This window comes from Nocardioides endophyticus (genome assembly GCF_039543845.1).
Taxonomy (GTDB): domain Bacteria; phylum Actinomycetota; class Actinomycetes; order Propionibacteriales; family Nocardioidaceae; genus Nocardioides; species Nocardioides endophyticus.
Genome location: NZ_BAABKN010000002.1, coordinates 1 through 103,617 on the forward strand (window position 1 = coordinate 1; position 103,617 = coordinate 103,617).

Annotated in this window: 104 protein-coding genes and 1 pseudogene; 68 read left to right on the plus strand and 37 right to left on the minus strand. The window is 70.5% G+C overall.

From position 1 onward, the window contains the following. Positions 1 to 55: 55 nt before the first annotated feature. Positions 56 to 1,489, minus strand: a complete 1,434-nt coding sequence (locus tag ABEA33_RS00225; protein ID WP_345524478.1) for an SDR family NAD(P)-dependent oxidoreductase — start codon at positions 1,487 to 1,489, stop codon at positions 56 to 58. A gap of 89 nt (positions 1,490 to 1,578) precedes the next feature. On the opposite strand from ABEA33_RS00225, the gene ABEA33_RS00230 reads away from it, so the two are divergent. Next, positions 1,579 to 1,881, plus strand: coding sequence for a hypothetical protein (locus ABEA33_RS00230; protein ID WP_345524480.1), 303 nt, complete (start codon positions 1,579 to 1,581; stop codon positions 1,879 to 1,881). Further along, positions 1,878 to 3,122, plus strand: a complete 1,245-nt coding sequence (locus ABEA33_RS00235; protein ID WP_345524481.1) for a hypothetical protein — start codon at positions 1,878 to 1,880, stop codon at positions 3,120 to 3,122. The genes ABEA33_RS00230 and ABEA33_RS00235 overlap by 4 nt, the downstream gene beginning before the upstream one ends. Here ABEA33_RS00235 and ABEA33_RS00240 read toward each other — a convergent pair. Next, positions 3,107 to 3,733: a sulfotransferase family 2 domain-containing protein gene (locus ABEA33_RS00240; RefSeq protein ID WP_345524482.1), complete on the minus strand. Its 627-nt coding sequence runs from the start codon at positions 3,731 to 3,733 to the stop codon at positions 3,107 to 3,109. The genes ABEA33_RS00235 and ABEA33_RS00240 overlap by 16 nt on opposite strands. 135 nt (positions 3,734 to 3,868) lie before the next feature. Here ABEA33_RS00240 and ABEA33_RS00245 point away from each other — a divergent pair, with 135 nt between their 5' ends. The 8 genes from ABEA33_RS00245 to ABEA33_RS00280 all read left to right on the plus strand — a co-directional run bounded on the left by ABEA33_RS00245 (position 3,869) and on the right by ABEA33_RS00280 (position 11,847). Further along, entirely contained in the window at positions 3,869 to 5,626 is a 1,758-nt protein-coding gene (locus ABEA33_RS00245) for a class I SAM-dependent methyltransferase (protein ID WP_345524483.1), read from the plus strand. Between the two features lie 173 nt (positions 5,627 to 5,799). After that, positions 5,800 to 6,726: a Rossmann-like and DUF2520 domain-containing protein gene (locus ABEA33_RS00250; RefSeq protein WP_345524484.1), complete on the plus strand. Its 927-nt coding sequence runs from the start codon at positions 5,800 to 5,802 to the stop codon at positions 6,724 to 6,726. Next, positions 6,723 to 7,634 carry a pantoate--beta-alanine ligase gene (gene panC, locus ABEA33_RS00255; RefSeq protein WP_345524485.1) on the plus strand — a complete coding sequence of 304 codons (912 nt, stop codon included), beginning with the start codon at positions 6,723 to 6,725 and terminating at the stop codon, positions 7,632 to 7,634. Before ABEA33_RS00250 ends, panC begins: the two co-directional genes overlap by 4 nt. After that, positions 7,619 to 8,038, plus strand: a complete 420-nt coding sequence (gene panD, locus ABEA33_RS00260; protein WP_345524486.1) for an aspartate 1-decarboxylase — start codon at positions 7,619 to 7,621, stop codon at positions 8,036 to 8,038. The genes panC and panD overlap by 16 nt, the downstream gene beginning before the upstream one ends. Positions 8,039 to 8,047: 9 nt before the next feature. Further along, positions 8,048 to 9,709: an L-aspartate oxidase gene (locus ABEA33_RS00265; protein WP_345524487.1), complete on the plus strand. Its 1,662-nt coding sequence runs from the start codon at positions 8,048 to 8,050 to the stop codon at positions 9,707 to 9,709. After that, on the plus strand, positions 9,706 to 10,581 hold the full coding sequence (nadC, locus tag ABEA33_RS00270) for a carboxylating nicotinate-nucleotide diphosphorylase (protein ID WP_345524488.1): 876 nt from the start codon (positions 9,706 to 9,708) through the stop codon (positions 10,579 to 10,581). The genes ABEA33_RS00265 and nadC overlap by 4 nt, the downstream gene beginning before the upstream one ends. A 3-nt stretch (positions 10,582 to 10,584) precedes the next feature. Next, the gene (locus ABEA33_RS00275; protein WP_345524489.1) at positions 10,585 to 11,373 is read left to right on the plus strand and encodes a type III pantothenate kinase; all 789 of its coding nucleotides are present in this window, start codon (positions 10,585 to 10,587) and stop codon (positions 11,371 to 11,373) included. Between the two features lie 147 nt (positions 11,374 to 11,520). Further along, positions 11,521 to 11,847 carry a histone-like nucleoid-structuring protein Lsr2 gene (locus ABEA33_RS00280; RefSeq protein WP_345524490.1) on the plus strand — a complete coding sequence of 109 codons (327 nt, stop codon included), beginning with the start codon at positions 11,521 to 11,523 and terminating at the stop codon, positions 11,845 to 11,847. A gap of 32 nt (positions 11,848 to 11,879) precedes the next feature. On the opposite strand, the gene ABEA33_RS00285 is transcribed toward ABEA33_RS00280, so the two are convergent. Further along, on the minus strand, positions 11,880 to 12,836 hold the full coding sequence (locus ABEA33_RS00285) for a hypothetical protein (RefSeq protein ID WP_345524491.1): 957 nt from the start codon (positions 12,834 to 12,836) through the stop codon (positions 11,880 to 11,882). A 261-nt stretch (positions 12,837 to 13,097) separates the two neighbouring features. Between ABEA33_RS00285 and ABEA33_RS00290 the strand changes: the two genes are divergently transcribed. Next, complete coding sequence (locus tag ABEA33_RS00290; RefSeq protein ID WP_345524492.1) at positions 13,098 to 15,674, plus strand: ATP-dependent Clp protease ATP-binding subunit; 2,577 nt, start codon at positions 13,098 to 13,100, stop codon at positions 15,672 to 15,674. Positions 15,675 to 15,766: 92 nt separating this feature from the next. Here ABEA33_RS00290 and ABEA33_RS00295 read toward each other — a convergent pair whose 3' ends face one another. After that, the gene (locus tag ABEA33_RS00295; protein ID WP_345524493.1) at positions 15,767 to 16,633 is read right to left on the minus strand and encodes an HhH-GPD family protein; all 867 of its coding nucleotides are present in this window, start codon (positions 16,631 to 16,633) and stop codon (positions 15,767 to 15,769) included. A gap of 64 nt (positions 16,634 to 16,697) precedes the next feature. On the opposite strand from ABEA33_RS00295, the gene ABEA33_RS00300 reads away from it, so the two are divergent. Next, positions 16,698 to 17,540, plus strand: coding sequence for a hypothetical protein (locus ABEA33_RS00300; RefSeq protein ID WP_345524494.1), 843 nt, complete (start codon positions 16,698 to 16,700; stop codon positions 17,538 to 17,540). An 11-nt stretch (positions 17,541 to 17,551) separates the two neighbouring features. Here ABEA33_RS00300 and ABEA33_RS00305 read toward each other — a convergent pair whose 3' ends face one another. Further along, positions 17,552 to 18,058 carry a MarR family winged helix-turn-helix transcriptional regulator gene (locus tag ABEA33_RS00305; RefSeq protein WP_345524495.1) on the minus strand — a complete coding sequence of 169 codons (507 nt, stop codon included), beginning with the start codon at positions 18,056 to 18,058 and terminating at the stop codon, positions 17,552 to 17,554. A gap of 115 nt (positions 18,059 to 18,173) precedes the next feature. Between ABEA33_RS00305 and ABEA33_RS00310 the strand changes: the two genes are divergently transcribed. Further along, the gene (locus ABEA33_RS00310) at positions 18,174 to 19,115 is read left to right on the plus strand and encodes an NADP-dependent oxidoreductase (protein WP_345524496.1); all 942 of its coding nucleotides are present in this window, start codon (positions 18,174 to 18,176) and stop codon (positions 19,113 to 19,115) included. A gap of 32 nt (positions 19,116 to 19,147) precedes the next feature. Here the strand turns inward: ABEA33_RS00310 and disA are convergent, their stop codons facing one another. Together disA and radA are read right to left on the minus strand one after the other, a co-directional pair. Beyond that, positions 19,148 to 20,230 carry a DNA integrity scanning diadenylate cyclase DisA gene (gene disA / locus ABEA33_RS00315; protein ID WP_345524498.1) on the minus strand — a complete coding sequence of 361 codons (1,083 nt, stop codon included), beginning with the start codon at positions 20,228 to 20,230 and terminating at the stop codon, positions 19,148 to 19,150. Positions 20,231 to 20,339: 109 nt separating this feature from the next. After that, the gene (gene radA / locus ABEA33_RS00320) at positions 20,340 to 21,752 is read right to left on the minus strand and encodes a DNA repair protein RadA (protein WP_345524499.1); all 1,413 of its coding nucleotides are present in this window, start codon (positions 21,750 to 21,752) and stop codon (positions 20,340 to 20,342) included. A 134-nt stretch (positions 21,753 to 21,886) separates the two neighbouring features. On the opposite strand from radA, the gene ABEA33_RS00325 reads away from it, so the two are divergent. Further along, on the plus strand, positions 21,887 to 22,966 hold the full coding sequence (locus ABEA33_RS00325) for a LacI family DNA-binding transcriptional regulator (RefSeq protein ID WP_345524500.1): 1,080 nt from the start codon (positions 21,887 to 21,889) through the stop codon (positions 22,964 to 22,966). 190 nt (positions 22,967 to 23,156) lie between these two features. Here ABEA33_RS00325 and ABEA33_RS00330 read toward each other — a convergent pair whose 3' ends face one another. The 3 genes from ABEA33_RS00330 to ABEA33_RS00340 form a co-directional block, all read right to left on the minus strand. Then, positions 23,157 to 23,744, minus strand: coding sequence for a class I SAM-dependent methyltransferase (locus ABEA33_RS00330; RefSeq protein WP_345524501.1), 588 nt, complete (start codon positions 23,742 to 23,744; stop codon positions 23,157 to 23,159). Positions 23,745 to 23,857: 113 nt separating this feature from the next. Then, complete coding sequence (locus ABEA33_RS00335) at positions 23,858 to 24,496, minus strand: VOC family protein (RefSeq protein WP_345524502.1); 639 nt, start codon at positions 24,494 to 24,496, stop codon at positions 23,858 to 23,860. 75 nt (positions 24,497 to 24,571) lie between these two features. After that, entirely contained in the window at positions 24,572 to 25,336 is a 765-nt protein-coding gene (locus ABEA33_RS00340; protein ID WP_345524503.1) for a DUF3109 family protein, read from the minus strand. Positions 25,337 to 25,380: 44 nt separating this feature from the next. On the opposite strand from ABEA33_RS00340, the gene ABEA33_RS00345 reads away from it, so the two are divergent. The 5 genes from ABEA33_RS00345 (at position 25,381) to ABEA33_RS00365 (ending at position 29,316) form a co-directional block, all read left to right on the plus strand. Beyond that, positions 25,381 to 26,316 carry a Ppx/GppA family phosphatase gene (locus ABEA33_RS00345; protein ID WP_345524504.1) on the plus strand — a complete coding sequence of 312 codons (936 nt, stop codon included), beginning with the start codon at positions 25,381 to 25,383 and terminating at the stop codon, positions 26,314 to 26,316. Beyond that, positions 26,313 to 27,107 (plus strand): sugar phosphate isomerase/epimerase family protein, encoded by a 795-nt coding sequence (locus ABEA33_RS00350; RefSeq protein ID WP_345524505.1) that lies wholly within the window; start codon positions 26,313 to 26,315, stop codon positions 27,105 to 27,107. The genes ABEA33_RS00345 and ABEA33_RS00350 overlap by 4 nt, the downstream gene beginning before the upstream one ends. Then, a complete protein-coding gene (locus tag ABEA33_RS00355) occupies positions 27,107 to 27,700 on the plus strand; it encodes a TetR/AcrR family transcriptional regulator (protein ID WP_345524506.1) in 594 nt (197 codons plus the stop codon). Before ABEA33_RS00350 ends, ABEA33_RS00355 begins: the two co-directional genes overlap by 1 nt. Positions 27,701 to 27,835: 135 nt before the next feature. After that, on the plus strand, positions 27,836 to 28,549 hold the full coding sequence (locus ABEA33_RS00360) for an ABC transporter ATP-binding protein (RefSeq protein ID WP_345524507.1): 714 nt from the start codon (positions 27,836 to 27,838) through the stop codon (positions 28,547 to 28,549). 71 nt (positions 28,550 to 28,620) lie between these two features. After that, positions 28,621 to 29,316, plus strand: a complete 696-nt coding sequence (locus tag ABEA33_RS00365; protein ID WP_345524508.1) for an ABC transporter permease — start codon at positions 28,621 to 28,623, stop codon at positions 29,314 to 29,316. Here the strand turns inward: ABEA33_RS00365 and ABEA33_RS00370 are convergent. Continuing rightward, positions 29,313 to 30,002: a hypothetical protein gene (locus ABEA33_RS00370; protein WP_345524509.1), complete on the minus strand. Its 690-nt coding sequence runs from the start codon at positions 30,000 to 30,002 to the stop codon at positions 29,313 to 29,315. The two genes, ABEA33_RS00365 and ABEA33_RS00370, sit on opposite strands and share 4 nt — an antisense overlap. 872 nt (positions 30,003 to 30,874) lie before the next feature. Between ABEA33_RS00370 and ABEA33_RS00375 the strand changes: the two genes are divergently transcribed. From ABEA33_RS00375 to ABEA33_RS00400, 6 genes are read left to right on the plus strand one after another with little or no spacing between them, the layout of a single operon-like run. Beyond that, the gene (locus ABEA33_RS00375; RefSeq protein ID WP_345524510.1) at positions 30,875 to 31,810 is read left to right on the plus strand and encodes a proline dehydrogenase family protein; all 936 of its coding nucleotides are present in this window, start codon (positions 30,875 to 30,877) and stop codon (positions 31,808 to 31,810) included. 23 nt (positions 31,811 to 31,833) lie between these two features. After that, the gene (proC, locus tag ABEA33_RS00380) at positions 31,834 to 32,637 is read left to right on the plus strand and encodes a pyrroline-5-carboxylate reductase (protein WP_345524511.1); all 804 of its coding nucleotides are present in this window, start codon (positions 31,834 to 31,836) and stop codon (positions 32,635 to 32,637) included. Then, a complete protein-coding gene (locus tag ABEA33_RS00385; RefSeq protein ID WP_345524512.1) occupies positions 32,637 to 33,206 on the plus strand; it encodes a hypothetical protein in 570 nt (189 codons plus the stop codon). Before proC ends, ABEA33_RS00385 begins: the two co-directional genes overlap by 1 nt. A gap of 36 nt (positions 33,207 to 33,242) precedes the next feature. Further along, the gene (locus tag ABEA33_RS00390; RefSeq protein ID WP_345524513.1) at positions 33,243 to 33,746 is read left to right on the plus strand and encodes a SigE family RNA polymerase sigma factor; all 504 of its coding nucleotides are present in this window, start codon (positions 33,243 to 33,245) and stop codon (positions 33,744 to 33,746) included. Further along, on the plus strand, positions 33,743 to 35,005 hold the full coding sequence (locus tag ABEA33_RS00395) for a Kelch repeat-containing protein (RefSeq protein WP_345524514.1): 1,263 nt from the start codon (positions 33,743 to 33,745) through the stop codon (positions 35,003 to 35,005). Before ABEA33_RS00390 ends, ABEA33_RS00395 begins: the two co-directional genes overlap by 4 nt. Positions 35,006 to 35,025: 20 nt before the next feature. Then, complete coding sequence (locus tag ABEA33_RS00400; protein WP_345524515.1) at positions 35,026 to 35,580, plus strand: TerD family protein; 555 nt, start codon at positions 35,026 to 35,028, stop codon at positions 35,578 to 35,580. Positions 35,581 to 35,589: 9 nt separating this feature from the next. Here ABEA33_RS00400 and ABEA33_RS00405 read toward each other — a convergent pair whose 3' ends face one another. The 4 genes from ABEA33_RS00405 to trpS form a co-directional block, all read right to left on the minus strand. Continuing rightward, positions 35,590 to 36,270 (minus strand): TetR family transcriptional regulator, encoded by a 681-nt coding sequence (locus tag ABEA33_RS00405; protein WP_345524516.1) that lies wholly within the window; start codon positions 36,268 to 36,270, stop codon positions 35,590 to 35,592. Beyond that, complete coding sequence (locus ABEA33_RS00410) at positions 36,236 to 36,655, minus strand: DCC1-like thiol-disulfide oxidoreductase family protein (RefSeq protein WP_345524518.1); 420 nt, start codon at positions 36,653 to 36,655, stop codon at positions 36,236 to 36,238. Before ABEA33_RS00410 ends, ABEA33_RS00405 begins: the two co-directional genes overlap by 35 nt. Continuing rightward, positions 36,652 to 37,083, minus strand: coding sequence for a hypothetical protein (locus ABEA33_RS00415; RefSeq protein ID WP_345524519.1), 432 nt, complete (start codon positions 37,081 to 37,083; stop codon positions 36,652 to 36,654). Before ABEA33_RS00415 ends, ABEA33_RS00410 begins: the two co-directional genes overlap by 4 nt. A gap of 78 nt (positions 37,084 to 37,161) precedes the next feature. Then, positions 37,162 to 38,139 carry a tryptophan--tRNA ligase gene (gene trpS, locus ABEA33_RS00420; RefSeq protein ID WP_345524521.1) on the minus strand — a complete coding sequence of 326 codons (978 nt, stop codon included), beginning with the start codon at positions 38,137 to 38,139 and terminating at the stop codon, positions 37,162 to 37,164. Positions 38,140 to 38,332: 193 nt separating this feature from the next. Here trpS and ABEA33_RS00425 point away from each other — a divergent pair, with 193 nt between their 5' ends. From ABEA33_RS00425 to ABEA33_RS00445, 5 genes are all read left to right on the plus strand, one after another. Beyond that, positions 38,333 to 39,547, plus strand: coding sequence for an acetoin utilization protein AcuC (locus ABEA33_RS00425; protein ID WP_345524523.1), 1,215 nt, complete (start codon positions 38,333 to 38,335; stop codon positions 39,545 to 39,547). Between the two features lie 190 nt (positions 39,548 to 39,737). After that, positions 39,738 to 39,941: a helix-turn-helix domain-containing protein gene (locus tag ABEA33_RS00430; protein ID WP_345524525.1), complete on the plus strand. Its 204-nt coding sequence runs from the start codon at positions 39,738 to 39,740 to the stop codon at positions 39,939 to 39,941. Positions 39,942 to 40,083: 142 nt separating this feature from the next. Then, positions 40,084 to 40,185, plus strand: a complete 102-nt coding sequence (locus ABEA33_RS00435; protein ID WP_008356322.1) for a 30S ribosomal protein bS22 — start codon at positions 40,084 to 40,086, stop codon at positions 40,183 to 40,185. A gap of 22 nt (positions 40,186 to 40,207) precedes the next feature. After that, a complete protein-coding gene (locus tag ABEA33_RS00440) occupies positions 40,208 to 41,275 on the plus strand; it encodes an NAD-dependent epimerase/dehydratase family protein (RefSeq protein ID WP_345524527.1) in 1,068 nt (355 codons plus the stop codon). After that, positions 41,268 to 42,419: a lysophospholipid acyltransferase family protein gene (locus ABEA33_RS00445; protein ID WP_345524529.1), complete on the plus strand. Its 1,152-nt coding sequence runs from the start codon at positions 41,268 to 41,270 to the stop codon at positions 42,417 to 42,419. The genes ABEA33_RS00440 and ABEA33_RS00445 overlap by 8 nt, the downstream gene beginning before the upstream one ends. 111 nt (positions 42,420 to 42,530) lie before the next feature. Here the strand turns inward: ABEA33_RS00445 and ABEA33_RS00450 are convergent, their stop codons facing one another. The 3 genes from ABEA33_RS00450 to ABEA33_RS00460 form a co-directional block, all read right to left on the minus strand. Continuing rightward, the gene (locus ABEA33_RS00450; RefSeq protein WP_345524530.1) at positions 42,531 to 43,766 is read right to left on the minus strand and encodes a DUF5667 domain-containing protein; all 1,236 of its coding nucleotides are present in this window, start codon (positions 43,764 to 43,766) and stop codon (positions 42,531 to 42,533) included. A gap of 79 nt (positions 43,767 to 43,845) precedes the next feature. Next, positions 43,846 to 44,625, minus strand: a complete 780-nt coding sequence (locus ABEA33_RS00455) for a sigma-70 family RNA polymerase sigma factor (RefSeq protein WP_345524532.1) — start codon at positions 44,623 to 44,625, stop codon at positions 43,846 to 43,848. 120 nt (positions 44,626 to 44,745) lie between these two features. Next, positions 44,746 to 45,630, minus strand: a complete 885-nt coding sequence (locus tag ABEA33_RS00460) for an HAD family hydrolase (RefSeq protein ID WP_345524534.1) — start codon at positions 45,628 to 45,630, stop codon at positions 44,746 to 44,748. A 53-nt stretch (positions 45,631 to 45,683) separates the two neighbouring features. Between ABEA33_RS00460 and ABEA33_RS00465 the strand changes: the two genes are divergently transcribed. Both ABEA33_RS00465 and ABEA33_RS00470 read left to right on the plus strand, forming a co-directional pair. Then, positions 45,684 to 47,231, plus strand: coding sequence for a class I adenylate-forming enzyme family protein (locus ABEA33_RS00465; protein ID WP_345524535.1), 1,548 nt, complete (start codon positions 45,684 to 45,686; stop codon positions 47,229 to 47,231). An 11-nt stretch (positions 47,232 to 47,242) separates the two neighbouring features. Further along, positions 47,243 to 47,500 (plus strand): glutaredoxin family protein, encoded by a 258-nt coding sequence (locus tag ABEA33_RS00470; protein ID WP_345524536.1) that lies wholly within the window; start codon positions 47,243 to 47,245, stop codon positions 47,498 to 47,500. 15 nt (positions 47,501 to 47,515) lie between these two features. Here ABEA33_RS00470 and ABEA33_RS00475 read toward each other — a convergent pair whose 3' ends face one another. Beyond that, positions 47,516 to 49,150: a methyl-accepting chemotaxis protein gene (locus ABEA33_RS00475; protein ID WP_345524538.1), complete on the minus strand. Its 1,635-nt coding sequence runs from the start codon at positions 49,148 to 49,150 to the stop codon at positions 47,516 to 47,518. A 276-nt stretch (positions 49,151 to 49,426) separates the two neighbouring features. Here ABEA33_RS00475 and ABEA33_RS00480 point away from each other — a divergent pair, with 276 nt between their 5' ends. The 5 genes from ABEA33_RS00480 to hemB all read left to right on the plus strand — a co-directional run bounded on the left by ABEA33_RS00480 (position 49,427) and on the right by hemB (position 55,210). After that, positions 49,427 to 50,104 (plus strand): redox-sensing transcriptional repressor Rex, encoded by a 678-nt coding sequence (locus tag ABEA33_RS00480; protein ID WP_345524539.1) that lies wholly within the window; start codon positions 49,427 to 49,429, stop codon positions 50,102 to 50,104. A gap of 67 nt (positions 50,105 to 50,171) precedes the next feature. Beyond that, positions 50,172 to 51,467: a glutamyl-tRNA reductase gene (locus tag ABEA33_RS00485; RefSeq protein ID WP_345524540.1), complete on the plus strand. Its 1,296-nt coding sequence runs from the start codon at positions 50,172 to 50,174 to the stop codon at positions 51,465 to 51,467. Further along, positions 51,464 to 52,423 (plus strand): hydroxymethylbilane synthase, encoded by a 960-nt coding sequence (gene hemC / locus ABEA33_RS00490; RefSeq protein WP_345524541.1) that lies wholly within the window; start codon positions 51,464 to 51,466, stop codon positions 52,421 to 52,423. Before ABEA33_RS00485 ends, hemC begins: the two co-directional genes overlap by 4 nt. Continuing rightward, entirely contained in the window at positions 52,420 to 54,084 is a 1,665-nt protein-coding gene (locus ABEA33_RS00495; protein ID WP_345524542.1) for a bifunctional uroporphyrinogen-III C-methyltransferase/uroporphyrinogen-III synthase, read from the plus strand. Before hemC ends, ABEA33_RS00495 begins: the two co-directional genes overlap by 4 nt. Positions 54,085 to 54,208: 124 nt before the next feature. Beyond that, entirely contained in the window at positions 54,209 to 55,210 is a 1,002-nt protein-coding gene (hemB, locus tag ABEA33_RS00500; protein WP_345524543.1) for a porphobilinogen synthase, read from the plus strand. Between the two features lie 7 nt (positions 55,211 to 55,217). Here hemB and ABEA33_RS00505 read toward each other — a convergent pair whose 3' ends face one another. From ABEA33_RS00505 to ABEA33_RS00515, 3 genes are all read right to left on the minus strand, one after another. Continuing rightward, on the minus strand, positions 55,218 to 55,814 hold the full coding sequence (locus ABEA33_RS00505) for a TetR/AcrR family transcriptional regulator (RefSeq protein ID WP_345524544.1): 597 nt from the start codon (positions 55,812 to 55,814) through the stop codon (positions 55,218 to 55,220). A 224-nt stretch (positions 55,815 to 56,038) separates the two neighbouring features. Then, on the minus strand, positions 56,039 to 56,194 hold the full coding sequence (locus ABEA33_RS00510; protein ID WP_345524545.1) for a hypothetical protein: 156 nt from the start codon (positions 56,192 to 56,194) through the stop codon (positions 56,039 to 56,041). Between the two features lie 60 nt (positions 56,195 to 56,254). After that, positions 56,255 to 56,407 carry a hypothetical protein gene (locus ABEA33_RS00515; RefSeq protein WP_345524546.1) on the minus strand — a complete coding sequence of 51 codons (153 nt, stop codon included), beginning with the start codon at positions 56,405 to 56,407 and terminating at the stop codon, positions 56,255 to 56,257. 212 nt (positions 56,408 to 56,619) lie between these two features. On the opposite strand from ABEA33_RS00515, the gene ABEA33_RS00520 reads away from it, so the two are divergent. After that, on the plus strand, positions 56,620 to 57,153 hold the full coding sequence (locus tag ABEA33_RS00520) for a cytochrome P450 (RefSeq protein WP_345524547.1): 534 nt from the start codon (positions 56,620 to 56,622) through the stop codon (positions 57,151 to 57,153). Between the two features lie 112 nt (positions 57,154 to 57,265). On the opposite strand, the gene ABEA33_RS00525 is transcribed toward ABEA33_RS00520, so the two are convergent. Next, positions 57,266 to 58,465 carry a lytic murein transglycosylase gene (locus ABEA33_RS00525; protein ID WP_345524548.1) on the minus strand — a complete coding sequence of 400 codons (1,200 nt, stop codon included), beginning with the start codon at positions 58,463 to 58,465 and terminating at the stop codon, positions 57,266 to 57,268. 287 nt (positions 58,466 to 58,752) lie between these two features. Between ABEA33_RS00525 and hemL the strand changes: the two genes are divergently transcribed. From hemL to ccsB, 6 genes are read left to right on the plus strand one after another with little or no spacing between them, the layout of a single operon-like run. After that, complete coding sequence (gene hemL / locus ABEA33_RS00530) at positions 58,753 to 60,063, plus strand: glutamate-1-semialdehyde 2,1-aminomutase (RefSeq protein WP_345524549.1); 1,311 nt, start codon at positions 58,753 to 58,755, stop codon at positions 60,061 to 60,063. 9 nt (positions 60,064 to 60,072) lie between these two features. Continuing rightward, positions 60,073 to 60,753: a histidine phosphatase family protein gene (locus ABEA33_RS00535; protein ID WP_345524550.1), complete on the plus strand. Its 681-nt coding sequence runs from the start codon at positions 60,073 to 60,075 to the stop codon at positions 60,751 to 60,753. Continuing rightward, the gene (locus tag ABEA33_RS00540; RefSeq protein ID WP_345524551.1) at positions 60,750 to 61,337 is read left to right on the plus strand and encodes a TlpA family protein disulfide reductase; all 588 of its coding nucleotides are present in this window, start codon (positions 60,750 to 60,752) and stop codon (positions 61,335 to 61,337) included. The genes ABEA33_RS00535 and ABEA33_RS00540 overlap by 4 nt, the downstream gene beginning before the upstream one ends. Next, on the plus strand, positions 61,330 to 62,091 hold the full coding sequence (locus ABEA33_RS00545; RefSeq protein WP_345524552.1) for a cytochrome c biogenesis CcdA family protein: 762 nt from the start codon (positions 61,330 to 61,332) through the stop codon (positions 62,089 to 62,091). The genes ABEA33_RS00540 and ABEA33_RS00545 overlap by 8 nt, the downstream gene beginning before the upstream one ends. Further along, a complete protein-coding gene (gene resB / locus ABEA33_RS00550; RefSeq protein WP_345524553.1) occupies positions 62,088 to 63,731 on the plus strand; it encodes a cytochrome c biogenesis protein ResB in 1,644 nt (547 codons plus the stop codon). The genes ABEA33_RS00545 and resB overlap by 4 nt, the downstream gene beginning before the upstream one ends. Further along, complete coding sequence (ccsB, locus tag ABEA33_RS00555) at positions 63,728 to 64,762, plus strand: c-type cytochrome biogenesis protein CcsB (protein WP_345524554.1); 1,035 nt, start codon at positions 63,728 to 63,730, stop codon at positions 64,760 to 64,762. The genes resB and ccsB overlap by 4 nt, the downstream gene beginning before the upstream one ends. Here the strand turns inward: ccsB and ABEA33_RS00560 are convergent. Beyond that, positions 64,759 to 64,962, minus strand: coding sequence for a hypothetical protein (locus tag ABEA33_RS00560; protein WP_345524555.1), 204 nt, complete (start codon positions 64,960 to 64,962; stop codon positions 64,759 to 64,761). The two genes, ccsB and ABEA33_RS00560, sit on opposite strands and share 4 nt — an antisense overlap. Positions 64,963 to 65,007: 45 nt before the next feature. On the opposite strand from ABEA33_RS00560, the gene ABEA33_RS00565 reads away from it, so the two are divergent. Then, positions 65,008 to 65,268, plus strand: coding sequence for a DUF4229 domain-containing protein (locus ABEA33_RS00565; RefSeq protein ID WP_345524557.1), 261 nt, complete (start codon positions 65,008 to 65,010; stop codon positions 65,266 to 65,268). A gap of 7 nt (positions 65,269 to 65,275) precedes the next feature. Here the strand turns inward: ABEA33_RS00565 and ABEA33_RS00570 are convergent, their stop codons facing one another. The 3 genes from ABEA33_RS00570 to ABEA33_RS00580 are packed head-to-tail and all read right to left on the minus strand — an operon-like array spanning position 65,276 to position 66,608. Further along, positions 65,276 to 65,407, minus strand: coding sequence for a hypothetical protein (locus ABEA33_RS00570; RefSeq protein ID WP_345524558.1), 132 nt, complete (start codon positions 65,405 to 65,407; stop codon positions 65,276 to 65,278). Between the two features lie 38 nt (positions 65,408 to 65,445). Then, the gene (locus tag ABEA33_RS00575; RefSeq protein WP_345524559.1) at positions 65,446 to 65,694 is read right to left on the minus strand and encodes a hypothetical protein; all 249 of its coding nucleotides are present in this window, start codon (positions 65,692 to 65,694) and stop codon (positions 65,446 to 65,448) included. A 38-nt stretch (positions 65,695 to 65,732) separates the two neighbouring features. Further along, the gene (locus ABEA33_RS00580; protein WP_345524560.1) at positions 65,733 to 66,608 is read right to left on the minus strand and encodes a 1,4-dihydroxy-2-naphthoate polyprenyltransferase; all 876 of its coding nucleotides are present in this window, start codon (positions 66,606 to 66,608) and stop codon (positions 65,733 to 65,735) included. Between the two features lie 44 nt (positions 66,609 to 66,652). On the opposite strand from ABEA33_RS00580, the gene ABEA33_RS00585 reads away from it, so the two are divergent. The 5 genes from ABEA33_RS00585 to ABEA33_RS00605 all read left to right on the plus strand — a co-directional run bounded on the left by ABEA33_RS00585 (position 66,653) and on the right by ABEA33_RS00605 (position 72,438). Further along, positions 66,653 to 67,660, plus strand: a complete 1,008-nt coding sequence (locus ABEA33_RS00585; RefSeq protein WP_345524561.1) for an AMP-binding protein — start codon at positions 66,653 to 66,655, stop codon at positions 67,658 to 67,660. Further along, on the plus strand, positions 67,657 to 68,613 hold the full coding sequence (locus tag ABEA33_RS00590; RefSeq protein WP_345524562.1) for an o-succinylbenzoate synthase: 957 nt from the start codon (positions 67,657 to 67,659) through the stop codon (positions 68,611 to 68,613). The genes ABEA33_RS00585 and ABEA33_RS00590 overlap by 4 nt, the downstream gene beginning before the upstream one ends. Beyond that, entirely contained in the window at positions 68,610 to 70,172 is a 1,563-nt protein-coding gene (gene menD, locus ABEA33_RS00595) for a 2-succinyl-5-enolpyruvyl-6-hydroxy-3-cyclohexene-1-carboxylate synthase (RefSeq protein ID WP_345524564.1), read from the plus strand. The genes ABEA33_RS00590 and menD overlap by 4 nt, the downstream gene beginning before the upstream one ends. Beyond that, positions 70,169 to 70,360 (plus strand): hypothetical protein, encoded by a 192-nt coding sequence (locus ABEA33_RS00600; protein WP_345524565.1) that lies wholly within the window; start codon positions 70,169 to 70,171, stop codon positions 70,358 to 70,360. The genes menD and ABEA33_RS00600 overlap by 4 nt, the downstream gene beginning before the upstream one ends. Before the next feature lie 221 nt (positions 70,361 to 70,581). Further along, the gene (locus tag ABEA33_RS00605) at positions 70,582 to 72,438 is read left to right on the plus strand and encodes a Na+/H+ antiporter (RefSeq protein WP_345524566.1); all 1,857 of its coding nucleotides are present in this window, start codon (positions 70,582 to 70,584) and stop codon (positions 72,436 to 72,438) included. On the opposite strand, the gene ABEA33_RS00610 is transcribed toward ABEA33_RS00605, so the two are convergent. Next, the gene (locus ABEA33_RS00610) at positions 72,428 to 73,618 is read right to left on the minus strand and encodes a cytochrome P450 (protein ID WP_345524567.1); all 1,191 of its coding nucleotides are present in this window, start codon (positions 73,616 to 73,618) and stop codon (positions 72,428 to 72,430) included. The genes ABEA33_RS00605 and ABEA33_RS00610 overlap by 11 nt on opposite strands. A 109-nt stretch (positions 73,619 to 73,727) precedes the next feature. On the opposite strand from ABEA33_RS00610, the gene ABEA33_RS00615 reads away from it, so the two are divergent. After that, positions 73,728 to 74,366, plus strand: a complete 639-nt coding sequence (locus ABEA33_RS00615) for an MBL fold metallo-hydrolase (RefSeq protein ID WP_345524569.1) — start codon at positions 73,728 to 73,730, stop codon at positions 74,364 to 74,366. A gap of 110 nt (positions 74,367 to 74,476) precedes the next feature. On the opposite strand, the gene ABEA33_RS00620 is transcribed toward ABEA33_RS00615, so the two are convergent. Beyond that, positions 74,477 to 75,703: an isochorismate synthase gene (locus tag ABEA33_RS00620; RefSeq protein ID WP_345524570.1), complete on the minus strand. Its 1,227-nt coding sequence runs from the start codon at positions 75,701 to 75,703 to the stop codon at positions 74,477 to 74,479. A gap of 64 nt (positions 75,704 to 75,767) precedes the next feature. On the opposite strand from ABEA33_RS00620, the gene ABEA33_RS00625 reads away from it, so the two are divergent. Continuing rightward, positions 75,768 to 76,403 carry a hypothetical protein gene (locus ABEA33_RS00625; protein ID WP_345524572.1) on the plus strand — a complete coding sequence of 212 codons (636 nt, stop codon included), beginning with the start codon at positions 75,768 to 75,770 and terminating at the stop codon, positions 76,401 to 76,403. Between the two features lie 3 nt (positions 76,404 to 76,406). Here the strand turns inward: ABEA33_RS00625 and ABEA33_RS00630 are convergent, their stop codons facing one another. From ABEA33_RS00630 to ABEA33_RS00645, 4 genes are read right to left on the minus strand one after another with little or no spacing between them, the layout of a single operon-like run. Beyond that, a complete protein-coding gene (locus ABEA33_RS00630; protein ID WP_345524573.1) occupies positions 76,407 to 76,760 on the minus strand; it encodes a hypothetical protein in 354 nt (117 codons plus the stop codon). A 1-nt stretch (position 76,761) separates the two neighbouring features. Beyond that, positions 76,762 to 79,245 (minus strand): eCIS core domain-containing protein, encoded by a 2,484-nt coding sequence (locus ABEA33_RS00635; protein WP_345524575.1) that lies wholly within the window; start codon positions 79,243 to 79,245, stop codon positions 76,762 to 76,764. Beyond that, the gene (locus ABEA33_RS00640; RefSeq protein WP_345524576.1) at positions 79,235 to 81,247 is read right to left on the minus strand and encodes an ATP-binding protein; all 2,013 of its coding nucleotides are present in this window, start codon (positions 81,245 to 81,247) and stop codon (positions 79,235 to 79,237) included. Before ABEA33_RS00640 ends, ABEA33_RS00635 begins: the two co-directional genes overlap by 11 nt. Positions 81,248 to 81,297: 50 nt before the next feature. Continuing rightward, positions 81,298 to 82,188, minus strand: a complete 891-nt coding sequence (locus ABEA33_RS00645; protein WP_345524577.1) for a L,D-transpeptidase family protein — start codon at positions 82,186 to 82,188, stop codon at positions 81,298 to 81,300. Between the two features lie 158 nt (positions 82,189 to 82,346). Between ABEA33_RS00645 and ABEA33_RS00650 the strand changes: the two genes are divergently transcribed. From ABEA33_RS00650 to ABEA33_RS00725, 16 genes are all read left to right on the plus strand, one after another. Then, complete coding sequence (locus ABEA33_RS00650; protein WP_345524578.1) at positions 82,347 to 83,036, plus strand: demethylmenaquinone methyltransferase; 690 nt, start codon at positions 82,347 to 82,349, stop codon at positions 83,034 to 83,036. Positions 83,037 to 83,376: 340 nt separating this feature from the next. Next, a complete protein-coding gene (locus ABEA33_RS00655; RefSeq protein WP_345524579.1) occupies positions 83,377 to 83,736 on the plus strand; it encodes an NADH-quinone oxidoreductase subunit A in 360 nt (119 codons plus the stop codon). Between the two features lie 35 nt (positions 83,737 to 83,771). Continuing rightward, a complete protein-coding gene (locus tag ABEA33_RS00660; RefSeq protein WP_345524580.1) occupies positions 83,772 to 84,326 on the plus strand; it encodes a NuoB/complex I 20 kDa subunit family protein in 555 nt (184 codons plus the stop codon). Then, entirely contained in the window at positions 84,323 to 85,036 is a 714-nt protein-coding gene (locus tag ABEA33_RS00665) for an NADH-quinone oxidoreductase subunit C (RefSeq protein ID WP_425577275.1), read from the plus strand. Before ABEA33_RS00660 ends, ABEA33_RS00665 begins: the two co-directional genes overlap by 4 nt. Next, entirely contained in the window at positions 85,036 to 86,370 is a 1,335-nt protein-coding gene (locus ABEA33_RS00670) for an NADH-quinone oxidoreductase subunit D (protein ID WP_345524581.1), read from the plus strand. Before ABEA33_RS00665 ends, ABEA33_RS00670 begins: the two co-directional genes overlap by 1 nt. Beyond that, the gene (gene nuoE, locus ABEA33_RS00675) at positions 86,367 to 87,131 is read left to right on the plus strand and encodes an NADH-quinone oxidoreductase subunit NuoE (RefSeq protein ID WP_345524582.1); all 765 of its coding nucleotides are present in this window, start codon (positions 86,367 to 86,369) and stop codon (positions 87,129 to 87,131) included. The genes ABEA33_RS00670 and nuoE overlap by 4 nt, the downstream gene beginning before the upstream one ends. Continuing rightward, entirely contained in the window at positions 87,124 to 88,449 is a 1,326-nt protein-coding gene (gene nuoF, locus ABEA33_RS00680; protein ID WP_345524583.1) for an NADH-quinone oxidoreductase subunit NuoF, read from the plus strand. The genes nuoE and nuoF overlap by 8 nt, the downstream gene beginning before the upstream one ends. Then, a complete protein-coding gene (locus ABEA33_RS00685; RefSeq protein ID WP_345524584.1) occupies positions 88,446 to 90,866 on the plus strand; it encodes an NADH-quinone oxidoreductase subunit G in 2,421 nt (806 codons plus the stop codon). The genes nuoF and ABEA33_RS00685 overlap by 4 nt, the downstream gene beginning before the upstream one ends. Then, positions 90,863 to 92,161 carry an NADH-quinone oxidoreductase subunit NuoH gene (gene nuoH / locus ABEA33_RS00690; protein WP_345524585.1) on the plus strand — a complete coding sequence of 433 codons (1,299 nt, stop codon included), beginning with the start codon at positions 90,863 to 90,865 and terminating at the stop codon, positions 92,159 to 92,161. The genes ABEA33_RS00685 and nuoH overlap by 4 nt, the downstream gene beginning before the upstream one ends. Continuing rightward, positions 92,161 to 92,739 (plus strand): NADH-quinone oxidoreductase subunit NuoI, encoded by a 579-nt coding sequence (nuoI, locus tag ABEA33_RS00695; RefSeq protein WP_345524586.1) that lies wholly within the window; start codon positions 92,161 to 92,163, stop codon positions 92,737 to 92,739. Before nuoH ends, nuoI begins: the two co-directional genes overlap by 1 nt. Beyond that, positions 92,739 to 93,566 (plus strand): NADH-quinone oxidoreductase subunit J, encoded by an 828-nt coding sequence (locus ABEA33_RS00700; RefSeq protein ID WP_345524587.1) that lies wholly within the window; start codon positions 92,739 to 92,741, stop codon positions 93,564 to 93,566. Before nuoI ends, ABEA33_RS00700 begins: the two co-directional genes overlap by 1 nt. Then, complete coding sequence (nuoK, locus tag ABEA33_RS00705) at positions 93,563 to 93,862, plus strand: NADH-quinone oxidoreductase subunit NuoK (protein WP_345520812.1); 300 nt, start codon at positions 93,563 to 93,565, stop codon at positions 93,860 to 93,862. The genes ABEA33_RS00700 and nuoK overlap by 4 nt, the downstream gene beginning before the upstream one ends. Before the next feature lie 11 nt (positions 93,863 to 93,873). Further along, the gene (gene nuoL, locus ABEA33_RS00710) at positions 93,874 to 95,805 is read left to right on the plus strand and encodes an NADH-quinone oxidoreductase subunit L (protein ID WP_345524588.1); all 1,932 of its coding nucleotides are present in this window, start codon (positions 93,874 to 93,876) and stop codon (positions 95,803 to 95,805) included. After that, positions 95,802 to 97,337, plus strand: a complete 1,536-nt coding sequence (locus tag ABEA33_RS00715) for an NADH-quinone oxidoreductase subunit M (RefSeq protein ID WP_345524589.1) — start codon at positions 95,802 to 95,804, stop codon at positions 97,335 to 97,337. Before nuoL ends, ABEA33_RS00715 begins: the two co-directional genes overlap by 4 nt. Continuing rightward, positions 97,337 to 98,935 carry an NADH-quinone oxidoreductase subunit NuoN gene (gene nuoN, locus ABEA33_RS00720; RefSeq protein ID WP_345524590.1) on the plus strand — a complete coding sequence of 533 codons (1,599 nt, stop codon included), beginning with the start codon at positions 97,337 to 97,339 and terminating at the stop codon, positions 98,933 to 98,935. Before ABEA33_RS00715 ends, nuoN begins: the two co-directional genes overlap by 1 nt. Further along, entirely contained in the window at positions 98,932 to 99,936 is a 1,005-nt protein-coding gene (locus ABEA33_RS00725; protein WP_345524591.1) for a polyprenyl synthetase family protein, read from the plus strand. Before nuoN ends, ABEA33_RS00725 begins: the two co-directional genes overlap by 4 nt. A 62-nt stretch (positions 99,937 to 99,998) precedes the next feature. Here the strand turns inward: ABEA33_RS00725 and ABEA33_RS00730 are convergent, their stop codons facing one another. From ABEA33_RS00730 to ABEA33_RS00745, 4 genes and pseudogenes are all read right to left on the minus strand, one after another. Next, entirely contained in the window at positions 99,999 to 100,841 is an 843-nt protein-coding gene (locus tag ABEA33_RS00730; RefSeq protein WP_345524592.1) for an SDR family NAD(P)-dependent oxidoreductase, read from the minus strand. A gap of 22 nt (positions 100,842 to 100,863) precedes the next feature. Then, positions 100,864 to 101,775 carry an EamA family transporter RarD gene (gene rarD / locus ABEA33_RS00735; RefSeq protein ID WP_345524593.1) on the minus strand — a complete coding sequence of 304 codons (912 nt, stop codon included), beginning with the start codon at positions 101,773 to 101,775 and terminating at the stop codon, positions 100,864 to 100,866. 169 nt (positions 101,776 to 101,944) lie between these two features. Further along, complete coding sequence (locus tag ABEA33_RS00740) at positions 101,945 to 103,060, minus strand: 2-oxoacid:ferredoxin oxidoreductase subunit beta (RefSeq protein ID WP_425577276.1); 1,116 nt, start codon at positions 103,058 to 103,060, stop codon at positions 101,945 to 101,947. Continuing rightward, positions 103,057 to 103,617, minus strand: a pseudogene (locus ABEA33_RS00745) (2-oxoacid:acceptor oxidoreductase subunit alpha); the annotation flags it as partial. The pseudogene ABEA33_RS00745 and the gene ABEA33_RS00740, both read right to left, overlap by 4 nt.

Genomic DNA, 103,617 nt, shown 5'->3' on the forward strand with positions numbered 1-103,617 from the left:
GAGCGAGCCATACCCCCAGCCTACGACTAACGAACCGCATTTTCCGTGCAGGACACTAGACGTCGAGCTCGGCGGCCGGATCGGCCAGCCGGAGCGACTCGAGCGGGTCGAGGCGACGCAGGTCGATCACGTGCCCAGTGCCGGTCGAGATCAACGTCTCGAGGGACGCCTTCGCGACGGCCGTCGACTCGAGCAGGGAGCCCGCCGGCTCCTCGCCGAAGGCCTTCGTGCGCATCGGGGTGCCGGTGCGCTCCGGGTTGATGCAGTTCACCCGGACCCGGTCACCTGCCCACTCGTCGGCGAGCGCCTGCGTCAGGTTGACCGTCGCGGCCTTCGCCGAGGAGTAGAGGCTGTAGCCGCTGCGGCCGCGGGTGTAGGAGCTCGAGGTGAAGAGCAGCAGGCTGCCCTTGCTCTCCCGCAGCAGCGGGTGGAACTCCTGCGCGATCAGGATCGGCGCGATGTAGTTGATGTCCGTGGCCGAGTAGATCGTCTCGTCGGACGCCTCCACCAGGGTCCCGCGCGGCAGCACGCCGGCGGTGTTGACCACGTAGTCGACGGAGCCGAATCGCTCGACGGCGTCCCGCGCGGCGGCGGAGATGTCCTCGCGCCGCTGGACGTGGGTCTGGGTCGTCGACCGGCTGTACGACGCCACGTTCGCGCCGTACGACGCGGCGAGCTCGGCGATGTCGGCGCCGATGCCGTAGCTGCCGCCGAAGACCACCATCGTCTTGCCGTCGAGCGCGGCGCGCATGGCCTCGTCGCTGCGCATCGCCGGAGCGTCGTTGCCGGTCAGCTGGAAGAGCTTGTCCGCGAGGTAGATGTCGATCGGCTCGGTGACCTTCATGTTGCGCTCGTCGCCGGGCACGACCCAGATCGGGACGTCGGGCAGGTAGCGCAGCACGACGGTGCAGTCGTCGGTCGCCTCGAAGTTCGGGTCCGCGCCGGCGTGCCGGTAGGCCTCCCGGATCGTGGAGAGCTTGAAGGCCTGCGGGGTCTGGCCGCGGCGGAGGGACGATCGCGGCGGGATGTCGCGAATCGTGTTGTCGGGGCCGACCTCGATGATGGTGTCGGCCGACGGGATCGCGACGTCGACGGCGTCGTGGGTGTCCAGCGCGGTGAAGCAGTCACTGATGATCCGTGCGCTCACGAGTGGGCGCACGGCGTCGTGCAGCAGGACCTTGCAGTCCTCCTCGCCCAGCGAGTCCAGCGCCGCCAGCGTGGTGTCGTTGCGGGTGCCGGCGCCCTCGAGGATCGCGGTGACCTTCGTGTAGCCGCCGTCGCGGACCATGGCGTGCACCGCGTCGAGGTGCCCGGGGGCCATCATCACGACGATCTCGTCCACGTCGGGGTGCCGGTCGAGAATCGCGAGGGTGTGCTCCATGATCGAGTGCCCGGCGATCTTGATCAGCTGCTTGGGCACGCCGAGGCCGACCCGTACGCCGACGCCCCCTGCGAGCAGCACGGCTACGTTCTTGAGCGGTCCCGACACGTGTCCTCCTCCTGGATTGCAACCGGCGTAGTTTCCCACAGGCGATGCGAACGAGCCGCCTCGGCGGGGTGTCGTCTAGGGTCGTCGGCATGGGGACCATCGACTCCGAGCTCGACGGTGGCCGTGATCTCCGAGAGGTGATCCGGGCCGAGTTCGCTCGTCTGGACACGGCAGACGCCGAGCTGGTCGATCGGCTGGAGGCACAGGCGCTGGTGGCCGCCGACACTGAGCCGGAGACACGTGCCCGGATCGCCCTGGCGGTCGTCGAGGGCGCGCACCAGATCGTCGCAGGGACACCCCCGGCCACGGGCCCGACCGTCGGTCAGCTCTCCGCTCGGCAGCTCCTTGCCGCCGCCCTGCGTCCTCGTCGTACGACGGGGTCGCGGTCGTGAGCGAGCTCGAGGCGCTGCCCGACGGCACGCGGCTGCTGCACATCGGGCCCCACAAGACCGGGACCACGAGCGTCCAGCAAGCGTTCTGGGACACCCGGGAGCTGCTGGCGGAGCACGGCGTGCTCTGGGCGGGCGGACTGGCCCATCCGATGAGCGCCGCGATGGCGGCCGCCGGCAACCAGCTCGCCACTGGCCAGCAGGGTGCTGGCGACGAGCGCTGGGCCGAGCTGGCCGCCGAGGTGCGCGAGTCGACGGCCCGGATGACGGTGGTCAGCAGCGAGTTCTTCTCCGACGCTCCGCAGTCGCGCGTGGCCGGGATCGTGCAGGCACTCGGGTCTGAGGAGACCCGGGTCGTGATCACGCTCCGGCCGGTCACTCGCATCTTGGCCTCGCAGTGGCAGCAGTACATGCAGAACCAGCCGCTGGTGAAGTACGTCGGCAACCCCGACTACGAGGGCTGGCTCGACCTGGTGCTCAACCACCCCGACCAGCACGACGTGTCGCCGTCCTTCTGGCGCCGGCACCGACACGACCGGCTGGTCGAGAAGTGGGCCGAGGCCATCGGTCCGGAGCGGCTGGTGGTCGTCGTGGTCGACGACGCCCGCCCGCGCGACATCCTCACCTCGTTCGAGCAGCTCACCGGTCTCCCGGTGGGCCTCCTGCAGCCGCGCGAGGCGTCCGCCAACCGCTCACTCACCCTTCCCGAGGTGACGATGCTGCGCGCGTTCAACGCGGGTTGGACGGATCGGGGCTGGTCCACGGCCGACTACACGCGCTACGTGCGGTTCGGCGCCGTCCGCCACCTGATGACGCGCACTCCGGCACCGGGTGAGCCACCGATCCGTACGCCGGCCTGGGCGGTCCAGCGGGCGAACGAGATCGGTGCCGAGATGGCCGCGAACATCGCGCGGACCGGGGTCCGCGTCAACGGAGACCTCACCCTGCTCGCCTCCGCCGAGCCGCGGTCGGTGGGCGACAACCCTGCCGTCGTCGAGGTCCCGGACGACGTGGTCGCTCGCTTCGCCGCCGGCCTCGCGAAGGTCATCGCAGAGACGCCCGCGCGAGAGGCGCCCGCCAACCGTCGCGCGGGACCGCTCGAGACCGCGGTGCGAGCGCACAAGATACGTCGTACGCGGGTCGGACCGGACGCTCGACCGGTCTCGGAGACGAGCCGGTGGGCGCTGCTGCGGGCCGCTGCCGGGAGGGTCCGCCGGCGCGTCCGGAGTCAGCGCCGGGTGTAGCCCAGGATGCGGTAGTCGGCCTCGTAGAACTCGTGGACGCGTGCCCGGACCTCGGGCGTGATCGGGACCTTGGAACTCGGGATCCCTTTGTCGTGGCTGGTCAGCTTCCGCGGGACCTCGTGGTCGAGGCCCAGGTCGAACCGTGCGTTGAGGTCGGCGACCATCGTCCCCAGACCGTCCTCGAGCCGGTAGATCTCCATGCCGGGCAGCAGGAACTCGGTCTGCGGTCGCAGGTGGTTGTCCAGGGCGTAGGGGTTGCCGGCGTACCTGGCCAGGACCCGGTCGGCCCACGCGGTCACCTGCTCCTCGTCGGTGGAGTCGAGCCGCCGGTAGCGCATCGAGAACTCCGAGCGGAACCGCGCGAGCGGGTCTCGGACGATCCCCGCGACGAGGTCGAACCGGCTCACGTCGAACAGCTCGGTGAGCAGCTCCGCGTGGTAGTGCTGGGGCGAGCACCGGAAGAGCTCGAACACCTGGGGGCGCACCTTCTTGGCCTCGCGGAAGTGCATCTCCCAGCCGACGGCCGTCATCATCCGCTCGATCGTGGTGCCGCCGGTCTTCGGGATGTGGACGAACAGGACGGCCCGGCCGTCCTTGACCAACACCGGCACGTCAACGCACTCCTCTTGCTTGCACCCCGGGCCCAGGTACGGACCACGTCGCGAAGCCTACTGGGCGTGGGAACGCCTAGAGTCACGGATCATGGCCGGGCCGGTGGCCGGCCGGTCGGCGAGAAGGCGGATCGGATGACCCTGGTGCGCAGGTTGCGCAGGTTGCGTGGGATCGCCGGTCGACTCCGCCCCGGAGCGTCTCGCACCGATGCCGCGTCGACGACGGGGATCGTCGAGCACTTCTCCCAGACTCTGCTGACGGGGTGGGTCTCGGTGCCGGCTGACGCGCCGCCGACGCGCGTGACGCTGAAGGTCGGGCCGGTCGGGGTGTGCTCGACGTACGCCACGCCGGGCGGTGCGATGCGTGGGTCCACCGGCGGGCCGGGCGGGTCCAAGCGCCGTCGGCCGGAGCCGGAAGCCGGGAGCCGCGACCCGATGCTCCCTGGGCCCAAGGGCGACCGCCGCAACAGTCGCCAGGAGATCCGGACCTTCTCCTTCAGGCTGCGCGACATCTGGGACTACTGCGGACCGGGCACGGTGGTGCGCGTGGTCGTGGGGGACCAGCCGCTGCCGATCAACCAGCACGGCATGTTCCTCAAGCCCCGCACCACGGGCGCACACACCCCGGCCGACCTGCGCGCCAAGCTGGAGAGCGGCTACGTCCTGGGCCAGTGGGGTCGCCTGCAGCTCTCAAAGCGCCTCGACACCGCGTGGCAGCAGTCGGTGCTGGCGCTCTACCAGCGGGTCCGCGGGGTGCTCCAGGCACACGGCGGGTACGACGCGTTCGTCATCTACGGGACGTTGCTCGGCGCGGTCCGAGACGGCGGCTACATCGGCCACGACGTCGACTTCGATGCGGCGTACGTCTCGCGCTCGCGGACCGGCCCGGAGGCCGCCGATGAGCTGATCCAGATCGCCCTGGCACTGGTCGAGGACGGACTTCGGATCGAGGCGCTCCCGGCCTGCCTGCACATCCAGGATCGCGACAATCCCGAGCACCGGATCGACCTCTTCCACACCTTCTTCGACGAGGCGGGGCTGCTGCGCCTCCCGTTCGGGGCGGCCGGCTCCACCGACTTCCACGAGTCCCAGTGGGCCGGCACCGAGGAGGTCGCCCTGCCTGGCGGTACGGCGCTCGCACCCCGCAGCCCGGAGGGACTGCTCGAGCACCTGTACGGCGCGGACTGGCGCCTGTCGAAGCCCGGCTTCAACTGGGACCTCGACCGGACGTCGGCCGCGGTCGACGGCCGGCTCTCCGTGGAGCAGCGCTCGAAGGTCTACTGGGCGGACTTCTACGCTCGCACCGAGTACACCACCGGCTCGACGTTCTTCGAGTTCGTCAGCGACCGACCGGGCACGCCCGGCACGGTCGTCGACATCGGCTGCGGAGACGGGCGTGACTCGTGCGCGTTCGGCGCCACTGGCTCTCGGGTGCTGGGCCTGGACCAGTCGCCGGTCGGCATCGAGCACGCGCGGCGACGGGCCGCGGACCTCGGCCTGGACCGGGTCGAGTTCCGCACCTGTGACGTCTCCAGGGTCGAGGACCTCGGGGCCGCCCTGGACGCCGTACGCGACTCAGCCGGTGCGCCGACGCTCTTCTACCTGCGGTTCTTCCTCCACGCGATCCGCGAGCGGGTCCAGGTCGCACTGCTGGACGCGATCGACGCGCACGCGCGTCCGGGCGACCAGCTCGCAGCGGAGTTCCGCACCGACCGGGACGCCGACACGAGCAAGGTCCACCCCAAGCACTACCGCCGGTTCCAGAACGGGCCCGAGCTCGTCGCCGACCTGCAGCGCCGCGGCTGGACGATCGAGCACCAGGAGGAGCGCAGCGGGCTCTCGCCGTACGGCGAAGAGGACCCGGTGCTGATGCGGGTGGTCGCCCGGCGCTGAACCGGGGCAAACTGGTAGGCACTGTGTGATCCACCCCACGTGGCGGTCTTGTTTCAGGCAGGTGACACGCGGCGTACGCTCACAGCGTCAGCATCGCTAGTCCGGTACCCCACCCGGCTCGATCCCGTGGTCTGGGAGCGAGTGGTCGGAGGGACCGGAACGAAAGGTTCGACATGACGCTCCACTCCCGGGAGACCGGGTTGCGGGTGGGGGTCGTCGGCGCGGGTCGCGTCGGCGCCGTCCTGGCTGCTGCCCTGCGCTCCGCCGGCCACGAGATCGTGGCCGCCGCAGGCGAGTCCGACGCCTCCCGTGCGCGCATCGCCGATCTGCTCCCGGGTGTGCCCACCCTGAAGCCGACAGCGGTCGCCCGCGCCTGCGACCTGCTGCTGCTGACCGTCCCCGACGACATGCTGCGCAACGTCGTCACCACGCTCAGCGACGCCGGCGCCATCCGCCCCGGGCAGTACGTCGTGCACACCTCCGGCCGCCACGGCCTCGACGTGCTGCGCCCGGCTGCCGAGCTCGGCGCCCGCGTGGTCGCGATGCACCCCGCGATGACCTTCACCGGCACCGCCATCGACCTGGACCGTCTCTCCGGATGCGTCTTCGGCCTCACCGCCGGTGATGCCGAGCGGCCGATCGCCGAGGCCCTCGTCGCCGACCTCGGCGGCAACCCGATGTGGGTGCCGGAGGAGATGCGCACGCTCTACCACGCCGGTCTCGCGCACGGCGCCAACCATCTGGTCACCCTCGTGACCCAGGCCATGGAGATGCTGGCCGCGGCCGGTGCCGACGACCCCGCCGGCACGCTCCGGCCGCTGCTCACCGCGGCCCTCGACAACGCACTCGAGCACGGTGACGCCGCGCTGACCGGGCCGATCGTGCGGGGCGACGTCAACACCGTCCGCGCCCACCTCGCCGACATCCGCGCCAAGACGCCGCAGACGCTGACGTCGTACGTCGTCCTCGCCCGCAACACCCTCGACCGCGCCGTGACCGACGGTCGGGTGCTGCCGATCCGTGCGGCCGCGATCCTGCGGGTCCTCGACGCGGCCGAGCGGGATGCCGCCGCGGTGCGACCGCACGCGCGTCGCCGATGAGCGCGACCCCTGCCGTCGCCTCGACCCGAGCTGAGCTGGCAGCGCTGCTCGCCGACGCCCGTGCCGCCGGCCGGCCGATCGGGCTGGTGCCGACGATGGGCGCCCTCCACGACGGCCACGCGAGCCTGATGCGCACCGCTCGCGAGCGCGTCGCCGACGGCCCGGTCGTCGTCTCGATCTTCGTCAACCCGCTGCAGTTCGGCGCGGGTGAGGACCTCGACCGCTACCCGCGCATGCTCGACGACGACCTCAAGCTCTGCGAGCGTGAGGGCGTCGACATCGTCTTCGCTCCCAGCGTCGAGGAGGTCTACCCCGGCGGCGACCCACAGGTGTCGCTGAAGGCCGGGCCGCTGGGCAAGGTACTCGAGGGCAAGACCCGGCCCGGCCACTTCCGCGGAGTGCTCACCGTGGTCGCGAAGCTCTTCGGGCTGGTCCGGCCCGACGTCGCGGTCTTCGGCCAGAAGGACTACCAGCAGCTCGCTCTGATCCGCCGGATGGTGCTCGACCTCAACATGGCCGTCGACGTCGTGGGCGCCGAGACCGTCCGGGAGTACGACGGGCTCGCACTGTCCAGCCGCAACCGCTACCTCGACGACGAGCAGCGCCAGCAGGCGACCGCACTCAACCGCACCCTGCGCGCGGCGCAGGACGTCGAGCGCTACGGTGCGGACGTCGCGCTGGACGCCGCGCGGGCCGAGCTCCGTGCCGCCGACGGGGTCGACCTCGACTACCTCGTCATCACCGATCCCGACCTCGGCGTCCTGCCCGACGTCGTACCCCCCGGGAGCGGGGCTCGTATCCTGATCGCCGCCCGCGTCGGCACCACGCGTCTGATCGACAACATGCCGCTCGTCCTCGGGGAACAGGTGGCGTCGCGAGAAGGAGAGTCCTCATGCTGCGGACCATGATGAAGAGCAAGATTCACCGCGCGACCGTGACCCAGGCCGACCTGCACTATGTCGGCTCGGTGACGGTCGACGAAGACCTGTTGGACGCCGCCGACCTGCTGTCCGGCGAGCTCGTGCACATCGTCGACATCACCAACGGCGCCCGGCTCGAGACCTACACGATCGCGGGCGAGCGCGGCTCCGGCGTGATCGGCATCAACGGCGCCGCGGCGCGGCTGGTGCACCCCGGCGACCTGGTCATCCTGATCGCCTATGGCCAGATGGAGACCGCCGAGGCGCGTGACTTCCAGCCGCACGTGGTGTTCGTCGACGCCGGCAACAAGATCCTCGCGACGGGCTTCGACCCGGCCGAGGCACCGCAGGGCTCGGGGCTGGTCCGCGGCGACCAGCTCGCCGCGCGTTAGATTTCGACAATGCCCGTCGCTTCAGTACGCCGAGTCCCCGGGCGCCTCCTCGCCCCCGATCCCGGGTGGACGACGACCGCCGACGTCGTCGTCATCGGCTCCGGCATCGCCGGGCTGACCGCCGCACTGCGGTTGCGTGGTGAGGTGGGCAAGGTCCTCGTCGTCACCAAGGATGTCCTGGCCGCCGGGTCGACGCAGTGGGCGCAGGGCGGCATCGCCGCCGCGCTCGGCCCGGGGGACACCCCGCACGAGCACGAGGTCGACACCCTGGTCGCTGGTGCCGGTGCGTGTGACCGGGCCGCGGTCGAGGTGCTGGTGACCGAGGGACCGGACGCCGTACGCGAGCTGATCGCCCTCGGCACGAACTTCGACCACGACCCCGACGGCGAGCTGTCGCTGACGCGCGAAGGCGGTCACCACCGCGACCGGATCGCGCACGCGGGCGGCGACGCCACGGGCGCCGAGATCCAGAGGGCGCTGATCGCGGCCGTCGAGCAGGCGCCGGAGATCGAGGTCATCCAGCACGCGCTCGCCGTCGACCTGCTGCTCGCGGAGGACGGCGGCGTCGCCGGGCTGACGCTGCACGTGATGGGCGAGGGCCAGCGCGACGGCGTCGGCGCGGTGCTGTGCCGCGCGGTCGTGCTCGCCAGCGGCGGGCTCGGCCAGGTCTTCTCGCAGACCACCAACCCGGCCGTCTCGACCGGCGACGGCATGGCCGTCGCGCTGCGAGCCGGCGCCGTGCTGCGCGACCTGGAGTTCGTGCAGTTCCACCCGACCGTGATGTACCTCGGCGCCGAGTCCCGCGGCCAGCAGCCGCTGATCTCGGAGGCGGTGCGCGGCGAGGGCGCGTTCCTCGTCGACTTCGACGGCAACCGCTTCATGCAGGGCGTGCACGAGCTCGCCGACCTGGCGCCCCGCGACGTCGTCGCCAAGGCGATCATGCGGCGGATGCTCGACAGCGACCACCCGCACATGTGGCTCGATGCCCGGCACCTGGGCGCCGCGTTCTGGGAGCGCCGGTTCCCGACCATCCTCGCCACCTGCCGCAGTCACGGCGTCGACCCGGTGACCGACCTGATCCCGGTCGCCCCGGCGTGCCACTACGCGTCCGGCGGCGTGGTCACCGACCTGTGGGGCCGCAGCAACGTGCCCGGGCTCTACGCCACCGGCGAGGTCGCCTGCTCGGGCGTCCACGGCGCCAACCGGCTGGCCTCCAACTCCCTGCTGGAGGGGCTCGTCTTCTCCCGGCGGATCGCGACGGTGCTGCCTGCGGAGCTGCGCCCGCTCCTGCCGCCGGTCGACGATCCGCGCACGCCCGACCTGGTGCCGGGCGCCGTACGCCGTGAGCTGCAGGAGGTCATGACCTCCCAGGTCGGGGTGCTGCGCAGCGCCGACGGCCTGTCCGACGCCGGCCGTCTGCTCGACAAGCTCGCCGGCGTCCCGGCCGCCGCCATCGACCAGGAGTCGTGGGAGACCACCAACCTGCTCACGATCAGCGGTGCTCTCGCCGACGCCGCCGCCCTGCGCGAGGAGACCCGCGGGTCGCACTGGCGCGAGGACTTCCCGGAGCGCGACGATGTCGACTTCGCGGGCCACTTCGACGTGGTGATGAGCGACGGCGTCTGCACGACGGAGTTCGTGCCGGCACCCGCGACGGACGGCGACCAATGAACACGCCGTACGACGACGAGCTCCGCGCTGCGGACCTCGACCCCGAGGCGATCCGTGCGCAGATCGCGGAGGCGCTCGCCGAGGACCTGCCGGGCGGGGACGTCACGTCGACCGCCACGATCGCCGCCGACGCGCAGGGAGTCGGCGTCTTCGCCGCCCGCGAGTCCGGAGTGGTCGCCGGTCTGGGCGTCGCGGCGCTGGTCTTCCACGAGGTCATGGGTGACACCGTGACGGTGACCGATCGGCTGCCCGACGGCGCTCGCGTCGAGCCCGGCGACGTCGTGATGCGGGTGTCCGGCCCGACGCGCGGCCTGCTGACCGCCGAGCGCACCGCCCTCAACTACGCCAGCCACCTCTCGGGCGTGGCCACCGCCACCTCGCACTGGGTCGACGCCCTCGCAGGCACCCGCGCCCGCGTGCTCGACACCCGCAAGACGCTGCCGACCTACCGCGCCCTGCAGAAGTACGCCGTGCGCTGCGGCGGCGGCGTCAACCACCGGTTCAGCCTCAGCGACCGGGCGATGGTCAAGGACAACCACGTGGTCGCCGCCGGTGGCGTGGTGCCGGCGTACGAGGCCGTGCGCGCGGCCTACCCCGAGCTCCGGGTCGAGGTCGAGGTCACCGACCTCGACCAGCTCCGCGAGCTGCTCGCCGCCGGCTGCACCGAGATCCTGCTCGACAACATGGACAGCGCGACGATGGCGGAGGCCGTACGCCTCACCGACGGCCGCGCGACGCTGGAGGCCTCCGGCGGGCTCACCATCGAGCGGGCGCGCGAGGTCGCCGAGACCGGCGTCGACTTCATCTCGGTCGGCGCGCTGACCCACTCGGTCAAGGTCTTCGACCTCGGGCTCGATCTGAGCGAGGGCTGACCGATGGCCCTCCTCGCTGCTGACATCGGCAACAGCCACACGGTGCTGGGGCTGGTCGCCGACGGTCAGGTCACGGCCGACTGGCGGGTGGCGACCGACGAGCGGCGTACCTCCGACGAGTGGGCGGTGCTGCTGCGCGGTCTCCTGGGGTCGGCCCTCGACGAAGTCGACGGCGTCGCGGTCTGCGCGACCGTGCCGGCGGTGCTGCACGAGTGGCGCGACATGCTGCTCCGCCACCTCCCCGACGTGCCCCGGATCGTCGTCGAGCCGGGCGTGCGCACCGGCGTCCCGATCCTGATGGACAACCCGCGCGAGGTCGGCACCGACCGGATCATCAACGCGCTGGCCGCGGTCCACGAGTACGGCGGCCCCGCGATCGTCGTCGACTTCGGCGGCACGGCCACGACGTTCGACGTGGTCAGCGGCAAGGGGCAGTACGTCGGCGGCGCGATCGCTCCCGGCATCGAGATCTCGCTCGAGGCGCTCGGCCGGCGTGGCGCCCAGCTGCGCAAGGTCGAGCTTGCCCGGCCGAGGTCGGTGATCGCCAAGAACACCGTCGAGGCGCTGCAGTCCGGGATGGTCTTCGGCGTTGCCAGCCAGGTCGAGGGGATCGTCGACCGGATGGTCGCCGAGCTCGGCGCCGACCCGGCCGATGTCACGGTGATCGCGACCGGCCATCTCGCCCCGCTGGTGCTCAACGAGTGCCGATGCTTCACCGACCACGACCCGTGGCTGACGCTGCGCGGTCTCGAGCTGGTCTATTCGCGCAACGTCCCGGCGGCGGAGGCCTGACCGCCGCGCAGATAGTGTCCTGATCGATTCCGGGCCTCCATTCAGAGCATTCCCGCACGTCGCTGGCTCGATTCCTGAATTCGGTGCGATAACCTCATCGAACGGTTTGTCTGATTTCGACCAACTCTTTCTAGAGGTGTTATCCGCATGGCTCAGAAGACCCACATCTTCCTCGAAGACGACCTCGACGGCAGCGAGGCCACCGAGACCGTGACCTTCGGACTCGACGGCTCGTCGTACGAGATCGACCTGAACGACAAGAACGCCGCCAAGCTGCGAGACGCCCTCGCGCCGTACGTCGGGCACGGCCGCAGGGTCGGGTCCGCTCCGCGTCGTGGTCGCAAGGCGGCGGCCCGCGCCGGCGGTCCCAGCGCGCGGGAGATCCGCGACTGGGCGCGCAGCAACGGGTACGACGTGCCCGACCGCGGCCGGGTCTCGGCGGACATCCGGGCGGCGTACGAGGCCGCCAACTGACGCAGCCCGCATCGCCGACTCGTGGTTTCGGCCTAGCGACCGGTGACGAGGAACTGGAAGTCGTTGTCGACCGACGTGAAGCTCCCGTTGTAGATATAGACGTCGAAGGTGGAGCCTGACGCGAACTGGTTGGTGGCGGCCAGGCGCACGTTCGCCGCACCCGTCGGAGGCACGTTGCCGCCGGCCTCGTCGACCTCGGGGGTCACGACGGGGATCAGGCTGAACCCGCTCTGCAGCGAGGTGTTCAAGGTGACGTGGTAGTGGCCGGGGCCGAGCTTGGTCACCGAGGTGACGTTGAAGTCGGTGTCCAGCGTCCCGTTGGCGGTCACCCGTGCCCAGGCGACGACCGCGTTGTCGCGGAAACGGGTCCCGACCGGCACGGTGGCCGCGTTGCCGGCGTCGTTGGCGATGAGCATGCCGTTGGCGGCGCGGACGGCGAACTGGTTGTCCGCGGTCGAGGTGAAGTTCGCGTTCGTGCTGTCGGCCCACACGAACGAGCCGGCGTGGACCGCCTGTGCCCGGCGGCCCGCAGCGAGGCTGAAGGCGGCGGCCGTGCTGCCGGTGCCGCCTGCAGCGCTGAAGTCGCCGGGAAGCAGCCCGGTCAGCGCCTGGGCCGTCTGGGCGGATTGGGCGGACTGGGCCGTCTGGGCCGTCTGGGCCGTCTGGGCGGACTGGGCGGACTGGGCGGACTGGGCCGTCTTGGCAGCCGGCGCGACCGCAGACCCAGCGAAGCTCTCCGTCGTCACGGAGCCCGGGGCGAGGTCCGCGGTGCCGAGGGAGGCGTCCTTGACGTCGGCTCCGGTGAGGGAGCCGTTCTTGACGTCGGTGCCGGCGAGCGACGAGTTCTTGATCTGCTTGCCGGTGACGGATGACTTCTTGATGTTCGCCCCGTTGATCCTGTCGGCTGCCCATGCGGGTCCGCCCATCGCGATGAAGAGTGCGAGCATTGCGATGACCAGCGCGAGGTGGTGCGAGGTGCGTCTCAACATGTGGTGGCCCCTGCCCGGGAGATGGACGGGCTTCTGGGCGACCCGTCGGTCTGCGCAACGTAGCGGCGTCGCGTGCTTCGTCGCCTGACCCAATCGGGCTAGTGCGGACCACCTCGACGGGCCGGTATGGACGTGTTCGCTCTCAGCGGACTGCATTGGCCCCTGCGAGGGAACGCGTAGGCTGTCAGCGGGGTTGGTTCTCTCGTACCTCCCCTCCGCTCAGGCGGGGGAGGGCCCCACGAAGCTTCAGGAGCGATGCGCATGTTCGAGCGGTTCACAGACCGAGCCCGACGAGTTGTCGTGCTGGCCCAAGAAGAGGCCCGCATGCTCTCCCACAACTACATCGGCACGGAGCACATCCTGCTCGGCCTGATCCACGAGGGCGAGGGCGTCGCCGCCAAGGCGCTCGAGAGCCTCGACATCTCGCTGGAGGCCGTGCGGGCCCAGGTCGAGGAGATCATCGGCCAGGGGCAGCAGGCGCCGAGCGGGCACATCCCGTTCACGCCGCGTGCCAAGAAGGTGCTCGAGCTGTCTCTGCGCGAGGCGCTGCAGCTCGGCCACTCCTACATCGGCACGGAGCACATCCTGCTCGGCCTGATCCGCGAGGGCGAGGGTGTCGCCGCGCAGGTCCTGCAGAAGCTCGGCGCCGACCTCAACCGGGTCCGCCAGCAGGTCATCCAGCTGCTCTCGGGATTCCAGGGCAAGGAGGCGTCCGGTGCGGGCGCCGCTCCCGGCGGCTCGTCCAGTGACGCCCCGTCGTCCTCGCTGGTGCTCGACCAGTTCGGTCGCAACCTCACCCAGGACGCACGCGAGGGCAAGCTCGACCCGGTCATCGGTCGCGAGCAGGAGATCGAGCGGGTCATGCAGATCCTGTCTCGGCGTACGAAGAACAACCCGGTCCTGATCGGTGAGCCCGGTGTCGGCAAGACGACGATCGTCGAGGGCCTGGCCCAGGACATCGTCAAGGGCAACGTCCCGGAGACGCTCAAGGACAAGCAGATCTACACGCTCGACCTGGGCGCCCTGGTCGCCGGCTCGCGCTACCGCGGTGACTTCGAGGAGCGCCTCAAGAAGGTGCTCAAGGAGATCCGCACCCGCGGCGACATCGTGCTGTTCATCGACGAGATCCACACCCTCGTCGGCGCCGGCGCGGCCGAGGGCGCGATCGACGCCGCCAGCATCCTCAAGCCGATGCTGGCCCGCGGCGAGCTGCAGACGATCGGCGCGACCACGCTCGACGAGTACCGCAAGTACCTCGAGAAGGACGCCGCACTCGAGCGCCGCTTCCAGCCGATCCAGGTCGCGGAGCCGTCGATCGCCCACACGATCGAGATGCTCAAGGGCCTGCGCGACCGCTACGAGGCGCACCACCGGGTGACGATCACCGACGAGGCGCTGGTCTCCGCGGCGACGCTCGCCGACCGCTACATCTCCGACCGGTTCCTGCCGGACAAGGCCATCGACCTGATCGACGAGGCCGGCTCGCGGCTGCGGATCCGTCGGATGACGGCGCCCGCCGACCTGCGCGAGTACGACGACAAGATCGGCGAGGTGCGCCAGCGCAAGGAGGCCGCGATCGACGGCCAGGACTTCGAGGCCGCCGCCCGTCTGCGCGACGAGGAGAAGCAGCTGATCCTCAAGAAGTCCGATCGCGAGAAGCAGTGGCGCGCGGGCGACATGGACGAGGTCGCCGAGGTCGACGAGGAGCTCATCGCCGAGGTCCTCGCCGTCGCCACCGGCATCCCGATCGTGAAGCTCTCCGAGGAGGAGTCGACCCGACTGCTCAACATGGAGGACGAGCTGCACAAGCGGGTCATCGGGCAGGACGAGGCCGTCAAGGCCATCTCCCGCGCGATCCGGCGTACCCGCGCCGGCATGAAGGACCCGAAGCGTCCCGGTGGCTCGTTCATCTTCGCCGGCCCGTCCGGTGTCGGTAAGACCTGGCTGTCCAAGACGCTCGCCGAGTTCCTGTTCGGCGACGAGGACTCCCTGATCCAGCTCGACATGTCGGAGTTCGGCGAGAAGCACACCGTCTCGCGGCTCTTCGGCTCGCCTCCGGGCTACGTCGGCTACGAAGAGGGTGGCCAGCTCACCGAGAAGGTGCGCCGCAAGCCGTTCTCCGTCGTGCTCTTCGACGAGGTCGAGAAGGCCCACCCGGACATCTTCAACAGCCTGCTGCAGATCCTCGAGGAAGGTCGCCTGACCGACTCGCAGGGCCGGGTGGTCGACTTCAAGAACACCGTCATCATCATGACGACCAACCTCGGCACCAGCGACATCTCGAAGGGCGTCAACCTGGGCTTCCAGCAGGGCAGCGACGCGGGGTCGTACGACCGGATGAAGAGCAAGGTGTCGGAGCAGCTCAAGCAGCACTTCCGCCCCGAGTTCCTCAACCGTGTCGACGAGATCATCGTGTTCCCGCCGCTGACGCAGGAGCAGATCGTCCACATGGTCGACAACATGATCGCGGGCGTCGAGCTCCGGCTGCGCGACCGCGACATGAAGCTCGAGCTGACCCAGGCAGCGAAGAACCTGCTCGCCGAGCGGGGCTTCGACCCGGTCCTGGGTGCCCGGCCGCTGCGTCGCACGATCCAGCGCGAGATCGAGGACGTCCTGTCCGAGAAGATGCTCTTCGGCGAGGTCGGACCCGGCCAGATCGTGCTGGTCGACGTCGAGGGAGAGGGGCCGTCCGCGGCCTTCACCTTCGCCGGCCAGAAGATGGGCGAGCTGCCGGACCTGCCGCCGTTCGAGACCGCCGAGGTGGCCTCGCTCGGTGAGGTTACGACCGACGGCCCGGACGACTCCGACAGCGGCACGGACGTCCCGCGCGAGATCTGATCAGTGCCGAGTCGGCGCAGATTGACCCACGAGTCGGCGCAGAGTGACCCCCACCAGGGTCACTTTGCGCCGACTCGGCGATTTCGGGCCCGTCAAGGGAGCGCGTAGGTCTCCGGGCCGGCGGCGACGACGAGCCGGTCCTCGATGAGGCTGGCGAGGCAGCGGATCCGCTGGTCCTCCGGTGACCACGCGGCGTCGAGCCGGGAGCGGTGCACCGGCCCGTCACTGTCGCGGAGCACGGCCAGCAGCCGGCCCCGGCACTGGCGGTCCGTCCCGGCCCAGGTCTGCACCTTGCGGGGCGGCCCGTCGTACGCCGGGTGGCCGGCGGCGCGCCAGGCGCACAGCTCGGCGACAGGACAGTCGCCGCAGCGGGGGTTGCTCGCCGTACACACCAGGGCGCCGAGCTCCATGACCGCGACCGACCAGGTCGCCGCGGTGGGTACGTCGGCGGGCAGCACCTCGAGCGCCACCTCACGCTCGGCCTTGGTGACCGCCGTCGAGGGGAACTCCGCTCCCTCGATGGTCCGCGCGAACACCCGGCGCACGTTGGTGTCGAGCACCACGTGTCGCCGGCCGTGGGCGAACGTGGCGATCGCGGCGGCGGTGTAGTCACCGACCCCGGGCAGCGCCCGCAGGGCGTCGTACGACGCCGGCACCTGGTTGTCGTGCCGCTCGGCGATCACGGTCGCCGCCGCGTGCAGCCGCAGAGCGCGTCGGGGGTAGCCGAGCCGTCCCCACGCCCGGACCGCCTCGCCGGTGGTCTCGGCGGACAGGTCGGCCGGGGTCGGCCAACGCTGCAGCCAGATCTCGTGGACCGGGAGCACCCGCGCGACCGGGGTCTGCTGGAGCATGAACTCCGAGACCATCACCGACCACGCCGAGGCGTCCGGCCCGCGCCAGGGCAGCTCGCGGGCGTGGTCGTCGTACCACCGCAGGATGGGTTCGTGGAGCTCGCTCATCTCGTCCCCATTGTCTCCGGAGTGGCACCACCGCGGGGGCCTCCCCCCTGACTAGCGTGAGTTCATGCCCGCCCTGACCCAAGGACCGTTGCCGGCCCGGGTCTACTGGACCCGCCGGATCATGGTCCTCGGCACCGCGCTGCTGCTGGTGTTCGCGATCGCCCGGATGCTCGGCGACAGCAGCGATGCGTCCTCGTCCGGTGGCGACGGTGCCGCCCGCCTGAGTGCCGACTCGTCCTCGTCGGCCGCGACTGAGGACCTGTCGTCGACGCCGTCGGCGAGCGCCACGAAGAAGGGCAAGCCCGGCAAGGGCACTGGGCCTACTCAGACTGGGCCCACTCAGACTGGGCCTACTCAGACGCAGTCCAGCCAGGCGCCGGTCCTCGCCCAGCCCGAAGGCACCTGCACCGGCTCCGACATCGCGGTCACTCCCTCCGTCGAGAACGCCGTCGGCGGGCGCGACGTGATGGTCGTGCTGCAGCTGCGCACGATGAGCTCGCCTGCGTGCACTTGGCGGATCTCGCCGGACACGTTGACCCTCGGGATCACCTCGGGCGACGACGCGGTCTGGAGCAGCCGCGAGTGCCGCCGGGCGATCCCGCGCCAGGACGTCGTGGTGCGCAAGGACGTGACCACCAAGGTCGGCGTCGTCTGGAAGGACGCCAAGCGCTCCGACGAGGAGTGCTCGTCACTCACGGACTGGGCCTCGCCGGGCTGGTACCACGCGACCGCCGCAGCCCTGGGCGGCGAGCCGTCGGACGTGCAGTTCGAGCTGACGACCCCGACGGCCGCGACCGTCACCGTGACGGCGACGCCCAAGCAGGACCCGACCAAGAAGCCGGGCAAGAAGTCGACGAAGAAGCCGGGCAAGAAGTCGAGCGACTCGCCGTCCGGCGCCGTGGACTAGACGCCGGCCCGTCAGCGTCGTCGGCGGGAGCCTGCCGAGCGGGGTGGTGCCGCCCGCATGTGGTCGCGCACCGGAGCCAGCAGGTCGCTCAGGACCTGGGTGTCCGTGCGTGACAGCGGCGAGAACAGCTGCTGGCGCAGGACCTCGACGTGCCCGGGAAGCACCTGCGAGATCAGCGACCTGCCGGCGTCGGTGATCGTGACGGTGACACTCCGCTCGTCGTCTGCCGACGGGGCGCGCGAGACCAGCCCTGCCTTCTCGAGCAGGCCCGCCTGGTAGGTCAGGCCGCTGCGGCTGTAGACGACGCCGTCGGCCAGGTCGGTCATCCGCTCGCTGCCGGTGGGGGAGTCCAGACCGAGGCGCGCGAGGAGCTGGAACTGCACGTAGCTCAGGTCTCCGTCGTCACGCAGCTGCTGCTCGACCGCGTGCCGCAGCAGCCCGGCCACCTCCATCAGAACGAAGTACGCGCCGAGCTGCACGGAGTCGAGGGGGGACGGTGGGGTCGGCGAGGTCGACATGACACCACCCTACAACTGCTTCACATTCGAAGGGGTGGCTTCGAATGTGAAGCAGTGCTAGCGTCGCTATGTGCTTCGAACTCGAAGCATTACTCGCTGATAGAGAGATACCGCCATGAAGGCCATTCGTTTCCACCAGTACGGCGACGCAGACGTCCTGCGCTACGAGGACGTCGAGACCCCTGAGCCCGGCGCCGGTCAGGTGCGCGTCCGGGTCGCCGGGACGACGTTCAACGGCGTCGACGCCAACATCCGCGCCGGCAACATGCAAGGACCGATGCCGCTGATGCTGCCGCACGTCCCCGGCCTGGACGTGGCGGGCACCGTGGACGCGCTGGGGGATGGCGTCAGCGCCCTCGCGGTCGGCGGCCCGGTCGTCGGCTTCCTGCCGTTCATCGTCGACGGCGCCTCCGCGGACTACGTCATCGCTCCCGCCGAGAGCCTGACGGCGGCGCCGTCCTCGATCCCGCTCGCCGACGCGGCCGCGCTTCCCATCGTCGGCCTCACGGCCTGGCAGGCACTGTTCGAGCACGCCGACCTCAGGTCCGGGCAGCGGATCCTGGTCAACGGCGCCAGCGGCGCCGTCGGTGGCTACGCCGTCCAGCTGGCCAACGCCGCTGGCGCCCACGTCATCGCCACCGGCGGCCCGAGCGCCAGCGAGCACCTCCGGGCCCTCGGCGCGGACGAGGTCGTGGACCACACCGCCACCGAGGTGGGCTCGGCGGTGACCGAGCCGGTCGACGTCCTGCTCAACCTCGCGCCCGTCACGCCCGAGCAGCTCGCGACGCTGGCCACCCTGGTCGGCGACGGCGGCGTCGTCGTCAACACCACCGTGTGGATGCCGGCCCCCAGCGACGAGGCACGCGGCGTGCGGGGCATCGACCTCTACGTCCGCAGCGACGCGCAGCAGCTCTCCGAGCTCGTGGCGCGCGTCGACCGCGGCGAGCTCGCCGTCGACGTCGCCGAGCGGGTGGCGCTGCAGGACCTCGCATCGGTCCACGCGCGCGCGGACGCGGGTGCGCTCACCGGCAAGGTCGTTGTCGTCCCGAGCGCCTGAGGCATGCCGGCCGCCGAGCCGGGGGAGCTCCGCTACACGTAGCGCTCGAGGATCGTGGACTCCGCGAGCCGGGAGAGACCCTCGCGCACACTGCGGGCCCGCAGCTCGCCGACGCCGTCCACGGCCTGCAGGTCGTCGATGCCGGCGGAGAGCAGCTTCTGCAGGGTGCCGAAGTGCTCGACCAGGCGGTCCACCACGGTGCTCGGGAGCCGTGGCACCTTGGCGAGCAACCGGTAGCCACGGGGGGCGACGGCCCCATCGAGGTGTTCGCCGGTGCCCAGCCCGAGCGCACGGGCGGCCGCTGCCGGGTCGACCAGCTCGGTGGAGGACAGCGACTCGAGGCGGGCGAGCACCGACTCCGGCGTACGCGAGCGGCGGCCGACTGGGAGGTAGTCACGGATGACCAGCTCACGCTCGATGTCGACGCCGGTGATGAGCTCCTCCAGCTGGAGGGAGAGCAGCCGGCCGTCGGTGCCGAGCTCCAGGACGTAGTCCTCGATCTCGCGGGCGATGCGGGTGACCATCTCGAGCCGCTGCGCCACGACCGCGACGTCGCGCACCGTGACCAGGTCCTCGATCTCCAGGGCCGAGAGGGTGCTGGAGACCTCGTCGAGACGCAGCTTGTAGCGCTCGAGGGTCGCGAGTGCCTGGTTGGCGCGGGAGAGGATCTGGCCGACGTCCTCGAGGACGTGCCGGGTCTCGCCGACGTACGCCGCGATGATCTGCATCGACTGCGACACCGAGATGACCGGGAAGCCGGTCTGCCGGGCGACCCGGTCGGCGGTGCGGTGCCGGGTGCCGGTCTCTTCGGACGGGATGGTGTGGTCGGGCATCAGGTGCACGGCCGCGCGCAGGATGCGGGTGACGTCCTTGTCGACGATGATCGCGCCGTCCATCTTCGCGAGCTCGCGCAGCCCGGTGGCCGTGAACGGCACGTCGAGCATGAACCCACCGGTCGCGATCGACTCGACGACCTTGTCCTGGCCCAGCACGATCAGGGCGCCGGTGCGGCCGCGGAGGATGCGCTCGAGGCCGTCGCGCAGGGCGGTCCCGGGCGCGATCGTCGCGAGTGTCGCGCGCAGGCGTAGCTGCTCGTCTGAGCGGTCGGTGGCCACCGACGTCCTCCCGTGGGTGTGGCTGGGGGCATCCGTGTCGAACCCCGCGCGGGCAGTCTAGGGCGTGAGCGACGTCTCGAAGGTCACAGAACGCTCACAGACGCGGGACTCAGGCGGGCCGGGGGCGCTCGCCACGGGTCTCCGCGGCGAGGTCGATCAGGCGCAGGGCTCCGCGGACGTCGGGCACGTCCACGACCCGCATGCCGTCGACGGTCCACGACTCGGGGGAGCGCGGCCCCTTGCGGCCCGGTTCGGTCGGCACCACCGCGAGCTGGAAGCCCAGCCGGGCCGCCTCGGCCAACCGCTGCGGCAGGTCGCGGACCCGGCGCAGCTCACCGGCGAGCCCGATCTCGCCCATCGCGACCATCCCGCGAGGCGCGGCGACGCCACGACTGGCCGAGGCGAGGGCGACCGCGACCGCGAGGTCGCTGGCGGGCTCGACGACCTTCGCCCCGCCGACCGTGGAGGCGAACACGTCCATCGTCTGCAGTCGGATCTGGCAGTGCTGGTGGAGCACCGCCATGACCATCGCGACCCGGGAGGAGTCGAGTCCGGACGTCGTACGGCGTGGGCGCTCGGCCGCGCTATGGGTCACCAGGGCCTGGACCTCGGCGAGCATCGGCCGGCGCCCCTCCATGGTGACCGCCACGCAGGTGCCCGGCACCTGGCTGTGGTGGTTTTCGACGAACAGGCCGGTGGGGTCGGTAACGGCCGTGATGCCCTCCGCGCCCAGGTCGAAGCAGCCGACCTCATCGATGGGCCCGAACCGGTTCTTCATCGCGCGGACCATCCGGAACCGCGAGTTGCGGTCGCCCTCGAAGTTGAGCACCACGTCGACCAGGTGCTCGAGCACGCGCGGACCGGCGATCGAGCCGTCCTTGGTGACGTGGCCGACGAGGACGGTGGTGATGTTGCGGGTCTTGGCGACCCGGATCAGGGCGGCCGCGACCTCCTTGACCTGGGTGACACCGCCCGGCACGCCCTCGATGCCGGACGCCCCGATCGTCTGCACCGAGTCCACGACCAGCAGCGTGGGGCGGACCTGCTCGATGTGGGTGAGCACCGCACCGAGGTCGGTCTCCGCGGCGAGGAAGAGCTCGTCGTGGACCCCGCCGGTGCGGTCGGCGCGCAGCCGCACCTGCGAGGCGGACTCCTCGCCGGTCACGTAGAGGGTGCGCCGCTGGTAGCGCGCGGTCTGCGCGGCGACCTCGAGCAGCAGGGTGCTCTTGCCGACGCCGGGCTCGCCGGCGAGCAGGATCGCGGCACCGGGGACCAGGCCGCCGCCCAGGACCCGGTCGAGCTCGGGGACGCCGCTGGTGCGGAACGCGGACTCCTTCACCGACACCTGACCGATCGGGACCGCCGGCGTGGTCACGGGGCTCGCCGTCGTACGCCCGGTCTGGACCACGGCGGCCTCGGCCACCGAGCCCCAGGCCTGGCACTCGCCGCACCGGCCGACCCACTTGCCGGTCTCCCATCCGCACTCGGAGCAGCGGTAGGCGGGCTTGGCGATCTTGGGCATGGGCACACGCTAGGCGGCGGCGCCGACAGCGGACCCACGACACCGCTCTTCGTCCGGGATACGTGTCAAGGAGCCGTCGGGTGTGGTGTCATTGGATCGATCAAGCGGCCACCCTGCAGGTCGAGGAGGTGTGGGTGACCCGGAGCGACGAGCACGCCGTCGGGCAGATTCATGCCCGGATGCCCCTGTCTGCTACCCCTCCCACGCTCGCGGACGTCGCTGAGCGGGCCGGGGTCTCCCGGCAGACGGTCTCCAACGCGATCAACAACCCCGACCTGCTCCGCCCGGACACGCTGGTGCGCGTGCAGGAGTCGATCGACGCCCTCGGCTACTCGCCCAACCGCGCCGCGCGCAACCTGCGCACCCGGGCCTCACACCTCATCGGCATGCGGATCGGGCCGGCGCAGGAGGGCACCGCGAACGCGACGATGGACCGGTTCGTGCACTCGCTCGTCGAGACGTCGCGCGAAGCCGGCTACCACGTCCTGCTCTTCGCCGGGACCGGGAGCCGCACCGACCCGGTGGCGGGGTACGACGACCTGCTGCGCTCGACCGCGGTGGACGCCTTCGTCGTCACCGACACCTACCTCGGCAACCCCCAGGCCGCCTGGCTGCAAGAGCGGCGCGCGCCGTTCGTCGCGTTCGGCCGACCCTGGGACACTCTCCAGCACGGGGGGCAGGCGCGGCACTCGTGGGTCGACGTCGACGGCGCCGCCGGCACCGAGCTCGCCACCCGGCACCTGCTCGACAAGGGGCACCACCGCATCGCGTGGATCGGGTGGCGCAAGGACTCGCGGATCGGCGAGGACCGCCGCTCCGGCTGGAGCCGTGCGATGCACGGCCGCGGCCTGCCGACCACCGGGCTCGCATCTCGGGTGGAGGACACGGTCGTCTCGGGACGCGAGGCCAGCGCGCACCTGCTCGACAGCGCCCAGCCGACGGCGTTCGTCTGCGCCTCCGACACCCTGGCGATGGGCGTGCTGCACACCCTCCGGGACCGCGGCCTCCGCGCCGGCGAGCACGTCGCCGTCGTCGGCTTCGACGACTCCCAGGTCGCGCAGGTGGTGCCGCCCGGCCTGACCTCCGTGCGGCAGCCGCTCGAGCAGGTCGCCGTCGAGGTCGTCTCCGCACTCGAGGCTCTGCTGGCCCACCCGCCCGTCAGTGGCAGCGGAGTGATGTTGACACCGACCCTCGCCGTACGCGGGTCGTCGTAGGTCCGTCGAGAGACGCGAAATGGCCCCCCGGACCAGGTCCCAGGGGCCATTTCACGTCACTCGACGACTCAACCCCAGCAGCTGGCCGCTGTGCACCGAGCCGACCACCAGTCGCCGGTGAAGGTCCACCTGCTCGAGGTGCTGCGCGACTACTCGGACCTGCGGGGTCCGGTCAGGCTGCAGAGCCCGGTCAGAACTGCCGCCACCACACGTTGACGGCGTAGTCGACCTCGGTGCCCTCGTGCTCGGCCAGTACGGCGTCCGCTACGGCCGGGTTGAACTCGATGCGCACCACCGATTCCAGGTCGGCGCGAGAGGTGAACGACCAGCGCATGTCGACCGGGATCCGGGTCCAGCCCCTCGTCGACCAGAACCGCTCGACCGCGACCGGGTCGACGTCCGGGTAGCCGCGGCGGAACCACGAGCCGAAGGTCGACCGCGTCGGGTCGTTGTCGATCACATACGCCGTGCCGCCGCGCCGTACGACCCGGTCCAGCTCCGCCAGGCCGGGCTCGCAGCCGGGCCCGAAGAAGTAGGCCCAGCGGGCGTGCACGACGTCGACCGACGCGTCGGGCTGCGGAAGCGCCTGCGCGCTGCCGGCGAGCACCGAGACGTGGGGGAGCCGCCGGGTACGGCGACGGGCCAGGGCGACCAGGTCGCCGTGCGGCTCGACCCCCACGACCGACGACGCGGTCGCGGCGAACCGTGGTAGGTGGAAGCCGGTGCCGCACCCGATGTCGAGCACGACGCGGCCGTCCCACGACGCCACCGACCGCATCGCGGCCTCGATCGCACCGTCGGGGTCGACGGCGCGGTTCTCGGTCTCGTACGTCGCGGTGTGGTTCCAGATGTTGGGGCTCGGCCGAGCCCCCGGGGAGACAGTCAGAGCAGTCAGAGTCGGACGAGGCCGTTGGGCGTCTGGAACTGCGCGGCGAGGATGCCAGGGGTGCCGTTGGGGGCGACCCACTCGACCTTCACGTCCTCCAGCGGAGCCTCGACGGACTCGCCGAGCCACTCGCTGACGCGCAGCGGGTCACCGGCGATCTCCAAGCAGGCAAGGGAGAAGTCCCCGCTGGCGCCGGTGCTCGGGTGCATCTCCGGGGAGCTCTCCCACTCGATGAAGAACGGCAGCTGCGGGTCCGCGATCAGGCCGTTGACGCCGATCTGCTTCCACCGGAGCGCCTCCCCGTCCGGGCGGTGCCGGCTGCCCAGGGCAGCCTCGCGGCCCAGCCGCGACTCGACGACGGAGATGTCCTTGACGGCGACGACCCAGCCGAGCCAGCCGCCACCGAGGGCGGAGCGGGCCCGGACGGCCTGGCCGAAGGGAGCCTTGTCGGATGCCGGGTGGTCCAGCACCTCGACGATCTCGAGGTAGGTGTCACCGGCGAGCGGCAGGATCATGTTGCGGGTGCCGAAGCGTGGGTGCACGCCGCCGTTGACGAAGTCCTTGCCGAGCAGTCCCCCGAGTCGCTGGGCGGTGCTGGCGAGGCCATCTGGTCCTGCGGCGAAAGAGAGATGATCCAAGCGCATACGAAGATTCTGAGCGCCCTCTTGACAGCCGTGGACACCGGGGTCGGTGTTTCTTGATGTCGAGAGGTTCGGACCTCAGCGGGGGTCAGCGGGGTGCAGCGCCAGAGCCGAGCGCGAGCGGACGTGCGCGTCGCAGTGCCGCACCAGCTCGTCGTACGCCGCCTTGCCCATCAGTGCGGTGAGCTCGGCCTCGTGGGTGACATAGACGGCCTCGGTCGCGACGTGTGCCTCGGTGTTGCCGGAGCAGTACCAGTCGAGGTCGTGCCCGCCAGGGCCCCAGCCGCGGCGGTCGTACTCGCCGATCGAGACCTCCGTGTACGACGTCCCGTCCTGGCGCTCGACATTGCGGAAGGTCCGGCGGATCGGCAGCTGCCAGCAGACGTCGGGCTTGGTCTCGACGGGGTTCTTCTCGAGCACGAACGCCAGTGCGTGCAGGGCGCAGCCCGCGCCGAGCTCGAAGTCGGTGCGGTTGTGGAACACACATGCCTGCTGGCCGTCGACGACGCTGGTGCGGGTCTTGCGCTCGCCGTCCTCGTCGACCTCGATCCAGTCCTTCTTCTTGACGGCGCGGCCCTTCGGCTTCTGCTGCCAGAGCTTGTCGTCGAGCATCTCGACGTACGCCGAGACCCGCTTCTCGTCGGCCTTGTCGGCGAAGTGCGCGCCGAGGGTGCAGCAGCCGACGTCGGGCGCATCGGCGTAGATGCCGCAGCAGCCCTCCCCGAAGATGCACTTGTAGCTCGAGGTCAGCCAGGTCAGGTCGCAGCGCATCACCTCGGACTCGTCGGCCGGGTTCACGAACTCGACGTACGCGCGGGGAAAGACCAGGTCGACTTCGGGCACGGACGCAACCCTACGTCGGCGCGCGTGACTAGTAGCGTGGAGCCATGCGTCTGGGCGTGCTCGACATCGGGTCCAACACCGGACACCTGCTGGTGGTCGACGCGCACCGCGGTGCGGCCCCGCTGCCGGCGTACTCCTACAAGGAGCCGCTGCGCCTGGCCGAGCACCTCGACGAGACCGGATCCGTGTCCCAGCAGGGGATCGACGCCCTGGCCGCCTTCACCGCCGGCGCCCAGCGAGTGGCGGAGGAGAAGGGCTGCGAGGACATGCTGGCGTTCGCGACATCGGCCGTCCGCGACTCCGGCAACGGCGACTCCGTGCTCGCCGAGGTCCGCGAGCGCACGGGGCTCTCGATCGCGGTGCTGTCGGGGGAGGACGAGGCGCGGCTGACCTTCCTCGCCGTACGACGCTGGCTCGGCTGGTCTGCCGGTCGGCTCTGGGTCTTCGACATCGGCGGCGGCTCGCTGGAGATCGCGGGCGGGGCCGACGAGTTCCCCGAGATCGCGGGCTCGCTGCCGCTCGGTGCGGCTCGGCTGGCCCGTCAGCACTTCACCGTCGACCAGCCCGACGAGGACGCCGTACGTCAGGTGCGCAAGGAGATCCGGGCCGAGATCGCCCGCGATGCCGGCCGGCTGCTGCGCCACGGTGCTCCTGACCACGCGGCCGCGACGTCGAAGACCTTCCGCTCGCTGGCCCGGATCTGCGGGGCCGCGCCGTCGGGCGAGGGCCCGTTGGTGCAGCGCTCGCTGCCGTTGAGCGCACTGGTCGAGTGGATCCCGAAGCTCACCGCGATGACCCGGGAGGAGCTGTCGGGGCTGCCCGGGGTGTCGCCGAGCCGCGCCCACCAGATCCTGCCTGGCGCGCTCGTCGCCGAGGCCGTGATGGACATCTTCGAGCTCTCCGCGCTCGAGATCTGTCCCTGGGCGCTCCGCGAGGGTGTGATCCTCGAACGTCTCGATCAGATCGGCGACCTGACATGAGCAGCGTGCCTCGCATCGGGCTCTCGACCGTCTCGGTCTACCCCGAGTCGTCGGCCCACGCGTTCGCGTACGCGTCGTCCCTCGGCTACGACACGGTCGAGGTGATGGTCGGCATCGACGCGCTCAGCCAGCAGACGTCGGCGATCAAGCAGCTCTCGGACCACCACGCGATGCCCGTGTCCGCTGTGCACGCGCCGTGCCTGCTCTTCACGCAGCGCGTCTGGGGCACCGAGCCCTGGGGGAAGCTCGAGCGGTCGGCCGAGATGGCGCACGCGGTGGGCGCCGAGGTCGTCGTCGTGCACCCGCCCTTCCGCTGGCAGAAGTCCTACGCTCGCGAGTTCGTCAACGGCATCGCTGCCCTGGAGGCCTCGACGGGGCTGGCCTTCGCGGTCGAGAACATGTACCCCTGGCGGGCCTCCGGCCGGAAGGCGGAGATGTACCTGCCTGGATGGGACCCCTCTGCCGAGGACTACGCCAACACCACGATCGACCTCTCCCACGCGGCGATCGCGCACTCCGGCGTCGTCGAGATGGCGACCCGGCTCGGCGACCGGCTGCGCCACATCCACCTGACCGACGGATCCGGCTCGGCCAAGGACGAGCACCTGGTGCCGGGCCGCGGGACGATGGGGGCCGACACCTTCCTGCGCCACCTCGCGACCACGGGCTTCTCCGGCGAGGTCGTGCTGGAGATCAACACCCGCAAGTGCGTCGATCGGGCCGAGCGCGAGCGCGACCTGGTCGAGTCGCTGGAGTTCGCGCGCGAGCACCTGGCCGTGGGTACGCCTTGATGTCTGCGGCCCCTCGTCGCGGACGCCGGCCCGGTGCCCCCGACACTCGGGCCGCGATCCTCGTGGCAGCCCGTGAGCTCTTCGCCGCTCACGGGTTCGCAGGTACGTCGGTGCGCGCGGTCGCGACGGCGGCCGGGGTCGACGCGGCGCTGGTGCACCACTACTTCGGCACCAAGGACGACCTCTTCCTCGCCGCCCTCGAGTTGCGCGTCGACCCCCGCGTGGCGCTGCTGCCGGTGATCGAGGGCGGGGTCGACGGTGCTGGGGAGCGGCTGATGCGACTCTTCGTCTCGGTCTGGGACGTCGAGGAGACCCGGCTGCCCCTGCTGGCGCTGGTGAGAGGTGTTCTCGACCCGGGCGGCCAGCAGCTGGTCCGCGACGGGTTCTTCCGGATGGTGCTCGGCCCAGTGGGCTCCGCCCTCGAGCTCGACCAGCCCGAACGTCGGATGCAGCTGGTCGCCTCCCAGCTGATCGGCCTGGTGGTGCTCCGCTACGTGCTGGCCGTCGAGCCGCTCGCCTCCGCGTCCTCCGAGGAGCTGATCGCGACGTACGCGCCGACGTTGCAGCGGTATCTGTCGGGGCCTTTGCCGTAGTCCCAGGGATACCCGGTTCACCGGGTGTCCCTCAGGTTCTGGGCCTTTGCAAAGCCCCAGAACCTCCAGCTTCCCCGGTGAACCGGGTATCCCGCACGGTTGCGATCAGCCCACCCCCGACGCATAATTCATCAGATGGTGAAAAACGCGGTGGAGATCCGCGGGCTCCGGGTGGTCCGCGGCAAGCGCCCGGTGCTCGACCAGCTCGACCTCACGATCGGCGGCGGTGTCACCGGCCTGCTCGGCCCCAGCGGCTGCGGCAAGTCCACGCTGATGCGCTGCCTGGTCGGGGTCCAGCAGATCAGGGCCGGCACGGTCGAGATCTTCGGCGAGGAGGCCGGCGGCAAGCCGCTGCGCGACCGGGTCGGCTACGTCACCCAGGTCGCGAGCGTGTACGACGACCTGACGATCGCCGAGAACCTGCGGTTCTTCGCCCGGGTGCTCGGCGTCGGCAAGGACGAGGTGGACCGGGTGGTCGACGCGGTCGACCTGGGACGCAACAGGGACCGGGTCGTCGGACAGCTCAGCGGCGGCCAGCGCAGCCGGGCCAGTCTCGCGGTGGCACTACTCGGCAGCCCCGACCTGCTGGTCCTCGACGAGCCCACCGTCGGCCTGGACCCGGTCCTGCGCGAGGACCTCTGGGCCCTCTTCCACGACCTCGCCGACAACGGGACCGCCGTCTTCGTCTCCAGCCACGTCATGGACGAGGCCGAGCGATGCCACCGGCTGCTGCTGATGCGGGAGGGCCGGATCATCGCCGACGGCTCGCCGGCCGACATCAAGGAGAAGGCCCAGGCGCAGTCCGTCGAGGAGGCCTTCCTCGCCATCGTCAGGCGGGACGCGGCATGAATCCCCGGATCCTTGGATTGAGGAGCCGAGGGACGAGGCGCCTCGAAATCACGGCAGCCGTCGCAGGACGAGTGCTCACCCAACTCCGCCGTGACCACCGCACGCTCGCGCTCCTCCTGGTGCTCCCGTGCCTGCTGATCACCCTGCTGTGGTGGATGTTCGAGGACACCCCGGTCTTCGACCAGGTCGGGCCGGCGCTGCTGGCGATGTTCCCGTTCATCGTGATGTTCCTGGTGACCAGCGTGACCACGCTCCGCGAGCGCAGTGGCGGAACCTTGGAGCGCCTGCTCGCCATGCCGATGGGCAAGCTCGACTTCCTGCTCGGCTACGCGCTCGCGTTCGGCGCCGTCGCGGCGGTCCAGGCGGCGCTGGCGGTCGGCCTCAGCGTCGGCTTCCTGGGCCTCGACGTCCAGGGCCCGGTCTGGCTGCTGCTCGTCGTCGCCGTCGTCGACGCCGTCCTCGGTACGGCGCTCGGCCTCTTCGTCAGCGCCTTCGCCCAGACCGAGTTCCAGGCGGTCCAGTTCATGCCGGCCGTGGTGATCCCGCAGATCCTGCTGTGCGGGCTGTTCGTCCCCCGCGACCAGCTCCCGCAGGCACTCGAGTGGATCAGCAACGTGCTGCCGCTCAGCTACGCCGTCGACGCGATGCAGACCCTCACCGAGACCACCGCCACCGGTGACGTCTGGCGCGACCTCGCGGTCGTCGCGGCGTACGCCGTCGGCGGGCTCGCCCTCGGTGCGGCCACCCTCCGCCGCAGGACCGCCTAGTTGTCCGCTCCCACGTTCTTGCCCGTGATCAGGTTCGGCGTGTCTACCCCGGCGCTGACGCCCAGGTACTCACCCGACGCGGCGTCGAACAGCACCGTGTAACCGTCGAACGAGATGTTCATGCCGTTCTCGGGAGTCGACCGAGGCTGGAACGGTGCGTCCACGGTGATCATCCAGACGCATCGAGTCGGGGCGACCAGCGAGTCTTCGGAGCTGCCGGGCATCCAGCTATCCGCCGTCGCGAACGTGAGCTGAGACGCGGCTGCTGGATAGTTCGTTAGTCTGGGAACCTTCGAGCCCTCGTCGTAGGCCTCCTGCACTGGGCGGGCGATCTGCCGTGCTGCCTGTACGGCAGTGTCTTCGCTCAGGGGCTTTCCTCCAGGGTCAGCCTGCGAAGCTGGGTTCGACCTCATCGCATCCACGATCCTCGGATCGGCATCCGCGCTCAGCCGCGGGGACGCCCCAGCGTCACAGTCCTCATCGCTCGCCACTGAGGCGATCACCGACTCATTCGCGGACTCTGCGACGCGGCGCTCGAAGGCGCCGGCCGGACTGGCCTGCCGCTCGACTGCTCGCTCGGGTGTGGAGCTGTGGTCTGCACCAACGACCGCGGCACTCCCGAGGGCTAGCGTGGCGACTCCCATGGCGGCGCCAATGGCGACGATTCTCTGGCGTCCACGACTCATGGACGGACCCTCCACTTCCACTCGGAGTTGCTCGGCTGGGACCCTGCAAGCGGCGGGTCGTTGACCTGTGTTGACTTCGGCGTCGGGAGCAGATATCTCGTTCCGGCAACGTCAAGGGCCCGGCCGAACATGTCGAACAGATGAGAGGTCCCCTGGGGCGTCGAGAACCTCGCCGCCGATCTGGAACCTTCTGCTGGTCCAGAATTGGACGTTGTTGCTCTTCACCGAGTTCCCATTGAAGTAGATATTGAACCGATTGGTCTCTGGGGCACGAGAGATCTGAAATTCGTCGGTCACATTGTCGTTGTGGTTCAACCGAGCCAGCCGGCAGTATGACCTCCCTCAACCCATCCTGCCGAGAATGGCCAGAACCACATCTCCGAGTTGATCCATCGTTGATTGCTTGGGGTGCAATCCGATGTCATCGCGGCGCGGTTCTAGTGCCGTACATTCCTTGATACTGGGCCCCGGTGGAATCACCGGCGCGAAGCGTCGAGTAACAGTGGCTGCTGATCGAGCATCCCGGAGTGTCCGCGGTTGCGGTGCCTGTTGACAGGATAGTTCCCGCCAAGGCGCCCAGGGTTCCGACGACCAACCTAATAACTTGTGGGCGTCTCATCATTGATCTCCGATCTTCTGCATCGTTCTTATCGACCACTCCTCGCCGCTGTCCATGCTCCGACGCGGAGCGCATGGGTTGTGAGTCCGAAGACCAGGGTTTCTTGTGTCGTGGGTGACAAGTCTTGATAGCCGAGACAGGGTCCCTGGGGTATGGCACGCCCGTTCTCAATCGTGCCCTCGGCGCGGCGTCCCCCCGGCGAAGGACCGCCTGAAATCGGCCGTCGGCGGAGGTCCGTCGTAGCCTGAGAGGTATGTCGCTCCTCCGTCAGCCCCTTCTCCTGCTCGCCCGCAGCGGGCAGGTCAAGAAGCTCGTCAGCACCATGCCGGTCTCGGCCGGAATCGTCCGCAGCTACGTCCCCGGTGAGACCAACGAGTCCGCCGCCGACGCGACCGCCGCGCTCGCCGAGGACGGTCTGCTGGTGACGCTCGACTTCCTCGGCGAGGACACCCTCGACGCCGAGCAGGCCGATGCGACGGTGGCGGCGTACGTCGACGTCCTCAAGCAGCTCTCCGCCCGCGGGCTGACCCGCAGCGCGGAGGTGTCGGTCAAGCTCAGCGCCATCGGCCAGTTCCTGCCGGAGGTCGGGCACAAGACCGCGCTGGAGAACGCGCGCACCATCTGCCGCGCCGCCCGCAACGCCGGCACCACGGTCACCCTCGACATGGAGGACCACACCACCACCGACTCGACGCTGAGCATCCTGCGCGAGCTGCGCAAGGACTTCCCCGAGACCGGTGCGGTCCTGCAGGCGATGCTGCACCGCACCGAGGCCGACTGCCGCGCGCTGGCCCACGAGGGCTCGCGGGTCCGGCTCTGCAAGGGGGCCTACCTCGAGCCCGAGGACGTCGCCTTCCAGGACCGGCTCGACGTCGACAGGTCCTACGTGCGGTGTCTCAAGGTGCTGCTGGCCGGCGAGGGCTACCCGATGATCGCCACCCACGACCCGCGCATGGTCGAGATCGCGTCCTCCCTCGCGAGCCGCTACGGGCGTACGCCGGGCACCTACGAGTTCCAGATGCTCTACGGCATCCGACCCGAGGAGCAGCGTCGCCTGGCCGGCAAGGGCGAGCGGATGCGCGTCTACGTCCCCTATGGCACCGAGTGGTACGGCTACCTGATGAGAAGGCTCGCCGAGCGCCCGCAGAACCTGTCATTCTTCGTCCGCTCGCTGATCTCCAAGAAATAGACCCAGGAATAGACGAGGGAACCATGTCCCAGACCGCGATCCTCGGCGCCGGAGTCATGGGCGAGACCCTGCTCTCCGGCCTGGTCCGTGCCGGCCGCCGCGTCGACAACCTCCTCGTCGGCGAGAAGCGTGCCGAGCGGGCGCGCGAGCTCGAGGAGCGGTACGGCGTCGCGGTGATCGGCAACCGCGAGGCGGCCGAGAAGGCCGAGACGATCGCGCTCGTCGTGAAGCCGCAGGACATGGGCGACGTGCTCGACGAGATCGCCGACGTCCTGCGGCCAGGCCAGCTGCTGGTCTCGCTGGCGGCCGGCATCACCACGGCCTTCATCGAGGCGCGGGTGCCCGAGGGCGTCGCCGTCGTCCGGGTCATGCCCAACACCCCGGCACTGGTCGACGAGGGCATGGCCGCGATCTCGCCTGGCAGCCACTGCAGCGAGGAGCACCTCGCCGAGGCCGAGGCGCTGATGGCCTCGGTCGGCAAGGTGCTGCGGATCCCCGAGCGCCAGCAGGACGCCGTCACGGCGATCTCCGGCAGTGGCCCGGCGTACATCTTCTTCGTCGTCGAGTCGATGATCGAGGCGGGCGTCCACCTCGGGCTGCCCCGCTCGACCGCCACCGACCTGGTCGTCCAGACGCTGGTCGGCTCGGCCAAGATGCTCCGCGAGACCGGCACCCACCCGACCGTGCTGCGCGAGCAGGTCACCTCGCCCGCCGGCACCACCGCGGCCGCGCTGCGCGAGCTCGAGATCCACAAGGTCCGCGCGGCGTTCCTCGCCGCGATGGAGGCCGCTCGCGATCGATCCCGGGAACTCGCCGAAGGTAGCTGATGACGATGGCGCTGCCGCTGACCTGGGGTGCGACCCCGGTCGAGGTGCGCCGACCGTACGCCGCCGACCACCTCGTCGACGGGACGATCCTGTCGATGACTCGGGGCATCTCCGTCGCCGCGCCAGTGGAGCTCACCTGGCGGTGGTTGTGCCAGATCGCCGTCGCGCCGTACTCCTACGACTGGATCGACAACCGCGGGCACAAGAGCCCGCGGTTCCTCACCCCCGGCGCCGACCGTCTCGTCCTCGGGCAGCGGATGGCGGTGGTGTTCAAGCTCGTCGCGTTCGACGCCCCGCGCCACTGGACGGCGGTGACGACGCCGGCCGGACGGCGCCTGCTCGGCGCGGTCGCCGTGACCTATGCGGTCGAGCCCTTCGAGACGGTTGCTGCGCAACCTCCTCAGGAACCACCGGCCGAGCACAGCTCACGGATCGTGTGCCGGATCGTCGTGGCGCAGGACGGGCCGGTCGGCTGGGTGTGGTCGCGGCTGCTCGCCTGGGGCGACCTGGTGATGATGCGCAAGCAGCTGCGGACCCTCAAGGCGCTCGCCGAGCGCGACGCCTCCTGACCGAACCAGATGGACCTTCACCGGCATCCTGAGGGTGTGAGCACGGTCCTCGACTTCGCGAGCTTCTACGCGGCGGCACGTCCGACGCTGCTGCGCACGACGTACGCCGTGACCGGCGACCGCCAGCTCGCCGAGGACGCCGTGCAGGTGGCCTTCGCCAAGGCCTACGCCTCGTGGTCGCGCGTGATCCGCGCCGACGACCCCACGGCCTACGTACGCCGGATCGCGATCAACGCCGCTCTCGGCCACGGCCGCCGGGCATTCTTCCGGCGCGAGACGTCCGTGGACCGGCTGCCGGAGCGGGCGGTGAACCCCGGCCTGGACGCGCTGGAGCGCGACGATGTCTGGCGGGCCGTCCGGGCCCTGCCGCCGCGGCAACGGGCCGTCGTGGTGCTGCGCTACTACGAGGACCTGAGCGAACGGCAGATCGCCGAGACCCTTGGGTGCCGGCCCGGGACCGTGAAGTCGCAGGCGTCCGCCGCGTTGGCCACGCTGCGGACCCTGCTGTCCGTCGACGCTCCGGGAGGGGACCGCGCATGAGCATCGAGGAACGCCTCCGCAGCCTGATGGCCGACGGCCTCGCTGGTCTCGACCCCGGACCGGGGGACAGGCTCGGGGCGGAGGAGCTCGGACGCCGGTTCCGGCGGCACCGCCGGATCGCCGAAGGTGCTGCTGCCGTTGCCGTCGTCGCGCTGGTCGCCACGGTGGTCGCTGTGCCGAGGCTTGTCGGCGACCGGGAGTCCGCACCCGCTCCCGCCCCGCCGGTCGGCGGCAGCTGGCACGCGGGCGCGCCCTCCCCGGTCGGCGCGCGCTGGATGCCCGTCACGGCGTGGAACGGCACCGAGGCCTTCGTCCTCGGGGGTGGCATCGACCCACCGTGCCCGCCCAACGCCGACTGCGTCGCCGCCGACACGATGGCCAGCGACGGCGCGGCGTACGACCCGAGGACCGACGTTTGGCGCGAGATCGCGGACGCCCCGGAGCCGATCGGCTACTGGTTCCGCCCGGTGGTGGTCGGCCGGACGTTGGTGCTCTTCGACGGCAATCGTCGCTGGCTTGCCTACGACATCGAGAGCGACACCTGGGCGGTCCTTCCCGAGGCGCCGGCACGGCTGACCGACACCGGCACGGTCCACGCCCTCGACGGCCGAGTCTTCATCGCCGCCAGGTCCGGCCGCGTGCTGATGCTGGACGTCGCTCGCCGGCAGTGGTCGGCTCTGCCTGCAGACGAGCAGGAGCCTCGGCTGAGGCCGTACGCCGTGCTCCCCACCGACGACGGGATCTTCGCCTGCGCTGCGGATCCGGAAGTGGCGCCCGACGACGGGGACACCCCACCCTTCACCATCGTCGACCGCTGGGACGGTGGGGCCTGGAGTGCACGCTTCCCGACGACGGGCACGATCGGCGATCTCTGCGCGCACTGGACCGGCACCCGCCTGGTCGCGCTGGACATCCAGACCGCCCCGGGGCTCGACGGCAACCCGCCGATGGGCGGTCGGCTCGATCCGGAGACGGGGGAGTGGAGCCCGCTTCCTGGCGCGCCCGATGTCGACTCCCGGCGCGGGGACGGCTGGTACCCCCACGCTGCCGACGGCCCACTCATGGCCGGCTGGGGTTACGTGTACGACGACGCCGCCGAGACCTGGACACTGCTCGGCAAGCCGGACTCGGCCGTCGACAGCCAGCAGGGTGCCGTGTGGGCGGACGGGCGACTGCTCGTGTTCGACGGCATCGACGAGGCGACGGCGTACGACGACCCCTCCGGGATCTCGGCCGAGACCTGGATCTGGAGTCCCTGACCCCCGGTACTGTCGGCCTCGTGATCGAGCTGAGCAAGGGCCAGGAGATGGTGCTGCCCACCGACGGCGGTCTGCTTCGGATGGGGCTCGGGTGGGACAAGAACCCCAGCGCCGGTCCGTTCAGCAGCGGGACGCGCGACGTCGACCTGGACGCCTCGGCGGTGCAGTTCGGTGGTGGCCAGCTCTTCGACCTCGCCTTCTACAACAACCCGAAGACCCGCGACGGCTCCGTCGAGCACCTCGGCGACAACACCACGGGCAGCGGCGAGGGCGACGACGAGGCGATCACCGTGGACCTCGCGAAGGTGCACCGGCAGATCGACACGATCTTCCTGCTCGTCACCAGCTACCAGGGCCACACGCTGGAGTGGGTCGCCAACGCCTACTGCCGCGTCGTCGACGAGCAGGGCGTCGAGCTGGCCCGGATCACGCTGACGCTCGGCGTGCCCGAGACCGGCGTCGTGATGGCCCGCCTCTCCCGCGACGGCGACGGGTGGCGGCTGCGCGCCGTCGCCGAGGGGATCGGGGTCAAGCTCCCGACGGAGTCCGGGCTGAAGCTGAAGCGCTTCCTCTGAGCCTGCGCCTCAGGGGGCGGCTCTCAGCTCGCCCATCAGGCCGACGACGTCGTCGACGATGCCGCGTACGACGGGCATCCGCGACAGCTTCACCAGTCGATCCACGATCGGCACGATCCGTCGCACCATCGTGCGGGTGCGCTCCTGGCCCGGGCTCTGGTCGTAGACCCAGAACAGCACCATGCCCATCTGCAGCAGCCAGAGCAGCTCGGGCAGCTCACGGCGCAGCGCCGGCGCGACCTTGGCGTCCGAGCCGTCGAGCAGGGTGGCGAAGAGCGCGATGCTGGCCTCACGAGCGGGCGCGGACTCCGTGCTGAACGGTGAGAGCGGGCTGGTCGGCTCGGCGGCGTTCTTGAAGAACTGACCGGCGAACTCGTGGTGGGGTGCCGCCACGTCCAGCCACGACGCGAGGACTCCCTCGAGGCGAGCGCTGAACGTCTTCTCCCGCGCCAGCACCCGGTCGGCTGCGTCGGCGTGCTCGGTCTGGAGCTGGTCGTAGAACGCCTGGACCAGGTGCTCCTTCGAGCCGAAGTAGTAGTAGGCGTTGCCGACCGAGACCCCGGCCTCGGTCGCGATCGCGCGCATCGTGGTGCGGTCGTAGCCGCTGCCGCGGAAGAGTCGCATGGCCGCGTCGACGATCGCCCGTCGGGTCTGCTCAGCCTTGGGCGATCGGGCTGCAGGATCCGGCACATCCATCAGCGTAGTCACCTCCCGCCGCACCGCTGCGTGCCAGGAGGTGGCGGATCCCCGCGGCGCTGCTGGCCGCGCCGCGGGCGAGAGGCAGGAGGTGCGGCTGGGCCAGCCGCTCGGCCATCACCCGGTGCCGGCGCGTCGCCCACAGGCACATCACCCAGGCGTGCTCGTGGGTCCAGACCGACCCGTCGTCACCGACCACGGTCAGGTCGGCGAGGGTCGCGTCGTGGTCGAGCGTCGGGAAGAGCCGACGAGCCTCGGGCGATCCGGCAGGGACCAGGGCCAGCGGCACCAGCAGCGGTTGGCGGGCCAGCCAGTCGGAGAACCGCCGGCAGAGCGGGCAGTCCGGATCCGTCAGGACCGTGAGCGCGACCCCGGTCATCGCGGGTACGCCGGAGCGGGCGGCACGAAGCCCTGCGGTGCCACCGGGGCGGTGCGGAGGCCCTCAGCCCGGCTGCGCCGACGGATCGCATTGAAGACGTAGACGTTGAGGAAGTGCAGGGCGCCGAGCGTCAGCATCACCACGCCGACCTTCACGCTGAGCGTGTCGAACAGGCCGCTGAGGTCCTCGACCGGGTCGTTGATCCGCAGGAAGAGCACTACGAAGCCGAGGTTCAGCAGGTAGAAGCCGACCACGAGGAGCTTGTTGACCGCATCGGTCAGGCCCTCGTCGCCGGCGAAGACGTCGGCGAGGAAGACCCGCCCGTTGCGAGACAGGGTCGTGGCCACCCAGATCGTGAGCGGGACGGTGACGAGCAGGTAGACGAGGTAGGTGCCGACAGTCCAGGTCATCAAGTTCTCCAACTTCATCGGAACACGGTGTTGAACGTGTTCAATTCGGGTTGAGGTCGACCATAGCCCATCTTTTGAACACGTTCAAGAAATGGTTCAGAGACCGATCGCAGCCTCGGCCGCGGCCAGCACCGGAGCGGTCACCTCGCGGCAGCGCTCGGCCCCCGCGCGGTAGACGCCGTCGACGTATGCCGGGTCGGCGGCCAGCTCGGCGTACCTCTTCTGGAGCGGCTCGAGCTCGGCGACGACCGCGTCGGCGACGCTGCGCTTGAGAGCGCCGTACGTCGTGATGCCGTCGGCCGAGCCGCCGCAGGCGGTGAGGATCTCCAGCAGATTCGTCACCCCGGGCTTGGCGGGATCGGCCCGGACCGCGTCCGCTCCGACGTCGGAGTCGGTGACGGCGCGGGCGATCTTGCGGCGTACGACGTCGGGTGGGTCGAGCAGCAGGATGACGCCGCCTGCCGCCGAGTCCGACTTGCCCATCTTGCGGGAGGGGTCGTCGAGCCTCATCACCCGCGCTCCGGCCGCGGGGACGGTCACCTCCGGGATCGTGAAGACCGGCCCGTAGGCATGATTGAAGCGGGTCGCGAGGTCGCGCGTGAGCTCGACGTGCTGGCACTGGTCGGCGCCGACCGGCACCTGCTGCGGGCGGTAGAGCAGGATGTCGGCCGCCATCAGCGCGGGATAGGTGTAGAGCGAGACCCGCGTCGAGTCGACACCCCTGCCCTTCTCCTTGAACTGGATCATCCGGTTCAGCTCGCCGGTGTACGCCGTGCACTCGAGCAGGTAGGCGAGCTGCGCGTGCGCCGGCACCCGACTCTGGATGAAGAGCGTCGACTCGTCGAGGCCGGCGGCGAGCAACAGCGTCGCCATCTCGCGTACGACGTCCCGCAGCCGAGCGGGCTCGTGCGGCGTCGTCAGCGCATGCAGGTCCGCGATGCCGTAGAAGCAGTCGCCCTCCTGCTGACCGGCTGCCATCGGACGCAGTGCGCCGAGCAGGTTGCCGAGGGTGAGGTGGCCGCTCGGGGTGAGCAGCGACAGCTTGCGGTGCGGGGACGGCAGGTGGTGCGACATGGGATCTCCTGGTGTGAGGAGCCCACGGGCCGCGGGTTGAACAAGCTCTGTCGACAAGCTCTGCCGACGAGATCGGCCGCCCGTGGGCGGCCGATGGATGGTGTGCTTCGAGAGTGGGCCGCCGCTCAGGCGGGCCACCACTGGGTGGTAGGGGTCGTCAGCACCCATCCAGACTAGCGGTAGCGTCCGTCACATGCCCCTGCCGCCGGTCCAGCACTCGTCGACCCAGTGCTCAGGGCGGGCCACGGTCGTCTTCGACCAGAGCCTGACCGAGTACGACTTCGGCCCCGAGCACCCGATGTCCCCACTGCGGGTCGACCTGACGATGCGGCTCGCGACCGAGCTGGGCGTCGTGGGCGAGCGGCTGCGCGTCGTGCCCGCTCCGATGGCCAGCGACGAGCTGATCGCGACGGTGCACACGCCGGAGCTGATCGCGGCGGTCACCAAGGCCAGCAGCGATCCGCAGGCGTACGACGCCCTGCACGGCCTGGGCAGCGACGACAACCCGATCTTCCACGACATGCACCACGCCACCGCGCACATCGTCGGCGCGAGCGTCGAGGCCTTCCGGCAGGTGTGGAGCGGGGAGTCTCTGCACTCCGCCAACATCACCGGTGGGTTGCATCACGCGATGCCCGACAGGGCCAGCGGCTTCTGCATCTACAACGACGTCGCGGTCGGCATCCAGAGCCTGCTCGACCAGGGGGCGGAGCGGGTGGCGTACGTCGACCTCGACGTCCATCACGGCGACGGCGTCGAGAAGATCTTCTGGGACGACCCGCGGGTCCTGACCATCTCCCTGCACGAGACCGGACAGATGCTCTTCCCGGGGACCGGCTTCCCGCACGACCTCGGCGGCCCGGAGGCTCTCGGGTCGGCCGTGAACGTCGCGCTGCCGCCGGGCACCGGGGACGCCGGCTGGCTGCGGGCCTTCCATGCGATCGTGCCGCCGCTGCTGCGCGAGTTCAAGCCGCAGCTGCTCGTCACCCAGCACGGCTGCGACTCCCATGCCGAGGACCCGCTGGCCCACCTGATGCTCACGGTCGACGGCCAACGGGCCGCCTACCTCGCCGTCCACGACCTGGCGCACGAGGTGTGCGAGGGGCGCTGGGTCGCCACCGGCGGCGGTGGCTACGCCATCGTCGACGTCGTGCCGCGGGCGTGGACGCACCTGCTGGCGATCCTCTCGGGCGCGCCGCTCGGGCCCGAGGTGGACACCCCGACGGCCTGGCGCGAGCACGTACGTGAACGGCTCGGCCGGGTCGCACCGATGCGGCTCACCGACGGCCGCACGCCGGCGTACCGGGACTGGCGGGAGGGGTATGACCCCGACACCTGGCTGGACCGCGCGATCCATGCCACCCGCATGGAGGCCTTCCCGCTGCACGGCCTCGATCCGCTGCCGTAGCCGCTCTCGCAGGGGCTCGGCGGAGATCGACGGCCTGCGATTGGTGCAAGCGGACACGCCGTATCCCCATCGCTTCTTTGGTGAACCCCTTCCCCACGAGTCACATCAGGCTCTATTCTCACGGATGCGCGGCGCGTGTGACACCGGCGGGGAAGCCGGTGGCGCGTCGTACAGAAAGAATCGGTGCACGATGGCTACCAGTTCCGGGGACGTCTCTGACTCCACGTTCCTCACCGTTGCCGAGGTGGCAGCGCGGATGCGTGTCTCCAAGATGACCGTCTACCGACTCGTCCACGGGGGCGACCTGCCGGCCGTTCGGGTCGGTCGGTCCTTCCGCGTGCTCGAGGCCGACGTGGACGAGTACCTGCGCAAGAGCTTCTACAACGCGGGCTGATCGGCAGTCCATCGGTCTGAGACCGGGCCCAGTGTGTCCGGATGGACCGGCCGATTCTGCCGGGGCACCAACCCCGGATAGGCTGGGCCGGTCCTCCGGGCTCTTCCGGGGGCAGCTGTCATGGCTGTTGAAAGGTTTCCCTGTGGGTTCTGTCATCAAGAAGCGGCGCAAGCGTATGGCCAAGAAGAAGCACCGCAAGCTGCTGAAGAAGACGCGCGTCCAGCGTCGCAAGCTCGGCAAGTAGGGCCGAGCGGCTCCTTCGCCGTATGGGCAGCGCCGGCAGGGTCGTCCTCGTCACCGGGGTCTCACGTGACCTCGGTCGGAAGTTCGCGCGCGCTGCTGCGGCCGACCCCGACGTCGCTCGGGTCATCGGCGTCGATGCCGTGCCGCCTCGCGGCGACATCGGCGACGTCTCGTTCGTGCGCGCTGACATCCGCAACCCGGTCATCGCGAAGGTCATCGTCAAAGAGGACGTCGACACCGTCGTCCACATGAGCGTGATCTCGACCCCCGGCAGCGCCGGGGGCCGCAACACGATGAAAGAGCTGAACGTCATCGGGACGATGCAGCTCCTGGCGGCGTGCCAGAAGGCCCCCGGCCTGCAGACACTCGTCGTGAAGTCGACGACGACCGTGTACGGCGCGAGCAGCCGCGACCCGGCCATGTTCACCGAGGACATGGAGCCGCGTCGCGCGCCGCGTTCGGGCTACGCCAAGGACGTCGCCGAGATCGAGGGGTACGTGCGCGGGTTCGCCCGCCGCCGCCCCGACGTCCGGGTGACGCTGCTGCGCGCGGCCAACGTGATCGGCCCCAGCGTGACCAGCCCGCTGACGTCGTACTTCCGGCTCCCCGTCATCCCGACCGTGCTCGGCCACGACGCGCGGCTGCAGTTCCTCCACGAGACGGATCTGCTCGCCGCACTCCGGCACGCCACGCACACCGACATCGCGGGCACCTTCAACGTCGCGGGAGACGGTCTGCTGATGCTGTCGCAGGCGTTGCGTCGCCTGCAGCGGCCGACCATCTCGTTGCCGTCCTTCGCGGTCGGCAACGTCGGCTCCGTGCTGCGCTCCGCTCGCCTGGCCGACTTCTCGCCCGAGCAGACCGCCTTCCTGACCTATGGCCGCGGCGTCGACACCACCCGGATGCGCGCTCAACTGGGCTTCGAGCCGACGTACACGACGGCCTCGGCGTTCGCCGACTTCGCCGCTCCACTGACGACGAGCGGGGGGCGCACCGACCGGGTGCTGGCTCGCCTCGCCGAGCGGCTGCCGGACCCGGACGCCGCAGTGCACGTGCCCCAGGCGACCGTCGGACGGAGTGACCATGGGTGACGCCGAGATCATCCCGATCGGCACGCGCGGCCGCCCGGGCCGCGCGACCGGGACCCAGCCGTCCTCGGCCGCACGCAGCCTCGCCCCGAAGTCGGCGGCCCCCAAGTCCACCTCGCGTCCGGCCCCGAAGGCAGCTCCCAAGCCGAAGCCCACGCCGAGGGCCCAGCCCAAGGCGAAGTCGGCGCCCCCGCAGTCCGAGCAGCCCGTCGAGCGCCCGCCGGTCACCACCGACCTCCCGACGCGTGCCGGCGGCATCCCGGTCGCCGACTGGCTGGCCGCGGTCCAGGGCGCTGCCGCTGAGGTGTTCGGCGCGGACTGGGAGCCACAGCTCGCCCGATTCCTGGCCTTCCTCCGGCGTCGGGTCGCCGGCAACTACCGGATCGACGAGTACGGCTTCGACCAGGAGATCACCGAGCGGTTCCTGATGGCCGCGCTGCGCCCGATCGCTCAGAAGTGGTTCCGGATCGAGGTCCGGGGCATCGAGAACATCCCGACCGACGGTGGTGCGCTCGTCGTGTCCAACCACTCCGGCACGATCCCGGTCGATGGCCTGATGACGATGGTCTCGATCCACGACGAGGTCGGCCGGTTCCTGCGTCCCCTCGGCGCGGACCTCGTCTTCCAGATGCCGTTCGTCGGCTCGATGGCGCGGCGCAGTGGCGCGACCCTGGCCTGCACCGAGGACGCCGAGCGGATGCTCAGCGGCGGGGAGCTGGTCGGCGTCTGGCCGGAGGGCTTCAAGGGCATCGGCAAGCCGTACGCCGAGCGCTACAAGCTGCAGCGCTTCGGCCGTGGCGGGTTCGTGTCCGCCGCCGTGCGCACCGGGGTCCCGATCATCCCGCTCTCGGTCGTCGGTGCCGAGGAGATCTACCCGCTGGTCGGCAACGTGCCCTCGCTGGCCCGGCTGCTCGGCGTGCCCTACATCCCGATCACGCCGTTCTTCCCGCTGCTCGGGCCGCTGGGCCTGGTGCCGCTGCCGTCGAAGTGGCTGCTCGAGTTCGGCGAGCCGATCCGCACCGATGAGTTCGACGCGGGTGCCGCCGACGACCCGATGCTGGTCTTCAACGTCACCGACCAGGTGCGCGAGACCATCCAGCAGACGCTCTACTCGCTGTTGATGAAGCGACAGTCCGTCTTCAGTTAGTACTGAAGGCGCCGGTCAGCTCACCGGATCTCGACCCGCCGGCCACGACCTCGCGAGCTCGGTCGTGCGGCTTGCTCGATCACCATCAGCGGATCCGCTGGCGCGTCTCCGCTAAGGCGTCGGCTTGCTCCCCGGGAGCAGCAGCCCCGTGACCGGGTCGAGCACGCCGTGCAGGATCCCGTCGACCCCGTCGACGACCTGATTGAGCGGCGAGGCCGTCGGACTGGCGCCGGACGGAGGCTTGCTGCCGCTCGGGTCCTTCCCGGTGAGCACGCCGGTCAGCCCGTCGGTCAGGTCCTTGACCGGGTTCGGGGTGCCGCTCGGCGTGGGGTCGGCCGGGTCGAGGACGCTGCCCGGCGGGACGGCGCCATCGACCTCGGGCAGCGCCGGGTCGGTCGTCGGGTCGGTCGTCGGGTCGTTGCCCTGGTCCGTGCTGTGCTTCGTGCCGTCGCGCTTGCCCTTGCCCGGCACGATGTCGGACTGGTTGATCGGCTGGGCGGACGGTACGGCGGGCAGGTCGATCGTCTCGGCGGCGAAGGGCAGCGGGATCGAGGTGATCGGCGTGCCGCCGCAGGTGGCGCACTGCTGCTCCGCCTCGGCATCGATCTGGGCGAGCGTGTTGGCCGCGGCGATCAGCTCGTCGCGGGCGGCGTACGGGATCTGCGGCTCGATCTCGATGAGCCGGTCCATGCTGCTCGACGCGAAGTCGCGAAGCGTGGCGATCGAGGACGCCCGGCCGGTGTGGGCGTAGTCGGCCAGCAGCAGATCAGCGCCCGCGGTGGCCTGCTCGGTGAACGTGCCGAGGGTGCTGGCGATCCGCTCGTCGTCGCCGAGGTCGCTGTCCTGGGTCAGTGCGGTGACCTCGTCGAGGCGGCTGGAGGCGTTGGCGAGCTCGGTGCTGCCCTTGCGCTGCTCCCCGAGCGACAGACCGGTGTGGGCCGACTCGATGATCCGTTTGATCGGGTAGAGCGACTCGCCGGGCAGCGCCGACTGGGACGCCACGGCGACCGAGGTCGTGGCGCCGGCGATCGCGAGACCGCCGACGACAGCGGCGATCCGGCGTTCGCGAGATGTACGACGGGCGGGGAGCCTGAGCCTGGCCGCGTCGTCCGGGACGAGCGCGGACTCTGCCTCCGCCATCAGCCGGCTGCGCAGGGCGGCGACGAACTCCGGCCGTGGCTGCGGTGCGGGGACGCCGCGCAGGGCGCCGACCAGCTCGAGGAGCTGTGCGTCTCGCGCGTCGGTGTCGCGCGCGTGGTCAGCGTGTCTGGCGGCACCGGTCGAGGACAGCTCGACCAGGGTGTCGAAGTCGTCAGCGCGACGACGCGCCCGGAGCCCCCATGTCATGTCGTGCTCAACGAGGGGTCAGGCGGCGGAGTTACGGCGGATCGGCGATCCGCCTGAACGATTGCGGGGAGTCGCGGCATCAGTCCCGGATCCCTTCCGGCATCAGCTTGGCGAGGTTGCGCACCCCACGGAGCTGGAGCTGCTTGACGGCGCCGTCGCTGCGCCCGAGGACGGCGGCCGTCTCGGCGATGCTCATCCCCTGGAGGAAGCGCATCACGAGGCAGTCGCGCTGCTCGGCGGGCAGCTCGGTGAGGGCCTGCATCAGGACCTCGTTGGTGAGGCCGGCGAGGACCGTCCCCTCGGGTCCGTCGGTCGCGTCGTCGTGGAGGCTCATGTCCTCCGTGGTCATCTCCAGGCGGGTGCGGCCCGCCTTGAAGTGGTCGGTGGCCAGGTTGCGCGCGATCGTCATCAGCCAGGCGCCGAAGTCCTTGCCCTGCCAGCGGAAGCCGTTCATGCTCCGCAGCGCGCGGAAGAAGGTCTCCGAGGTGAGGTCCTCGGCCAGCGTGCTCGAGCGGGTCCGGTAGAAGAGGAACCGGTAGACCGATCCCTGGTAGTGGTCGTAGAGCAGTCCGAACGCCTCGGCGTCGCCCTGGCGGGCCAGCTCGACGAGCGCGATCAGCCGTCCGCGCTCGGACTCGTCCTCCTCGGAGGAGGCGGCCAGGTCGGAGTCGTCGTACCCGCCGGGGCCGCCGCCGGTCGCGCTCGTGCGGCTGGTGGCCGCCTCCGTCAGCAGCCAGTAGCCGGCGGGCCCCCCGGGAAGCGCTGGGACGGATGGCGCCGGAAGGGGCAGCAGGGCCTCGGCGACGAGCCGGCGCAGGGCGTCGAGCCCGCGTGCGACGTCGTGACCGACCTGTGCCATGTGACGAACCCTCCCATGCTTCCCTCCTCAGCCATTCCCCGGTAAACGCGAGTTACTCCTCCTGGACCAGACCAGAAGGTAAAGCCGGTGCCGGCGCCGGCGGTCTCAAACGGCGGAGCATCAGTGGCGCCGGCCGCGCAGGGCCAGGCCAGCGGCGATCGTGCCGCTCGCCGCGCCCGCGATCCCGCCCGCGACCAGGCCGGCGCGCAGCGCCTTGCGGCCGGTGCGGTAGTCGCGGATCCGCCACCCCTGCTCGCGTGCGTGCGCGCGCAGCTTGGCGTCCGGGTTGATCGCGCAGGGGTCGCCGACCAGCGAGAGCATCGGCAGGTCGTTGTAGGAGTCGGAGTACGCCGAGCAGCGGCGCAGGTCGAGGCCCTCCCGAGCGGCCAGCGCCTTGACGGCCTCGCCCTTGGCGGGCCCGTGCAGCATGTCGCCGACGAGGTGGCCGGTGTAGACGCCGTCCACGTGCTCGGCGACCGTGCCCATGGCGCCCGTCAGGCCGAGCCGGCGGGCGATGATCTGGGCGATCTCGATCGGGGCAGCGGTCACCAGCCACACCCGCTGCCCCTCGTCGAGGTGGAGCTGCGCGAGTGCGCGGGTGCCGGGCCAGATCCGATGGGCCATGCCCTCGTCGAAGATCTCCTCGCCCAGCTCCTCGAGCTCGGCGACGGTGTGGCCGGCGATGAAGCTCAGGGCCGACGAGCGGGCCTCGGCGACGTGCTCGGGGTCCTCGACGCCGACGACGCGGAAGTAGGCCTGCTTCCAGGCAGCACCGAGGATGTCGCGGGTGGTGAAGAACTTGCGTCGGTGCAGCCCCCGGGCGAGGTGGAAGATGCTGGCGCCCTGCATCACCGTGTTGTCCACGTCGAAGAACGCAGCCGCCCCGGCATCGGGTGGCGCGGCGAGCGCCGACTCCACCTCCGTGGCCGCGGCCGCTGCCTCGCCTGCCAGGGTGGACCGCTGCTGCAGGTTGCGTGGTCGCGGTCGGCGGTCGGCGGGCGTCACATCCGCAGGGTAGACCCATCCGGCGCCCGTTGCGGGTGTGGAAGTATCCACCCATGTCCGGCATCCGCGACGTGGCCGAGCTCGTCACCGAGGCGGCTGGAGAGAGCCCCGACCGCCTCGCGGTCGTCGAGGCTGGCGGGCGGAGCCTGACCTGGGCCGAGCTCGAGGACGAGGTGGGCCGGGTCGCCACCGGCCTCGCCGCCTCCGGGATCGTCGGCGGGCACCGGGTCCTGATCGCGATCGGCAACCGGATCGAGTTCGTCACGACGTACCTCGGGGTCCTCCGGGCGCAGGCCGTGGCTGTGCCGGTCAACCCACGCTCGACGCCGAGCGAGCTCGCCCGGATGGTCCAGGACTCCGGCTCCCGGATCGTGGTCGCCGACTCCGAGACCGTCGTCGCCGTACGCGAGGCTGTCGCGACCCTCGAGACACCTCCGCGCCTGGTCGTCGTCGGCGCCACGCTGCGACCGGGGGAGCGCGGCTACGACCAGCTCCGCGCGCAGCCTGCACGCCCCCTGCCGCCCCTGCAGGATCCGGAGAAGCTCGCGGCGCTCCTCTACACGAGTGGTACGTCGGGCCTGCCGCGCGCCGCGATGCTCACCCATCGGGCGCTGCTCGCCAACATCGAGCAGGTCGCCCGGGTCGAGCCGCCGATGATGCACGGAGACGACGTCGTGCTCGGGGTGCTGCCGCTCTTCCACGTCTACGGCCTCAACGCCGTGCTCGGAGGCGTGCTCCGGCACCGCGCCAAGCTCGTGCTGGTCGAGCGGTTCGATCCCCAGGAGACGCTGGCGATCATCGACGACGAGGCCTGCAGTGTCGTACCGGTCGCCCCGCCGGTCTTCGCCTACTGGCGCGACGAGCCCGACCTGAAGGAGCGGCTCGGACCGGTCCGCCTGATGCTGTCCGGCTCCGGGCCGCTCAGTCCCGAGGTGGTGCGCGAGTTCAGCGAGCGCACCGGCGTACCCGTCCACCAGGGCTACGGGCTCACCGAGGCATCGCCGGTAGTGACCAGCACGCTGTGCAGCGAGACCTTCCAGGTGGGCTCCGTCGGCGCGGCCCTCCCCGGCATCGGCGTCCGGCTCCTCGATGACGACGGCCGGCCCCCGGAGGGCGACGACCCGGGTGAGATCGAGATCCGCGGAGCCAACTTGTTCAGCGGCTACTGGCCCGACGGCGCCGGCGGCCCCGACGACGAGGGCTGGTGGCCCACCGGGGACGTCGGCTTCCTCGACGTCAGCGGCGACCTGTTCCTGGTCGACCGCCTCAAGGAGCTCGTCATCGTCTCCGGCTTCAACGTGTACCCGGTCGAGGTCGAGGACGTCATCGAGGAGGTCCCGGGCGTCGCCGAGGTGGCGGTCATCGGGGTGTCGCACGAGCAGACCGGCGAGGCGGTCGTCGCCTACGTCCGCGCGCCCGGCGCCGACCCGGAGCTCATCACGGCAGCGGTGCGCGACCACTGCGCCGTACGCCTGGCGCGGTTCAAGCAGCCGTTGCGGATCGAGATCGTCGACGAGCTGCCGCGCACCGTCACGGGCAAGGTCCAGAAGGGCCGGCTCCGAGGCATCGAGCGACGTCGTTCCCTGGGCCTGTTGGAATGACGGAGCCTGCGGTGACCGAGCCTGGAACGACAGCCCCCCGGATCACGCTCTACTCGCGCCCGGGCTGCCACCTGTGTGACGACGCCCGCGCGGTGATCGAGCGAGTCTGCGCCGACCTGGGTGAGGCGTACGTCGAGGTGTCGATCGACGGCGACCCGACCCTGACCGCGCGGTACGGCGAGGAGATCCCGGTGACCCTCGTCGACGGCCGGCAGCACGACTTCTGGCGGGTGGACGAGCGCCGTCTCCGGACGGCGCTCGTCCACTGATCGCAGCCTCGGCCCTCAGACCGAGAAGCGGGCCACGGACCCGCGCAGCTCGACGGCCATCCGCGACACCTCGTCGACGGCGGTGCGCGTCTGCGCGAGCGCCTGGGTCGTGGCGTCTGCCGCCGAGGACACTCCGGTGATGTTGGTGGCGATCTCGCTGGAGCCCGTGGAGGCCTCGGCGACGTTGCGCGACATCTCGTTGGTGGTCGCGGTCTGCTCCTCGACCGCCGAGGCGATGGTGAGCTGGTAGTCATTGATAGAGGCGATGATCTCGGAGATCTCACCGATCGCCCCGACGGCGTCGGTGGTGTCGCCCTGGATGGCCTCGACCCGGCGCGCGATGTCCTCGGTGGCCCGCGCGGTCTCCTGAGCGAGCTCCTTGACCTCGTTGGCCACGACCGCGAAGCCCTTGCCGGCCTCGCCGGCACGGGCGGCCTCGATGGTGGCGTTCAGCGCGAGCAGGTTGGTCTGCTCGGCGATCGAGGTGATCACCTTGACCACGTTGCCGATCTCCTGCGAGGAGACGCCCAGCTTGGCGACCGACTCGTTGGTGCTCTCGGCCATGGAGACGGCCTGGGAGGCCACGCGTGCGGCGTCGTTGGCCGACGTCGCGATCTCGCGGATGGAGGCGCCCATCTGCTCCGAGCCGGCCGCGACGGTCTGCACGTTGCGCGACACCTCGTCGGCAGCACCTGAGACGACTCCGGCCTGGACCGAGGTCTCCTCGGCGCCGGCTGCGATCTGCTGCGACGACGCCGACAGCTCCTCCGACGCCGCGGCGAGCGCCTCCGACGACTCCGACATGGTGCCGATCAGGCCGCGCAGGTTGCCGGTGGCGACATCGAGGCTCGAGCCCATCAGGCCGATCTCGTCCCGGCTGGTGAGGCCGCTGGTCCGGGTGAGGTCCCCCTCGGCCATGGCGTCGGCCACCTTGCGGACCTGGGCGACGGCGCTGGCGATCCGACGAGAGACGAGCAGGCCGATCGCGAGGACGGCGATGATCCCGAGGGTGAGCACGATGATCGAGGTGTTGCGGGCGGCGGTGTAGCTGGAGTGCGCGGACTTGGCCCTGGACAGGGCCTGTGCCTGCTCCGAGTCAGAGAGCGCCCCGAGCTCGGTGCTGATCTCCTCGGCGAGCGGGGAGACGTCGGAGTTGTTGACCGTGAGCCAGCGGTTGAGCTCCTGCTTCTCGGCGAGCGGGCCCAGCTGGGTGTCGACCGCGTCGATGTAGGCGGGAAGCAGTTCGCGGATCTTGGCCACGTGGGCCGCGTTGGCGGTGGTGACGCCGGTGGCGACGTACTCGTCGACCTGCTGCAGGAATGTGTCCTGGAGCGCGACGTACTCCTCCTGCGTGGCCTTCTCGTCCGGGCCGTTGCCGGCGAGCAGGATGTCGCGGGCGCTGATCGCCAGGCTCTTGCGGGTGACCGCGATCTCCCCGAGCACGCGGACCGCGGTGAGGTTGTTGCTGTAGATCGCCTGACTGGTGTCCGCTGCGCGGTTCAGCTGGACCATGCCCAGGATGCCGACGATCAGGGCGGCCACAACGCCGACCACGGCCGGGACCAGGATCTTGGTGCGGATCCGGCGATCGGACCACCACTTGGTGATGACGGACGGGTGAGCAGCGGGCGTGGAGTTCACGCGTGCCATGGGAGTTGCTCCTCGAGATCGGGCTGACCGCGGTTGCGGGTGGACTGCGACACCTCACCCATCGGCAGGTTCTCGACCTGATCAAGAGGTGTGCTCAAAAAGCTGTCCGGGAGACCCGCGTGAGGTGGTTCATCTCACATGTGCTAGCCGTACGGCCCGGCTGGCCTGCTCTCGTTTTGTTCTCCCGTTCACAAACTCCTACAGTGATCGAGCCGCCGGGCACGGGGAACGGAGACGTTCGACTGCGTCCGACGACGGCCCAGCAGCCCCCTGGCTATGGAGAAGGCAACTGCAGTGACCGGACGGACATCAGCCGACAGCTCTCGGGACATCCCCGAAGCGACGGTCGCGCGGCTGCCCATCTACCTGCGGGCGCTCACGACGCTGTCCGAGCAGGGCACCGGCACCTGCTCCAGCGAGGAGCTCGCCGTCGCCGCCGGCGTCAACAGCGCCAAGCTGCGCAAGGACCTCTCGTACCTCGGCAGCTACGGCACCCGCGGCGTCGGGTACGACGTCGAGTACCTGCGCTACCAGATCGCCCGCGAGATCGGGGTGACCCAGGACTGGCCCGTGGTCATCGTCGGCATCGGCAACCTCGGTCAGGCGCTCGCCAACTACTCCGGCTTCCGGAGCCGGGGCTTCCGGGTGGTAGCTCTCCTGGACGCCGACCCGGCCCGTCGCGACGAGGTCGTCGCCGGTGTGGAGGTGCAGGCGTTCGACAACCTGGAGCAGATCGTCGGCGACCACGGGGTCGCCATCGGGGTGATCGCGACGCCCGCCGTCGCCGCCCAGGACGTCGCTGACCGGATGGTCGCCTGCGGCATCACCAGCATCCTCAACTTCGCGCCGATCGTGCTCTCGGTCCCCGACCAGGTCGACGTCCGCAAGGTCGACCTGTCGATCGAGCTGCAGATCCTGGCCTACCACGAGCAGCGGAAGGCGGCCACCGCATGAACACCCCACGAAGTCGCACGCTTGCCCCGCTTCGCTCCTCCAGCCCACGACTCCGCGGAGGCCCCGCATGAGCGTTCTCGTCGTGGGTATGTCCCACAAGTCCGCGCCGGTCTCGCTCCTGGAGCGGGTCGCCCTCGACGGGGACGGCGTCCACAAGCTGATCGACGACGTCGCCGCGTGCGAGCACGTCACCGAGGTGACGGTCATCGCGACCTGCAACCGCCTCGAGATCTACGCCGACGTCGACCGCTTCCACGGCAGCGTCGAGGAGGTGTCCCGGCTGCTCATCGAGCGCGCCGGCGAGGCCACCGAGGCGATGCTGCCGCACCTCTACGTCCACTACGACGACGGCGCCGTCTCCCACCTGTTCCAGGTGGTGGCCGGGCTCGACTCGATGGCGCTCGGTGAGGGCCAGATCCTCGGTCAGACCCGCGACGCCCTCAGTGCGGGTCAGGAGATCGGCACCGTCGGTCCCTCGCTCAACGTGCTCTTCCAGCAGGCCCTCCGGGTCGGCAAGCGCGCCCGGGCCGAGACCGACATCGACCGGGCCGCGCCCTCGCTGGTCTCCGCCGCGCTCGACCGCAGCCACACGGCCGTCGGCGACCTGTCCGGCAAGCGGGCCCTGGTGCTCGGCGCCGGCGCTATGGCCGGCCTCGCGACCGCGACGCTGTCGCGACGCGGTGCCGCCAGCGTCACCGTCGCCAACCGCACCTCCGGCAACGCCGACCGCCTCGCGGGGGAGTACGGCGCCCGCTCGGCCCTGCTCGCCGACCTCGAGGCCGAGCTTGCGCTCGCCGATGTCGTCGTCTCGTGCACGGGCTCGACGGGCACCATCGTCACCGCCGCGATGGTGGCGGCCGCGACCGTCGATGGCCGCGAGCTCGCGATCGTCGACCTGGCTCTCCCGCACGACGTCGAGCCCGAGGCCGGCGCGCTGCCGGGCGTCACGCTGATCAACCTCGCCGAGCTCGCCGACGAGCTCCGCGACTCCGAGGCCGGCCGAGAGGTCGAGGCGGTGCGGCGGATCGTGACCCAGGAGGTCGCGGCGTTCCTCTCCGCCCGTCGCCAGGCGAGCGTCACCCCGACCGTCGTCGCGCTGCGGTCGATGGCCACCTCCGTCGTCGACGCCGAGATGGACCGCCTCTCCGGCCGCCTGCCCGACCTCGACCCCGCCACCCGCGCCGAGGTCCTGCACACCGTCCGCCGGGTCGCCGACAAGCTGCTCCACGAGCCGACCGTCCGGGTCAAGGAGCTGGCCAACGAGTCCGGCGCCGTCTCCTACGCCGCGGCGCTCGCCGAGCTCTTCGCCCTCGACCCCGAGGCCGTCGACGCCGTCACCCGACCGGAGGGCCTTTCGTCATGACTGCCATCCGGATCGGAACCCGCGCCTCGGTCCTCGCCACCACCCAGTCCCAGCTGGTCGCTGACCAGATCACCGAGCGGCTCGGCCGCGAGGTCGAGCTCGTCGAGATCAGCACCGAGGGCGACCGCAGCCAGGCGGCCGGCACGCCGCTCGCGGGCAGCTCGACGACCGGTGTTTTCGTCAGCGCGCTGCGTGACGCACTGCTCGACGGCCGAGTCGACGTCGCCGTCCACTCGCTCAAGGACCTGCCGACGTACGCAGCCGAGGGCATCACCCTCGCGGCCGTACCCACCCGTGAGGACCCGCGCGACGTGGTCGTCGCCCGCGACGGCCTGACGCTCGGTGAGCTGCCCGTGGGCAGCAAGGTGGGCACCGGTTCGCCCCGGCGCGCAGCCCTGCTGCACGCACTCGGCCTCGGTGTCGAGGTCGTGGGCGTGCGCGGCAACGTGGACACCCGGATCGCCAAGGTCCGCTCCGGTGAGTACGACGCCGTCGTGCTCGCCCGCGCCGGCCTGGCCCGCATCGGCCGCCTCGATGAGGTGACCGAGGTGCTCGACCCGCTGCAGATGCTGCCGGCTCCCGGGCAGGGCGCGCTCGCGGTCGAGTGCCGCACCGATGACGACCTCGCAGCCCAGCTGCGCGAGGTGATGGACGACCCGCGGACCCGCGCCGCGGTCGAGGCCGAGCGAGCCGTGCTCGCGACGCTTGAAGGAGGCTGCTCCGCGCCGATCGGAGCCCTGGCCGACGTGGCCGAGGGCGAGGACGGCGAGGAGCTGTGGGTGCGGGCGATAGCGCTCTCACCCGACGGGGGGCTCTCGGTGCGGATGTCCGCCACCGGGGATCCCGCCGACGCCGCGGGCGTCGGTGACCGGCTCGCGAAGGAGATGCTCGCCGACGGCGCGGCAGACCTGACGCCACCAACGAACGACTCGCTAGACAAGGTGCAGAACGCATGACCCGAGCCAAGACCAGCCCGAACCAGAGCCAGCCGCGCGGTTGGGTGTCGTTCGTCGGCAGCGGGCCCGGCGACCCGGGCCTGTTGACGGTGCGCGCCGTCGAGCTGCTGCGGCGTGCCGACGTCGTCGTGACCGAGGTGCCTGAGCACGCCGAGCTGATCCGGAAGGTCCTCGACCTGCCGGTGCCCACCGAGGACGCCCTGGAGCCTGTCGGCCCCCAGATCGTCGACGGTGGCTTCGGCGAGGACGGCCAGCCGTTGACGCATGCCGCGCGCGGCAAGGTCGTCGTCAAGCACGCCAAGAAGGGCCTGCGCGTCGTCCGGCTGATGTCGGGTGACCCGTTCCTCTACGCCTCCGGTCCCGAGGAGGCGCAGGCGTGCGTCAAGGCGGACCTCGCCTTCGAGATCGTCCCCGGCGTCTCCTCCGTCAACGCGGTCCCGGCGTACGCCGGCATCCCGCTGACCACGAAGGACCACCGAGAGGTCGCCGTCGTCACCTGTGGCGACAAGGTCGACTGGAGCCAGTACGCCGACAAGCGCACGCTCGTGCTGCTGTCGGCCGTCGGTCAGATCGGTGACATCGCCAAGGCGCTGGTCGCGGCCGGCCGTTCGGCGCAGACCCCGGTTGCGATGACTCGGGTCGGCACGACGACCGAGCAGGCCACGGTCACCTCCACCCTCGAGCGGATCGCCGCCGACGCCCGCGCCGCGCGGATGTCGCCGCCCGCCGTCACCGTGGTGGGCGACGTCGTCGACCTCCGCGAGACGCTGTCGTGGTTCGAGACCAAGCCGCTCTTCGGCTGGCGCGTCCTGGTGCCCCGCACCAAGGAGCAGGCGGGCTCGCTCTCCGAGCGGCTGCGCGGCTACGGCGCCGTCCCGGACGAGGTGCCGACCATCTCGGTCGAGCCGCCGCGCAACCCGCAGCAGATGGACAAGGCCGTCCGCGGACTGGTCGAGGGCCGCTACGAGTGGATCGCGTTCACCTCCGTCAACGCGGTGAAGGCCGTGCGCGAGAAGTTCGAGGAGTACGGCCTCGACGCTCGTGCCTTCTCCGGCCTCAAGATCGCCGCGGTCGGTGACAAGACCGCCGAGGCCATCGGCGACTGGGGCCTGCGTGCCGACCTGGTGCCCTCAGCAAATGATCCAGCCGGTCAGTCGGCCGCCGGGCTGTTGGCGAACTGGCCGGAGTACGACGAGGCGCTCGACCCGATCAACCGGGTCTTCCTGCCCCGCGCCGACATCGCCACCGAGAACCTCGTTGCCGGCCTGATCGACCTGGGCTGGGAGTGCGACGACGTCACGGCGTACCGCACCGTCCGGGCCGCCCCGCCGGCCCCCGAGACCCGCGATGCGATCAAGACCGGCAAGTTCGACGCCGTCGTCTTCACGTCGTCCTCGACGGTGCGCAACCTGGTCGGCATCGCAGGCAAGCCGCACGCCTCGACGGTGATCGCGGTGATCGGGCCCGCCACGGCGAAGACGGCCGAGGAGCACGGCCTGCGCGTCGACGTCCTGGCCAGCCGCCCGGACGTCGAGGAGCTCGTCGATGCGCTCGCCGACTTCGGCGCCGCTCGTCGCGCTTCGCTGGTCGAGGCCGGCCAGCCGGTGACCAAGCCGTCCGAGCGGAAGCCTTCAGCCCGTCGGCGGGTGCGCGCGGAGTGATCCGAGCCGCGGTGGTCCGCGAAGCGGACCACCGCGCAAGCGAGGAGATCGAGCAAGGCCCGCTCTTGAGGTACGAAGGGGCGACGGCCGTGTCGAGATCGAGTAGCAGGAGGAGGATCGAGCGATGAACGATCAGCTGCCAGACCCGGTGGCCGGACCCCTGATCCGGCCGCGCCGGCTGCGCACCACCCCGGCCCTGCGCCGGATGGTGGGGGAGACGTCGCTCGAGGCACGCCAGCTGGTGTTGCCGCTGTTCGTGCGTGAGGGCCTCGACGAGCCGCGCCCGATCTCGTCGATGCCCGGCGTCGTCCAGCACACCCGGGACTCGCTGCTCACGGCGGTGGCCGAGGCCGCCGACCTTGGGCTCGGCGGCGTGATGCTGTTCGGCATCCCGGAGAGCAAGGACGCCACCGGCTCGGGAGCGATCGACCCGGGCGGCGTACTCAACCTCGCGATCACCGACGTGGTCGCCGAGGTGGGCGACGCGCTCACGGTGATGAGCGACCTGTGCCTCGACGAGTTCACCGACCACGGCCACTGTGGCGTGCTCACCCCGGACGGGAAGGTCGACAACGACCGCACCCTCGAGGCGTACGCCGAGATGGCGCGTGCGCAGGCCCACGCCGGCGTCGACATGGTCGGGCCGAGCGGGATGATGGACGGCCAGGTCGCGGTGATCCGCGCGGCGCTCGATGCCGCCGAGCACAGCGACGTCTCGATCCTGGCCTACTCCGCGAAGTACGCCTCGGCCTTCTTCGGCCCGTTCCGCGAGGCCGTCGACTCCTCACTCCAGGGCGATCGGCGGACCTATCAGCAGGACCCCGGCAACGCCCGTGAGGGTGTGCGGGAGGCGCTCCTCGACGTCGCCGAGGGCGCCGACATCGTGATGGTGAAGCCGGCCCTCGCCTACCTCGACGTGCTGCACCGGGTCCGCGAGGCCGTCGACGTCCCGGTTGCGGCGTACAACATCTCGGGCGAGTACGCCATGGTCGAGGCGGCGGCGGCCAACGGGTGGATCGAGCGCGAGGCGGCGATCCTCGAGACGCTCACCTCGATCCGGCGCGCCGGCGCCGACGTGGTGCTCACCTACTGGGCGAGTGAAGTGGCCCGCCTGCTCGCTCGCTGAGGCGCCACTAGCCGCGAGTCGCCAGACCGTCGAGGATCAGCTCGCTGATCCCGGCAGCGAGGCGGGCCGCGTCCGCGGCGGGATCGTCGTGCGGTCCCTCGGCGGCAGCACTGAGGCCGGCGATGGTGATCGCCCCGAAGACGCTCATCGCGACGGTCCCCGGATCGGCGACCTGGCGAAGCGACCCGTCGGCGACACCCTCCGCGAGCAGCCGCTCGATCGGCTCGAAGAAGGTGGCGTGCACGGCGAGCGTCAGCTCGGGCAGCCGGGCCACCCGTCCGAGGTCGCCCACCAGGGCCCGACACAGGAACGGGTGCTCGAGCATCACGCTCAGCTGCGCCACGACGGCCGCCTGGAGCCGGGTCCGCGCGTCCTCGTCCCCGCTCACCGCGACCCCGACCGCGCCGGCCACCAGGTCCAGCATGTCGCCCAGCAGGAACTGCAGGACGCCGTTCTTGCCGTCGAGGTGGTAGTAGATCGTCGCCTTGGGGATGCCCGTGACCTCGGCGATGTCGTCGATCTTGGTGCCGTCCAGGCCGCGCTCGGCGATCAGCTCTGCCGCGTCGTACAGCCGGCTGGCCAGCTTGGCCGGAAGTTTCCTCATCGCCCGCCTACGTTCTCGCATGCCGGCCGCGTCCCCGGCGCGGCTCGCCGAACCCCTCGACCCGGACCCACATCGTATGTTGTACTGCCAGTCCAAACTCGGAATATGGATCGTCGGTGCACCACGGGGGAGCGCACCGCCTCTGACAGGGGTCTGCCGATGCTCGATCAGCAACTGACGTACAGCCCGTTCGATCCGGAGATCATCGCGGACCCCTATCCCGTCTATCGCGAGCTCCGCGACGAGGCGCCGGTGTACTGGTCCGCGGAGGCGAGATCGTGGGTGCTCAGCCGGTACGACGACGTCTCGGCGGCACTCACCGACCCGGCGACGTACTCCTCGGCATCGGGTGTGTACCCCACCCCGCCCGGGGTGGACATGACCGAGCTCTTTCTGCCGATGCTGGTGATGAGCGACCCACCCCGGCACACGCAACTGCGTCAGCTCGTCAGCAGGGCCTTCACGCCTCGCCGCATCGCCGGACTCGACTCGACCGTCCACGCCGTCGCCCACGAGCTGCTCGACCAGATGCCTTCGACCGGCTCCTGGGACCTCGTGTCCGGGTTCTCCGGGCCGCTCCCGGCCATCGTCATCGCCGACATGCTGGGCGTGCCCCGCGAGGACCGGGACCGCTTCCGGGCCTGGTCCACCACCCTGGTCCAGTCCAACCCGATGCTGGGCGAGATGGGTACCGGCATGGCGGCTGCGGCGGCGCTCTACGACTACTTCGGGAGCTTCCTCGCCGAACGTCGCGCGCGCCCCGAGGACGACCTGATGACGGCGCTCGTCCAGGCGGAGGTCGAGGGTGAGCGCCTCAGTGAGGAAGCTGCTCGGCTTCTGCTTCCTCCTGCTCGTGGCCGGCCACGAGACGACCACGAACCTGCTCTCCAACGGTGTCGCCCTGCTCGCCGACCACCCCGAGATCCGGGATCAGCTGAGGGCCGATCCGGACCTGGTGCCGCTGGCGATCGAGGAGCTGCTCCGCTACGACTCACCGGTCCAGGGGATCGGTCGCACCCTGACCAGGGAGGTCGAGCTGTACGGACAGCAGATGAAGCCCGGCGAGTCGGTGCTGCTGCTGTTCGGGTCCGCGAACCGCGACGACCGCGCGTTCCCGGATGCTGAGGTCTTCGACATCGGCCGCAGTCCGGAGCCACCTGTCGCCCTCGGTCGCGGCATCCACTTCTGCCTCGGGGCATCCCTGGCGCGGATGGAGGCCCGGATCGCTCTCGACGCGCTCCTCGCCAACCCGGCGTTCAGCTGGGACGCGGACCTCGCCGACGCCGAGCGGCTCCGGTCGGGGCCGATCCGCGGGTTCGCCTCGCTGCCCGTGCGATGAGCGCACTCTGGATTGCCTCTCGGCTCACCGGGTCTCGACACGCTCCGTCGGCGACCTCGTTCCGCGGTCGCTGCTCGACCACCACGGATGTAGTCCGCTGACGCGTCCTACATCAGTGCGTGTACGCGTACACGCACTGGTCGTACGGGTCGTCGTTCTTGAGGATGTTGTCGATGTAGCCATCGAGCAGGCACTGGGCCCGGGCCTGGACCTGGGTGAGCAGCTGGTCGACCGGGGCGATCGAGGTCGACGGCAGCGGCGGCAGGGTCAGCGTCGGCAGCGGGAGCTTCGGGCCTCCCGTCGGGAGGGTGGTCGGGTCGCTGCTCGGCTGCTGGGTCGGCTGCTGGGTCGGCTTCGGCGTCGGCTTCGACGTCGGCTTGTCGGTGTCGTCGTCGCTGGTGTCGTCGCCCTTGGGCTTGTCGCCCTTGTCGTGCTTCTTGGTGCCCTTGTGCGGCTTGTCGTCGCCGGTCGGCGTGGGCTGCGGGACGACGTAGCCGGCGGAGGTCACACCGTTGGGCACCGAGGTGAACTCGCCGTCGAGGTAGGCCGCCATGATCGACAGCACCAGGTCGACGTACGACTGGCTGTGGTTGTAGCGGTAGACGGCGGCGCGCTGGCCCGGCGTGGTGCCGAGGTCGTCTCCGCCGGAGCAGAGGTAGACCGCGGTGGCGAGCGCCGCGTCGTCGACGTCCTGCGGGTTGCGCTGGCCGTCGCCGTCGGCGTCCACCCCGACCACCGACCAGGTGGAGGGGATGAACTGCATCGGGCCGACCGCGCGGTCCCAGGTGCTGTCGGCGTCGTACTGGCCGGCGTCGGTGTCGGAGATCCGGCTGGTGCCGTCGGCACCGTTGAGCGGCAACCCGAAGATGCCGGGCTTCGCAACGCCCTGGGTGTCGAGCGAGTTGCCGTTGGTGCGGCCGTGGTCGGACTCGACCCGGCCGATCGCGGCGACCAGCTGCCAGGAGAGGTGGCAGCCCGGGTCGGCGGAGTTGATGACGGTCTCGGCGCGCTGGTAGGCCGCGAGCGCGGCGGCCGGGATGCCGGAGGTCGAGGCGGTCGCGACGGCCTGCTGGGCGTCGCCGGTGATGCCGGGTGCGACGCCGCCGGCGGCGGAGACGCTGGCCGGGGCCTCGATCGCCTCGGTCGGGAGGCTGGTGCCGTCGGGGAGCTTGGTGTCGGACTGCCCGTCGGCCAGCGCGCTGCCGGCGCCGGTCGTGGCGATGCTCGCGGTCCAGGCAACGGAGAGGATGGCCAGCGGGACGAGCGCCATGATCTTGTGCCCGTGCCTGAAGCGCGCTGTCGACCTGCTCATCTACCTGGCTCCTGCTCCCTCGGACTCCGCATGCTCCCTCAGCACCCCGTGTGACGGACGTCAAACGACCGAGCCCCTCACCAGTTACGGTACGTCGGTTGGCGCTGCCGTGCAGCCGTTCATCGGGTGTCACGACCATTCCCGCAGGTCGTGACGGTGAAACCCGTTCTCGTCGGACGCCCGGTGACCCCCGGGTGAACCCCTGGTGACGTGGTCTGGAGCACCCTCGGAGGGCGGCGGACGGCCCTCGACTGGGGCTGGTTGGGCGGCTCGGGGACAATGGCCCGGTGCCCCGACCCACCGACGCCAGCGCTGCCCTCTTCGAGCGGGCTCGAGCGGTGACTCCCGGCGGGGTGAACTCGCCCGTGCGGGCCTTCAACGCGGTCGGCGGCACCCCGCGCTTCATCCGCTCCGCGGCCGGTGCCTGGCTGACCGACGCCGACGGCAACGAGTACGTCGACCTGATCTGCTCATGGGGTCCGATGCTGCTGGGGCACGCCCACCCCGAGGTGCAGGCCCGGGTGGCGGAGGCGGTCGCCCGCGGCACGTCGTACGGCACCCCCACGGAGCCCGAGGTCGAGCTGGCTGAGGAGATCGTGGCGCGTACGCCGGTGGAGCGGGTCCGCTTCGTGTCGTCCGGCACCGAGGCCACCATGTCCGCGATCCGGCTGGCTCGCGGCTTCACCGGCCGCGACATCGTCGTGAAGTTCGCCGGCTGCTACCACGGCCATGTCGACTCGCTGCTGGCCTCGGCCGGCTCCGGGCTGGCCACGTTCGCCGTACCCGGGACGCCCGGTGTCCCGGTCTCGTCGACCGAGCTGACGCTGGTGCTGCCCTACAACGACCGGGCAGCGGTCGACAAGGTGTTCGCCGAGTATCCGGACCGGATCGCCTGCCTGATCACGGAAGCCGCTCCCGGCAACATGGGTGTCGTCCCCCCGGAGCCGGGGTTCAACGCCTTCCTCTCCGAGACCTGCACGCGCCACGGCGCCCTCTTCGTCAGCGACGAGGTGATGACCGGCTTCCGCGCCAGCAAGCTCGGCCAGTGGGGCCTCGACGGTGCGGTCGAGGGCTGGCGCCCCGACCTGATGACCTTCGGCAAGGTGATGGGCGGTGGCTTCCCGGCCGCGGCGTTCGGTGGTCGCGCCGACGTGATGTCGCGGCTCGTGCCCGAGGGGCCCGTCTACCAGGCAGGCACGCTCTCGGGGAACCCGATCGCCACGACCGCCGGCCTCGCCACGCTGCGGCTGGCGACCGACGAGGTCTACGACCACATCGGTGTCGCCGCCGACACGATCAAGACGGCCGTGTCTGACGCCCTCAGCGAGGCCGGGGTCGCCCACGTGGTGCAGGCGACCGGCACGATGTTCTCGGTGTTCTTCGCCGAGGGCCAGGTGCGTGACTTCGAGTCGGCGTCGCGCACCGACGCCTCGGCGTACGCCGCCTTCTTCCACGCGATGCTCGATGCGGGGGTCTACCTGCCGCCGTCGGCGTACGAGGCGTGGTTCCTGTCCGCAGCCCACGACGACCGCGCCGTGCAGACCGTGCTCGACGCGCTGCCCGACGCTGCCCGCGCGGCTGCCGCCGCCCAGGCGTAGGAGACACCCATGACCACGCCCGACACGATCGTCCACCTGCTGCGCCACGGCGAGGTGCACAACCCTGAGGGCATCCTCTACGGCCGCCGCGACGGGTTCCACCTCTCGGACCTGGGCAACACGATGGCGCAGCGGATCGCCGAGAGCATCGGCGACCGCGACATCGTGCACCTGCGGGTCTCGCCCCTGGAGCGGGCGCAGGAGACGGCCAGGCCGCTCGCGGCGGCGCGTGGCCTGGAGATCGTCACCGACGAGCGGGTCATCGAGTCGGCCAACAAGCTGGAGGGCCTGAGCTTCGGTCAGGGGCCGTGGTCGATCATCAAGCGTCCCCGCATCTGGAAGCACTTCTACAACCCGGTCCGGCCGTCCTGGGGCGAGCCGCACCAGCAGATCGTCGCCCGGATGATGGCGGCGGTCGAGGACGCCCGCGCGGCGGCGGTCGGCCACGAGGCGGTGATCGTCTCCCACCAGTTGCCGATCTGGAGCACCCGACTGCACGTCGAGGGCCGGCGCCAGCTGCACGACCCCCGGCGTCGGGAGTGCACCCTGTGCTCGCTCACGTCGTTGCACTTCGTCGGCGACAAGATCACCCAGGTGAGCTACTCGGAGCCCGCCGGCGACCTGATCCCGGTCAAGGACAAGAAGGCGCCGTTCTCGGCCGGTGGCGCACCCGAGGAGCAGCGCCCGTGACGTTGAAGCGGACACTCCTGGGAGTGGCTGTGCCGCTGCTGCTCGCCCTTACCGCCTGTACGTCTCTGCAGGGCACCGGTGACAAAGGCTTCGTCTCCGGCGACGGCAGGATCCGCACTGTCGACGCCGCCGATCGCAAGGACCCGATCGAGCTGACCGGCGAGGACCTCGACGGCAAGCCGCTCGACATCGCCGACTTCCGGGGCAAGCCCGTCGTCGTGGCGGTGTGGGGCTCCTGGTGCGGGCCGTGCCGGGGTGAGGCTCCGGACGTGGTCGCGGCCGCCACCGAGCTCGGTGACCGCGCCCAGTTCGTCGGCATCAACCTGCGCGACTCGTCGACCGACAATGCCAAGTCGTTCGTGCGCAACTTCGAGGTCCCCTACCCGTCGTTCTACTCGCCGGATGGCCAGGCGATGCTCCAGTTCCCCGGCACCCTGGGACCGAAGAGCATCCCGGCGTTCGTGGTCCTCGACCAGGACGGACGGATCGCCGCGAGCATCCTCGGCCGGCTGCCCTCGACGCAGACCCTCGTCGACCTAGTCGCGGACGTCGAGGACACCCCGAAGCAGTCGGCCGATGGCTGACTGGTTCGAGTCGACCGCGTTGTCCGGCTCGCTCGCCCTCGCGGTGCCGGTCGCACTGGTGGCCGGGCTGGTGTCGTTCTTCTCCCCCTGTGTGATCCCGCTGCTGCCCGGCTACCTCTCCTACGCCACCGGCCTGTCGGGCGCTGACCTCGCGAACGGGGTCGCCGGGACCCGGCGCGGCCGGATGTTCCTGGGCTCGGTGCTCTTCGTGCTCGGCTTCACGACCGTCTTCGTGATCCTGGGGACGGCCAGCGGTGCACTCGGCTCCTGGCTGGTCGAGTGGGACCGCCAGCTCGCGATCGTGCTCGGTGCGATCAGCATCGTGCTGGGCTTGGCCTTCGCGGGCTGGCTCCCGTTCCTGAACCGTGAGTGGCGCGTGCACCAGGTGCCAGCAGTCGGTCTGGCGGCGGCACCGCTGCTCGGCTTCCTCTTCGGTCTCGGGTGGACCCCGTGCCTCGGACCGACCCTGGCCGTCATCAACGGGCTCGCCGTCAGCGAGGGGACGGCAGCGCGCGGTGCGTTCCTCTCAGTCTTCTACGCCCTCGGGCTGGGTCTGCCGTTCATCCTCACCGGACTCGCGTACGAGAAGGCGCTGTCCGCGATCGGGTGGGTACGCCGGCACCAGGTGTGGGTGATGCGGGCAGGCGGCGTCATGCTGATCGCGGTCGGCCTGCTGCTGTTGAGCGGCTGGTGGGCCGAGGCGGTGTCGTGGGTCCAGCTCCACCTCGTCGGTACGACGGAGACCCCCGTATGAGCACGGTACTGAGCACTCGTCCCCCCGAGGATGACCGCCGCCCGGGCGAGCTGGGCTTCCGTGAGCTGCTGCGCTGGGTCTGGCGCCAGGTCACGTCGATGCGGACGGCCCTGATCCTCCTGCTCCTGCTCGCGCTCGCGGCCATCCCCGGCTCGATCATCCCGCAGACGGGCGTCGACTCCCTCAAGACGTCGAACTGGCAGTCCGACCACCCCAAGCTGACCCCGGTCTACGAACGGCTAGGCCTCTTCTCGGTCTACGACTCCGCCTGGTTCTCCGCGATCTACATCCTCCTGATGATCTCCCTGGTCGGCTGCATCGTGCCGCGCACGTTCCACTACTGGCGGGGCATGCGCGCCAAGCCGCCGGCGGCACCTCGCAACCTGAGCCGGCTGCCGGACCACGCGGCGTACACGACCACCGACGCTCCCGAGGTCGCACTCGAGCGTGCGACGGCGCTGCTGAAGCGGCGTCGCTACCGGCTCTCGGTCTCGACGGGCTCGACCACCGGGGACGGGGGCGACTCCGTGTCGGCGGAGCGCGGCTACCTGCGCGAGGTCGGCAACCTGATCTTCCACCTGTCGGTGCTGGTAGTACTGGTGGGCTTTGGGCTGGGCAGCATGTTCGGTTACAAGGGCGGCGTCATCCTCCTGGTGGGCGACGACTTCGGGTTCTCCAACAACCTGACGCAATACGACGAGTTCAAGCCGGGCAGCCTCTTCCGGGCCGATGAGATGGAGCCGTTCTCCTTCAAGATCGACGACTTCGACGTCGACTGGCTGACGACGGGCCGGCGCGCCGGCATGGCGCGCGGCTTCCAGTCGCACCTCACCTATCGGGAGGGTCGCGACTCCCCGGAGAAGAAGTACGACCTCCGGGTCAACCACCCACTGTCGATCGGCGACACCGACGTCTTCCTGATCGGCCACGGTTACGCGCCGACGATCACGATCAAGGACGCTGACGGCAACATCTCGGGCGGCCCGACGCCGTTCCTGCCGACCAGCCAGAGCTTCCAGTCGATCGGCGTGGTCAAGGCGCCGGACGCCGAACCGACCCAGATCGGGCTCGAGGGCGAGTTCTACCCGACCGTGGCGTTCTCCGACCAGACCGGCAGCTACTACTCGCTGCTGGGCAAGCCGCTCGACCCGATGATCTCGATGCTCGTCTACACCGGCGACCTGGGCATGGACGACGGCTCGTCGCAGTCGGTCTACGCGCTCGACAAGAGCAAGACCACGATGCTGACCAAGAAGGACGGCACGCCGTACCGCCTCGACCTGCGACCGGGCGAGACGGCGAAGCTGCCCAACGGCCTGGGGTCGGTGACCTTCGAGAAGGCCCCCGGTGTCGATGGCGGAGTCCAGCGCTGGAACAAGATCCAGATCAGCCAGACGCCCGGCAAGTGGATCGCCCTGACGGGTGTGGTCATGGCGCTGATCGGCCTGCTCGGCTCGCTCTTCATCCGGCCGCGACGGGTCTGGGTTCGTGCCCGTCGCCAGGGTGACGGCACACTGGTCGAGGTGGCCGCCCTCGACCGGTCCGGCGGCGGGGACGTCTCCGTCGTCGTAGACGAGCTGGTGGCCAGCCTGCAAGGCCCGCAGTCAGGTAAGCAGCAGCAACGAGAGGACGAGTCGTGACCGACGCAGCGTGGGAGAGCCTCAGCAACCAGGCGGTCGCGGCCGCGGGCTTGCTCTACTTCCTCGCCCTCCTCGCGCACCTCGTCGAGTGGGCGTCCCTGCGCAAGGTCCCGCTGGCGAGCGGTGCCGCCGCACGCGACTCGATCGATATCCCAGGCGGGGTCGCGGTCGCGACCGGACCGCACAGCGACGAGGCTGAGGGACGCGCTCGTCGTACGGCGCTCTTCGGTCGGCTCGGCTTCCTCATCACCTGCATCGCGGTCGCGGTGCAGGCGGTGTCGCTGTTCGCCCGGGGCATGGCCGCGGACCCCAACCGGGTGCCCTGGGGCAACATGTACGAGTTCACGCTGACCGGCACGTTCGTGGTCGCGTTCCTCTACGTCGTGCTCTACCGCAAGTTCCGGCTCGCCTGGATGGCACCGATCGTGCTGGCGTTCGTGCTCACGGTCCTCATGGTCGCGGTGATCTGGCTCTACGCGCCGGTCGCCCCGCTGACCGAGGCGCTCTCGTCGTACTGGCTGGTGATCCACGTCGTCTCCGCGATCATCGCGACCGGTGCGTTCACCCTGGGCGGCATCACCTCGGCGCTCTACCTGGTCAAGGCGCGGTCGCTGTCGAAGAACGGGCCGCAGGAGACGGGCTACGTCGCGCGGCTGCCGCAGCCCGAGGCGCTCGACCGGGTCTCCTACCGACTGCACGCCTTCGGCTTCCCGGTGTGGACCTTCGCGGTGCTGATCACCGGCCCGATCTGGGCGCACCAGGCCTGGTCGTCGTACTGGAACTGGGACCCCAAGGAGGTCTGGGCGTTCATCACCTGGGTCGTCTACGCGGCGTACCTCCACGCCCGCACGACCGCCGGTTGGAAGGGTCGCAACGCCGCGATCCTCGCACTGGTCGGCGTCGCCACGCTGTGGTTCAACTTCATCGGGATCAACTACTTCTCGACGACGTCGCAGCACTCGTACGCCGGTGGAGCGAAGCAGATCGCCCCGCTCGAGCCCGCACCCGCGTTGAGTCGGGACTCGGCTTAGGCCTCGGGATCCTCGGGGTGTTTGCGCTTCCGATCGAGATCCCGCAGGAAGTCGGGGTCGTCGTCGGGCCCGACGAACCGGGGCGGCTCCGGGCGTCGAGGACGCTGCTTGGGTGCCGGGGCGATGCCGCGTCGCTGGATCGCGCGGGTAATGAGGTAGACCGCGACCGCGATCAGGATCACCACCAGGAGGAACTTCACCCCTCCAGCGTAGGGCCCGTCTGGTCACGGCCTACGCTGAACCCCGTGAAGGAGTTCTGGATCTACACCCTGCTACGCATCGTGCTGTTCCTGGCGTCCCTGGGAATCGTCATCGGGGTGTGGTTCCTGATCGCCGGCTCGGCGCCGTTGCTGTGGGCCGTGGTCATCGCGTTCCTGATGAGCGGCATGGGGTCGTACTTCCTGCTCAACCACCAGCGTGAGGCGCTCGCCCGCCGGGTGCAGACCCGCGCCGAGGCGATGACGGCCAAGATGGAAGAGATGAAGTCCAAGGAGGACGCGGACTGAGCTCCGCTCAGTCCTTGCGCTGGTTGAGCCGGCGCTCGATGCGGGACTTGTCCTGGCCGAGCAGCTTGGCCAGCAGTGGCACCCGGAAGCGGTAGGCCAGCACGGCCGCCACCACGATCAGCACGATCACCCAGAACATGCCTCGAGCGTACGCCGGGCCTGGGTGGCCTCAGCCGATCAGGCGTCTTCCCGGTCACCGCGCACCTGGGTCTCGGGGTAGATGCCGTACCCGAGCGCGGTGAGCCACGCGCAGAGCAGCGCGAACGCGGCGACCCCGACAGCTGCGCCGACCGCCACCAGCCCCTTGCCGACCGCCTCCTCGGCCGGCGACGGAGCTTCGCTCCACATGGCGAAGCCGACCCCCAGCAGCAGGGCGGTGTCGAGGGCGGCGACGGCAGCGAAGGCTCCGAGTCGAGACGGGCTCATGGGCCTAACCTGACACAGCCAGCGGCGATACGCGGGGCTTATCCGCAGACGACCAGGGCGGCGGTGACCAGGACCGCCCAGAGCAGCTCGGCGAGGCCGGTCTCCTGCAGCACGGGGATCAGGCCGGGCCCCACGGCACCGCCCAGGACCGTCCGGGTCGCGGGTGCTGCGAGCACCATGAAGCCGAGCCCGACCAGCACGCACCACGACGTGACCACAGCGACCGCGACGACGGCCGCTGCCGCGACCAGCACGAGCACGGCGTACAGCAGGCGGGTGCGGCGGTCGCCGAGCACGACCGCGAGGGTGCGCTTGCCGGCGACGGTGTCGGTGGGGATGTCGCGGAGGTTGTTGGCGACCAGGATCGCGCAGGCCAGCGCGCCGATGCCGACAGCCGCCCAGAGCGACGCCCACTCCCACGTCTCGGTCTGGACGTACGTCGTGCCGACGACCGCGACCAGCCCGAAGAACACGAACACCATCACCTCGCCCAGGCCGAGGTAGCCGTAGGGCTTCGAGCCGCCGGTGTAGAACCACGCGGCCAGCACCGACACCGCTCCGACCGCGACCAGCCACCAGGCGGTGGTGGCGGCCAGGGCGAGGCCGGCGACGGCGGCCACGCCGAAAGCGAGGAAGGCGGCGCGCTTCACCGCCGCAGCAGGGGCCGCGCCGGAGCCGACCAGCCGCAGCGGGCCGACCCGGTCGGCGTCGGTGCCGCGGATGCCGTCGGAGTAGTCGTTGGCGTAGTTGACCGCCACCTGGAGCGCGAGCGCGACCACGAGCGCCAGCAGCGCCTTCCACCACACGACGGCGTCGACGTAGGCCGCGACGCCGGTGCCGGCGAGCACGGGGGAGACGGCTGCGGGGAGGGTGCGCGGCCGCGCACCGGCGAGCCACTGAGCGGGAGTTGCCACAGCCGAAGATTCAAGCAGCATCGAAGTGCCCTAGCCTCGGGCGGGTGGAGATCGTGCGTCGGATCGAGTCGTGGCTCGATGCCGCCGACCCGGAGCCGTGGGTCGTCGAGACGTCGGGCTCGACCGGACGCCCCAAGCGGGTCGCGCTCTCCCGCGACGCCGTGCTCGCCTCGGTCGCGGCCAGCGCTCGACGCGTCGGCGGATCGGGACGCTGGCTGCTCGCGCTCCCGCCGTCGTACGTCGCGGGCGTGCAGGTGATCTGCCGCTCGCTGGTCGCTGGTCACGAGCCGGTGCTGCTCGAGGACCACGGTTCGTTCGCTGAGGCCGCCCGGGTCTCGACAAGCTCGACCACCGATGCGTTCGTCTCGCTCGTGCCCACCCAGCTGCACCGGCTGCTCGAGACGGACGCCGGCGCGCTCCGGAGCTTCCACGCCGTGCTGCTCGGCGGCGGCCCGATCGACCCTGCCCTCCGGCGCCGGGCGGAGCAGGCGGACGTGCGCGTGGTCGCGACGTACGGCTCGGCCGAGACCGCGGGCGGCTGCGTCTACGACGGCTACGCGCTCGACGGGGTGGCGGTCGCGATCGACGCCGGCGGCCGGATCCGGATCGCCGGGCCGACGCTCTTCGAGAGGTACGACGGCGACCCGGCGGGCACCGCCGAGGTGCTGGTCGACGGGTGGTTCCTGACGTCCGACGCCGGCCGGCTCGACGATGACGGACGGCTGCACGTGCTCGGCCGGATCGACGACATCGTGGTCAGCGGCGGCGTCAACGTGCCCGCGCCCGCCGTGGCCGCCCGGCTGCGTGAGCACCCTGAGATCGCAGCGGCCGAGGTGCTCGGCGTGCCCGACGAGGAGTGGGGCAACCGGCTCGTCGCGTTCGTCGTCGGGGTCTCGACAGGCTCGACCACCGAACGGCTGGACGACCTCCGTGCCTGGGTCGCCGAGGTCCACCCACGCTCCTGGGCGCCGCGACAGCTGGTCGTGCTCGACCAGATCCCGCTGCTGCCCAACGGCAAGTCGGATCGCCTGGCCCTCCGGGGGCTGGCATGAAGGTGTGGTCACTCCCGATGCGCACCCGCTTCCGCGGCATCACCGTCCGCGAGGGCGTGCTCATCCCGGGTCCGGCCGGATGGGGCGAGTGGAGCCCGTTCCTGGAGTACGACGCGGAGGTCGCCGAGCCCTGGCTGCGTTGCGCCGAGGAGGCCGCCGCCGGCGACTGGCCGGCGCCGTTGCGCGACTCCGTGCCGGTCAACGTCACCGTCCCCGCAGTCGGTCCCGAGCAGGCGCACGCGATCGTGCTGCGCGGTGGCTGTCGCACCGCCAAGGTCAAGGTCGCCGAGCCGGGCCAGACCCTGGCCGATGACCAGGCCCGGCTCGAGGCGGTCCGCGACGCGCTGGGGCCCGACGGCCGGGTGCGCATCGACGTCAACGGGCTCTGGGACCTGGACACCGCCGTCGCGAGCATTCCCGTGCTCGACCGTGCCGCCGGAGGCCTGGAGTACGTCGAGCAGCCGGTCGCCAGCGTCGAGGACCTGGCGCGGGTACGCCGGGCCGTCGGCGTGCCCATCGCCGCCGACGAGTCGATCCGCCGGGCGGCCGACCCCTACCGGGTGCGCGAGCTCGAGGCCGCCGACGTGGCCGTGCTGAAGGTGCAGCCGCTCGGCGGAGTGCGCGCGTGCCTGCGGATCGCCGAGGACATCGGGCTGCCGGTGGTCGTGTCGTCGGCACTGGAGACGTCGATCGGCATCGCCGCGGGCGTGGCGCTCGCCGCTGCTCTCCCGGAGCTGCCGTACGCCTGTGGCCTCGCGACGGTGCAGCTCCTCGAGTCCGACATCGTCGACGAGTCGATGCTGCCGGTCGACGGTGCCCTGCCGGTCCGGCTGCCGGTCGTCGACGAGTCACGGGTGCACGCCGAGCCCGACCGGGTCGCGCACTGGGAGGCCAGGCTGGCCGAGGTGCTTGCCCTGAGAAGTGACCGAGTGCGGCAGGATCGACGTCCGTGAGCGCCACCGACACCGCCCGTGCCGTCCTGACGGCGCTGATCGAGGCGGGCGTCACCGAGATCGTCGTCGCTCCAGGGTCCCGCAACGCGCCGCTCTCCTTCGCGGCGTACGACGCGGCCGCTGCCGGCCTGGTCCGGCTGCACACCCGGATCGACGAGCGCACAGCCGGCTTCCTCGCGCTCGGGCTGACCAAGAACGGCAATCGCACCGCGGTGATCTGCACCTCCGGCACGGGCGTCGCCAACCTGCACCCGGCCGTGCTCGAGGCCGCGCACGTCGGGCTGCCACTCGTGGTCGTCACCGCCGACCGGCCCGCTCGGCTGCGGGGGACCAACGCCAACCAGACCACCGACCAGGTCGGCGTCTTCGGTCCGCTCATCGCGACCCAGGACGCCGCCGACCTCGACCTGCGGGCGGCAGGCCCGGTGCACGTCAACGTGCCGCTCGATGAGCCGCTGCTGCCCGACGCCCGTTGGGAGCCGGATGTCGCGCCGGGGGCCGCTCCGGTGCACGCGACTCCTGCGGTGCAGGTCACCCTGGAGTCCGGTCCGCGCACGGTCGTGGTCGCGGGTGACGACGCGGGCCCGCACGCCCGAGCGCTGGCCGAGGCCGGCGGCTGGCCGTTGTTGGCCGAGCCCAGCAGCGGCTCCCGCACCGGCGCCAACGCGCTGCGCACCTATCGGCTGCTGCTGTCCTCGGAGCTGAGCGACCGGATCGAGCGGGTCGTCGTCTGCGGCCACCCCACCCTCTCCCGTCCGGTCAGTCGGCTGCTCGCCCGCGAGGACGTCCAGGTCGTCGACACCCCGACCCGAGGGGTGTGGAGCGAGCGTCCGTTCCCCGTCGACGAACGCCTGGCCGTCATCCCGCACGCGGCGCGGGCCGACGACCCGGCCTGGCTGCAGGAGTGGCACGCGGCCGACGCCAGTGTCGGCCGCCAGCTCGACGCTCTGCTCGCTGCCGAGCCGGACCTCACGCCGTACGAGGTGGCAGGTGCGGTCGCGCGGGCGCTGCCGCCGGGCGGTCTGCTCGTGGTCGGCGCCTCCAGCCCGATCCGCGACCTGGACCTGATGGTGCCGCGCTACGAGGTCGGGGTGCGCCGCAAGGTGGTCGCCAACCGTGGTCTGGCCGGCATCGACGGCACGATCTCGACGGCCATCGGCGCGACGCTGGCACGCCCGGAGACGACGCGCGCGTTCGCGCTGATGGGCGACGTGACCTTCCTGCACGACGCCAACGGCCTGGTGATCGGCCCGGGCGAACCCGTGCCCGACCTGACCATCGTGGTCGTCAACGACGACGGCGGCTCGATCTTCACGATGCTCGAGCAGGGCGACCCGGCGTACGACGACCGCTTCGAGAAGCTCTTCGGCACCCCCCACGGTGTCGACCTCGCCGCCCTGTGTGCGGCTACCCGCACCCCGCACTGGAAGGTCGAGTCGCTGCCCGAGCTCGAGCAGGCCCTGGCCAGTCCGAACGGCGGTCTCGAGGTCGTCGAGGTCGTCGTCCGGCGCGACAACCGCCGCGAGCTCGACGCCCGGATCCGCGCGCTGCAGCCATGAGCGTCCCCGTCTCCGCGCGGCCGCGGTTCCGGAGGATGGCGGTCGGCGACCCGCAGGTGATGGCGTTCTACCCGCGACCACGCACCCGGGAGGAGGTCGCGGACCGGGTCGGCCTTGCCCTCGAGAGGGAGACGGTCGACGGGAGTGGGATGGCGGTCCGGGTGTACGCGGCAGCAATCCGGCCCTGACCCCGACGTCGTCTCCGGGTTGTTCGAACGTTCGTGCGGGAATCTAGGACGAACGTTCGAACAACCCAGCAAGGCCCCCGATGGCCGCTGCCACCTCGGCCGGAGCGACCAGCGGGTTCGGGACGAGCAGGTAGATCACGCGACCACCGTAGGCCGCCGTCAGGTGACGCCCTGAGCGAACGGATCACGTCGTTGCAACGTTCGTCAGCGAGGATAGGCGCGTGCACGTTGCCCTCTTCCTGATCGCGCTCGTCGTCGGCGTGCTGGCCGGAGTCGTGGTTGCGGGTCGCATCGGTGTGCCCGCGCCGCTCCTGCTGGTCGTCGGGGGTGTGGGCGCGTCGTTCCTGCCGTTCGTGCCCCAGGTCCACCTCGAGCCCGAGGTCGTGCTGATCGGCCTGCTGCCGCCGCTGCTCTACTCGGCGTCGATCTCGTCCTCGTTGATCGACTTCAACGCGCACCGGCGGGTGATCCTGGCGCTCTCGATCGGTGCGGTCCTCTTCACCACCGCCGGGGTGGGCGTGGTGATCCACGAGCTGCTGCCCGGGGTCTCCTGGCCGATCGCGTTCGCGCTCGGCGCGGTCGTCGCACCTCCGGACGCCGTCGCGGCGACCGCGATCGGCCGCAATATCGGCCTGCCTCGCCGGATCGTCACCATCCTCGAGGGCGAGTCGCTCTTCAACGACGCGACCGCTCTGGTGGCCCTACGCACCGCGCTGGCCGCGACCGGCATCTCCTGGGTCGTCGGTGTCGACTTCCTGGTCGCCGCCGGAGGTGGCGTGCTGATCGGCGCCCTGGCCTTCGTCGTGGTCGGGTGGATGCGCAGGCGGATCACCGACCCGGTCCTCGACGTCGGCCTGTCGTTCGTGATCCCGTTCGCCTGCTTCATCGCGGCCGAGGAGATCCACGCGTCCGGCGTCGTGGCCGTCGTGGTCGCCGGCCTGCTGCTCGGCCACAAGGCTCCGATCCTCCAGACCGCGCAGTCGCGGATCGCCGAGAGCACCAACTGGCGCACGATCGCGTTCCTGCTCGAGAACACCGTCTTCGCACTGATCGGGCTCCAAGCGCAGTGGCTCTTCCAGGACCTCGCTGACAGCGACCTGTCCGGCGGCCGGATCACCGCCATCTGCGTGTCCACGCTGCTCGCCTGCATCGTGCTCCGGCTGATCTGGGTCTACGTCTCCCGGTGGATGCTGGTCCGGCCTGGTCCGGACCCGACCACCGGCCACCGACCGCCGATCGCCCAGACGTTCCTGGTCGGATGGGCCGGGATGCGCGGCGTCGTCACGCTGGCGGCCGCCTTCCTCATCCCCGAGGACACCGAGCACCGCGAGGTGCTGCTGATGGCGGCCTTCACCGTGGTGGCCGGCACCCTGCTGATCCAGGGCCTGACGCTGCCGGTGCTCGCCCGTTGGCTGAAGGTGCCCTCGCCGGACCCGCTCGACGACGCACTCGCGCGGGCCACCCTGCTCCAGCAGGCGTCCAAGGCCGCCTTGGACGAGCTCGACGCGATGGAGTACGACGACCAGGCCGGCGTCGTGGACCTGGTCCGCCAACGGCTGGACCAGCGCAACTTCGCGGCCTGGGAGCGCCTCAGCACCACCGCCGACCAGGAGTCGCCGGCGGCGCTCTACTACCGGATCCGGACCCAGATGCTCCAGGCCGAGCGTCGTCGCATCCTGGAGATCCGGAAGTCGGGCACGGTGGACTCCGAGGTGATCGCCGACGTGCTCGCGACCCTGGACATCGAGGAGTCGATGCTCGACACCGCCGAGGCCGAGCGGGACGAGACCGCTGCGTACGCCAGTCGACGCTGGACCACCGGCGAGCTCTGCCCCGATCTGGAGCAGTACGGCGCGGCCGAGGCGGAGCAGGCGACGTACTGCCAGGCGTGCCTGGACGAGGGCACGCAATGGGTCGCGCTACGGCGCTGCCTCGAATGCGGCAACGTCGCCTGCTGCGACTCCTCGCCGAAGCAGCACGCGACCCGGCACTTCCACGAGAGCACTCACCCCGTGATGCAGTCCGCCGAGCCCGGCGAGGACTGGCGTTGGTGCTACGTCCACCACCTCACGGCATAGGCGTAAATCTGATCGGGAACGACAGCGCGCCGGTGTTGCCCGACACTGGAAGCCACCGACCGGGACCGTCGGGTACGGCGTCTGGCATCCGGCGGGCGAGAAGTGGCAGCGCGACGGCCATGTCCGTGCGCGCCACGAAGTGACCCAGGCAGTGGTGCACTCCGGCGCCGAAGCCGTGGTGCGGCGGGCGTTGCTGGCTGATGTCGAACGCCGGATCGGGCATCGCCGACGGGTCGGTGCCCGCGCTGTGCGACAGCATCTGCACGATGCCGCCCTGCGGGATGCGGAGCCCCTGGAACTCCACGTCCTCCAGGGCCTCGCGGGTCACCCAGGTGACGGTCGGGTTCACCCGCATCACCTCCTCGACGGCGTTCTCTCCCAGGTCAGGTCGCTCGCCCAGGAGCCGCCACTGGTCGGGGTGCTGCAGCAGCGTCTGCAGGGCGAGGCCCAGCTGGTTGCGGGTGGTCTCCATCCCGGCGAACGCGAGGAAGACCAGCGCGACCCCGAGCTCATGCTCGCTGAGACGGTCGCCGCCGTCGGTCGCCTGCACCAGCGTCGTGACCAGGTCGTCTTGCGGGTGCTCGCGCCGGTCGGCGACCACCTCGCCGACGTACTCGTAGAGCCCGGTGAGTGCCGCCTCGATCTTGGGCACCTGATTGCCGACGTCGATCGAGAACGATGCTCCCAGGTCGTCGGCCCACTGCGCGACCTGGTGCCAGTTGTCCTCGGGCAGCCCGAGAAGCACACAGATGATGCGGGCGGCGTACGGTTCGGCGAACTCGCTCACGAACTCCACCGACCCGCGGTCGGCGAAGCCGTCGATCAGCTCGTTGGCGAGGGCCTGGAAGCGCGGCCGCATGGCCGCGATCGTCTTGTTGCGGAAGGCCGGCATCAACAGCCGCCGGATCCGGGAGTGGTCGTCGCCCTCGAGGCTGAGCAGCGTCTCCTGCCACCAGTCGGAGAACAGCCCGGAGTGGATGCCATTCTGCGCCGGCCACCGCGCGTTGCCCTGCCGGAACCGTCGGTCGCGCAGCAGCGCGCTCACCTCGGCGTGGCGGAGCACCGCCCAGCCCCAGTTGGTCTCGACGTACCAGCTCTGGTCGCGCGCCGCGTGCACCTCCGGCGAGGTGACGTCGAAGGTGGGGTCGGAGAGGTCGAAGCGGGTCACTGGTTGCGTCATGGTCGGACCACCCTGATCTCCCAGTCGCAGGCCGGTACGGCGGGGCGCAGCTCGACGCCGGCGGGAAGGCTCACATCAGCATCGTAGGGAGCAGGATTACGGTTGCTGCATGCGGATCACCAAGTTCGGCCATGCCTGCGTCCGGATCGAGCACGACGGCACCACGGTCGTCCTCGACCCCGGCGGCTTCACCGACGTCGAGGCGGTCGACGGCGCCGATGCGGTGCTGATCACCCACGAGCACTTCGACCACTACGCCCCCGACCGCCTGAGGGCGACCGATGCTCGGATCTTCACGATCGACGCGGTCGCGGCGAAGATCCGCGAGGACGCTCCCGATGTGGCCGAGCGGATCACCGTGGTCGCGCCGGGGGAGGCGTTCGACGTGGGCGGCCTGCCGGTGCGCGCGGTCGGCGAGAAGCACGCCGTGATCCACCCCGAGTTCCCGCAGATCTTCAACAGCGGCTACGTCCTGACCGCCGGGGACACGAAGATCTACCACCCGGGCGACTCACTCACCGAGCCCGGCGAGGACGTCGACGTACTCCTGGTGCCGTCATCGGCCCCGTGGCTGAAGGCGTCCGAGGCGGTCGAGTTCGCCCGCGCCGTGAAGGCGCCCCGCAACCTCGCGATCCACGACCGGATCTACACCGAGGTCGCGCACGGCATCCTCGAGCAGCACATGAACGCGTTCCTGCCGAAGGCCGGCCAGGAGTACCTGCGCCGGGCAGACGGCGCGGACTTGTAGCCGACCTCAGGGATACCCGGTCCACCGGGTATCCCTGAGGTTCTAGGTCTCTGCAAAGCCCCAGAACCTCACGAATAGCCCGAAGAGTGCACCCCCGATGTGGTCCGACCTCAGCCAGTAGTCAGCGCGTCCCGCACCGGCACGAACTTCGCCTGCGCCTCGGCCAGCTCGGCCTCGGGGTCGGAGTCGGCGACGATGCCGCAGCCGGCGAAGAGCCGCACGGTGCTGCCGGAGAGGCGGGCCGAGCGGAGCGCGATGCCCCACTCGCCGTCGCCGGTGGTGTCCATCCAGCCGACCGGGCCGGCGTAGCGGTCTCGGTCCATGCCCTCGATCTCGGCGATCATCGCGGTGGCGACCGGGGTCGGCGTGCCGCCGACGGCGGCCGACGGGTGCAGCGCTTCGGCGAGCTGGAGCGACGACACCGTGGCGGCGTCGTGCACGACGCCCGCGACGTCGGTCGCCAGGTGCATGACGTTGGGCAGGTGCAGGACGAACGGCGCCTCGGGCACGTTCATCGACGAGCAGTGCGGCTCGAGGGCGTCGGCGACCGAGCGGACGGCGTACTCGTGCTCCTCGAGGTCCTTCGACGACCGGGCCAGGGTCGCGGCGAGGGCGAGGTCGCGCCCGTCGTCGCCGGTACGACGGATCGTGCCGGCAAGCACGCGGGAGGTGACCAGGCCGCGCTCGCGGCGCACCAGCATCTCCGGGGTCGCGCCGAACATGCCGTCGACGTGGAACGTCCAGCACATCGGGTAGGTCTCGGTGAGGCGCCGTAGCGGCCACCGGACGTCGATCGGCTCCTCGGCGGTCGCGATCAGGTCGCGGGCCAGGACGACCTTCTCGAGGTCGGCTCGGCTGATCCGGGCGACCGCGTCGGCGACGACCGACATCCACTGCTCGCCGTTGAGCGCGCCGTCCGCGAAGCTCACGCCAACCGGTGCGGCGGGCGCGTCGGCGGGATCGAGCGTCGGGTCGGGCCCGTCCCCGACGACGGTCAGCCAGGCGACGTCGCCGCGACGACCCACGACGATGCGGGGTACGACGAGCACGGACTCACCCGGCTCGTCCGCGAAGGTGAAGGTCCCGAACGCGACCGGACCGGTCCCGGGCTCGCCGACCTCGTCGTTCACAACCGCCCGGGCCGTGGTCTCACGCCACCACTTGTCGGCGTCCGCGAAGCGGGTCGCGCCACGGGTGCGCACCTCGGCGGCGACGCCCCAGCCGACGAGACCGTCGCCCCGGCGAAGCCAGGTCACTGGCCGATCGGCGGGGACCAGGTCGAGGAGCCGCGTGGCCTCGGCCAGCTCCAGCCGGGAGGTGCGGACGTTGAGCGTCACGCGCCGAGCGTACTCACGGACCCGCCGAAACCCCGCCTCGGGCGGGCTAGTAGCGTCGTAGGGCGTGAGCACCCCCACAAGCGCCGGTCGCACCCCGACCCTGGTCGCGATCCTCCTCGGTCTGCTGCTCCTCGGTCTGATGGCCGCCTTCGCGATCGGGCTCCCCAAGGCCCAGGGCGACGAGGCCGGCCACGCCGAGGAGCTCACCCTGACCTTGCCTGACACGCTCCCGGGTGGGTACGTCGCGTCCGACGACCCCGACGCGTTCGCCGACGGCCAGCTGGCCGACCAGGCCGACCAGATCGCCGAGCAGGAGCAGGCCAACCGCGAGTACGGCAACACGGCGCTCCCCGAGGCGCTCGGGACGGCGGCGGAGACCCGCACCTACGTGGCCAACGGCACCGAGGCGGTCTTCGTCCAGGCGTTCCAGTCCGAGGGCGGCGCGTTCGCGCCCAACAGTGTCCCCGACCCGGCGAACTCGGGTGGCCAGGCCGGCACCGAGATGAAGTCGGTCGGCGACGGCGCGTGCATCCTCACCTACGGGCAGGCGCAGGCCGAGGGGCAGGCGCCGCCGGTGGCGTTCAGCCAGTGCCAGGTCTCCCTGGGCGAGGTCACCGTGCAGATCGGCTCGTCCGCCGTGGCCGCCGAGGACCTGGTCGGCGTCGCCGACGATCTGCTGAAGACCTTCGAGCAGGACTGACCTTCACTCCTCGGGGTCGTCGACCCCGAGGATCGCGAGCGCCTCGGCCCGGTCGCCGGGCGCCGCGTCACGCTGCGCGAAGGTACCCCGGCGCTGGGCGACGAGGTACTTGCGTCCCAGCCCCACCGACCCCATCGTCTTGTCGTCGCGGTAGAAGTTCAGCCGCAGCCGGACGATGCGTACGCCGTCGCGCGGCACATACCAGCCGTCCTCGTGCTCGCCCAGCCAGGTCGCGAGCCGCCGGATCGCCTCCGGGTCGGACACGCGTGCGTGCTCGCGGTTCAGGTTGTCGGTGATCCGGATCTCGTCGGCGTCGACGAGATCGGCGAGGGCGACCTCGTGGGTCTTCGCTGCCACCTCAACCACCCTGCTTCGGGTAGGCCTCGCCGAACGTCTCGACCCAGAGACTCTCGTCCATCCAGGCGTACTCGCCCTCGACCACGAACTCGACCATGACGGTGCCGTTCTCGAGCCGGTGCGCGGTGCCGGTGACGCCGACCTTGCGCCCGTCGCGGGCCATGGCGGCGCCGAGCTCGTGCTTGGTCGCGTCGACGTTGAACATCCAGACGGTCGAGTCCGTCTCGAACTCCCGGATCACAGCACGCTTCTCGCCGGAGCCGAGGTCGATCTCCTCCATGCCGTCGTCCGGTTCGTCGTCGACGACGTCGTCGGGGCCGTCGTCGACGCCCCCGACCTGCGGGACGTTCGGGTCCTGGCTGGTGATTGCGGCGCTGGTGACCGTGCCCTCGAAGGTGCCCCCGAACTTGTCGGAGTAGCGGACCCGGACGTTGCCGAGGTCGCCGGGCATCCACGCGTCGTCGAGCACCTCGATCTGCTCGCCTGCGTCGGCGTACCCGTCGGTGCCGGTGATCGGGACCAGGGAGTGCTTCGCGCCGGCGACCCAGAACTTCCGGCCCGGCTTCGGCGGCACGAAGATCTTGTCGTCCTCGACGTAGCCCGGTGTCAGGTCGGGCCCGAACGCGATCCTGGTGACACCGCCCATCTTCTTGACGACGGAGATGTCGGACCCGCCGGGCAGCGTGATCAGCTTCTCGACCTTGCCGCGGTCACGGTAGACCTGCGCGTTGTCGGTGGCGGCGCCGGCGATCTTGCCGGGCGAGCCGGCGTCGAACTGCTCGCGCAGGTCGAGCGCCTGGGCCTTCTGGGGGCTCAGGATCTTGCCCAGCTTGTGTCCCCAGCCGGGGTGCAGGCCGCTCGGCTTCTTCTTCTCGACCCCGGACATCTCGAGCAGGGTCCACGCGGTGGCGTTGCAGTTCTCGCCGGTCATGAAGGCCTCGAGCCCGCCCAGACCGCCCTTGTTCGCCTTGAACGTGTTGCCGACGTACGGGACCTGCATCCGGTTGATGACCTCGGACACCCGGAACATCTTGTCGACGGCCTTCATCGCCTTCTCGCCGGTCGCCACGGTCACGCTCGGTGCGGCGGGGTCCCAGTCGATGGAGTCGGTGTCGTAGGGGCCGATGTCGCACTCGGTCCAGTCGTCCTCGCTCGGGCCACCGCGGAAGTAGGTCTGCTCACCCTCGCTCGAGGTGTAGACGAGGAAGAGGTGCATCCGGCGGGGTGCGCCGAGGATCTCGCCGCCGATGAAGGTCGACCGACAGTCGAGCTTGGGGCCGCCGGCGTCGGACGCCTTCTGGTCGGGGGTGCGCTCGATGGCACCGTCGAAGCCCGCGTCCTCGAGCCAGGTCTGGGTCTCCGGGGCGTAGGGCCCCTTGTCGATCAGGCCCTTCCACTTGTCCCGGTTCTGAAGGGTCTTGGGGAAGTACTTCGCCTCCATCGCCTTCTTCTCGTCGGGGTTCAACGCCCGCAGCTCGGCATCCTCGGTGAGGACCGGCTTCGTCATCTTCGCGTTCACGATCTCGACGTACTGCCCGAGGATGAAGGCGCGCAGCAGGTCCTTGAGGACCCGCTTGTCGTCGTCGCCCTTGGCCCGCTTGCTCCAGGACGAGATGTCGACGATGTCCTTCTGCTGCTTCTGCGTCACCCAGGCTTGGGTGCGCTGCTCGGTGAGCGCGTACATCCCGTTGAACCTCTTCGCCGCGACGAACGCCTTGCGCGCATCCTCGGTGAGGCCCTCGTCGCCCTTCTTGACGGCGGGCTTCTTCTCCTTGGCTTTCGGCTTGGGCGCGTCCTCGTCCTTGGCGGCCTCCTTGAGCACGTCCTTCGGGGCGTTCTTGGGGGCCTCGACCACGTCCTTCTTCTTCGACCCGAACCAGCGCTGGATCGGGGCCGCTCCTCCGCCGTTCTGTACGACGTGCGCGAGCTCGTGCGCCAGGACGCGCTCCCCGCCGGGGGTGGAGGTGTTCACACCGGAGCCGAGGAACACGTCGTTGCCGGTGGTGAACGCCTGGGCCTGGATCGAGCCGCTCAGGTCCGCGGACGCCTGGTCGTCGTGCAGCCGGACCGACGAGAAGCTCTGCCCGAAGGCGCCCTCCATGCGGCGGCGTACCGGCTCGTCCATCGGGCGACCACCGCCGGTCCGACGAGTGATCTCGGCAGCGGTGCCGTCGTCCAGGGCGCCGCCCGCCATGCCTCCACCGGTGACGACGGAGCGCTGCACGGTGCCCGACGCTGCAGGTGCAGTCGCACCGGCGTGCGCGTGTCCGGCATGCCCGCCGTGCAGCCGGGAGAGCGCGCTGTCGGCGAGACGGTCGGCCGCCGCCTCAGCAGGGTCGTCAGCCGCTCCCACGCGCATCGCGCCGATCGCGGGCTGGGACACCGGTGCCGGCCACTCGGGCGCCGGCGCCAGCACCTCTTCCTGCTCGGCGCTCGCGCTCTCGGACTCGGCCTGGACCGGAAGTCGGCTCAGCTCAGTACCCATGGTCAGCTCCCTGCTGATCGTCCGAGATCAGGCCTTGCGAGGTCAGGGCAGCGGTGTCCGGGACCCGACGACCCATCTTGGTGTACTCACGCGCCGCAGCCGCGGCGAGGTGGTTCATGCCGACCGGTTCGCCGGCGGCGATGGCGGCGTACGCCGCGGAGAGCACGACGTTGCGGATCCCGCCGCCGGCGAGGTCGAGCGTCGCCAGAGCGGCCGGGTCCAGCGGGTCGTTCGAGTCGATCGCCGGCAGCTGGGCGAGGTGGTGCGACCACAGCTCCTTGCGGGTCGCCTCGTCCGGGTCGGGGAAGGTGATGATGAAGTGCAGACGCCGCGCGAACGCCGGGTCGACGTTGCCTCGCAGGTTGGTCGCGAGCACGGTGATCCCGTCGAAGTGCTCCATTCGCTGCAGGAGGTACGAGACCTCCTGGTTGGCGTAGCGGTCACGGGCGTCCTTGACCTCCGAGCGGGAGCCGAAGAGCGAGTCCGCCTCGTCGAAGAAGAGCAGCGCATTGAGCGACTCCGCCTCGTGGAAGACCCGCTCGAGGTTCTTCTCGGTCTCGCCGATGTACTTCGAGACCACGGTCGGCAGGTCCACCTGCATCAGCTCGAGGCCGAGCTCGTCGGCTACGACGTGCGCCGCGAGCGTCTTGCCGGTGCCCGGGCCGCCGGCGAAGAGCGCGCAGATGCCGGTCCCCTTCCCGCCCTTGCCCTGGAGTGGCGCCAGGGCGAGCAGCTCGTCGCGGTAGCGCGCCCAGTCGAGCATCCGGCGGACCTCCGAGCCGGCATGCTCCGGCAGGATCAGGTCGCTCATCGTGAGTGCACCGGCGTCGCTGGTGTCGCGCCGTTGGCTCTGGCTCAGTCGGCGGGTGGAGCGCCGTACCTGGGCCACGGAGACGGGCTCGTCGCCGATGGCGGCCTGGCGTACGGCATGCCGGCCGACCCGGGCGATGTCCTCGGGGGTCATCCGGAGGGCGGTGACCTCCCGGGGGACGGAGTCCGGTGCCAGCAGGGGCGCCCAGAGTCGTTCCCGGTCCGCGATGGTGAGCCGTGGTGCCGTGACGGCGAGCGGGAGCTCGTGTGCCCACGCGGGGTCCCACGGCATCGAGCTCACCGCGATGACAGGCACGGGCGCGTCCAGCAGTACCCGGATCGAGGCGGCGGCGCGTTCGGCGCCGGTGATGACGGCGACCGCGCCCCGCAGCCCCGCCTCGAGCACGATGTCGCGGAGGAGCTGTTCGGGGACCCGGGCATCGGTGACCGGCTCTCCCGACGCCGCTGAGCGGACCGTGGTCGGCGACTTGGTGAGGTCCACGCAGAGGTAGTCGACGCCGAGCCGTTCGCAGGCCCCGGCGGCCAGGCCGACGCCGGCGGCGCCCGCAGCCGAGTGGACCCAGACGAGCTGCTCGTGGTGGCCGAGCGCCTCGGCAACCGTCGCTACGCCGGCGACGTCGACGGGCACGGCATCGAGCAGGTACGGCACCAGGCCGGCTGGGGGCGGCCCGCCGGCGTGGGTCAGGTGGGCGGCGACCCGGTCGGGCAGCACCAGCCGCCGCGAGGGCAGGACATCGGAGCCGACCACCCGGAGCAGCCCGTCACGCACGAGCGGAGACAGGTCGGAGAGCCGTGATCGCCCGAGGGCGCCGTTGGCTGACACGCCGGCGAGCTCCAGGGCCAGCGCCACCGTCGGTCGCCCCGGGCCACCGTCACCGGAGAGCAGGCCGAGCAGCAGGTGTCCGGCCGGATCCACCTCGGCCACGGCTGCCACGGTGAGCAGCCGGGTGTCCAGCCCGGAGAGTCGGAACCGGAAGGCGGTCTCGGTCATCGCCTCCTCGAACGCGTCCCGGTGCGAGTCGTCGAGCAGGCCCGTGAACGCCGCCTCGAAGGCCTGCTCGGCCTGCGTCTGGTGCGGCCACCGCTGGTCAGCCCGGCGCGCGATCGCCTCGGCCGCGGCGTCGCGGACTCCCTCGAGCGCACCCGGATCCGGGCGGCTTTCACCCACCATGTCTTGAAGGTACGCGGCGCGGGGCCGGGGTGGGGCCGAAATGCACCCGGTCAGGACCAGTAGACGATGACCTTGTCGCCGACCCGCACCTGGTCGAAGAGATGGGCGACGCCGTCGTAGTCACGGATGTTGACGCAGCCGTGCGAGGCGCCGCCGTACCCCCGAGAGGCGAAGTCCGAGGAGTAGTGCACGGCTTGGCCTCCCGAGAAGAACATCGCGAACGGCATCGACGACCCGTAGAGCTTGGACACGTGGTCGGCGCTCTTGAGATAGACGTGGAAGACGCCCTCGCGGGTCGGCGTGCCGGACGCGCCGAACCTGGCATCGAGCGTCTGCTGCACCTTCCCGCCCACGACGAAGCGAACCGTGGAGCTGGACTTGTCGATGCACAGCGCCCTGCCGACCCGGCAGCGCGGGTCGAGCGCGCCTGGCCGGTTGCCGGACAGAGTGCCGCGGTCGTGCAGCTCGGCGGTGGTAGGCCGCGAGGTCATGGCGTGGAGCCGGTCGAGGGCGCGCTGGTCGACCTCGCCCGTCACCGGGATCTCGCGCTTGGCCTGGAAGCCGCGGACGGCATCGCGCGTCAGGTCGCCGTACGTGCCGGAGACGTCGGCCTCGAACCACGCGATCTGCTTGAGGCGGGCCTGGAGGTCACGCACCTGCGCCCCGGAGTCGCTGGGGCCGAGCAGCCGCGGCCCGGGCTCGAGCGGCTTCGGCCTCGGCTTCGTGAGCGGTGCCGGCGTGGTGACCGGCTCGACCGGCGATGTGGTCGGAGCCGTGGTCGGCGTGGTGACGGGGCTGGGCTCGACCGGGGCACCGGGCGTGCCGGTCGCGGTCGGACCTGCCGCCGGATCGTCGCTCAAGGCGTAGCCCGCGACGAACGCCCCGGCGCACAGCAGGGCCGCCGCGGCGAGCACGAGCAGCAGGCGACGCAGGAACAGCATGAGCTCTCCCGGGGAAGTAGGTGAGTCGGACTCCAGGGTGACGCCCGGGCGGGCCGTCCGGTTGCATCTCGTCGGCGAGTTCCTGACGGCGATACCGAGCCGTTATCCGGCGCGGGACCGCCGGAGCGTCCCCGTGCCGCTCCCCGTATTCTCGGCGCGTGGTCCGCGCAGAGCTCGACAAGCAGCCGTCCGACGTCCGTCGCATGTTCGACTCGGTCGCTCGGCGCTACGACGTCACCAACGATGTCCTGTCGCTCGGCCAGGACCGCAACTGGCGCAAGGCCGTGATCGCGGCGGTCGACCCGCAGCCGGGGGAGCGGGTCCTCGACCTGGCCGCTGGCACCGGTACGTCGAGCCAGCCCTTCGCCGACCGCGGCGCGAGCGTCGTGCCGTGCGACTTCTCGCTCGGCATGCTGCAGGTGGGCAAGAAGGCCAAGCCGCACCTGCCCTTCACCGCCGGCGACGGCACCCAGCTGCCCTTCGCCGACGAGACCTTCGACGCGGTCACCATCTCCTTCGGGCTGCGCAACATCGTCGACCCCGAGGCAGGACTCCGCGAGCTGCGCCGGGTCACCCGCCCCGGCGGACGCCTGGTCGTCTGCGAGTTCAGCCACCCGACCTGGGCGCCGTTCCGCACCGTCTACCTCGAGTACCTGATGAAGGCGCTGCCCCCGATCGCGCGCGCCGTCTCTTCGGCGCCGGACGCCTACGTCTACCTCGCCGAGTCGATCCGGGCGTGGCCGGACCAGCGCGGCCTCGCCGATCTGATCGCCGGCGCGGGCTGGGACAGCCCCCAGTGGCGCGACCTCTCCGGCGGGATCGTCGCCCTGCACCGGGCCACCCGCTGACCCTCGGTGGTTGAGGAGGGCGCGCTGGCGCCTGTCTCGAAACCCCGATGCTCGACCGACCTGCTTGGCTGCGGGGTCTCGACGACGCTCGCTGGCGCTCGCTGCTCGCGCAACGACGTCCCGAATTAAGGCACGCCAGCATGGGCTAAATCCCCAGGTCAGCGTGGACTTCGGGACCTTCGTCCCCAATCCGCCCGGCACGCCGACCCCTGCGTGCGCCTGCCCATTCGGAGTGGTTAACTGTGTTCCGCGCCACTTAGTGATTCAGTTCACAAAGTCACAAAATCGGCCCCTTCCGGACCGAGTCGGGCGCTGCGGGCAGAGGAAGGAATCGCGAGGCATGGATCTGTACACGCCGGTCTTGGCGCTGACTCTCCTCGCGGCGTTGTTCGCCGTGGGCTCCGTCGCGATGAGCGCACTCGTCGGTCCCAAGCGCTACAACCGCGCCAAGCTGGACTCCTACGAGTGCGGCATCGAGCCGACGCCCCAGCCGGTCGGCGGCGGGCGCTTCCCGGTGAAGTACTACATCACCGCAATGCTCTTCATCGTCTTCGACATCGAGATCATCTTCCTCTACCCCTGGGCCGTGCGCTTCGACGCACTGAAGCTCTTCGGTCTGGTCGAGATGGTCATCTTCATCGCCACCGTCTTCGTCGCCTTCGCCTACGTATGGCGCCGCGGCGGCCTGGAATGGGACTGAGGCCCGCAATGCGCCCTCAGAGAGGTAACTGACCAATGGGTATCGAAGAGAAGCTCCCCAGCGGCGTGCTGCTGACCACCGTCGAGGGCGTCGCTGGCTACATGCGCAAGGCGTCGTTCTGGCCCGCCACCTTCGGGTTGGCCTGCTGCGCCATCGAGATGATGACCAGTGGTGGACCCAAGTACGACCTCGCGCGCTTCGGCATGGAGGTCTTCCGGGCCAGCCCGCGCCAGGCCGACCTGATGATCGTGGCCGGCCGGGTCAGCCAGAAGATGGCACCGGTCCTGCGCCAGATCTACGACCAGATGCCCAACCCCAAGTGGGTCCTCGCGATGGGCGTGTGCGCCAGCAGCGGCGGCATGTTCAACAACTACGCCGTCGTGCAGGGCGTCGACCACGTCGTGCCCGTCGACATGTACCTGCCCGGCTGTCCGCCGCGGCCCGAGATGCTGATCGACGCGATCCTCAAGCTGCACGAGCAGGTGCAGAGCACCAAGCTCGGCGTCAACCGCGCGTTGGAGATCGAGCAGCTCGAGACCGCGGCGCTGCGCGCGCTGCCGACGTCCGAGATGAGGGGACAGCTGCGGTGACAGAGTCCGATCACACCGACGAGACGCCCGAGAACCTGCCGGCCCAGTCCGGCGAGGTGCACGCCGTCGGCGTACGCCAGGGGATGTTCGGCATCCACGGCAGCGGCGACACCAGCGGGTACGGCGGGCTCACCCAGGCGATCGTCTACCCCGGCGACGCCCAGAGGCCGTACGGCGGCTGGTTCGACGAGGTGGCTGACGCCCTCGAGGAGGCCGGTCGCGACGCGGGTCTCGAGGTCGCGACGCCGCGCGTGGTGATCCACCGCGGCGAGATCACCTTCCACGTACGCCGCGAGGACCTGCCGGTCGTCGCGAAAGTGCTGCGCGACGAGCCGCGGCTGCGCTTCGAGCTCTGCTCGGGTGTCAGCGGCGTGCACTACCCCGACGACACCGGCGCCGAGCTGCACGCGGTCTACCACCTGCTCTCGATGACGCACAACCGCCGGATCCGGGTCGAGGTCACCGCACCGGACGCCGACCCCCACATCCCGTCGATCGTGGCGACCTACCCCACCAACGACTGGCACGAGCGCGAGACCTACGACATGTTCGGGATCGTCTTCGACGGTCACCCCGCTCTGACTCGCATCCTGATGCCCGACGACTGGCCGGGCCACCCCCAGCGCAAGGACTACCCGCTGGGCGGCATACCCGTGGAGTACAAGGGTGGGACGGTTCCGCCGCCCGACCAGCGGAGGTCTTACAACTGATGACTCAGGACATGTACGCAGGCGCCAACGAGACCACCGAGGGCCGGGTCTTCACCGTCACCGGCCAGGACTGGGACTCGATCGTCGACGGTCTCGCTGAAGAGGCCGACGAGCGGGTCGTCGTCAACATGGGCCCGCAGCACCCGTCGACGCACGGCGTGCTCCGGCTGATCCTCGAGCTCGAGGGCGAGACGGTGACCGAGGCCCGCTGCGGCATCGGCTACCTGCACACCGGCATCGAGAAGAACATGGAGTACCGCTCCTGGGTCCAGGGCGTCACGTTCTGCACCCGGATGGACTACCTCTCGCCGTTCTTCAACGAGATGACCTACGTGCTCGGCGTCGAGCGGCTGCTCGACATCGAGGACCAGATCCCCGAGAAGGCGCAGGTGATGCGGGTCCTCCTCATGGAGCTCAACCGGATCTCCTCACACCTGGTCTGCATCGCCACCGGCGGCATGGAGATCGGCGCCCTGACCGTGATGACGATCGGCTTCCGCGAGCGCGAGCTGGTGCTCGACCTCTTCGAGCTGATCACCGGGCTGCGCATGAACCACGCGTTCATCCGTCCCGGCGGCGTCGCCCAGGACCTGCCGCCCGGCGCGCTCGACGAGATCCGCAGCTTCATCGCCCTGATGAAGAAGCGGCTCCCTGAGTACGCCGACCTCTGCAACGCCAACCCGATCTTCAAGGCCCGCCTCGAGGGCGTCGGCCACCTCGACCTCGAGGGCTGCCTGGCGCTCGGCCTCACCGGCCCGGTGCTGCGCAGCACCGGCTACCCCTGGGACCTGCGCAAGACCCAGCCGTACTCCGGCTACGAGACCTACGACTTCGACGTGCAGACGTGGGACACGGCCGACTCCTACGGCCGGTTCCGGGTGCGCCTCGCCGAGATGTGGGAGTCGCTCAAGATCATCGAGCAGGCCGCCGACCGGCTGGCGAAGCTCGACGGCGCCCCGGTCATGGTCGCCGACAAGAAGATCGCCTGGCCCAGCCAGCTCGCTATCGGCAGCGACGGCATGGGCAACAGCCTCGACCACATCCGGCACATCATGGGTGAGTCGATGGAGGCCCTGATCCACCACTTCAAGCTGGTGACCGAGGGCTTCAAGGTGCCGACCGGACAGGCCTACGTGCCGATCGAGTCGCCGCGCGGCGAGCTCGGTGCCCACGTCGTCTCCGACGGCGGCACCCGGCCGTTCCGGGCGCACTTCCGCGACCCGTCGTTCACCAACCTCCAGGCCACGAGCGTGATGAGTGAGGGCGGCATGGTCGCCGACGTCATCGTCGCGATCGCGTCCATCGACCCCGTGATGGGAGGCGTCGACCGATGAGCCTTGCTCCGGAGACGTACGACGAGCTGCGCGCGATCGGCGCCCGCTACCCCGAGCCGCGCTCGGGCCTTCTGCCGATGCTGCACCTCGTGCAGTCGGTCGAGGGTCGAATCACCCCCGAGGGCATCGAGGCGTGCGCCGAGGTGCTGGGCATCACGGCCGCCGACGTCAGCGGCGTCGCGACGTTCTACACGATGTACAAGCGCCGCCCGGTCGGCGACTACCACGTCGGGGTCTGCACCAACACGCTCTGCGCGGTGATGGGTGGTGACGCGATCTTCCAGCGGCTCAAGGAGCACCTCGACGTCGGCAACGACGAGACGACCGAGGACGCGCCCGGGAAGAAAAGCGTCACGTTGGAGCACATCGAGTGCAACGCGGCCTGCGACTACGCGCCGGTGATGACGGTCAACTGGGAGTTCATGGACAACATGACCCCGGAGTCGGCCGTCTCCCTGGTCGACGACCTGCGCTCCGGTGCCGAGGTCCAGTCGACCCGCGGCCCGCGCATCGTCACCTGGCGTGAGGCCGAGCGGGTGCTCGCCGGCTTCCCCGACGACCTCGCCGACGACGGCCCGGCCGCCGGACCGGCGTCGCTGGTCGGGCTCGGCATCGCCCGCGAGCGCGGCTGGACCGCGCCGCACCCCGGTACCGACAGCGGCAGCGGTCGCACGGCCGACACCAAGCAGGAGGCGGTCGAGCAGGCCGACACCTCGCGCGCGGAGACCGAGACCAACCAGGAGGAGGGCAGCGATGACTGACGTGCTCACCCCGGTCCTCACCGACAACTGGGGCGACGACCGCAGCTGGACGCTGGATTCGTACGCCGCGCGCGGTGGCTACGCCGCCCTCGACAAGGCCTTCGCGATGGCGCCCGACGACGTCATCACCGAAGTCAAGGAGTCCGGCCTGCGCGGCCGCGGTGGCGCCGGCTTCCCCACCGGCATGAAGTGGGGCTTCATCCCGCAGGATGCTGCAACAGAGGCAGGACGGAAGCCGAAGTACCTCGTGGTCAACGCCGACGAGTCCGAGCCGGGCACGTGCAAGGACATCCCGCTGATGATGGCCAGCCCGCACACGCTGGTCGAAGGCGTCATCATCAGCTCCTACGCGATCCGCGCCAACCAGGCGTTCATCTACATCCGCGGCGAGGTGCTCCACGTCATCCGCCGCGTCCAGCGTGCGGTGCAGGAGGCCTACCTCGCCGGCCACCTCGGCAAGAACATCCACGGCTCGGGCTTCGACCTCGACGTGGTCGTCCACGCCGGCGCCGGCGCCTACATCTGTGGCGAGGAGACCGCCCTGCTCGAGGGGCTCGAGGGCCGCCGCGGCCAACCCCGCCTGCGCCCCCCGTTCCCTGCGGTCGCCGGCCTCTACGCCAGCCCGACCGTCATCAACAACGTCGAGTCGATCGCGTCGGTGCCGAGCATCATCGAGCACGGGCACGGCTGGTTCTCGTCGATGGGCACCGAGAAGTCCAAGGGCTTCGGGATCTTCTCGCTGTCCGGTCACGTGCAGCAGCCGGGTCAGTACGAGGCGCCACTCGGCATCACCCTGCGCACGCTGATCGACCTGGCCGGCGGCATCCGCGAGGGCCACGAGCTCAAGTTCTGGACGCCGGGTGGCTCCAGCACGCCCCTGCTGACGGCCGAGCACCTCGACATGCCGCTCGACTTCGAAGGGGTCGGCGCCGCCGGCTCCATGCTCGGGACCCGCGCCTTGCAGATCTTCGACGACACGACCTGCGTCGTACGCGCGACCCTGCGGTGGACCGAGTTCTACAAGCACGAGTCCTGCGGCAAGTGCACCCCGTGCCGTGAGGGCACGTGGTGGCTGGTGCAGACGCTCACGGCGCTGGAGAAGGGGCAGGGCAGCGAGGCCGACCTCGACCTGCTGCTCGACCAGTGCGACAACATCCTCGGCCGCTCGTTCTGCGCGCTCGCCGACGGTGCGGTCAGCCCGATCATGAGCTCGATCAAATACTTCCGCGACGAGTACGTCGCGCACCTCACCGAGGGCGGGTGTCCCTTCGACCCCGCCCGATCGACCGCCTGGGCAGGACAGGAGGTGACGGCATGACACTGGCACCCAACAACGGGGCTCCGGAGAAGACCGACCTGGTCACGCTCACCATCGACGGCGTCCAGGTCAGCGTCGCGAAGGACACCTTGGTGATCCGCGCCGCCGAGCAGGTCGGCGTCCAGATCCCACGGTTCTGCGACCACCCGCTGCTCGCGCCGGTCGGCGCCTGCCGCCAGTGCCTGGTCGACATCCCCGACGCCGGCAACGGCCGAGGGTTCCCCAAGCCGCAGGCCTCCTGCACGCTGCCGGTCGCCGAGGGCATGGTCGTCAACACCCAGGCCACCAGCCCGGTCGCCGACAAGGCGCAGCAGGGGATCATGGAGTTCCTGCTGATCAACCACCCGCTGGACTGCCCGGTCTGCGACAAGGGCGGCGAGTGCCCCCTGCAGAACCAGGCGATGTCCAACGGCCGCGGCGAGTCCCGCTTCTCCGCCGGTGGTGGGGTCAAGCGCACCTACCCCAAGCCGATCAACATCAGCGCCCAGGTGCTGCTCGACCGCGAGCGGTGCGTGCTCTGCGCCCGCTGCACCCGCTTCTCCGAGCAGATCGCCGGCGACCCGTTCATCGCCCTGATCGAGCGCGGGGCCCTTCAGCAGGTCGGCATCTACGAGCGCGAGCCGTTCGACTCGTACTTCTCGGGCAACACCATCCAGATCTGCCCGGTCGGTGCGCTGACCAGCGCCGACTACCGGTTCCGGTCCCGCCCGTTCGACCTCGTCTCCTCGCCGAGCATCGCCGAGCACGACTCGTGTGGCTCGGCGATCCGGGTCGACCACCGTCGCGGCAAGGTGATGCGCCGGCTCGCCGGCAACGACCCCGAGGTCAACGAGGAGTGGATCACCGACAAGGACCGCTTCGCGTTCCACTACGCCACCGAGGCCGACCGGCTCAGCTACCCCCAGGTGCGCGACGCTCTGCCGGACGGGGGGCGGGGCGAGCTGCGGCCCGCGTCGTGGCCCGAGGCCTTCGCCGTCGCCGCCCGCGGGCTCCAGGCGGCAGGCGCCACCGGTGTGCTGACCGGCGGCCGCATCACCGCGGAGGACGGCTACGCCTACAGCAAGTTCGCCCGGGTCGCCCTCGGCACCAACGACATCGACTTCCGCTCCCGCCCGCACTCAGCCGAGGAGGCGGCGTTCCTCGCCGCCGAGGTGGTGCTGCGCAGCACCGTGACGTACGCCGACCTGGAGACCGCGAGCACCGTTGTGCTCGTCGGGCTCGAGCCCGAGGACGAGGCCGGCACGATCTTCCTGCGGCTGCGCAAGGCGACGATGCACGGCACCACGCGGGTCGTCGCGATTGCGCCGTACGCCACGCGCGGTCTCGCCAAGATGGGCGGCCACCTGGTCCGCACCGCGCCCGGCGCCGAGCCTGCCGCGATCGAGGCGCTCGTCCAGCAGGGTGAGTACGGCGTCGACAGCACCGCCGTGATCCTCGTCGGTGAGCGGCTCGCGACGGTGCCCGGTGCACTCAGCGCCGCCGCCTCCCTGGCCGCCAAGACCGGTGCCCGGCTCGCCTGGGTCCCGCGTCGTGCCGGTGACCGCGGTGCGGTCGAGACCGGCTGCCTGCCCAACCTGCTCCCCGGTGGCCGTCCGGTCGCCGACGCCGCCGCCCGCGTCGACGCCGCCGCCGACTGGGGTGTCGCCCACCTGCCCGAGAGCGTCGGCCGCGACGCCGACGCGATCGTCGCCGCCCTAGGGTCCGGTGAGCTCGGAGGACTGGTCATCGGTGGCGTCGATCCCGACGACACCAGCGACCCGGCCGCGACCCGCGCCGCCATCGCGGCCGCGTCGTTCGTCGTGGCGCTCGAGCTGCGCGAGACCGACGTGACCCGGGCCGCCGACGTGGTCTTCCCGGTCGCGCCGACGGTCGACAAGTCCGGAATCTTCGTCACCTGGGAGGGCCGTCCGCGCAGCTTCGACGCGGTCTTCTCCAGCCCGAGCTCGCTGCCCGACCTGCGCATCCTGGCCGGCATCGCCGAGGAGCTGGGCCGCCCGCTCGGGTTCCGCACCATCGTCGAGGCGCGGGCCGAGATGGAGGAGATGGGTCCGTGGGACGGCGACCGCGCCGTACTCACTGGGTTCGAGGCTCGCTCCGCTCGCCCCTCAACCACCGATGGCCTCGCGATCTCGACGTGGAAGCTGCTCGTCGACAACGGCTCGATGCAGGACGGCGACAAGGCCTACCGCGCCACCGGTCGTGGACCGGTCGCGCGCGTCTCGACCACGACGTACGACGCTCACGGGCCGACCGTCACCCTCACCGGCGACCGTGGGTCGGTGACGCTGCCGGCGGAGCCGGCCGACCTCGACGACGACGTCGTCTGGCTGCCGGCCAACTCGTTCGGCAACGGCGTGCTGGCCGATCTGGCCTCGCCTGGCAGCCGGGTCTCGATCGCGAAGGGATCCGACGCATGAACCTCCCGATGATCGCGACGGCCGACACCGACCTGTCGGACTTCGGGCACGACGTCTGGTGGGTCATCCTCATCAAGACCCTCATGATCTTCGTGATCCTGGTGCTGCTCACGCTCTTCAACATCTGGTGGGAGCGCCGCGTGGTGGCTCGCATGCAGCACCGCATCGGCCCCAACGTGCACGGCCCCTTCGGCCTGCTGCAGTCGCTCGCCGACGGCGTGAAGCTGGCGCTCAAGGAGGACCTCACCCCCAAGGCCGCCGACAAGCTGGTCTTCCTGATCGCGCCGGTCCTCGCGACGGTGCCGGCCTTCGTGACCTTCGCGGTGATCCCGTTCGGCCCCGAGGTGAACTTCTTCGGCCAGGAGACGCCGCTCCAGCTGACCGACATGCCGGTCGCGGTCCTCTTCGTGATGGCGATCGCGTCCATCGGCATCTACGGCATCGTGCTCGGTGGCTGGTCCAGCGGCTCGACGTACTCCCTGCTCGGCGGCCTGCGCTCGAGCGCCCAGATGATCTCCTACGAGGTCGCGATGGGCCTCGCCCTGGTCGCGGTCTTCCTGTACGCCGGCTCGATGTCGACGTCCGAGATCGTCAAGGCCCAGGACGACCTGTGGTTCGGGCTGATCCTCGCGCCGTCGTTCGTCATCTACTGCATCGCGATGGTCGGCGAGACCAACCGCGCCCCCTTCGACCTCCCGGAGGCCGAAGGCGAGCTGGTGGGTGGCTTCCACACCGAGTACAGCTCGCTGAAGTTCGCGCTCTTCTTCCTCGCCGAGTACATCAACATGGCGACGGTCTCCGCGCTCGCGACCACGCTCTTCCTGGGCGGGTGGCACGCGCCGTTCTGGATCGACCGCGTCTGGGCCGGCGCCAACGAGGGCTACGTCCCGGTGATCTGGTTCTTCGGCAAGGTCCTCTTCTTCATCTTCGTCTTCATCTGGCTGCGCGGCTCGCTGCCGCGACTGCGCTACGACCAGTTCATGGCGTTCGGCTGGAAGCGGCTGATCCCGATCGCACTGGTGTGGATCGTCGCCGTCGCGACCATCCGCTCGATCTCGCTCGAGGGTGGCATCGACCGGAAGTGGCTGCTGATCGGCATCGGCGTCCTCGCGGTGATCTTCCTGGTCCTCTTCTTCATCGGGGAGTCGGAGGACGAGTCCGAGACCGCCGAGGCCGTCGCGACGCCGGGCGGGTTCCCGGTGCCGCCGATGCCTGCCGGCGGTGCGGTCCGCGGTGCCGCCCAGCCGCTCACGTTCAGCAGCCCGAGCTCCACCGTCTCCGGAGGGGAAGCCTGATGGCCAAGCCGACGTCACAGTCGAAGTCCATGAAGGAGCAGCTCTGGGACCCCGTCGCGGGTTTCGGGGTCACGTTCCGCACGATGTTCAAGAAGGTCGTCACCGAGCAGTACCCCTTCGAGAAGCTGCCGACCGCGCCCCGCTTCCATGGTCGGCACCAGCTCAACCGCTGGCCCGACGGACTCGAGAAGTGCATCGGCTGCGAGCTGTGCGCCTGGGCCTGCCCGGCCGACGCGATCTACGTCGAGGGAGCGTCCAACGACGACGACGCCAACGGCGAGGGCCGCTTCAGCCCCGGTGAGCGCTACGGCCGCGTCTACCAGATCAACTACCTGCGCTGCATCCTCTGCGGCCTGTGCATCGAAGCCTGCCCGACCCGGGCGCTGACGATGACCAACGAGTACGAGCTGGCCGACAACAACCGCGCGGACCTGATCTACGAGAAGTCCGACCTGCTGGCCCCGCTGCTGCCCGGCATGGAGCAGCCGCCGCACGCGATGCTCCTCGGCGACGACGAGGGCGCCTACTACCGCGGGGAGTTCTCTGCGCCCGCGCCGACGCAGGGTGGTGACGCCTGATGGTGGCCTTCTGGATCCTCGCGCCGATCATGGTGATCGCGGCCCTCGGCATCCTCTTCGTCCGCAAGGCCGTGCACGCCGCGCTGCTGCTGGCGGTCGTGATGATCTCGCTGGCGATCCTGTACGCCGCCCTCGAGGCGCCGTTCCTCTTCGCGGTGCAGATCATCGTCTACACCGGCGCGATCCTGATGCTGTTCCTCTTCGTGCTGATGCTCGTCGGCGTCGACGCCTCCGACTCGGTGGTCGAGACGATCCGCGGCCAGCGGGCGCTCGCGATCGTCGGCGGCATCGCGCTGGGCACGGTGCTGATCGTCGGCCTCGGCCAGATCTCGCTGGGTACGGCGGTCGGCCTGGACGACGCGAACGCCAACGGGAACATCCAGGCTCTCGCGGACATCCTGTTCTCCCGCTACGTCTTCGCGTTCGAGACCACCAGCGCCCTGCTCATCACCGCTGCGGTCGGCGCGATGGTGCTCGCCCACCGCGAGCGGCTCACCCCGAAGGCGCGTCAGCCCGAGCTCGCCGCCCAGCGGATCAGGGACTACGCGGAGTCGGGCAAGCACCCCGGCCCGCTGCCCACTCCGGGCGTCTACGCCCGCCACAACGCGGTCGACACCCCGGCCCTGCTGCCCGACGGCACCGCCGCCCCGTCCTCCGTGTCTCGCGTCCTGGTGGCCCGAGGCACCATCCGATCGGCGCCTGCGACCGCCGACGCGATCGAGGAGATCGAGAAGCAGATCGGCTGGTCGCCGCACGCCGGCGGCGCGCCTTCCGCGCCCGCCTCGACCACCGAGGAAGCACCCGCGACGGGAGGCGGCGACCAGTGAACATCCAGGCGTACGTCGTACTGTCCGCGATCCTCTTCACCATCGGCTGCGTCGGGGTCCTCACCCGCCGCAACGCCATCGTGGTGTTCATGTGCGTCGAGCTGATGCTCAACGCCTCCAACCTCGCTCTGGTCGCCTTCGCCAAGCAGCACGGCAACCTCGACGGCCAGATCGCCGCCTTCTTCGTGATGGTGGTGGCCGCGGCCGAGGTCGTGGTCGGGCTCGCGATCATCATGACCATCTTCCGGACCCGGCGGTCGGCCTCGGTCGACGACGCCAGCCTGCTGAAGTTCTAGGGGCCTGACTGATGATTGCTCTGCACGGAGGGTCCTCGATCCCTGTGGTCGACCCGACCTCCGCCGAAGGTGTCTTCGGCCTGCTCTGGCTGGTGATCGCGCTGCCGCTGGCCGGCGCCGCGGTCCTGCTCATCGGCGGGAGGTTCACCGACAAGTGGGGGCACCTGCTCGGCACGCTGCTGCCGATCGGGTCGTTCGCGATCTCGCTGGCGATGTTCATCTCGCTGCTCGGCCGCGCGGACGACGACCGTCAGGTGGTCCAGAACCTCTACACCTGGTTCGAGACCGGCAACCTCGACGTGGGCATGGACCTGCTCTACGACCCGCTGTCGGCGCTCTTCCTGCTGCTGATCACCGGCGTCGGATCGCTGATCCACGTCTACTCGATCGGCTACATGGCGCACGACCCCCGCCGTCGCCGGTTCTTCGGCTACCTGAACCTCTTCGTCGCGGCCATGCTGATGCTGGTCCTCTCGGAGAACTACCTCGGCCTCTTCCTCGGCTGGGAGGGCGTCGGCCTGGCGTCGTACCTGCTGATCGGCTTCTGGCAGCACAAGCCGACCGCAGCAGCCGCCGCCAAGAAGGCCTTCGTGATCAACCGCGTTGGCGACATGGGGCTGTCGCTCGCGATCATGCTCTTCTTCATCACCTTCGGCTCGACCAGCTTCACGGTGATCAGCGCCGGAGCCGGTGACGCGTCGTCGACCACGGTGACGATCCTCGGCCTGCTGCTCCTGCTCGGCGCCTGTGGCAAGTCCGCCCAGTTCCCCTTGCAGGCCTGGCTCCTGGACGCGATGGAGGGCCCGACCCCGGTCTCGGCGCTCATCCACGCGGCGACCATGGTGACCGCCGGTGTCTACCTGGTCGTGCGCTCCAACTTCATCTTCGACCTCGCCCCGCACGCGCAGACCGCCGTGGTGGTCGTGGCTGTGATCTCCATCTTCTGGGGAGCCTGGATCGGCTGCGCGAAGGACGACATCAAGAAGGCGCTGGCCGGATCGACGATGAGCCAGATCGGCTACATGATGCTGGCCGCCGGCCTCGGCGTCGCGGGCTACGCGTTCGCGATCTTCCACCTGCTGATGCACGGCTTCTTCAAGGCCAACATGTTCCTCGGTGCCGGCTCGGTGATGCACGGCATGGACGACGACGTCGACATGCGCCACTACGGCGCCGTACGCAAGGCGATGCCGGTCACCTACCTGACCTTCGCGATGGGCTACCTCGCGATCATCGGGTTCCCGGGCTTCTCCGGCTTCTGGTCGAAGGACAAGATCATCGAGACGGCGCTGGCCGACAACTGGCTGGTCGGCCTCTGCGCGCTGGCCGGCGCCGGTGTCACCGGCTTCTACATGACCCGGCTGATGCTGATGACGTTCTTCGGCGAGAAGCGATGGGAGAAGGACGTCCACCCGCACGAGTCGCCCTCGGTGATGACCGTGCCGCTGATGGTGCTCGCGGCCCTGTCCGTGCTCGGTGGCGTGGTCCTGATCGGCGACTGGATCGTCGACTTCCTCGCCCCGGTCGTCGGCACAGCGCCGCACGAGGACCCACCGATCCCGGCACTCGGCGTCACGCTCCTCGCGTTGTGCGTGGTCGCGGTGGGCGTCGCCCTGGCCTGGCTCCTGGTCGGCAAGCGCGACGTGCCCCGCGAGGCTCCGCAGGACGTCTCGTTCGTGACCCGCGCAGGCCGTGAGGAGCTCTACGGCAACACGATCAACGACACCCTCGTGGTCAACCCGAGCAGGAACCTCACCACGGCGCTGCTCGCCACCGACAAGCACGCCGTCGACGGCGTGCTCACCGGCGGCCCGATCGCGGTCGGGTTGTTCGCCGGGTTCGCCCGACGCGTGCAGAACGGCTACGTCCGCTCGTACGCCCTGTCCATCCTCGTCGGCGCGCTGATCGTCGCCCTCGCTCTCCTGGCGGTGAACCTCGCATGACTGACGTCCCCTGGCTGACCGTGCTGATCGTCGTGCCGCTCGTCGGCGCGCTGGTCACGGCGCTCCTGCCCAAGGCGACCCGGGAGACCGCGCTGCCCAAGCAGGTCGCGCTTGCCTTCGCGCTCCTCACTGCCGCTGTCGGCATCGCGATCGCGACGCAGTACAGCAACGGCGACGGCGACGGCATGCAGCTCACTGAGACGCACAACTGGATCGAGCCGCTCGGCGTCCACTACGCGCTCGGCGTCGACGGACTCGGCCTGATGATGATCCTGCTGACCGTCGCGCTCGTCCCGGTCGTCTTCGTGGCGTCATGGCACGAGGCCGACGGTCGCAACCCGGCGGCGTTCTTCGCCTGGGCGCTGGCGCTCCAGGCCTTCGCGCTCTGCGTCTTCGCCGCGACCGACGTCTTCCTCTTCTACGTCGTCTTCGAGGCCACGCTGATCCCGGCGTACTTCCTCATCGGTGGCTTCGGCAAGGAGGGGCGCGGCAACGCCGCCCTGAAGTTCCTGATGTACCAGCTCGGCGGCGGCCTGGTGCTGCTCGCCGCGGTGATCGGGCTCTACGTCGTCTCCGCTGATGCGGGCTCTCCGTCGTACCTGCTCTCCGACCTGCAGCAGCTCGACATGAGCACGACCTGGGAGCGCTGGCTCTTCGTCGGCTTCATGATCGCGTTCATCGTGAAGGCGCCGCTCTTCCCGCTGCACACCTGGCTGGCCGACACCACCGAGAAGGCGACGCCCGGCACGAGCGTGCTGCTGGTCTGCATCCTCGACAAGATCGGCACCTTCGGGATGCTGCGCTTCTGTCTGGGCATCTTCCCGGGTGCCTCGGAGTGGGCGACGCCGGTCGTCATGACGCTGGCGCTGATCTCGATCGTGTACGGCGCGTTCCTCGCCATCGGCCAGGACGACATCCTGCGCCTGATCGGTCTGACGTCGCTCAGCCACTTCGGCTTCATCACGCTCGGCATCTTCGCGCTGACCACTCAGGGCGGCTCCGGCTCGATCCTCTACATGGTCAACCACGGCGTCGGGACGGCCGCGCTGTTCCTGATCGCGGGCTACCTGATCAAGCGCAAGGGCACCTCGCTGATCAGCGAGATCACCGGCGTCGAGAAGCGCGCGCCCGTCCTCGCCGGGCTCTTCCTGATCGCGGGTCTGGCCACCCTGGGCCTGCCCGGCCTGAGCCAGTTCGTCTCCGAGATCCTGGTGATGATCGCGGCCTTCGACTACCACTGGTGGGTCGGTGCCGTGTCCGTCACGGGCATCGTGCTCGCCGCCGTCTACGTGCTCTGGCTCTACCAGCGCACGATGACCGGTCCGGCGGTCCCCGCGGACGAGGGCATGCGTGATCTCGACCGGCGTGAGCTGATCGCCGTCGTGCCCCTGATCGCCGCCCTGGTCTTCTTCGGCTTCTTCCCGCAGCCGATGCTCGACGCCGTCAACCCGACCGTCGACTCGCTGCTCCAGCACGTCGGGGTGACCGACGACCCGCCGACCGTACCCGCGGCCGAGGAAGGTGCTCACTGATGGACTTCGTCAAGCCCACCATCGAGTACGCCGACATCTGGCCCCTCATCCTCGTCTTCGGCGTCGCCTGCGTCGGCGTGGTCGTTGAGGCGTTCGTCCCGCGTGCGCACCGCTTCCTGGTGCAGACCGTGCTCGCCGGCGCCGGCATCGTCGCTGCCCTGGTCGGCACGGTGATGGTCGCCCGCGACCTGACCGTGCACGGTGACGGCGCTGCCCGCGGAGCGGTCGACGTCGAGGGCACCATCGCCGTCGACGGCCCGGCCGTCTTCTTCTGGGGACTCATCCTGATCGTCGCGCTCGGCGGCGTACTCCTCTTCGCTGAGCGCCGACTCGAGGGCGGGGTGTCGGCGTTCGCCGGCCAGGCCGCCGCGCTGCCCGGCACCGAGGCCGAGCGCCAGGCGTCCAAGAGCGGCCTCGAGCACACCGAGATCTACCCGCTGCTCATGTTCGCCGTGTTCGGCATGATGCTCTTCCCGTCGGCCAACGACCTGCTGACGCTCTTCGTCGCTCTCGAGGTGCTGTCGCTGCCGCTCTACCTGCTCTGCGGGCTGGCCCGGCGGCGCCGGCTGCTCAGCCAGGAGGCGGCACTCAAGTACTTCCTGCTCGGCGCCTTCTCCTCCGGCTTCTTCCTGTACGGCGTCGCCCTGGTCTACGGCTTCGCCGGCTCGATGCAGTACGCCGAGATCAACGAGGCGGTCCGCAACGACCTGACCAACCAGTCGCTCCTGCTGATCGGTATCGGCATGCTGTCGGTCGGCCTGCTCTTCAAGGTCGGCGCGGCGCCGTTCCACTCGTGGACCCCCGACGTCTACCAGGGCGCGCCGACGCCGGTCACCGCGTTCATGGCGGCCGGCACCAAGATCGCGGCCTTCGGTGCGATCCTTCGCCTCTTCTACGTCGCCTTCGGCTCGGAGCGCTGGACCTGGCAGCCGATGCTGTGGGTCATCGCGATCCTGACGATGGTCGTGGGCGCGGTGCTCGCGGTCGTCCAGACCGACATGAAGCGGATGCTCGCCTACTCCTCGATCGCGCACACGGGCTTCCTGCTCACCGGCGTCCTCGGCGTCCAGCAGGCCACGGAGCTGTCCGACGGCGAGGTCACCTCGATGCAGGCCGTGCTCTTCTACCTGACGACGTACGGCTTCGCGATGCTCGGCGCCTTCGCCGTGGTCACCCTGGTGCGCGACTCGTCGGGCGAGGCGTCGACGTTCGCCCGCTGGCAGGGACTCGGTCGCCGCTCCCCGCTGGTGGCCGGTCTGTTCGCGTTCTTCCTGCTGTCGATGGCCGGCATCCCGCTGACCGCCGGCTTCGTGGGCAAGTGGGCGGTCTTCACGGTCGCCTTGTCGGCCGGCGCCTGGCCGGTCGTGGTCGCCGCCATCCTGTGCAGCATCGTCGCCGTCTTCTTCTACGTCCGGGTGATCGTGCTGATGTTCTTCGTCGACGTCGCACCCGACTCGGGCGAGCTCGCCAGCGTCGCGAGGCCGTCGTTGCTGACCTCCGCGACGATCGCCGTCGGCCTCGCCGCGACGGTCCTCCTGGGCGTCGTACCCGGCCCGGTTCTCACCTTGGCGGACCATGCTGGACAATTCCTCAGGTGACGTCCGGATCTGCCGCTCTCGCACTCCCCGTCGGCGACGACGCGCTCGCAGCACGGCTGCATGAGCGCTTGGCGCTGGTCGAGGAGGCGCTGGCCGGGCACGTCCGCAGCCGGGCCGCGTTCGTGACCGAGACCGCCAGTCACCTGATGGAGGCCGGCGGCAAGCGGTTCCGGCCGCTGTTGGTGCTGCTCGCCGCCGAGGTGGGGGACCGTCCGGACTCCGACGAGGTCATCACGGCCGCGTGCGTGGTCGAGCTGACGCACCTCGCCTCGCTCTACCACGACGACGTGATGGACGAGGCCGACTTGCGGCGGGGTGCGGTCGCCGCGCACACGCGCTGGGGCAACCACGTCGCGATCCTCACTGGCGACTTCCTCTTCTCGAAGTCCTCCGAGCTGACCGCCGAGCTCGGCGGCGACGCGGTCCGGATCCAGGCGCAGACCTTCACCCGGCTCGTCGAGGGCCAGATCCTCGAGACCGTCGCCCCGCAGCCGGGGGAGGACCCCCTGGAGCACTACCTCGAGGTCGTCGCCGGCAAGACCGGCTCGCTGATCGCCACTTCCGCCCGCTACGGCGCCCGCTTCGGCGGTGCCTCCCGCGAAGTCGAGGAGGCGCTGACGGCGTACGGCGAGATCGTCGGCTGCGCCTTCCAGCTCTCCGATGACATCCTCGACATCGCCTCCGACTCCGGCGAGTCCGGGAAGACGCCTGGCACCGACCTGCGCGAGGGAGTCCCCACGCTTCCGGTGCTGATGGCTCAGGCGTCCACCGACCCCGCCGACGCTCGCCTGCTCGAGCTCCTCGCCGGCGAGCTGACCGACGACGACCTCCACGCAGAGGCGCTCGGCCTCCTCCGCAAGCACCCGGCCCTCGACCAGGCCCGCGCGTACGTCGTCGCCCGCGCCACCGAGGCCAAGCAGCACCTCGCCGCCGTACCCCAGGGGCCGGTCCGCGCCGCCCTCGAGGCGTTCGCCGACATCGTCGCCACTCGCTCTGCCTGATCTGGCGCGGGACGTCATACGAACAGTGGCGCGGGACGCACTATCCGTATGACGTCCTGAGGTCAGCTGAGCTCGACCAACGCCGCAGACCGCTCCCACAGACCGTCGATGACCGCCTGGTCGCTGGCCTGCCTCCTCTCGCGCCCGTCGGCCTTGAAGCGGTCGAAGTACCGCCCGTTGACCTCCGGGTCGGGGCCGCGCTCGGCGAGGGCGATCAGGGGCGCCGCGCCGTCGGGGACGCTGATCGTCGCCCATCGCTTGAGCGGTGAGCGGTAGGCGAGACCGACCAGCCACGAGTCGCGGCCGAACGAGCTGCCCACCGGTCCGGGGTGGACGGCGACCGAGACCACGCCGTCGTCGGACCACCGCTGGGCGATGCCGCGGGTGAAGACGATGTTCATCAGCTTGCCGGTGCCGTACGCCGGGAACTCGAACGCCCGGCGGTGCTCGTAGTCGAGGTCGTCGAGCACGATCTTGCCCATCAGGTTGCCTACGCTCGAGGTGTTGACGACCAGTGACTGGCCGGCGGCAGTGAGCTGGGGACGGAGCAGGTTCGTGAGCAGGTACGGCGCCAGGTGGTTGATCTGGAAGTTGGGCTCGTGCCCGTCGCGGGTCTTCGCGGCAGGCGCGAAGGTCCCGCCGGCGTTGTTCATCAGCACGTCGAGCGTCTCGACCCGCTCGCCGACCTGCGCGGCGAGGCGACGAACGTCGTCCAAACGGGAGAAGTCGGCGATCAGCGGTTCGGTGCCCACTGCCTCGGCGACCGGCCGGAGCTTGTCGGCCGACCGTCCGGTCACGTGGACGGTCGCGCCCCGGGCGGCCAGCGCCCGGGCGGTCTCGGCCCCGATCCCGTCACTCGCCCCGGTCACGAGGACCGTACGGCCCGCCATCGTCTGATCGCTCATGCGCCGAGCGTAGGCGAGGTGCCTACGCGGCGGTGGTGGCCTCGACCGCCAGCCGCAGCTGCCGCCGCCGGTGGTTGACGGCTTCGACGGTGAAGATCACCAGCGCGATCCAGACCAGCACGAAGCCGGCCCAGCGGCCCACGGGCATGTCCTCGTGGAACCACAGCACGCCGAGGGCGAACTGGAGGATCGGGGCGAGGTACTGCAGCAGCCCGAGGGTCACCATGGGGACCCGGGTGGCTGCGGCGCCGAAGCAGATCAGTGGGATGGCGGTGATGATGCCGGTGGTCATGAAGAGCAGCGAGTGGCCGAGCCCGTGGTTGGCGAAGTTGGAGCCGCCGGTCGCGCCGAGCCAACCGACGTACGCGAGCGCGAACGGTGCGATCACGGCTGTCTCGTAGGTCAGGCTGTCGGTCGCACCGACGTTGGCGGTCTTCTTGCAGAGCCCGTAGCTGCCAAAGGTGAAGGCCAGCACCAGCGCGACGTACGGCAGCCGTCCGTAGTCCAGGGTCAGGACGATGACCGCGGTCGTCGCGATGCCCATCGCGACCCACTGCAGCGGCCGCAGCCGCTCGTGCAGGATCACCACGCCCATCAGCACGGTCACCAACGGGTTGATGAAGTAGCCGAGTGAGGTCTCGACGACGCGGCCGTTGTTGACGCCCCAGATGTAGGTCGCCCAGTTGACGCTGATGACGAAGGCGGCGACGGTCAGCAGCAGCCGCACCCGCCGGTCGCGCCAGATCGCGCGCAGCTGCGGGCCACGCCGGAGCAGCAGCATGAGCACGAACATCGTGATGCAGGACCACAGCACCCGGTGGGCCAGGATCTCGAACGCTCCGGCCGGCTCGAGCAGCGGCCAGTAGAGCGGGAAGAGTCCCCACATCGCGTACGCCGCGACCCCGAAGAGCAATCCGCGACGGGCGTCTGGCACGCGCTCAGGATAGGTGGGTGGTTAGGGCTTGCCGCCAATGGGTATGCAGCCGGGTGCGTTGACACACGCTGTGCAGATCACAAAAGGGTCCCCGCTCTCGGGCGGGGACCCTTTGTGTGTTGGTGCGTCAGTGACTGGGTCTCGACACGCCGGTCGCGACCTCGTCCCGCTAGACGACCGTCCAGGTGTCGCCGCCGCCGATGAGCTTCGCGAGCCGTTCGCTCGGGCTGCCTGGTGTGGCCTGCCGTGCGGAGGCGATCTGACCGCGGGCGCCGTCGTCGTAGGTCGGGCGTTCGACTTGGCGGAAGATCCCGATCGGGGACTGGTTGAGGTAGCCGGAGTCGGTCAGTCGTGAGATGGCGAAGGCCATGGTGGGGTCGGGGTTGTGCGCGTTGTGGACGAGGATGGCGTCCTCGCCGACATCGGCCACCTCGACGACCTTCACGCCACCGGTCTCGCTGTCGCGGATCAGGCCCTTGGACCCCTCCCCAGAAGACGACGGAGTGCCGAACCGGATCGGCTCGCCGTGCACGAGCGGGATGATGGCGTCGGCTTTGGTGTCGGGGTTCTTGATGGCGTCGAATGCGCCGTCGTTGAAGATGGGGCAGTTCTGGTAGATCTCGACGATCGAGGTGCCGCGGTGGGCGGCTGCGGCGGACAGCACGGAGGTGAGGTGCTTGCGGTCGGAGTCGATGGTGCGGGCCACGAACGACCCTTCGGCGCCGAGGGCGAGGGAGACGGGGTTGAACGGGTGGTCGAGTGAGCCCATGGGGGTGGATTTGGTGATCTTGCCGGCCTCGGAGGTGGGGGAGTACTGGCCTTTGGTGAGGCCGTAGATCCGGTTGTTGAAGAGCAGGATCGTCATGTTGACGTTGCGGCGCAGGGCGTGGATGAGGTGGTTGCCGCCGATGGAGAGGGCGTCGCCGTCACCGGTGACGACCCAGACCGAGAGGTCCTCGCGGGCGGTGGCGATGCCGGTCGCGATCGACGGCGCGCGGCCGTGGATGGAGTGCATGCCGTAGGTGTCGAGGTAGTAGGGGAACCGCGACGAGCAGCCGATGCCGGAGACGAAGACGATGTTCTCGCGGCGCAGTCCGAGCTGGGGCAGGAACCCCTGGACGGCTTTGAGCACGGCGTAGTCGCCGCAGCCGGGGCACCAGCGGACCTCCTGGTCGGAGGTGTACTCCTTGCCGGTCTGGGGCTGGTCGTTGGTCGGGACCAGCTCGACTCCTGATCGCAGGCCGGGGAAGGGCAGGTTCTCGGCAGCTGTTGACGTGGTGGTCACTTGCTCGCCTCCTCGGCGATGGGGGCGGGGGTGAGGTCGACGGTGATGCCCTCGGCTTCGGCGACGAGGCCGCCGATGGCTTCGGCGAGGGCGGCGGCCTTGATGGGCATGCCGTTGACCTGGTTGTAGCCGATGGCGTCGACGAGGTACTTCGCGCGGATGAGCAGCGAGAGCTGGCCGAGGTTCATCTCGGGGACGAGGATCTTGTCGTACCTGTTGAGGATCTCGCCGAGGTCCTTCGGGAACGGGTTGAGGTGGCGCAGGTGCACTTGGGCGACCTGGTAGCCGGCCTTGCGGACCCGGCGGCAGCCGGCGCCGATCGGGCCGTAGGTGGAGCCCCAGCCGATCACGAGGACCTTCGCCGTGCCTGCTCCGGGGGGGCCGGAGGGGTCGTCGACGACCAGTGGCGGGAGCGAGTCGGCGATCCGGTCGACCTTCGCCTGCCGGGTCCGGACCATCAGGTCGTGGTTGGCTGGGTCGTAGGAGATGTTGCCGTGACCCTCGCCCTTCTCGAGGCCGCCGATGCGGTGCTCGAGGCCGGGGGTGCCGGGGATGGC

Coding starts and splice junctions, on each gene's coding strand:
- ABEA33_RS00305 (WP_345524495.1), bottom strand. CDS start 18,058: ATGTCGACCTCGCCGACCCCACCGTCCCCCCTCGACTCCGTGCAGCTC.
- ABEA33_RS00385 (WP_345524512.1), top strand. CDS start 32,637: ATGACGATGGCGCTGCCGCTGACCTGGGGTGCGACCCCGGTCGAGGTG.
- ABEA33_RS00700 (WP_345524587.1), top strand. CDS start 92,739: ATGGTGGCCTTCTGGATCCTCGCGCCGATCATGGTGATCGCGGCCCTC.
- ABEA33_RS00525 (WP_345524548.1), bottom strand. CDS start 58,465: ATGAGCAGGTCGACAGCGCGCTTCAGGCACGGGCACAAGATCATGGCG.
- ABEA33_RS00250 (WP_345524484.1), top strand. CDS start 5,800: ATGACGCTCCACTCCCGGGAGACCGGGTTGCGGGTGGGGGTCGTCGGC.
- ABEA33_RS00300 (WP_345524494.1), top strand. CDS start 16,698: ATGCCCGCCCTGACCCAAGGACCGTTGCCGGCCCGGGTCTACTGGACC.
- ABEA33_RS00495 (WP_345524542.1), top strand. CDS start 52,420: ATGACCCGAGCCAAGACCAGCCCGAACCAGAGCCAGCCGCGCGGTTGG.
- nuoH (WP_345524585.1), top strand. CDS start 90,863: ATGAACCTCCCGATGATCGCGACGGCCGACACCGACCTGTCGGACTTC.
- ABEA33_RS00655 (WP_345524579.1), top strand. CDS start 83,377: ATGGATCTGTACACGCCGGTCTTGGCGCTGACTCTCCTCGCGGCGTTG.
- ABEA33_RS00640 (WP_345524576.1), bottom strand. CDS start 81,247: ATGGTGGGTGAAAGCCGCCCGGATCCGGGTGCGCTCGAGGGAGTCCGC.
- ABEA33_RS00600 (WP_345524565.1), top strand. CDS start 70,169: ATGAGCGTCCCCGTCTCCGCGCGGCCGCGGTTCCGGAGGATGGCGGTC.
- ABEA33_RS00670 (WP_345524581.1), top strand. CDS start 85,036: ATGACTCAGGACATGTACGCAGGCGCCAACGAGACCACCGAGGGCCGG.
- nadC (WP_345524488.1), top strand. CDS start 9,706: ATGAACACGCCGTACGACGACGAGCTCCGCGCTGCGGACCTCGACCCC.
- nuoE (WP_345524582.1), top strand. CDS start 86,367: ATGAGCCTTGCTCCGGAGACGTACGACGAGCTGCGCGCGATCGGCGCC.
- panC (WP_345524485.1), top strand. CDS start 6,723: ATGAGCGCGACCCCTGCCGTCGCCTCGACCCGAGCTGAGCTGGCAGCG.
- ABEA33_RS00515 (WP_345524546.1), bottom strand. CDS start 56,407: ATGACGATGGCCGGGAGCGGCCCGGAGAACCCGGACACGAGGTCCCAG.
- ABEA33_RS00545 (WP_345524552.1), top strand. CDS start 61,330: ATGGCTGACTGGTTCGAGTCGACCGCGTTGTCCGGCTCGCTCGCCCTC.
- ABEA33_RS00685 (WP_345524584.1), top strand. CDS start 88,446: ATGACACTGGCACCCAACAACGGGGCTCCGGAGAAGACCGACCTGGTC.
- ABEA33_RS00635 (WP_345524575.1), bottom strand. CDS start 79,245: ATGGGTACTGAGCTGAGCCGACTTCCGGTCCAGGCCGAGTCCGAGAGC.
- ABEA33_RS00335 (WP_345524502.1), bottom strand. CDS start 24,496: ATGCGCTTGGATCATCTCTCTTTCGCCGCAGGACCAGATGGCCTCGCC.
- ABEA33_RS00575 (WP_345524559.1), bottom strand. CDS start 65,694: ATGAGCCCGTCTCGACTCGGAGCCTTCGCTGCCGTCGCCGCCCTCGAC.
- ABEA33_RS00370 (WP_345524509.1), bottom strand. CDS start 30,002: ATGAGTCGTGGACGCCAGAGAATCGTCGCCATTGGCGCCGCCATGGGA.
- ABEA33_RS00415 (WP_345524519.1), bottom strand. CDS start 37,083: ATGAAGTTGGAGAACTTGATGACCTGGACTGTCGGCACCTACCTCGTC.
- ABEA33_RS00590 (WP_345524562.1), top strand. CDS start 67,657: ATGAAGGTGTGGTCACTCCCGATGCGCACCCGCTTCCGCGGCATCACC.
- hemB (WP_345524543.1), top strand. CDS start 54,209: ATGAACGATCAGCTGCCAGACCCGGTGGCCGGACCCCTGATCCGGCCG.
- ABEA33_RS00465 (WP_345524535.1), top strand. CDS start 45,684: ATGTCCGGCATCCGCGACGTGGCCGAGCTCGTCACCGAGGCGGCTGGA.
- nuoI (WP_345524586.1), top strand. CDS start 92,161: ATGGCCAAGCCGACGTCACAGTCGAAGTCCATGAAGGAGCAGCTCTGG.
- ABEA33_RS00310 (WP_345524496.1), top strand. CDS start 18,174: ATGAAGGCCATTCGTTTCCACCAGTACGGCGACGCAGACGTCCTGCGC.
- panD (WP_345524486.1), top strand. CDS start 7,619: ATGCTGCGGACCATGATGAAGAGCAAGATTCACCGCGCGACCGTGACC.
- ABEA33_RS00485 (WP_345524540.1), top strand. CDS start 50,172: ATGAGCGTTCTCGTCGTGGGTATGTCCCACAAGTCCGCGCCGGTCTCG.
- ABEA33_RS00510 (WP_345524545.1), bottom strand. CDS start 56,194: ATGTCCACCCCGGGCGGGGTGGGGTACACACCCGATGCCGAGGAGTAC.
- ABEA33_RS00645 (WP_345524577.1), bottom strand. CDS start 82,188: ATGCTGTTCCTGCGTCGCCTGCTGCTCGTGCTCGCCGCGGCGGCCCTG.
- ABEA33_RS00505 (WP_345524544.1), bottom strand. CDS start 55,814: ATGAGGAAACTTCCGGCCAAGCTGGCCAGCCGGCTGTACGACGCGGCA.
- ABEA33_RS00280 (WP_345524490.1), top strand. CDS start 11,521: ATGGCTCAGAAGACCCACATCTTCCTCGAAGACGACCTCGACGGCAGC.
- ABEA33_RS00330 (WP_345524501.1), bottom strand. CDS start 23,744: ATGCGGTCGGTGGCGTCGTGGGACGGCCGCGTCGTGCTCGACATCGGG.
- ABEA33_RS00480 (WP_345524539.1), top strand. CDS start 49,427: ATGGAGAAGGCAACTGCAGTGACCGGACGGACATCAGCCGACAGCTCT.
- nuoF (WP_345524583.1), top strand. CDS start 87,124: ATGACTGACGTGCTCACCCCGGTCCTCACCGACAACTGGGGCGACGAC.
- ABEA33_RS00275 (WP_345524489.1), top strand. CDS start 10,585: ATGGCCCTCCTCGCTGCTGACATCGGCAACAGCCACACGGTGCTGGGG.
- ABEA33_RS00245 (WP_345524483.1), top strand. CDS start 3,869: ATGACCCTGGTGCGCAGGTTGCGCAGGTTGCGTGGGATCGCCGGTCGA.
- ABEA33_RS00440 (WP_345524527.1), top strand. CDS start 40,208: ATGGGCAGCGCCGGCAGGGTCGTCCTCGTCACCGGGGTCTCACGTGAC.
- ABEA33_RS00285 (WP_345524491.1), bottom strand. CDS start 12,836: ATGTTGAGACGCACCTCGCACCACCTCGCGCTGGTCATCGCAATGCTC.
- proC (WP_345524511.1), top strand. CDS start 31,834: ATGTCCCAGACCGCGATCCTCGGCGCCGGAGTCATGGGCGAGACCCTG.
- ABEA33_RS00660 (WP_345524580.1), top strand. CDS start 83,772: ATGGGTATCGAAGAGAAGCTCCCCAGCGGCGTGCTGCTGACCACCGTC.
- ABEA33_RS00475 (WP_345524538.1), bottom strand. CDS start 49,150: ATGGCACGCGTGAACTCCACGCCCGCTGCTCACCCGTCCGTCATCACC.
- ABEA33_RS00345 (WP_345524504.1), top strand. CDS start 25,381: ATGCGTCTGGGCGTGCTCGACATCGGGTCCAACACCGGACACCTGCTG.
- hemC (WP_345524541.1), top strand. CDS start 51,464: ATGACTGCCATCCGGATCGGAACCCGCGCCTCGGTCCTCGCCACCACC.
- ABEA33_RS00230 (WP_345524480.1), top strand. CDS start 1,579: ATGGGGACCATCGACTCCGAGCTCGACGGTGGCCGTGATCTCCGAGAG.
- ABEA33_RS00715 (WP_345524589.1), top strand. CDS start 95,802: ATGACTGACGTCCCCTGGCTGACCGTGCTGATCGTCGTGCCGCTCGTC.
- ABEA33_RS00570 (WP_345524558.1), bottom strand. CDS start 65,407: ATGTTCTGGGTGATCGTGCTGATCGTGGTGGCGGCCGTGCTGGCCTAC.
- trpS (WP_345524521.1), bottom strand. CDS start 38,139: ATGTCGCACCACCTGCCGTCCCCGCACCGCAAGCTGTCGCTGCTCACC.
- ABEA33_RS00395 (WP_345524514.1), top strand. CDS start 33,743: ATGAGCATCGAGGAACGCCTCCGCAGCCTGATGGCCGACGGCCTCGCT.
- ABEA33_RS00450 (WP_345524530.1), bottom strand. CDS start 43,766: ATGACATGGGGGCTCCGGGCGCGTCGTCGCGCTGACGACTTCGACACC.
- ABEA33_RS00615 (WP_345524569.1), top strand. CDS start 73,728: ATGCGGATCACCAAGTTCGGCCATGCCTGCGTCCGGATCGAGCACGAC.
- ABEA33_RS00350 (WP_345524505.1), top strand. CDS start 26,313: ATGAGCAGCGTGCCTCGCATCGGGCTCTCGACCGTCTCGGTCTACCCC.
- ABEA33_RS00425 (WP_345524523.1), top strand. CDS start 38,333: ATGCCCCTGCCGCCGGTCCAGCACTCGTCGACCCAGTGCTCAGGGCGG.
- ABEA33_RS00360 (WP_345524507.1), top strand. CDS start 27,836: ATGGTGAAAAACGCGGTGGAGATCCGCGGGCTCCGGGTGGTCCGCGGC.
- ABEA33_RS00455 (WP_345524532.1), bottom strand. CDS start 44,625: ATGGCACAGGTCGGTCACGACGTCGCACGCGGGCTCGACGCCCTGCGC.
- ABEA33_RS00730 (WP_345524592.1), bottom strand. CDS start 100,841: ATGAGCGATCAGACGATGGCGGGCCGTACGGTCCTCGTGACCGGGGCG.
- ABEA33_RS00375 (WP_345524510.1), top strand. CDS start 30,875: ATGTCGCTCCTCCGTCAGCCCCTTCTCCTGCTCGCCCGCAGCGGGCAG.
- ABEA33_RS00265 (WP_345524487.1), top strand. CDS start 8,048: ATGCCCGTCGCTTCAGTACGCCGAGTCCCCGGGCGCCTCCTCGCCCCC.
- ABEA33_RS00295 (WP_345524493.1), bottom strand. CDS start 16,633: ATGAGCGAGCTCCACGAACCCATCCTGCGGTGGTACGACGACCACGCC.
- nuoL (WP_345524588.1), top strand. CDS start 93,874: ATGATTGCTCTGCACGGAGGGTCCTCGATCCCTGTGGTCGACCCGACC.
- ABEA33_RS00445 (WP_345524529.1), top strand. CDS start 41,268: ATGGGTGACGCCGAGATCATCCCGATCGGCACGCGCGGCCGCCCGGGC.
- nuoN (WP_345524590.1), top strand. CDS start 97,337: ATGGACTTCGTCAAGCCCACCATCGAGTACGCCGACATCTGGCCCCTC.
- resB (WP_345524553.1), top strand. CDS start 62,088: ATGAGCACGGTACTGAGCACTCGTCCCCCCGAGGATGACCGCCGCCCG.
- ABEA33_RS00535 (WP_345524550.1), top strand. CDS start 60,073: ATGACCACGCCCGACACGATCGTCCACCTGCTGCGCCACGGCGAGGTG.
- ABEA33_RS00430 (WP_345524525.1), top strand. CDS start 39,738: ATGGCTACCAGTTCCGGGGACGTCTCTGACTCCACGTTCCTCACCGTT.
- ABEA33_RS00290 (WP_345524492.1), top strand. CDS start 13,098: ATGTTCGAGCGGTTCACAGACCGAGCCCGACGAGTTGTCGTGCTGGCC.
- ABEA33_RS00355 (WP_345524506.1), top strand. CDS start 27,107: ATGTCTGCGGCCCCTCGTCGCGGACGCCGGCCCGGTGCCCCCGACACT.
- ABEA33_RS00410 (WP_345524518.1), bottom strand. CDS start 36,655: ATGACCGGGGTCGCGCTCACGGTCCTGACGGATCCGGACTGCCCGCTC.
- radA (WP_345524499.1), bottom strand. CDS start 21,752: ATGCCCAAGATCGCCAAGCCCGCCTACCGCTGCTCCGAGTGCGGATGG.
- ABEA33_RS00610 (WP_345524567.1), bottom strand. CDS start 73,618: ATGACGCAACCAGTGACCCGCTTCGACCTCTCCGACCCCACCTTCGAC.